The sequence below is a fragment of the Streptomyces sp. NPDC046716 genome (assembly GCF_040645755.1).
In the GTDB taxonomy this organism is placed as follows: Bacteria; Actinomycetota; Actinomycetes; order Streptomycetales; family Streptomycetaceae; genus Streptomyces.
On the sequence record NZ_JBEYYU010000004.1, the window covers coordinates 57,272 to 172,614 of the forward strand.

Consider the following 115,343-nt stretch of genomic DNA (forward strand, 5'->3'; position numbering starts at 1 on the left):
ACGCCGAACCCGCGCTGCACCGCCGCGCCGACGTCGAGCTGTTCCTGCCCTTCGAGGCCGCCGACTACGTCGACTTCTACGCCTCCGAGCACCACGCCGCCAACATCGGACGGATGCTGCGCCCCGGCCAGGAACCGCTCACCCCGCAGTGGAAGCACCTCCCGATCGGCTACCACGGACGCGCCGGCACCCTCGTCGTCTCCGGCACCGACATCGCCCGCCCGCACGGCCAGACCCGGCCGCCCGGCACGGACGCGCCCGTCGTCGGACCCAGCCGCAAGCTGGACATCGAGGCCGAGGTCGGCTTCGTCGTCGGCACCGGCACCCCGCTCGGCACCTCCGTGTCCGTCGACGACTTCGCCGACCACGTCTTCGGCGTCTGCCTCGTCAACGACTGGAGCGCCCGCGACCTCCAGGCCTGGGAGTACGTGCCGCTCGGCCCCTTCCTCGCCAAGTCCTTCGCGACCTCCGTCTCCCCGTGGATCGTCCCGCTCGACGCACTGGACGCCGCCCGCGTCGCACCGCCCACCCGCACCGCACCCCTCCAGGACTACCTGCGCGACGGCGCGGACTGGGGCCTCGACCTCGCCCTCGAGGTCCGGCTCAACGGACACCTCGTCGCCCGCCCGCCGTTCACCGCCATGTACTGGACCCCGGCGCAGATGCTCGCCCACCTCACCGTCAACGGCGCCTCGCTGCGGCCCGGCGACTTCTACGCCTCCGGCACCGTCAGCGGTCCCGACCCCGGCCAGCGCGGCTCCCTGATGGAGCTGAGCTGGAACGGACAGGAACCCCTCACCCTCCCCGACGGCACCACCCGCACCTTCCTGGAGGACGGCGACGAGGTGACCATCACCGCCACCGCGCCGGGACCCGGCACCACCCGCATCGGGTTCGGCGAGGTCACCGGACGGATCACGGCGGGCGGTGGGCCGCGATGAACAAGGTGACCGACGCCGCGACCGCCGTCGCCGACATCCCCGACGGCGCGACCCTCGCCGTCGGCGGCTTCGGCCTCTGCGGCATCCCGACGGCACTGATCCGCGCCCTGCACCAGGGCCCGGCCACCGGCCTGGCCGTCGTCTCCAACAACTGCGGCACCGACGGCCACGGCCTCGGCGTGCTGCTCGCCGACCACCGGATCGGTCGGGTCACCGCCTCCTACGTCGGCGAGAACAAGGAGTTCGCCCGCCAGTACCTCGCGGGCGAACTGGAGGTCGAGCTGATCCCGCAGGGCACCCTCGCCGAACGGCTGCGCGCGGGCGGCTGCGGCATCCCCGCCTTCTACACCCCGGCCGGCGTCGGCACCCAGATCGCCGACGGCGGACTGCCCTGGCGCCACGCCCCCGACGGGAGCGTCGCCGTCGCCTCACCGCCCAAGGAGCGGCGCGACTTCGGCGGCCGCTCCTACCTCCTGGAGCCCGCCATCACCACCGACTTCGCCCTCGTCCGGGCCGCCCGGGGAGACACCCACGGCAACCTCGTCTTCCACCGCTCGGCCCGCAACTTCAACCCGCTCGCCGCGATGGCGGGCGCCGTCACCGTGGCCGAGGTCGAGGAACTGGTCGCACCCGGCACCCTCGACCCCGACGAGATCCACCTGCCCGGCGTCTTCGTCCAGCGGGTCGTGCCGCTCACCCCCGCCGAGGCCGCCGACAAGTCCATCGAGAAGGCGACGGTGCGCTGCTGATGCCCTGGAACCGAGACGCGATGGCCGCGCGGGCCGCCGCCGAACTGACCGACGGCAGTTACGTCAACCTCGGCATCGGCCTGCCGACCCTCGTCCCCAACCACCTACCTCCCGGCGTCGACGTCGTCCTGCACTCCGAGAACGGCATCCTCGGCGTCGGCCCCTACCCCTACGACCACGAGGTCGACCCCGACCTGATCAACGCGGGCAAGGAGACCGTCACCCTCGCGCCGGGCGCCGCCTTCTTCGACTCGGCGCTCTCCTTCGGGATGATCCGCGGCGGCCACATCGACACCGCGATCCTCGGCGCCCTCCAGGTCTCCGCCCGCGGCGACCTCGCCAACTGGTCCGTCCCCGGCAAGATGATCAAGGGCATGGGCGGTGCCATGGACCTGGTGCACGGAGCCCGCCGCGTCGTCGTCCTGATGGAACACACGGCCCGCGACGGCAGCCCCAAGATCGTCCAGGAGTGCACGCTGCCCCTCACCGGGCAGGCCTGCGTGCACCGGGTCATCACCGACCTCGGCGTCTTCGACCTCACCGGCGACGCGATCACCGTGACGGAGCTGGCGCCCGGGGTCGGGCTCGACCAGGTGCGGGCGGCCACCGGGACCGAACTGGTCGCGGGGGTGGCGGTGGCGGCCGGACGGTGACGGCCGTCGCGGGGAACCCCCGGTCCGGCCCGCCGAACCCCGAGCGGGCACGCTGCTGCACAATCGGCTGATGGCCGTCTCCGTACCCGACCTCGTGGCCCAGCCCGCCCTCCGGCTCACCGCGCTGACCAGCCACTGCGCCGACACCGAGCGGCGGATCCGCTGGGTCTCCACCACGGAGCTGCCGGACCCGCTGCCCTTCCTGCGCGGTGGTGAGCTGGTGATGACCACCGGACTGCTCGACCGGGACGAGGACGAGTGGACCGGGCTGCTCGAGCGGCTCGCCGAGCTGCCCGTCGCCGCGCTGTGCGTCGGGACGGGACTCGTCCACGAGTCGGTCCCCGCCGTCGTCGTCGAGACCGCCGAGCGGGTCGGGCTCGCGCTGCTGCGGTCACCGGTCGAGGTGCCGTTCGCGCAGATCAGCCACTGGGTGGCCGAGCAGACGTTTGCCGAGCAGTACGACGCCGTGCGCGCCGCCGCCGCGGTGCAGGACGAGCTGATGCGGGAGCTGCTCTCCGGACACGGGCTGCGCGGGCTGCTCCGCCAGCTGTACCGGCAGCTGGGCGCGGGCCCGGTCGCCGTGGTGGAGCCGGGCGGGAGGGTCCTCGCCCGCCACCCCGCCTCCTCCGCCTGGCCGGACGGCGACGCGGCGGGCGAGAGCCACGGCGCCTCCGTGCCGATCGAGGTCGACGGCGTACCGGTCGCCCGCCTCTGCACCCGCCGGGCCACCCCGCGCGGCGACGTGCTGTCGTTCGCGACGAGCATCCTCGGCCTGGAGGTGGCCCGGCACCAGGCCGTGCTGACCGGCCGCCGGGAACTGCTCGGCCAGCTCCTCGAGGACGTCCTGCACCGCACGATCCCGGACGCCGACGCCCGCCGCCGGCTCGCCGCCCACCACCTGCCCGTCGACGGCCCGCACACGGTCGTGGTCGCCCGTGTCGACGGGGACCCCGCCCAGCTGCGCAGCCTGCCCTGGACCCTCGGCCCGCTCCTCGAACGCGAGGGCGACCGGCTGCCCACCGCCCTCATCGACGACACGGTGACCGTCGTCGTACCGGACGGCGTCGACGCCGAGGCCGCCGCCCGCACCGTCGCCGGCCATCTGACCCTGCTCGACCCGCAGGTCCGCGTCGGCCTCGGCGCACCCCGGCGCGGGGTGACCGGGCTGCGACTCGGCTACTTCGAGGCCCGCCAGGCCGCACGGACCGGACCCGGCGTGCACCGGGCCGCACCGCTCAGCCTCGCCGGCCTGCTGCTGGGCAACCTGGACCTGCCACTGCGCGAACTCGGCACCGGGGTACTCGCCCCGCTGCTGCGCCACGACGAGGCCCAGCACGCCGACCTCCTCACCACCCTGCGGACCTACCTCGCCCACGACTGCGCCTCCGCCGCCACCGCCGCGGCGCTCACGCTGCACCGCAACAGCCTGCGCTACCGGCTCCAGCTGATCGAACAGCTCACCGGCCGCGACCTCGACCGGCTGACCGACCGGCTCGAACTGTGGCTGGCCCTGACCGCCCTCGACGCGGATCCGGCGGCGGGCTGACCCGGGCTCAGCGCAGCAGCTTGCGCGACACCACGATCCGCTGGATCTGGTTCGTGCCCTCGTAGATCTGCGTGATCTTCGCGTCGCGCATCATCCGCTCGGCCGGGAAGTCCTTCGTGTAGCCGTAGCCGCCGAGCAACTGCACCGCGTCGGTCGTGACCGACATGGCGGTGTCGGAGGCCAGACACTTGGCGGCCGCGCCGAAGTACGTCAGGTCGTCGGCGTTCACGCTGCTGCGCGCGGCGGCCGCGTAGACCATCTGCCGGGCCGACTCCACCTTCATCGCCATGTCGGCGAGCATGAACCGCACCCCCTGGAAGTCCGCGATCGCCTGCCCGAACTGGCGGCGCTCGCGCACATAGCCGGTCGCCAGATCGAGGGCGCCCTGCGCGATGCCCAGCGCCTGCGCGCCCACCGAGACCCGGGTGTGGTCCAGCGTGCCCAGCGCGAGGCGCAGCCCCTTGCCGCGCTCGCCGAGCAGCCGGTCGCCGGGGATCCGGCAGCCGTCGAAGTAGACCTCGCGGGTGACCGAGCCCTTCAGCCCCATCTTCCGCTCCGGCTCGCCGTACGAGATCCCGGCGTCGTCCGCGTGCACGACGAACGCCGAGATGCCGCGCGAGCCCGCCTCCGGGTCGGTGACCGCGAACACGATCAGATACTTGGCGACGCCCGCCGAGGTGATCCACGTCTTCACCCCGTCCAGCACCCAGCCGTCCCCGTCGGCGGCGGCCCGGCAGCGCATCGCGCCGACGTCGCTGCCCGCCTCCCGCTCACTGATCGCGTAGGCCATCAACGCCCCGCCCGAGGCGACCTCGGGCAGATAGCGGCCGCGCTGCTCCGGCGTACCGGCCAGCAACAGCGGTGTGACACCGAGCTTGTTGGACGTCTGGATCGTCGACGAGGACGCGCAGGCCCGCGCCACCTCCTCCACCGCGATGGCCGCTGCGATCGCGTCCATCCCGTCGCCCCCGAACTCCTCCGGCACACCCGGCGCGTGCAGGCCCGCGGCGACCATCCGCCGGTAGTTGTCGTGCGGGAACTCGGCCCGCTCATCGGTCTCCGCCGCCCGGGGAGCCAGCTCCTTCTCGGCGAAGGCGCGGGCCGCGGCGCGGAACTCGTCGTACATCGGGGGCAGCAGAAACGGCGTCATGCCGTGCTCCTTCGGGGTGCGTCCATCAAGGCCGGTCCATTGCCGCGCACCGCCCCGCCCCGCGCCAAGGTGCGCGCGCACGAGGATCGGCCCGTGCTTCGTGCACGCGCACATCGACGCCCCGGACCGCGTCCGCATACGTTCCGGTTGCCGCGGGCCGTCCACCCCCGCGGCCTCACGAACGGAAAGGCGCGACACGATGACTGTCTTCCAGGGCCTGCGGGTGCTCGACCTCAGCCGGGTGCTGGCCGGCCCGTACTGCACCTCCCTGCTGGCCGACCTCGGCGCCGACGTCGTCAAGGTCGAACCGCCCACCGGGGACGACGCCCGGCACCTCGGCCCCTTCCGGGACGGCGAGAGCGTGTACTTCGCCCAGCTCAACCGGGGCAAGCGCAGCATCGTGCTCGACCTGAAGAACCCCGACGGCCACGCGCTGCTGCTGCGCCTGGCCGAGCGCGCCGACGTCCTCGTCGAGAACTACCGCCCCGGCGTCGCCGAACGCCTCGGCATCGACCACGCCGCGCTCTCCACGGTCAACCCGCGCCTGGTCTACGCGAGCATCTCCGGGTTCGGACAGAGCGGGCCGATGCGCAATCACCCCGCCTACGACCTGATCGTGCAGGCCATGTCGGGCCTGATGGCCGGCACCGGCACCCCCGACGGGCCGCCGACCAGGGTGGGCGAGTCCGTCGGCGACCTGATCGCCGGGCTCTTCGCCTCCTGGGCCGTCGGCGCCGCCCTGTTCGACCGGGAGCGCACCGGCCGCGGCCGGCACGTCGACGTCGCCATGCTCGACTCGCTCGTCTCGTTGCAGGTGACGGCGATGAGCCTGCTCACGGCGACCGGCGACCTGCCCGGACGGGTCGGCAACCGGCATCCGGTCTCCACCCCCTTCGACACCTACCGCACCGCCGACGGAATCCTCGCCGTCGCCGTCGCATCCGACGGTGTCTTCGCCCGGTTCGCGCGGCTCGTGGGCCGCCCCGACCTGCCCGCGGACCCGCGCTTCCACGACGACACCGTCCGGACCCGCAACAGGGACGAGGTGCGCCGGATCACCGAGGAGTGGTCCGGCGGGCTGAGCACCGAGGAAGCGCTGAAGCTGGCCCGGGCGGAGGGCGTGCCGGCCGCCCCGATCCAGGACCTCGCCCAGGCCCTCGACAGCGAGCAGATCCGACAGCGCGGTCTGGTCGGAGAGTTCGACCACCCCGTCCTCGGCCGCACCCCCTATCTCCGCCAGCCCGCCCACTTCGGCCCGCACGGGCGGGAGACGGCCCCGGCCCCGACGGCACCGAGCCCCGCCCTCGGCGCGCACACCGACCAGGTCACGGCCGAATGGCTCGGCGCGAACGGTGCCTGAACGCCGTTGACTGCGGCAGAAAAGCCGTGGAACGGTGAAACCGCGTTCTCCCTCCTGCCTGTCCCAGGCCCGCGCGAACACGGGCCGTCAAGAGAACTGGAAGCGGATCACCGTGACGCTCGGAAACCCTCACTCTCCCCAGACCGACGACCGCAGCCTCACCCCGGCACGCATCGAGATGTTCGAGAAGGAGTTCGCCGCCCGGCCGGCGAACCGGCTGATGCAGAACGCCGTGACCCAGACGCCGGTGGACGACATCGCCCTGGACCGGCGGATCGTGACCGCCGCCGACCACTCGGTCTCCCACCACCTGGACGACTGGAAGGTCACCAACCAGAAGAAGAGCGGCCGCTGCTGGATGTTCGCCGGCCTCAACCTGCTGCGGGTCGGCGCCGCGCGTGAACTCGGCGTGAAGGACTTCGAGTTCTCCCAGAACTACGTGCTCTGGTGGGACAAGTTCGAGCGGGCGAACTACTTCCTGGAGTCCGTCATCGACACCTCCGGCGCCGACGTCGACGACCGGACGGTGGCGCATCTGCTCGGCGACCCCATCAGCGACGGCGGACAGTGGAACATGTTCGTGGCGCTGGTCGCCAAGCACGGACTCGTACCGAAGACGGCCATGCCGGAGACCGAGAGCTCGTCCGCCACCGGGCCGATGAACCGGGCGCTGAAGAGCCTGCTGCGGCGCGGCGCCCGGGACCTGCGCCGGCTGGCCGCCGACGGGACCGAGGCGCAGCGCGAGCACAAGGCCGACGTGCTCGCCGCCGTGCACCGCGTGCTCAGCATCCACCTCGGCACGCCCCCGCGGCGGTTCCTGTGGCAGTGGCGGGACAAGGACCAGGAGTTCCACCGCGAGGGCTGGCTGACCCCGGCCGAGTTCGCCGCCGCGTACGTCCGGATACCCCTCGACGAGTACGTGTGCCTCGTCCACGACCCGCGGGAGTCGAGCCCGGCCGGCAGGACCTTCACCGTCGAGCACCTGGGGAACGTCGTCGAGGCCCCGCCCGTGGTCTATCTGAACGTGGAGATGGACCTCCTCAAGCGGCTCACCATGGACGCCGTCGTCGGCGGCGAGCCGGTCTGGTTCGGTTGCGACGTCGGCCGGATGATGCGCGCCGACCTCGGTCTCTGGGACGCGAACCTGTACGACTACGAGGCCGTCTACGACGCGCCGTTCGCGATGGACAAGGCGGAGCGGCTGCTCCACCACGAGACGCAGATGACGCACGCCATGCTGTTCACCGGCGTGGACGTGGTGGACGACGAACCGCGCCGCTGGCGGGTCGAGAACAGCTGGGGCGGCGAGAAGGCCGACAAGGGCTTCTGGACGATGAACGACTCCTGGTTCGGCGAGCACGTCTTCGAGGTCGCGGTGCGCCGCTCCGCGCTGCCGCCGGAGCTCGCCGAGGCCCTCGCCGAGCCGCCGATCGTCCTCCCGGCCTGGGACCCGATGGGCGCGCTCGCGCGCTGACGCCGGATCAGAAGGGATCAGAAGGGATCAGAAGGGATAGGCCGCCGGTGCCGACCGGGCCGTGATCCAGCGGGTCTCCGTGAACGCCTCGATGTTGGCGGCGCCGCCGAACCGCGCCCCGGTCCCGGACGCGGCGACGCCGCCGAACGGCGCCACCGCCTCGTCGTTGACCGTCTGGTCGTTGATGTGGACCAGCCCCGTCGGGATCCGCTCGGCGAGGTCGAGGCCGCGCATCACGTCCCGGGTGAGAATGCCCAGGGAAAGGCCGTACGAGGATGCCGTGGCCAGCGCCACGGCCTCGTCCTCGTCCGCGTAGACCCGCACCGGGGCCACCGGCCCGAAGACCTCCTCCGCGTACGCGGGCGAGGCGTCGGTGACGCCGGTGAGGACGGTCGGCCGGTAGAACAGCTCCTCGTAGGTGCCGCCGGCCGCGAGGCGCGCGCCGCCGTCGACGCTGGCCGTGACCAGCGCGTGGATCTTGTCGCGCTGTCCGGCGTCGATGACGGGACCGAGCGCGACCTGCTCCTTGTGCGGGTCGCCGACCGGCAGGTGGGCGGCCTTCTCCGCCAGCCGCTCGACGTACTCGTCGGCGACGTCGGAGTGCACGAGGTGCCGCCCCGTGGTCATGCAGACCTGGCCCTGGTGGAAGAAGGAGCCCCAGGCGGCCGTCGACGCGGCGCGCTCCAGATCGGCGTCGGGCAGCACGATCAGCGCGGAGTTGCCGCCGAGTTCGAGGTGGGCCCGCTTGAGGTGGCGGGCGGCCGCCGCGCCCACCGCGCGGCCAGCGGCGGTCGAGCCGGTGAACGAGACGACCCGCACCTGTGGCGCCTCCACGAGCGCGGCACCGGTGTCGGCGCCGCCCGGCAGCAGATGCAGCACGTCCTCGGGCAGCCCGGCCTCCTCGAAGACCCGCACGATCGCCACACCGCCGGACACCGCCGTCCGCAGATCGGGCTTGAGGAGCACGGCGTTGCCCAGGGCGAGGGCGGGCGCGACCGACCGGATGCCGAGGACCAGCGGCACGTTGAACGGCGCGATCACCCCGACCACCCCGGCGGGCACCCGGCGCGCGAAGCTCAGCCGCGGCTCGGCCGAGGGCAGCACCTCGCCGAGCGGCCGGGACGCGAGCGCCGCCGCCTCGTAGCACTCCTGGGCCGCGGTCGTCGTCTCGAAGGCGGCCTTGCCGGGGATCGAACCGGCCTCCCGGACCAGCCAGCCCTGTATCTCCTCGGCGTACCGGGTGAACAGGTCACCGGCCCGGCGCAGCACGGCGGCGCGCTCGGTGTACGGGGTGCGGGCCCAGGCGAGCTGGGCGCGTGCCGCGCGCTCGGCCGCGACCGCGACGTCCTCGGCGGTGGTGACGCCGATCCTGTCCAGCACCTCGCCGGTGGCGGGCTCGACGACGTCGGCCGTGCCGCCCGTCGGAGTGGACCAGCCGCCGACGGCGGCCTTGCCGGACCAGAGTGCGGGGGCGAGCAGAGTCATGAGTGCCTCCAAAGGGGCCGATGACGGATGCGGGGCCGCGTGGGGAGCGACAGGGCGGGGCCGCCGCCCTGCTCGCGAACGTAACTCATCGACCGGTGGGGCCGGGGGTGCGGGCGCGATGAGCGTTACAGCGCGTTGGACGCCGGGCTGCGCGCGGGCAGCCGGTCGTGCAGGACCGCGAGGACGGTGCAGCTGACGGGCAGGACCAGAGCCGCGGCGCACAGGATGCCGACGATGACGGGGGCGAGGAGGCCCGCGTAGTAGCCGGCGAAGAAGTTGCCCGTGGCCCCTTCGACCAGCCCCCGCACGGCGGGCCGCAGCGGCAGGGCGACCTGCACCACCAGGCGCAGCACGGCGGCGACGACGACGGCGAGCGGCACCGCGAGGGCGAGCACCCGCACGCTTCCGGCGAGCGTCGTCGTCTGCCGCCACGACCGGCGCAGCGCCGCCCGCGCGCCGAGCCCGTCGGCCACGGCCGCCGGGGCGAGGGCCAGCGCGAGCCGCAGGACGGCGGCCACCACCAGGGCCGCCAATGGGAGGTTCGACACGAAGGCGTACGCCCACGAGTCGCGCTCCAGGGGCAGCGGGGTGTCGAGCTGGGAGCCGGTGAGCCGGTGCGCCACTTCGTAGGCGACCAGGGGCAGCGTCCACACGATGAACCCGCGCAGCAGATACACGGTCAGCATCGGCCGCAGCCGGGGCCGCTCCGGGCGGCGCTCGTCCGTCCCCGCCGCGACGGCGCGCGAGCACACCCACTGCAGGGTCGCGCTGCCGGTCCCGAGCAGGAGCAGGAACAGCGGGAGCGTCCAGAGGGCGACGAGCACCAGGTCGCTGTGGTCGTGCAGATACGGATCCTCGTTGTAGTGGTAGTACAGGACCCTGTTGCGCATGGTGGTGAACAGCTGCCAGGAGAGCGCGAAGACCGCGGCCGTCAGCAGCAGCCAGACAAGGCCGGACAGGCCGACGACCCGTACCGTCGCGCCCGCCAGCTGCGCCCGGTGCCGCCGCAGGACGCCGAACGCCGTTGGGACGATGCCGCGGCGCGGGCCGTCGCCCGTCGGGGGCACGGGGCGGTCGTCCTGGGCGGTGCGCGACATCAAGCGGTCTTCTCCTGCGTCCTGAGGGGCTGTTGTCACTGGTGAGGACGCTGGGGCGAGCGGCCGCGGTTCTGCGCCGCGGCCTTTGTCCGGACTCCTCCGGTTCGCCGGCGGGCGGGTCAGAAGGGCTCGTCGTCGGCGAGTTCCACGACCGTGCGCCTCCCGGTCGACTGGGCCGTCACGCCCGCCTCGCAGGCGGCGGCCGCCGCGTAGCCGTCCCAGGAGGACGGGCCGACGACGCGGCCCGCCAGCGTCGCGTCCACCCAGGCCTGCACCTCGCGGTCGTAGGCGGCCCGGAAACGGGTGAGGTAGTCCTGGTCGATGGCGCCGCCCCAGCGGCCCGCCGTCTGGACGACCATGGCGTGACCGTCGCCGATCCGTGCCGTGCCGTGCTCGCAGACCACCTCGCACTGGACCTGGTCGCCGAAGCCCGCGTTGCGGTACAGCTCCACGTCGGCGACCACCCCGCCCGTCGTCTCCAGGATCACCAGTTGCGGGTCGGGGACGCCGTTCATCGACGAGGGCAGGGGAGCGGGCTTGACGACCTGGACCGCGGCGATCTCGTGCCCGGTGAGCCAGCGGGTGATGTCCATCTCGTGCACCGCCGAGTCGGTGATCATCATCTTCTCGGTGAAGTGGCCGGGCGTGGCGGTGTTGCGGTGCCGCTGATGCAGCATCAGCGGGCGGCCGAGCCCACCGGCGTCGAGCGCCGCCTTCAACTGTCCGTACTCCGCGTCGAACCGGCGCATGAAGCCGACCTGGATCAGGCGGTGCCCGAGGCGCCGCTCCGCCTCGACGATCCGGTGCGCACTCGCCGCGTCCGGCGTCAGCGGCTTCTCGCACAGCACCGGAAGGCCGAGGGCGAGCGCCCGCACGAGCGCCTCCTCGTGCGCGGGTCCGGAGGAGGCGATGAGCACCGCGTCCACACCGGGCGCCGCCAGCGCGGCGGCCGCGTCGGCGTGCGCGGTGCAGCCGTCGAGGTCGGCGGCCACCTTCCGCGCGCGCTCCACCTCGATGTCGGCGACGGCCGCGACGCGCGCGCCGCTGATCGCCGTGTCGATCCGGCGGACGTGATCGGCACCCATCTTCCCGGTCCCGACGACGGCTACTCCCAGGGGCACGTGGTGTCTCCTTCGGTCACGGCCCCGGACGGTTTCGCCGGCGCCCTCGTGTCCCGCTGTTCCTACCCGAAGGACGGGGAGCGGGGCGAGGGCGCGTCCGCACCCGGTTCAGCGCGTCGCGTCCCGGGACCGCAGCAGTGGCTTGACCACCTTGCCGCCCGCGTTCCTGGGCAGTTCGCCGAGGACGACCAGGTCCTTGGGCCGCTTGAAGGAGGCGAGCCGTCCGTCGAGGAAGTCCGTCAGGGCGGCCAGCGACAGTTCGGCCCCGGGGGCCACGGTGACGTAGGCGACCGGCACCTGGCCCCAGCGTGCGTCGGGCCGGCCGATGACCGCGACCTCGCGCACGGAGGGATGCGCGGCGACGGCGTTCTCCAGCTCGGCGCAGTAGATGTTCTCGCCGCCGCTGATGATCATGTCCTTCTTGCGGTCGACCACCCGGACGAAGCCCTCGTCGTCCTGGGTGACGAGGTCCCCCGAGTGGAACCAGCCGCCGTCGAACGCCTCGGCCGTCTCCTGCGGCCTGTTCCAGTAGCCCCGGGACACGGAGGGCCCCCGGTAGACGATCTCGCCGATCTCCCCGGCCGGTACGTCGTTCATGTCGGGGTCGACGATGCGGTACTGGATGCTCGGGATCGGCCGGCCGACCGAGCCCAGCTTGCGCAGCGAGTCCTCGCCGCGCAGCACACACGTGATGGGGGAGGTCTCGGTCTGGCCGAACACGGCGACGTTGAGCGCGCCGGGGAACTTCTCCGCCATCGCGCGCAGCGTCGCGTCGCTCGCCGGGGCGGCACCCCAGCTGATGATCCGCAGCTTCAGGTCCCGCTTGTCGATGTCGGGCTGGGCGCAGAGCAGGTCCCACTGCTGCGGAACGTTGAACACGACCGTGGCGCCCTCGCGTTCATAGGCGTCCAGCACCTCCTGCGGGTCGAAGGCCCCCAGCGGATGGATCACGACCGTGCTGCCCACCACGAAGTTCGCCACCATCGAGCCCAGACCGGCGATGTGGAAGAAGGGGGCGGTCAGGAAGCCGACGTCGGAGTCGTCGAAGATCTCCATCGCGCGGATGCAGGTGAGCGCCTGCACCTGCATGTTGCGGTGGGAGAGCAGCACGCCCTTCGGGCGGCCCGTGGTGCCCGAGGTGTACATGATCAGCGCGGTCGAGTCCTCGCTGATGTCGGGCAGTTCCATCGGCTCGTGGGCCGCGAGGAGGTCCTCGTACGCGAGCCGGCCCCGGGCGAGGGCGTCGTCCGGCGCGTCACCGATGACGACGACCGTGCCGATCGACGCGGCGTTCGGCGCTGCCTCGAGCAGCGGCAGCAGCCGCGCGTCGACGACGGCCGCCGCGGGCGTGCAGTCGTCGAGGATGTCGTCCAGTTCCGGCGGCGCGAGCCGGAAGCTGAGCGGAACGGCCATGGCGCCGAGGCTGTTCGCCGCGAACACGCTCTCCACGAACCACGGATGGTTCAGCGTGAGCAGCACCACGCGGTCGCCCTCGGTGATCCCCCGGTCGGCGAGCGCGGCGGCGAGCCGCAGCGAGCGCCCGGAGAGCTGGGCCCAGGTCGTGGTCCGGCCGAGATGGCGCAGCGCGGGCTTGTCGGGGCGCATCATCGCGTGGGTGGCCGCCTGGGACATCCAATGGTGCCGGAAGGACCAGGCGGGAGCCGTGGCGGTCGTCATGGGGCGACTCCTCGGGGGTCGTGGCGATCGGTGGCCGCTGCCGCATTGTGCCCGTCAACACCGCTCGCGGAGAAGGCTCGTGAAGCATTTTGTTAATGGAGAATCACATCGCTCCGGGTGCGGCCCCGGGTGTGGTTGACTGAGCTTCATGCCCTCGTACCCGCAGTCGCCCGGCCGGTCATGACCGTCGCGTCGACCTCGGCCACCCGGCCCCGCAACCGCAGGCAGCTCATCGTCGAGGCGGCCGGCCGGCTCTTCAGCGAGCGCGGTTTCCACGCGGCGTCCATGGAGGAGATCGCCACCCGCGTCGGCATCACCGCCGCCGCCCTGTACCGGCACTTCCCGAACAAGTACGCGCTGTTCGCCGAGTGCGCGCACGCCATGGCGGACCGGCTCGTCGCCGCGCTCGACGCACTGCCCCCGCAGGCGGACCCGGCGGAGGTGTTCACCGCCCTGGTCCGGGTCACCGTCGCCCATCGCGCCTCGGGCGGGGTGTACCGCTGGGAGGCCAGGTACCTCAACCGCGAGGACCGCAGGCGCCTGCGCGCCAAGTTCGGGTACGTCGTCGGACGGGTCTCCGAGGCGGTGCGGCGCGAACGCCCGCTGCCGGACGAGCAGTTGCGGGTGGTGGCGGCGCTCGGCGCCATCGGCTCCCTCACCATGCACCACACCTCCATCGCTCAGCGCCGGGTCGAGGAACTGCTGGTGGACTGCGCCCTGCGCGTGGTCGGGACCGACCCCGCGGGAGGCGCCGGGAGCGGCGCCTCCGTCGAACTACCCGCCCTGCCGGTGCCGCGCTCACGGCGCGGGGAGATCCTCGCGGCGGCCGTCCCGCTGTTCGCCCGCGACGGGTTCGCCGCCGTCACGAACGGCCAGATCGCCCGCGCGGTCGGCCTCGCCCCGTCCGCGCTCTACCGCCACTACCCGGGCAAGGTCGACATCCTCGCCGCCGCGTGCCTCCAGGCGGCCGGACTCCTCGCGCAGGCCGTGGACCGGAGCCTGCACGAGGTGGCCGGGCCGCGCGAGGCCATCGGCGCGCTCGCGGCGACGTACGTGGCCTACAGCTTCGAGCACACCGCGCTCACCAGCGTCGCCGAAGCGGAGTTCGCCGGTCTCCCGGCCGACCTCCAGCGTCCCCTGGTGCAGGCCCAGCGCGAGCACATCGCCGTGTGGGAGCAGCAGTTGAGGCTGGCCCGCCCGGAGCTCGACCCGCGCCAGGCCCGGGTGCTGGTGCACGCCGGGTTCGGCGTGGTGGTCGAGGCCGGACGCAGCCTGCGCTGGCGCGACGGCCCCGACCGCCGCGCCGCCGTGACGGCCCTCGTCGTCGGAGCGCTGGGACTCTGAGGCCGGGCCGGGAGCGTGCCCGGCCCGGCGGGTTCAGGACGGCCGGTTGCCCGTCGGGATCACGATGGGCGTGGTCGTGCCCGAGGTCCCGTTGTTCAGGAACGCCATGGCCAGCGCGCGCACGAACTGGTCGAACACGTAGAACGCGGCGGGCGCCACGGGCGAAAGACCCTCGCGGAACAGGATGAAGGCCGGCCACACGGTGCGGATCAGCGCGGCCGAGGCGTAGTCGCGCTTCAGCCCCAGCCAGTCACCGATCTCGTCGCTGAGGACGTAGCGCACGAACTCGTTGAGGAAACCGCGGGTGACGCCCAGGTCGACCTGGGCGGTCAACCCGAGCAGGTCCTCGGCCAGTTCGATGCCCTCGGTCGTCGGGGACAGGATCGGGGTCAGCACCTGACCCGACTGCGCCTCCGCGTCGGCCCACGTCTTCGGGATGTACTGGTCCTGCACGCCGAGCAGGTGCAGCGCGACCTGCCAGCTGTGCAGGAAGGCCTCCTGGTCCGCCGCGGAGAACGGCACCTTCCAGTCGAGCAGCTTCCGGCGCACGTACGTGCCGAGGCTGTGGAAGGTGACCAGGATGTCCGCGTTGCTGATCGGGATCTTCTGGTCCGCGACCGCGCTCCAGTGCGGTGACTGCGGCAGCAGATGCCGCACCCCGGCGTGCACCAGACGTGTCTTGTTCGCCGTGACGATGAACTGCCCCGTCGGCTCGTACCCCTTGAGCTGCGCCAGGTCGTAGCCGAACGTGAAGGTCTTGGCCGCGCGGTCCTTCATGTTCGCGCCGCCCGCCGACCAGTAGACGCTCTTGGCCTCACGCGGGATCACCGTGCTCATGATGCCGCTGCCCAGGCCGTACAGCACGAAGAGGTACGTGTCCTTGCGGCGGTTGAAGTCGGCGGCGCGGGCCAGCTTCGCGGGATCCGCCCAGGACGGCAGCTTGTTGACCCGCTGGAGGTAGGCGGTGAGGTCGGCGGGCAGGCCGCCGGGCAGCGGGTCGTTGTTGTTCACCCATGACGCCATCGCGCTGTTGACCGCCGGGACCCCGCCGTCGTCGATGAGGGAGGCCAACAGCCGGTCCACCTCGTCGTCCCACACGTACTCGGGATCGGTGCCCGTACCGCTGCCGGCGACCGAACCCGCAGGGGACCACGCCCAGGCGCCGGTGGTGCCCGTCGCGCTCACGAGGCCCAGAGCGGCCCCGAGCGACAGGACTCTTCTGCGGCTGAGATTGCTCATTCACTTGCTCGCTTTCCTGGTAGGGCGTACGGCTCATCTCGCCGTGAAATGCTCGGAGTTGGCGCTGACGGCCAGTCTCAGGAGCTTGTTCCAGGATGTGATTTTTGATTAACATAGCGAGGCGCGCCGACGTCGACAAGGGCAGCGGCGCGAGCGATGTCAGGGGGCCGTCGCCGGCTCGGACCACGACCGAGGAGCGCGCATGACCACGGAGCAGGACGAGATCCCGGTGCCCGACGGCCTGCCGCCCGACCGCCCGGTCCCGGGGACCGCCCGGCCGGCGTGGGTGACGGACGAGCTGATCGCGCGCTGGTGCGGTTGGGTGAGCAGGGACGCGGCGGGCGGCGGGGGCGCGGAGCCGGTGACCGCCCTCGCGCCGTTCGACCTGACGCCGATCGCGGCCGTCCCCGCGTGCGGCCCGCAGGACGTCGAGGCGGCGGTGGTCGAGGCCCGGGCCGCCCGACCGGGCTGGGCGCAGTCGGCACCGGGCCGCCGCGGCGACGTCGTCCTCGCCTTCCACGACCTGCTGGTGAGCCGCCAGGAGCAGGTGCTCGACCTGATCCAGTGGGAGACCGGCAAGGCGCGCTACCACGCCTGGATGGAGGTGGCGCAGGTCGCGGCGATCGCCCGGCACTACGCGCGGCGCGCCCGGCACTACCTGGCCCCGCGCCGGGTGCGCGGCATGGTGCCCGGCCTGACGAAGGTCAGGGAGGTCCGCGTGCCGAAGGGCGTCGTCGGCATCGTCTCCCCGTGGAACTACCCGCTCTACCTCGGCGTCGGCGATGTGCTGCCCGCCCTCCTCGCCGGGAACGCCGTGGTCTCCAAGGCCGACGAGCAGACCGCGCTGACCCTGCTGTGGACCCGCGACCTGATGGCGGAGGCCGGACTGCCCGCCGGGCTGTGGCAGATCGTCGCCGGGCCCGGGGCCGCGGTGGGCACCGCGCTCACCGACGCCGTGGACTTCGTCTGCTTCACCGGCTCGACCGCCACCGGCCGCACGGTCGCCGAGCGGGCCGCGCGCCGACTGGTCGGGGCCTCGCTCGAACTCGGCGGCAAGAACCCGCTGATCGTCCGCGCGGACGCCGACCTCCCCGCCGCCGCGGCCGGCACGGTGGCGGCGGCCTTCGCCAACACCGGGCAGATGTGCATCCACATCGAGCGCGTCTACGTGCACGAGAGCGTCCACGACGCCTTCCGCGCCGAACTCCTGCGAGCGACAGAGGAGTTGCGACTCGGCGCGGACTACGACTACACGGCGGACCTCGGATCACTGGCATCGGCGGCCCGGCTCGAAGCCGTCGCCGCCCAGGTCGACGAGGCCGTGGCGAAGGGCGCGACGGTACTCACGGGCGGCCGGGCCCGCCCCGACATCGGCCCGCTCTTCTACGAACCGACCGTCCTCGAAGGCGTCACCCACGACATGTCCGTGTGCGGGCAGGAGACCTTCGGCCCGGTGGTCTCCCTCTACGCCGTCGGCTCGGACGACGAGGCCGTGGGCCTCGCCAACCAGGGCAGCTACGGACTCTCGGCGTCGATCTGGTCCAAGGACACCCGCGAAGCCGCCCGGCTGGCGGCGCGGATCCGCGCCGGGTCGGTCAACATCAACGACGGCGCCGCCGCCGCGGCCGGCAGCATCGAGGCCGGCATGGGCGGCATGGGCGACAGCGGACTCGGCCGCCGCCACGGAGCCGAGGGCATCCGCAAGTACACCGAGACCCAGACGATCGCCACCCAGCGGCTCCTGCCGCTCGGACCACCGAAACCGGGGGAGGACGCCGTGCGCACCTTCGTCCGCCGCACCAACGCACAACTGGCCCTGCTGCGCCGGCTCGGTGTGCGATGAGCGGCGACACGCGCGGCGTACGCGCACGCTGGCAGGCCCTGCGCGCGGCGGCCGGACCGCACGACCCGGCCGAACTCGACGCCCTCTGGGCCGACCTGGAGACCGTCGACGCGTCGTCGATTCTCGGCTCCTGGCACGGTTTCGCCTTCCTGACCGGCCATCCCATCGAGAAGGTGCTCGCCGCGAGCCGATGGCACGGCAAGCGGTTCGACGCGCCCGACGACGCCGCACCCCTGATCTGCCGCGCCGAGGACGGTGGCCTCTACTCCGACACCAAGGCGGGCCGCGGCGGAGCCAGCCTGTGGAACGTCGAGTTCCGCGGTGAGGTGACCGCCACCATGGTCTACGACGGCATGCCCGTGCTCGACCACTTCAAGCGCGTGGACGACACCACCCTGATGGGCATCATGAACGGCAAACCCGACGTCGTGCTCGCGCAGGGCCGCCACTTCTACTTCGGCCTGGAGCGCGAGTGAGAACCTCGGTGCTGCTGTCGCGCGGCCCGGGACCGGGCGAGATCGTCGAGGCCGAACTCGACGACCCGCGCCCGGGCGAGGTCGTCGTCAGGATCGAGGCGGTCGGCGTCTGCCCCACCGACCTGGTCACCCGCAAGGCGCTCGGCGACCGGCCCGCGGTGCTCGGCCACGAGGGATGCGGCATCGTCGAGCGGCTGGGCGCGGACGTCGACACGCTCGGCGTGGGGGACCGCGTGGTCATCTCCTTCGCGTCCTGCGGCCGGTGCGGACAGTGCCGCGCCGGCCGGCCCGCCTACTGCGACCACACGGCCGCGCTCAACGGCTCGGGGCGCCGGGCCGACGGATCGCCGACGATCCGCGTCGACGGCACACCGGTGTTCGGCTCCTACTTCGGACAGTCCTCGTTCGCGGCGGCCGCGCTCGCCGACGCCCGCTCGTGCGTTCCGGTCGGCGACATCGCCCCGGAGACCGCCGCCCCGCTCGGGTGCGGCTTCCTGACCGGGGCGGGCGCGGTGCTCAACGTCCTGCGGCCGCGCCCCGGCGACCGGCTCCTCGTGGTCGGCGCCGGCGCGGTCGGCACGGCCGCCGTACTGACCGCGCTGTCCGACCGCGTCGAGGTCGTCGTGGCGGAGCCCGTCGCCGCGCGCCGTGCCCGCGCCGTCCGCCACGGGGCGACGGCCGCCGCATCCCTGGACGAGCCGATCGGGACGGTGACCCACGCGCTCGACACCACGGGCCGCCCCGAGGCGATCGCCGGCGCCCTCGCCCTGCTGCGGCCGCGCGGCACGCTGGCCCTGGTCGGCCTCGGGCCCGCCACGGCCGGGATCGACGTGCGGGCCCTGACGCTGCGCGGGCTGCGACTGCGCGGCTGCGTCGAGGGCGACGCCCGGCCGGCACTGCTCGTGCCCGAACTGATCCGGCGCCACGCACAGGGCCGTCTGCCTCTGGACGACCTCGTGACCACCTACCCCCTGGACGCCTTCGACCAGGCGGTGACCGACCAGCGGGCCGGGCACACGCTGAAGCCCGTGCTCCTCCCGCCCGTACGACCCCACTCCGGATCGGAGACCTGATGGCCAGCCCTGTGATCGGAGAGCGGTCGCTCTACGAGGAGGACCACGAACTGCTGCGGGAGACGGTCCGCGCGTTCGTCGACAAACATGCCGCTCCGCACGCCGAGCGGTGGCGGGAGGCGGGCAGGGTCGACCGGGACCTCTTCGAGGAGGCCGCCCGCGCCGGACTCCTCGGCTTCAACATCCCCGAGGAGTACGGCGGCGGCGGGATCACCGACTTCCGCTTCAACGCGGTGATCGGCGAGGAGTTCTCCCGCCACCCCGCCTCGGACGGCCTCGCCGCGGTGGGGCTCTCCAACGACATCGTCGTGCCCTACTTCACCGACCTCACCGACGACGCGCAGAAGGCCCGCTGGCTGCCGGGCATCGCGGCCGGCCGGCTCGTCGTCGCGGTCGCGATGACGGAACCCGGCACCGGCAGCGACCTGGCGGGCATCGCCACCACCGCCGTCCGCGACGGCGACGACTACGTCGTCAACGGCAGCAAGGTCTTCATCTCCAACGGCCAGAACGCCGACCTGGTGGTGACGGCCGTCCGCACCGGACCCGACCGCCACGGCGGCCTCAGCCTGCTCGTCGTCGAGGCGGACAGGCCCGGCTTCTCCCGCGGCCGGAACCTGAGGAAGGTCGGCCTGCACGCCCAGGACACCAGTGAGCTGTTCTTCCAGGACGTCCGCGTCCCGGCCGGGAATCTGCTCGGCGCCGAGGGCTCCGGCTTCAAGAACCTGATGCGCAACCTCCCCCAGGAGCGGATCTCGATCGCGGCCAACGCCATGGCGTCCATCGAGGGCGTCCTGGAGCGGACCGTCGCGTATGTGCGGGAGCGCAAGGCGTTCGGCCGGAGCGTCGGATCCTTCCAGAACACCCGCTTCCAGCTGGCCGACATGGTCACCACCGCCCGGGTGGGCCGCACCTACATCGACGACCTGCTCGCCCGGCACTCCCGCGGCGCCCTGAGCGCCGTCGACGCCGCCGCCGCGAAGTTCTGGGCAACGGAGCACTACGTCGACATCGTCGGACGCTGCCTCCAACTGCACGGCGCCTACGGCTACATGCTCGAGTACCCCATCGCGCACGACTACCTCGACTCGCGCATCACCACCATCTACGGCGGCACCACGGAGATCATGAAGGAGATCGTCGCCCGCGACCTCGACCTGTAGACCGGACGCCCCCGCTTCAGGCCGGCCGGCAGACCGAACGCTGCCGGCCGAGCCCGGCGATCTCCATCTCCATCACGTCGCCGTCGCCCAGGTAGGGGAAGCGGCCCGACAGGGCCACGCCCTGCGGTGTGCCGGTGTTGACGACGTCGCCCGGCTCCAGGACCAGGTACTGCGAGAGGTGATGCACGATCTCGCCGACGGAGAAGATCATGTCGGCGGTCACCGAGTCCTGCCGCGGTTCCCCGTTGACCCACGACCGCAGCCGAAGCCCCTGCGGGTCGCCGGCCTCGTCCGCCGTCACCAGGACCGGACCGAGCGGGTTGAACGTGGCGCAGCTCTTGCCCTTGGACCACTGGCCGCCCGACACCTCCAGCTGGAAGGCCCGCTCGGAGACGTCGTTGCTGACCGCGTACCCGGCGACGTGCGCGAGCGCCTCGTCGGGCGAGTCGAGATAGGCGGCGCGGCGGCCGATGACGACCGCCAGCTCGACCTCCCAGTCGGTCTTCTCCCCGCCGCGCGGGATCAGCACGTCGTCGTACGGACCGACGACCGTGTTCGGCGACTTGTAGAACAGGATCGGCCGCTCGGGCGGCTCCGCGCCCGACTCGGCGGCGTGCGCCGCGTAGTTCTGGCCGATGCACAGCACCGCCGACGGCCGGGCCACGGGCGCGCCCACGCGCTGCCCGGTGACGTCGATCTCGGGCAGCTCGGCCGCCGGCGGCACGAGCCCGGGGCGCTCCGCGAGCGCCGTGAGGAAGGTGCCGTCGATGTCGTCCGTCACCGAGGACAGATCGTGGTGGCGGCCGTCGGGGGCGGCGAGGACGGGCCGTTCGCGGCCCGGCTCACCGACGCGCATGAGACGCATGAGGGGTGGATTCTCCAACTCTTCTTGTGACGTACGGGTGTTACCGGTGATTCAGTGCAGCCGCGCCAGCGCCTCCACGCCGACCGCGGTGAGCGCGGGCAGCCCGTCGAGCAGCCGCACCACCTCGGTCACGGCGCTCGCGCCGAGCCGCTGCCGGCACTCCACGGTGCCCGCGGCGGTGTGCGGGGTGAGCAGGACGTTCGGCAGGGCGCGGAAGGGATGCCCGACCGGCAGCGGCTCCGCGTCGAAGACGTCGACGGCGGCGTCGATCCGGCCGGTGCGCAGTTCGGCGGCGAGCGCGGACTCGTCGACGAGCCAGGAGCGGGCCGTGTTCACCAGACCGGCCCCGTCGGGCAGCAGCGCGAGCCGCTCCGCGTCGAGAAGATGGCGGGTCTCCTCGGTCGCCGGGGCGTGCACGGCGACCACCCTGCTGCTCCTCAGCAGCTCGTCGAGCGGCAGCAGTCGTACGCCGAGCCGGTCCGCCTCCGACGGCGACAGGTACGGGTCGCTGACCGAGACCCGCGCCCCCAGCGCCCGGGCGAGCGGGATGTAGGCCCGGCCCGTGCGGGACGCGCCGATCACCCCGATCGCGCTGCCGTGGATCTCGTGCCGGGGCGGCGCCTGTCCGGCGTCCTCCCACGGTGCGCCGGTGCGCAGCGCGTGGTCGAAGCGGTGCGTGCGGTGCAGCAGGGCGAGCGTGAAGGCGAGGGCGACCTCGGCGACGGGCCGCGCCATCTCGTCCCCGGCCTGTGTGACCCGCACCCCGCGCCGGAACACCTCCTCCGTGACGTACGGGGCGACGGCCGAACCGGTGTGCGCCACCAGCTCCAACTCAGGTGCGCAGTTCAGGAGTTCCGCACCGATCCGGGGGGTGCCCCAGGAGCTGATCAGTGCGCGGGCGCCCGGCAGGGCCGCGGTCAGCGCCGCCCGGTCCTGGTGCCGGTCGAGGACGGTCAGCTCGGCCGCGCCGTCGAGGCGCCGCCAGGTCTCCGCGGTGAAGAACTCCTCCCGCCGCCCCGGCGGCACGCTCACCACGACCTTCGGCCGCTCAGCGGAGCCAGTCATCCAGGTGCTCCTTCACGAAGTCGTCGTCCGTCAGCCACGGGTACGCGGCCGCCACCCGGGTCAGCTCGTCGGCCTGCCCCGGCGACATCGTCTCGGCCGGATCAAGGCACCAGATGCCCGCCAACAGGCCCTGACGGCGCAGGACTTCATGGACACCGGCGATGCAGCCGCGGAACGCGCCGCGCACGTCGAAGACGGCCTGGTTGGCGTCGGTCAGTTCGGGGCGCCGGGTCAGACAGCGCAGCAGCGCCTCGTGGTCACCGGCCCGCGCCGCGCGCACGTCCTCCAGGAGCGTCGCCGCCGACCGGGTCCACACGGCCCACTGCCCGAGCAGCCCGCCCGCGAACCAGCGCCGCCCGCCCGCCGTCTCGTACGGCGTCAGCAGGTCGCCGATGATGTCGTCGTCGTTGCCGGTGTACAGCGCCACCTCGGCCGCGCGGTCGGCGGCGCCCACCGCCCGGATGACGTCGGCGGTCCGGTACCGGTCGAAGGGCGCGATCTTCACGGCCGCCGTGGACGGCAGGTCCGCGAACGCGGACCAGAACGACGGCGACAGGTACCGCCCGCCGACGGCCTCCTGGAGGTAGAAGCCGATGACCGGCAGCACCTCGCCGACCGCCCGTGCCCGGTCGAGGAGGCCCTTCTCGTCGGCGCCCGGCACGGCGGGGCTCAGCAGCACCGCGTCGTAGCCGAGCGACGCCGCGAGTTCGGCCTCGGCGACGGCCTGCGCCGTGTACCCGCAGGCCCCGGCCACCTTCACGAAGGGACGGCCCGCCTCGGCCCGTGCCGTCTCGGCGGCCAGTTCGAGGACCGGCTTCAGCAGACCCACCGAGGGTTCGCGGATCTCGAACTGGGTGGTGTGGACGGCCACCGCGACACCGCCGGCGCCGGACGCCAGGTAGTACCGGGTCAGCGCCCGCTGGCGGCGTTCGTCGAGCCTGCGGTCGGCGTCGAGGGCGAGGGGATGGGCGGGGATGACGGTGCCCTGGGAGAGCACTTCGAGGGCGGTCATGGTGCGGTTCAGAACCTTCCGTCGCGGACCTGGAACTTGGTGGGCTTGCCGGACAGCGGCAGACCCCGGCGCAGCCAGTCGGCCTGCCAGCTCACGAGCGTGCGCAGCGGCACGTCCGGATAGCCGAACAGGGCGTGGCAGCGGCTGGCGTCGGACAGCAGCGCGGTCGGCGCCTCCGTGCCCGCGAAGGACGGCTCCTTCCCGAACTCGGCGCCGAACCAGTGCGCGAGCCTGCGCACCGATGCCGTCTCCGGGCCGGTGAGGTTCACCGTGAAGCCGTCGCCGTCCGTCGCGTGGCGCAGCGACCGCAGCGCGACCTCGTTGGCGTACCCCTGCCAGACCACGTTGGCATGCCCGGTCGTCACGTCGACCGGTTCGCCCGCGCGGACCCGGGAGGCGATGTCGGCGAGGACTCCGTAGCGCAGGTCCACCGCGTAGTTGAGGCGGATCAGGGCGACGGGCGTGCCCCGGGTGAGGGCGGCGTGGCCGAAGATCCGCTCGCGGCCCAGGCACGACATGGCGTACTCGCCGACCGGGGCGACCGGGTCGTCCTCGGTGCAGCCGCCCGAGCCGACCGGCACCAGCGGGTACACGTTGCCGGTGGAGAACGCGGCTATCCGGGCCGTCGGCCAGCGGCGCGCGACGCGGTCCGGCATGGCCGCGTTCACCGCCCAGGCGTGCGAGGGCGCCCCGGCGGAGCCGAACTTGGCGCCCACCATGAACACGATGTTGCCCGCGTCCGGCAGGGCGGCGAGGTCGGCCTCCGGGTCCATCAGGTCGAAGGCGACCGTGCGCACCCCGTCGGCGGCCTCCAGGGCGCGCGCCGCCTCCGGGTCCGACCAGCGCGACACCGCGTGCACGGCGACATCGGTTCGGCCCGCCGCGTCCAGGGCGCGGCGCGCGAGCCGGCACAGGCTCGGGCCCATCTTGCCGCCCGCGCCGAGCACCAGCAGATCGCCGTCGAGCCCGGCGAGGTCCGCGACGAGCGCGGGGGAGGGGGTGGCCAGGCGCTCTTCGAGCGCCGCCTCATCTGTGAACATCGTGGAACTCAACCCTTGATCCCGGACGCCGTGACGCCCTCGGTGAAGTAGCGCTGGCCCACCAGATACGCGGCGAAGATGGGCACGAACGCGATGACGGAACCCGACAGGACCACGTTCAGCGGCACGTTCTGCTGCTGGAGCGAGGCGATGCCCACGGTGAGCGTGCGCATGTCGGTGGACTGGCCGATGACGAGCGGCCACAGGAAGTCGTTCCAGTGCCACAGGAAGACGAACACGCCGAGCGTGGCGAGGATCGGCTTCAGGAGCGGCAGCACGATCCGGCGGAACACCTGCCACTCGCTGCACCCGTCGAGCCGCGCCGCCTCGAACAGCTCGTCGGGCAGCCCCTGGATGAACTGCCGCATCAGGAACACCGCCTGGGCGTTCGCGAGGGTCGGCACGATGAGGCCCCAGTACGTGTCGACGCCGCCCAGCTTCGCGATCATCGCGAAGGTCGGGATCATCGTGACGTGGTAGGGGACCATCACCATCGACAGGAACGACCAGAACATCGCCTCGCGACCCGGGAAGCGCTTCTTGGCGAACGCGTACCCCGCGAGCGAGGCGAGCAGCAGCACGCCGACCACGGAGACGACCGAGTAGACCAGTGTGTTGAGCAGCCAGCGCGGCACGTCCTGCGAGCCGAGCACCGAGTCGTACGCCTCGCCGGTCAGCGGCCACGGCAGCAGACTGCCGGGGAACTCGACCGCGGCGGACGGCTTCAGCGACAGGACGACCATCGCGTAGAACGGGAAGATCGTGGCGAGCGCGGCGATCGTGAGCAGCACGCCGCGCACGATCCGGCCGCCGAGGGTGCCGCGCAGCCCGGCCGGCACGAAGTCCCGCTCGGCCTCCCTGCGCAGCCGCCGCGACGGGCGAACGGGCGCCTCCGGCACGGGAGTCGGGGTCTTCTCGACGGGGGGTGCGGTCATGGTCACTGGTCCTTCCCGATCACGAGCCGCTGGACGACGGCGACCACGAGGGTCAGCACGAACAGGGCGACCCCGATCGCGGAGGCGTAGCCCAGGTCGAAGTACTTGAAGCCCGCGTCGTACAGCTGGAACACGAGCGTGTAGCTGGCGTTGGCGGGGCCGCCGCCGGTCATCGTGTAGACGGCGTCGAACACCTGGAACGACGCGGTCGTCTCGATGACGGCGAGGAAGAACAGCGCGGGCCTCAGCTGCGGCAGCACGATGTGCCGGAAGCGCTGCCAGGGCCCCGCGCCGTCGGTCAGCGCGGCCTCCTCAAGCTCCCGGGGGATGTCCTGCATCCGGGCCAGCAGGATCAGCATCCCGTAGCCGAAGCGGGACCAGATCCCGACGACGGCCAGCGCGGGCACGACCAGCGTGTCCGACGTCAGCCACGACTCGTCGGACATGCCGAACCAGCTGACGAACGTCGCCCACGGGCCGCCCGTCGAGAAGATCCACACGAAGACGGTGGCGGCCAGCACCAGCGAGGTGACGACCGGCAGGAAGAAGACCGAACGGAACACCTTCGAGCCGCGGAACGCCCGCCGCGTCAGCAGGGCGAGCGCCACCGACGCGACCAGCGTGCCCGGCACGGCGAGCACCGTGTACAGGACGGTGACCCTGAGGGACTTCCAGAACAGCGGATCGGCCCACAGGCGCGTGAAGTTGTCGGCGCCGATGAACTTTCCGCCGCCGGTCAGGGTGTAGTCGGTGAAGCTCATCAGCACACCGGCGACACCCGGACCGAACCGGAAGGCGAGGAAGAGGAGGAAACAGGGAAGGACGAACAGCAGGCCGATCCGGGCTTCGCGGCGTGCCTGGGGGCCGCGGCGGCTGGTTCGGCGGGTGTGGTCCGCGACTGCTGTCACGGTTGGACTCCTTGCGGTACGGGGGATGGGGGTGCGGCTGCCGGGAGGCGCCGCCCGGGGCGGGCGGCGGGGGCTTCGCCCCCTGCACCCCCAGTCCTCAATCGCCGGACGGGCTTGATTCGCTCAGCCTCGGGCGGCCATCGCGTCGGCCGCCTTCGCGGCGGTGTCCAGGGCGTCCTTCGGGGACTTCTTGCCGAGCAGTGCCGCCTGGATCTCGGGCGCGAGCACACCCATGACCTCACGGGCCTTGTCCTGGAGCGGGCCGGCCGTCATGGTCGGCAGGGTGTCGCCGACGGCCTTCTGGAGCGCGTCACCCGGGTACAGGTCGCCGGCCGACTCGCGCGCCGGGAAGTATCCGGCGCCCTTCTCCAGACCGGCCGCGTTCTTCGGCTCGGCGACGAAGCCGATCCAGTCACCGGCCAGCTTCGTGTTGGCGCCCTTCAGCATGGACAGCGCGCCGACCGTCCCGTACCCGACCGACTTGGCGTCCTTCAGGGGCGGCTGGACGACGATGTTCTCCTTGCCCCAGAACGGCTCGACGTCCGCGGGGGTGTTCTGCCAGGTGCAGGCGACCTTGCCCTTGGCGACCGGCGTCTGCTCCAGCTTCGGCGTCGTCGTCACCAGGTCCTTGTCGGTGTACCCGCCGTCGACCAGCTTCTTCAGATAGGTCAGCGCCTTCACGCCCGCGGCGCTGTTGAACGTCGTCGTCTTCCCGTCCTCGGCGAACACGTCGCCGCCCGCCTGCCAGAGCAGCGGGTAGAACGTCATGTTGAGCGTCTGCTGCGTGTCACCGCTGTAGCTGGTGGCGTAGTAGCCCTTCTTCTTCAACTTCGGCGCGAGCGACTCCAGTTCTGCCCATGACGTCGGGTAGGACGTCTCGCCGATCGCCTTGAAGACCCGCTTGTCGCAGATCAGCGGGTTGGCGCTGGTGAGCACGGGAGTGCCGAGCGCCTTGCCGTCGACGGTGACCGACTCCAGCGCGAAGTCGGTGTAGTCCTTCTTCGCGTCGGCCGGCATGTAGTCGTCGGCGGGCACGATGTTCTTCGCGTACTTGGGCAGCTGGTCCGGGATCAGGTACACGACGTCGGGCCCCTTGCCGGAGGCGATGGCCGTGGCCAGCTGGGTGTCGCGGTTGGCCCACGGGAAGGTCTCCACCTTGACGGTGACACCCTCGTGCTTCTTCTCGAACGCGGAGACCAGACCGTCCCAGTACGCCTTGTTCTTCGCCTCGTCGAAGATCACGGGGTAGGTCCACATGGTGACGGTCTTGCTGTCGGAGCCGCTGCCCGAGCCGCCGCACCCGGCGAGGGCACTCACGGCGAGGACGGTGGCGAGGGCCGGCGCGGCCGCCGCGCGCAGTCTGGAACTCCGGTGCGTGGTACGGGACATGAGGGTCGCCTCCAGGGACGTGGAAAGGTTGGGGGAAGTCAGTGGACGGGGACGGTCTGCACCGTCCCGGTGTGCCGGGCCCGCTCCGCCGCGAACGCGGCGAGATGGCTGCCGAGGGACGCCGTCGTCCCCGAGCGCACCGCGCCGGGGTCGCCGGTCGCGACGGCCCGCACGAACGCCTCGACCAGGGCGGTGTCGCCGCCGCCGTGCCCGTCGGCCGCGTTCGACCCGCTGGCGCCGAGCTCGTGCACGACCGTCTCGCCGGTGCGGAAGTCCTGCACGGTGACCCGCTCGCCGTCGCCGCGCAGCCAGCCGTGCGAGCCGAAGATCCGGGTCTGCCGGTGCGTCTGCTCGGTGAACGCCACCATCTGGAACGTGGCGGTCACCCCGCCCGACAGCTGCATCGCGAGGACCTGGTGGTCGACCACGTCGTTGTCGGAGCGGTAGGCGCACACCCCGTACGGGCCCTCGCGCAGCGCGGTGAGCAGCCCCGCCTCGTCGGTCGCCTCGGTGACATGGGTGACCGGCCACACCGCACCCTGTTCGCGCAGTGTCGGCATGTACAACTTGAGTGCGCTGTACGGGCATTGCTCCTCGACCGCGCAGTCGAGGCAGCGCTCGGCGGAGCCCTCCGGGGCGTTCTCCGGCCGGAAGTGCCGCAGCCCGCCGAAGCTGGCGATCTGCTCGATCCGCGCGCCGCCCATCACGTACGAGATCCAGTCCAGGTCGTGGCAGGACTTGGCGAGCAGCATCGGCGAGGAGTCCTTCTCGCTGCTCCACGGCCCGCGGACGTAGCTGTGCGCGTAGTGCCACCAGCCGACCGGCTCCAGATGGTCGATCGACACGAGCTGCCCGAGGACGCCCGAGCCGACGACCTCCTTCACCAGGTCCGTGTACGGCGTGTACCGCATGACGTGGCACACGGCGAACAGCACCCCGGCCTCCCGCACCCCCTCGACCAGGGCACGGGTGTCCTCCTCGGTCGGCGCGAGCGGCTTCTCGGCGAGGATCGCGTACCCGGCGCGGGCCAGCGCCAGGACCGGCTCGACGTGGTCGCGGTCCTGGGTGGCGACGATCACCGCGTCCGCGATCCGCTCCTCGGCGAGGGGTCGCCAGTCCTCGTACTGGACGGGTGCGCCGGACGCGGCCCGCGCGGCGGGGCGCGGGTCGGCGACGGCGACCAGTTCGGCCCGCTCTGGGTGCTGCTTGATCCACTCGGCGTAGGTGAGACCGCGGTTGCCCGCGCCGACGAGGGCGACGCGGACCGGACGGCCGGTGATCGGGGTGTGCGTGGACACAGGGGTTCCCTGGAGGTGTCGGTGGGCCGGGGTGTCAGTAGCGGACGGTGCCCGCGGTGTGGGCGACGCGCGCGCCCTCGTCGGGCAGGGCGGCGCGCTCGACGCCGTCCTCGACGCAGCCGGTGTGCAGCAGATGGCTGCCCGAGCCGGCGAACGCGGCGGCGCGCAGGTCGAGCCGCCCGCCGGTGAAGGTGCAGCCGGTGGCGCGGTAGCGGTTGACGCCCTCCGTGACGAGGAGGTGCGCGGTCTTCGCGTCGGCGGCGTCGGAGGCGACGCCTTCCAGCTCCCAGGTGACCGTGCGGTCCGCGCCGCCGGCCCGGGTGAGCAGGGCGCCGTCCTTGGTGCCGCCGCCGATTCGCAGCCCGTCGGCCCGCAGCCGCTGGTCCTTGGAGGCGGTCAACTTCACCCCGGAGTCGGTGAGTTCACCGCCGTGGAAGGTCAGCTCGCGGTGCGCGTACGAGACCGCGGCCGCGTCCGCCGCGCCGGTGAGCGTGCAGCCGTCGAGGGTGAGCGGGCCGGTGCCGTTGAAGACGGCGCCGCCGACTCCGGTGAGGGTGACGCCGCGCAGGGTCAGCGGATCGGCGACGTCCGCCTTGGTGATCTCGGCGCCGGACGCGAACGAGAAGCTCGAATCGGCGATCACATTGGGCCGCTTCGACCGCGACGAGGCCTGCGACACGATGAGCGGTCCGCTCGCGGTGCAGCCCCGCATCTGGATGCCGTCGGCGTTCACCCACAGCATTCCGGAGCCGTCGAGGGACGGCTTGCCGATGACGGTGACGTCCTCAAGCGTGAGGTCGGTGACCTTGACGCGGGCCACGAACCACGAGCAGGCGTGCCGCCGCACCGTGATCCGCTTGGCCGCGCCGCCCCAGGCGGCACCGGAGTTCGCGAACGTCATCAGGCCCGAGTTGCCCGTGTACACGAGGTCGTGCTCGAACTGGCCGTGGGTGACGAACGGGCCCTGGTCGTCACCGTCGCCGTGACAGTTCGTCACATAGCAGTAGGCGGAGGCCGTGAAGTCGTTCAGATGCCGGGCGTTGGAGGTGTGACAGTCCTCGACGTGCCCGTACAGACAGTAGATCTGCTGGGTCAGATAACCGGCGCCGCCGTACGTGACGGACTTCGGGTTGGCGAGCGAGCACTGTTCGGTGCGGAAGAAGGTGCACCAGCGGCGCATCACCACGGGCCAGAAGGTGCCCGTCGCCTCGATGCCGGAGACGTCGCAGCGGACCGCGTACTCGTACGACACCGGGTGCGAGCCGCTGAGTTCGTCGTCACCCGCGCCCTCGAAGACGAGATTGCGCACATGCGCGCCGTCGACCGGGTCGACCCGGGTCCAGGTGAGCGTCCGGCCCGCCGCGAGGTCCCAGCCGATCTGGTAGTTGACGCGGATGTGCGTGCCGTCGACGACATCGGTGACCTGGACGAGCCGCTGGATCTCCTTCTCGTACTTCCCCGACAGGGCGTCCACCTCGACGGCCCACCACTGGCCGACCTCGAAGCCACCCGAGTCGCCGACCTCGAACAGGTCGGAGAGGTCCGGCATCGCCGTGCCCAGTTGATGGGTGTGGGTGGTGTCGGTGGGGGTGCCGCGGAAGGCGAGGACGGCGCCGAAGGGGTTGTCGTGGGTGTTGGCCTCGATGCCGGTGGTGAGCATGCGGTGGCCGTGGAAGTCGAGTTCGATGCGGGAGCGGTGCCACAGGTGGCGTTTGGTGAAGAGGAGGTCGGTGTGGGCCTCGATACGGTGGACGGCCGGGTCGTCGACCATGGCGTCCAGGGCGGCGTCGGCGGGAGTCTTGGCGTTGAAGTGTCCGAAGGTGCGGAAGTCGACGACTCCGGTGTGCAGTTGACGCCACCGGCCCCGGGCGGCCTTCTTCGCGGGGGCGATGACGGTGCCGCCGTTGTGGTCGTCCGTCGAGTCGGCGTCCCAGCGGACGGCCATGCCGCCGCCGTCACCGGGCTCGCGGTAACCGGCGACGATGACCACCGCCCCGTCCCGGACTCCCTTCACCGTACGCAGGGCGGCGACGGTGTCGACATGGGTGACGTCGCCGTGGGACGAGGCGGCGCTCGCCGTGCCGGTGGCTGCGACGGTGCCGACGACGGCGAGGCCGGCGAGCCCGGAGGCGCGCAACAGGGCGCGGCGATCGGTTCTCGTGGTCGTGCTGGGGTGCTGCGGAACGCTCATGACGGTCTTCGCCTTCCGAGAAGTACCGAAGGGAGGGGAGCGAGCGTTCCTGCGGGGGTGCTGCCGTCGCGGCGGATGGCTGGAAAGGGACCGTTCCTGGTGTGGCTCAGGGTGTTCTCCGGTGACGTGGGCAGGCACCGGAAAGCGGATCGGTCGAGGTGAATCGCCGGTGACTGGAAAACGACCGGCTGATTGGCAGGGACCGTACGTGGAAGGTTCCGGCCAGTCAAGCCCCGTAAGGGGCGCGGGGAACTGCGCGACCAGCCACACACGACCCGCAGCCGCACACCAAGAGAACCTTGAACGGCGTCTAGGCGGATCCCTCGACAACCCAGCCCAGCGCCGAACTGACCCGCCGCGCAGCGTCCCGGACCTGACCCCCCAACTCCTGGTACTTCCAAGCAGGCAGCCCCAACTTCAGCCCGGTGATGCTGATCGCCCCGACGCACACCCCGTGATCGTCCCGCACGGGCGCCCCGATGCAGATGATCCCCTCGGCGTCCTCCTCGTCGTCGAGCGCGTACCCGACCCGGTCGATGTCCTTGAGGTGGGCGAGGAACGTGGCGGGGTCGGTGATCGTACGGGGAGTGCGCCGGGGCAGCCCGAAACGCTCCACGACCCGCGCCGCCTCGGCGTCCGGCAGCGCCGAGAGGAGCGCCTTGCCGAGCCCGGTGCAGTGCGGCAGCTCGCGCTGACCCATGCGCAGGTCGAGCCGGACCCGCTGGTCCAGCTCGACCTGGTCCACGACCACCGCGTGACCGTCCTCGGGAACCGCGAGCCGCGAGGCCATCCCGGTCTCGCCGGTCAGATCGCGCAGCACCGGGTGGGCGACACCGCGCAGGGACACCTGGGACCGGGCCCGGTCGCCGAGCCGGGCCAGCCCCATGCCGAGGCGGTAGCGCCGGCTCATGCCCTCGCCGTCGTCGGAGACGAGACCGTAACCGCGCAAGGTCTGCAAGGTGCCGAACGCGGCGCTCTTGGAGATCCCGCAGGTCTGCGCGACCTCGGTGACGCTCAGGCCGTTCCCGGGCGCGGGCGCGGCGAGGACTTCGAGGATGTCGGCGGCTCTGGCGACGCTCTTGACCCAGTACTTCGGCTCGGCCGGTGGGGAGTCTGGGCCCTCACTGTTCGTCATGGCCGAACAGTCTAGTCACATCCTGTTCGGGATGACGCCCAAAGGGGGTTGACCTGCCCGGGAACCGGTCGTAGTCTCCAGGCGTGTTCTGCACCACAGAACGCTGTTCTGAAAAAGCAGCGCATCTGTGAGAACACTTCCTGCGGAGACTGCCGGGCGGATGGCGCCAGGGTGCTCGGGCCGGGCAGGGCCCCTGACACCGACGACTCTCGACGCAAGGAGCAGGACCCATGAGTTCAGGCCCGGACGCCCCCTCCGGAGCCCGGATCGCCGAGCGCGCCCGCACGGTCGTGCCCGGCGGTGTGAACAGCGGCCAGCGCAGCATCCCCGGCCTCACCGATCTCGTCGTCACCGGCACGTCAGGCGCCCGCTTCCGGACCGCCGACGGCCGCGAGTTCACCGACTTCCACTCCGCGTTCGGCCCGCCGCTGCTCGGCCACAACGACCCCGACGTGGCCCGTGCGGCCACCGAGGCGGGCGCCCGCCTCGGACACATGGGCGTCGGCGTCACCGAGGGCGAGGTCGAACTCGCCGAGCAGCTCGTCGAGCTGATCCCGTCCGTCGAGAAGGTGCTGCTCACCTCGACCGGCAGCGAGGCCACGTTCCACGCGCTGCGCGTCTCGCGCGCCGCCACCTGCCGCCGTCTCGTCGTCAAGTTCCAGGGCTGCTACCACGGCTGGCACGACGCCGTCAGTCTCAACGTCATCTCGGCGCCGGAGAAGGTCGGCTCCCACGACCCGATCTCCACGGGCATCCTGCCCGAGGTCCTCGACGCCACCCTCGTCCTGCCGTTCAACGACAGCGAGGCCGTGCGCCGCGCCTTCGCCGAGCACGGCCACGACATCGCCGCCGTCATCGTCGAGCCCGTCCCGCACAACGTCGGCGCCCTCCTGCCGTACCAGGAGTTCCTCACCACCCTGCGCGAGGAGACCACGAAGGCCGGCAGCGTCCTGATCTTCGACGAGGTCATCACGGGCTTCCGACACGACCTCGGCGGCTGGCAGTCCATCTGCGGTGTCACCCCCGACCTCACCACCCTCGGCAAGGCCATCGCCAACGGCGCCCCGGTCGGCGCGATCGGCGGGCGGGCCGACCTGATGGACCTCTTCTCCACCCGGCCCGGCGCCCCCGCCTTCTTCGCCGGCACCTACAACGGCCACCCGTCCGTGGTCGCCGCCGCCCTCGCCACCCTGCGCAAACTGCGCGAGGAGCCGGTCCACGCCCACGTGTACCGCCTCGGCAACCGGATCCGCACCGAACTCGCCGCGCTGTACGAGCGGCTGGGCGTCCCCGCCGTCGTCACCGGGTACGGCTCCGTCTTCGTCTCGTACTTCATGCCGGGCCCCGACACCCCGCGCACCTACGACGACCTGCTCGCCAACGACGCGTCGCTGTTCGTCGGCTACCGCCGCAAGCTCCTCGACCACGGCCTGTTCGAGCTGCCCCTCAACCTCAAGCGCAGCCACATCAGTTACGCCCACACCGACGCCGATGTCGAGCGGCTGATCGAGGGCACCGAGGCCGCAGTCAAGGCCGTCCTCGCCGAGGGCGGCGCGCGCGACCTGGAGAACGCTTCGACGATGGGTGGGGCGGTCCGCTGATGCTCACTGTGAACACGACCCGGCCCGCGGGCCCCGCAGGACGCATCACCCGCGTCGAGACCCTCATGCTCGGCACCGCCTGGCGCGACTTCGGCTACGTCCGCGTGCACACCGACGAGGGCCTGTCCGGCATCGGCGAGATCACCCACCCCTACCGGGGCCAGGAGGTCTGCGCCCTCACCGAGTCCCTCGCTCGCCGCCACCTCATCGGCGCCGACCCCTTCGACATCGAGGAGGTCTGGCTCCGCCTCTACCAGGGCGACTTCCTGCGCGGCGGCGACATGGGCGGCATCGCCCTGTCCGGCCTCGACCAGGCCATGTACGACCTGATGGGCAAGGCCCTCGGCGTGCCCGCCTACCGGCTCACCGGCGGCGCCTGCCGCGACCGCGTCCGCGTCTACGCCAACGGCTGGTACAACGGCGAACGCGACCCCGAGGTCTTCGCCGCGAAGGCCCGCGCCATCCTCGAAAAGGGCTTCACCGCCCTGAAGTTCGACCCGTTCGGTCCCGGCCTGCACGAGCTGGAGCGCGCCGAACTGCGCCGCTCCGTCGACCTCGTCGCCGCCGTCCGCGAGGCCGTCGGACCCGACATCGACCTCTTCATCGAGGGCCACGCCCGGTTCGCCATGCCGACCGCGTCCCGGCTGCTGCGCGAGCTGGAGCCGTACGACATCGGCTGGTTCGAGGAGCCGCTGCCCTGGACCCACATCGAGCGGTACGCCGAGCTGCGGCAGCGGGCGCCGTTCCCGATCTCCGGCGGCGAGCACTTCCACAACCGCTACGAGTACAAGCAGCTCTTCGCGACCGAGGCCGTCGACATCATCCAGCCCGACCTGTCGATGGCCGGCGGCTTCACCGAGGTCCGCAAGCTGGCCGCGATCGCCGACACGCACGGCATGCTCGTCGCCCCGCACAACTCCAACTCACCCCTGTGCACCACGGTTTCGGTGCACGCCGCGCTCGGCATCCCCAACTTCAAGATCCTGGAGACCTTCGACGGCCTCCTGGAGGACTACGTCTTCCAGGCCCTCGAGGGCACCCTGCCGCTCGCCGCCGACGGACACATCGACCTGCCGACCGCACCCGGCCTCGGCGTCGAACTCGTCGACGAGGTCTTCGAGGAGCACCCGCCGACCCACCGCTTCTGGAACATGTTCGCCGAGGGCTGGGAGAAGAGGAACCGGACATGATCGTCGACGTCCACTCCCATCTGTTCCGGCACAGCCACGACTTCACCGACCCGTTCGCCTCCGACTCCGCCCGCGCCCACGAGGGCGAGGTCGACCTCACCGTCAAGTGGGAGGAGTACGCGGCCAGTTCGCCCGCCGACACCCGCACGATCGTCGTCGGCGGCAAGGCCCGCCGCAGCGGCCTGTGGGTCGACGACAAGGCCGTCGCCGCCTACGTCGCAGAGCGCCCCGACCGCCTCATCGGCTATCTCGCCCTCGACCCCACCCAGCCCGGCTGGCAGGACGAACTCCGCTACGGACACCAGGAGCTGGGCCTGCGCGGCATCAAACTCATGCCGATGTACGCGGGCTTCGACCCGGCCGCCGAGGAGTACGACGAGCTGTACGCGTACGCCGAACGGCACGGCCTGCCGCTCCTCGTGCACACCGGCACCACCTTCGTGTCGGCGGCGCCGCTGGAGTACGCGATGCCCCGCCACCTCGACGCGGTCGCCATCCGCCACCCCGAACTCCGCATGGTCCTGGCGCACTTGGGTCATCCCTTCGAGGGCGAGTGCATCGCCGTCATCCGCAAGCACCCGCACGTGTACGCGGACGTCAGCGCCCTGCACTACCGGCCGTTCCAGCTCTGGCACAGCCTCCGGCTCGCCCAGGACTACGGCGTCCTGCACAAGCTGCTGTTCGGCAGCGACTACCCGTTCACCACGGTCGACGACTCGGTGAAGGGGCTGCGGGAGATCGCCGCGATCCCCGGCATCCCCGGCCTTCCGCCGCTCGACGCGGACGCGGTGGAGGCCATCATCGAGCGCCCCTCGCTCGACCTCCTGGGGCTGTCGTGAGCGCCGGGGCGCGCGGTGTCGACCGCTTCGACCTGACGGGCCGCACCGCGCTGGTGACCGGTGCGGCCCGGGGCCTCGGCCGCGCCTTCGCCGTCGGCCTCGCCGAGGCCGGCGCGGACCTCGTCCTCGTCGACCTGCCGGACGCCGACGGCATCGCCACCACGGCCGCCGCCGTCGAGCAACTGGGCCGCCGCGCCTGGTGCTACGGCCAGGACCTGGCCCGCACCGAGGAACTGGCCGGCTTCACCGACACCGTCCGCGCCGACTGCGGCCCGCTGCACATCCTCGTCAACAACGCGGGCACGGCGGCCCTGGAACATGTCGGCGAGATCACCCCGGCGAGCTGGGCGGCCGTGATGCGGGTGAACGTGGACGCCGTCTTCTTCCTCACCCAGCGCGTCACCGAGCACATGGTCGCGGACGGCGTCCGGGGCCGCGTCATCACCATCACCTCGAAGAACGCCCTGGTCGCGGAGGCGGGCCTGGCCCACTACAACGCGTCCAAGGCGGCGGCGCAGCTGCTCACCGAGACGTACGCGGTGGAGCTGGCCCCGCACGGCATCACCGCGAACACCCTCGCGCCCGGCATGGTCGAGACGCCGATCGACGGGGAGTTCCCCTTCGACCGCGAGGCGTTCGAGGCCGCCTACCGCGAGCGCATCCCGCTCGGCCACTACGCCCAGCCCGACGACTGCGTCGGGGCGCTGCTGCTGCTCGCCTCCGACGCGGGCGCGTACGTGACCGGCGCCCGGATCGTCGTCGACGGCGGGGTCCTCGCCGACCAGATGCCCCGGATGCGGTTCATGCCGCCCTACCGCAACTCCCTTACGTCCCAAGCCAGTCCCACGACATCTGAGGAGTGACGTCCCGATGGACGAGTCACGCAGACGGGCCCTGCTGCTGTCCGGACTGACCGGAGTGGGCGTCCTGGCCGCCGGCTCCGGCACGGCGCACGCGGCGTCCCGCGAGGATGTCGGTCACGTCGACAGCGTCGCCGCGTTGCGTACGGTGAAGGGAGTCCGGGACGGGGCGGTGGTCATCGTCGCCGGTTACCGCGAGCCCGGTGACGGCGGCGGCATGGCCGTCCACTGGGACGCCGACTCGACGGCCGACCACAACGGCGGCACCGTCATCGCCCCCGCGAAGAAGGCCACCCGGGGCCGGTGGCGTCAACTGCACACCGGAGTCGTCGACTTCCGCACCTTCGGTCACTTCGACGCCAAGACCCCTGCCGATGCCGCGCTGGACGCCATGGTCGACGACCCGGCCGTCCACCGTATCGAGGCCCACACCGACCTCCTCTTCACCAAACGCCACCTGTGGCACCGCTCCCGCATCGAGCTCGACTTCCACGGCCACCGCATGCTCACCACCGGCATCGAGGCCAACACCCACGACAACCCCTTCGGCGCCGTCCTCGCCTTCCGCGGCACCCCCACCGACACCACCCACACCTACGCACTGCCCGCCGAGGTCATCGAGCTGACCGACACCTTTCCCGTGCCGGACTCGGCCGCCTTCGCGGTCGGCCAGTGGTGGGCGGTACAGGTCGCCCCGGTGGCGGGCGGCGGGCGCGACGAGCGGGAACTGCAGAAGCTCGTCGAGATCACCGAGATCGTCGACGCCACCCACATCCGCGTCGGATACCTCAACGGCTGGCCGCTCGCCGAGGGCCGCACCCTCACCTGGACCCGGATCGAACCCGTCCGCGCCACCCATGTGCGCAACCTCGTCTTCGAGGGCGCGGGCGACGACGAGTACACCGGATCGCACCCCGTCTCCTACGAGTACGCGGTGGACTGCGACGTCTCCGGCATCCACGCCACCGGCTCCTTCTGGCCGGTGATCATGCGGCGCTGGTGCACCCGGTTCCGTACCGAACAGTGCTCCCTGAAGAACCCGCCGACCGTCGAATACGGCGGCGCCGGCTATCTCACCCAGCAGATCTACTGCCTCTACGGCCGGGTCGCCGACTGCACCACCAGCAACGTACGGCACCTCAACGACCTGACGGCATCGGCCTATTGCACCGTCGTCAATTGCCACGGAGACGGCGACGACGCGGGCGGCAACCCCTTCACCACCCACGGCCAGTACGAGCACGACCTCCTCTTCGACGGCAACTCCGGACTGATGGACATCGCCAACTCCGGCGCCCAGTGGGGGATCTCGGCCAAGCGCATCACCGTACGACGGCACACCTGCTCCTGGTTCACCGCCAACACGAAGATCACCGACCTGACCCTGGAGGACGTCACCGTCATCGCCCGCCCCACCTTCGACCAGGCGGGCACCCTCACCGTCAACGCCGACGGCGCGCAACTGCGCGGCTGCACCGCGAAGACCTTCGCCGTCGCCCAGCGCTCGGCCCGCTCCACGCGGCCCACCGTCATCAGCGACTGCGTCTTCGCCCCGCCCGCGGGCACCGTCCTCGTCCAGACCCCCGTGACCGCATCCGTGCACTTCGTGCGCTGCGTGATCCAGAAGGCCGACGGACTCGTCCTGCGCGGCGCGGGCCCCGTCACCTTCACCGACTGCACCGTCGAGGGCGCCCCCGACGCCGCGCCGCTCTCGGTGGGATCGGCCCAAGTCGTCGTCGACGGCGGGACGTTCACCGACACGGGGATCGAGCTGAGCGCCGTGCGCGACCAGCATCTCCAGCTCACCGGCGGCGCCCGCCTCACCGGCACCAACAAGGCGAAGGCGCTCCTCGGCCGCGCCACCGGCGGCTCCGGCACCGCCACCTGGCAGCTCACCGGCGCCGCCTCCAGCACGGACGACGCGGCCACCGCCCACGTCCGGATCACCGACGGCACCAACCACTACGCCGCCACCGGCTGCCGCTTCACCGGCGGCCGCCTCCACCTGGAACCCGCCGCCTGCGCCGACGTCCTGCACACCGCGTGCGTCGAGCGGGGCACCACCCGCAGCGCCCTGCCGAAGGACGGCGACCACGTGCGCACCGAAGGAAACCTCCTCCTGTGATCCGCACCGCCACGGCGGCCGACGAACCCGCCCTGTACGCGCTGTGGTCCCGCTGCTTCGGCGACGCCCCGCACCTGCCCGCGCTGTACGCCCTCGACGACGGCCGCCACCACCGCACGTTCGTCGCCGCCGGGGACGACGGGACCCTCGACGCCGTCGTCGTGTACGTCCCCCGCACGGTGCGCGACGCCCACGGCGCCCCGCACCGGATCGGCGGCATCGGCAGTGTCGCCACCCGGCCGGAGGCGCGGGGCAGGGGACTGGTCCGCGCCCTGCTCGCCGAGGCGACGGCGACCATGACCAGGGAGGGCTGCGGCTGGTCCCTGCTGTTCACCGGCACCCCCGGTGTCTACGAGGGTTCGGGCTGGCGAACGTTCGCACGCCCGTACGCCGAGGGGCCGCTCGCCGCCGCCCGGGAAGCCCCCGGCGACGTACGCGAGGCACGTCCCGGCGACCGCGCCCGGCTGGCCCGTCTCCAGAGCGAGCACAACGCCCACCGCCCGCTCGGCTCGGTGCGCTCGGCCGAGGACTGGCGGGTGCGGGTGCCCGCCTGGTACGGCCGCGACACCCTGCACCTGGTGACCGAGGACGGCGCGGGCGGACCGCGTGGCTGGCTCGTCGCCCGGATCGCCGACGGGACGGCGGAGGTACTGGAAGCGGCCGTCGCCGACGACGACTGCCTGGGCACCCTGTACGCGGGACTGGCCGTCCGCGCCCGCGCCGCCGGAGCCGTCCGGGCCCGCACCCGGCTCCCGTCCTCGCCCGGCGCCGAGCGCGCCCTGCCCCGGCTGCTGCGGGCCGACGCCGTGACGCGGGGCACCGACACGACGGGCATGTACCGCCCGCTGCTCACTCCGGCCCGCACGGTGGAACGCACCCTGGCCGCGCCCGGCGCCGCCTACTGGTACGGCGACTCCTTCTGAGAGCGGGCCCGCGGCCCGCGAGCACCGGTCGTCGACGGCCTCGCCGGACGCGCCGGGACAGGCGTCAGGCGGGGTCGCCGATCGACGTCTGCAGTCGCTCGCTCGCCATCCGCATGTGCTCGGCCATCGCCCGGTCCGCGGCCTCGGGGTCGCGCGACCGGATGGCTTCCAGCACGGCGTCGTGCTCGCAGAGGGTGCCGGTGACGGTGCCCTCGATGTCGTTGACCCGCTCCATCCAGACCTGGAGCAGCGCCCGGATGCTGTGCAGGATGTCGCTCAGCACCGTGTTGCGCGCGATGTTCGCGCACTCCAGGTGGAAGGCGATGTCGGCGTCGACGAACGCCCTGACGTCCCCGCCCGCCTCGCGCATGTGCCGCAGGTGCTCCTCCAGGCGCGCCACGTCCTCGTCGGTGGCCCGCTCGGCGGCGAGCCGCGCCGAGACCCCCTCCATGTAGGTGCGCACCTCGACCAGGTCCTGGGTGCGCCGCTGCCCCAGCATCAGGCCCCAGTTGATCGCGCGCGGCAGGAACTCCGAGGTGCCCTCGCGCACGTACGACCCCGAACCCGGCCGGATCTCGACGATGCCGAGCACGTCGAGCGCCGACAGCGCCCCGCGCACGCTGGAACGCGCCACGCCGAGCGCCTCGGCGAGCTGGCGTTCGGCCGGCAGCCGGGTGCCCGGCCTGATGTTGCCCGCCGAGAGGTGGTCGAGCAGCCGCTTGGCGACCTCGCTCACCGAGGACTCCCGCACCACGGGGCGCAGGAGCCGGGCGAGGTCCGGCTGGGGTTCTGAGGCGGGGGAGGAGGGCTGGCTGGTCACGGTCACCAGTAGACCAGACACCCCGCCGGGACCGGCTCCCGCCCGCATACTGCGACCGGCGCACCCCCTTTGTCAAGGGTTCAACCACGACGGACAAGTGCGACGCTCACCACATTGGTAAATTGGTGACCAATTTGAGAATCGGGCATAGCGTGACGAGCGGATCGGCCCACCGGGTGGGGTCAGCCCCTGCTGACGTGTCCCGGGCGCCGAGAGTGCCGCCAGTCCGGACAGAGTTGTCCGGAGAGTCGAGGAGCCGCCATGCCTGCCAGCACCGCGCCACCCGTGCCGGAGTCGCGATCAGCCGTCGAGACGTCGGCCATCAGGAAGATCTCGATCCGTCTCGTGCCCTTCGTGGCCCTGATGTTCTTCGTGAACTACCTGGACCGGACGGCCGTGTCGTTCGCGGAACCCAACGGAATGGGCGACGACCTGGCGCTCACCGCCGCCCAGTTCGGCTTCGCCTCCGGGGTCTTCTTCATCGGCTACATCGTGCTCGAGATCCCGAGCAACATGGCCCTGCACCGCTTCGGCGCCCGCCGCTGGCTCGCCCGGATCATGGTGACCTGGGGCATCGTCTCGCTCCTGTTCACCTGGGTGAACAGCAGCGGCGAGCTCTACACGCTGCGCTTCCTGCTCGGTGTCGCGGAGGCCGGGTTCTTCCCCGGCGCCATCCTCTTCCTCAGTCAGTGGGTGCCCAGCCGCCACCGCACCAAGATCCTCGGCCTCTTCTACCTCGCCCAGCCGCTGACCACGGTCTTCGGCGCCCCGCTCGCGGGCTGGCTGATCGGCCACCACGGCCTCTTCGGCCTCGAGGGCTGGCGCGTGATGTTCCTCTTCGTGTCCATCCCGGCGATCCTGCTCGGCGTCATCGCCTGGTTCTACCTGATCGACCGGCCCGCCGACGCGAAGTGGCTCAGCACCGAGGAGAAGGACTGGCTCACCGCCGAGCTCGCCGCCGAGAACTCCGGCAAGACCGGCCACGACGCCGCCCACGCCAAGGGCGACCTGAAGGCCGCCTTCACCAACAGCCGGGTGTGGACCCTCGCCCTCGTCTACTTCGGCTTCGTCTACGGCCTGTACGCGCTCGCGTTCTTCCTGCCGACGATCATCAACGGCTTCCAGGAGCAGTACGACACCACGTTCAGTGTGATGGACAAGGCGTGGATCACCGCGATCCCGTACCTGCCCGCAGCCGTCGTCCTCTACTTCTGGTCCCGCCACGCCACCCGCCACGGCACCCGCACCTGGCACGTCGCCGCCCCGGCGATCGTCGGCGGCCTCTCGATCCCGCTCGCCCTGTACATGGGCTCGCCGACCGCGACCGTCGCCGTCATCACCGTCACCGCCTGCTCGATCTTCGCCGCCCTTCCGGTGTTCTGGGCCGTGCCCTCCCGCTTCCTGACCGGGGCCGCCGCCGCAGCGGGCATCGCCCTGATCAACACGGCGGGCAACGTCGCCGGCTTCGCCGCCAGCTACATCACCGGCTGGCTCAAGGACTGGACCGGCGCCTACTACGTGCCCCTCTACCTGGTGGGCGCCCTGATGCTGCTCTCCGCCGCGCTGATGATCCGGCTCGCCTCCCGCACGCGCACCACCACCGAGAAGGACCTCCTGCGATGACCCGCCTCTACAACGACCCCGCAGCCTTCGCCGACGAGGCCCTCGAAGGTTTCGCCGCCGCCCACCGCCGCTGGGTGCGCCCCGTCCGGGGCGGCGTGGTGCGCGCCACCGCGAAGACGCCGGGCCAGGTCGCCGTCGTCATCGGCGGCGGCTCCGGCCACTACCCGGCCTTCTCCGGCCTGGTCGGCCAGGGGCTCGCCCACGGCGCCGCCGTCGGCAACGTCTTCGCCTCGCCGTCCGCCCAGCAGATCGCCACGGTCGCCCGGGCCGCCCAGGCCGACGGCGGCGTCCTGCTCCTCTTCGGCAACTACGCGGGCGACGTCCTGCACTTCGGACAGGCCGCCCGGAGCCTGACCGCCGACGGCATACCCACCCGCACCTTCGCCGTCACCGACGACATATCCAGCGCCGCCCCCGCCGAGTCCCACAAGCGCCGTGGCATCGCGGGCGACCTGCCCGTCTTCAAGGCCGCGGCCGCCGCCGCCGAACAGGGCCGCCCGCTCGCGGAAGTGGCGGAGGCCGCCGAGCGCGCCAACGCCCGTACCCGCTCCTTCGGCATCGCCTTCTCCGGCTGCACCCTGCCGGGCGCCGACCACCCGCTGTTCACCGTCCCCGAGGGCCGCACGGCCGTCGGCCTCGGCATCCACGGCGAGCCCGGCATCGGCGAGGAGGCCGTGCCCACCGCCGACGAGGCAGCCGACCTCCTCGTCTCCGCCCTCCTGAAGGAGCTGCCCGCGGACGTCACCGACCCGCGCGGACAGCGCGCCGCCGTCATCCTCAACGGCCTCGGCTCGGTCAAGTACGAGGAGCTCTTCGTCGTCTACCGCCGCGTGGCGCAGCTGCTCACCGGGGCCGGGGTCACGATCGTCGACCCCGAGGTCGGCGAACTCGTCACCAGCTTCGACATGGCGGGCGTCTCCCTCACCCTGACCTGGCTCGACGGCGACCTCGAAGCCCTGTGGACCGCGCCCGCCGACACCCCCGCCTTCCGCAAGGGCGCGGTCCCCGAGACCGCCCTCGCCGACGAGGAGCCGGACGACACGGCGCGGGACGAGCGGCCCTACGAGGCGACCGAGGCCTCCCGCGCCACCGCGGCCACCGCGCTCGACGCGCTGCGCCGCATCAAGGACACCGTCGACACCCACGCCGACGAACTCGGTCGCATCGACGCCGTCGCCGGCGACGGCGACCACGGCATCGGCATGCAGCGCGGCTCCACCGCCGCCCACGCCGCCGCCGAGCACGCGTGGGCCGCGGGCGCGGGCGCCGGTTCCCTGCTGACCGCCGCCGGGGACGCCTGGGCCGACAAGGCGGGCGGCACCTCCGGCGCGCTGTGGGGCATCGTCCTGCGCGCCCTCGCCGACACGCTCGGCGACACCGAACGGCCGACCCCGGCGACCGTCGCCCACGGAGTCCTCGCGGCGTCGGACGGCGTCCGCGAGACCGGCGGCGCCGAGGTCGGCGACAAGACCATGGTCGACGTCCTCGTCCCGTTCGCCGAGACCCTCGGCCAACAGATCGCGGCCGACGTGGAGTTGACCGCCGCCTGGGACACCGCGGCCACCGCCGCCGAGCGGGCCGCCCGCGACACCGCGCAGCTGCTGCCCCGCATGGGCCGCGCCCGCCCGCACGCCGAGAAGTCCCTCGGCACGCCCGACGCGGGCGCCCACTCCCTCGCCCTGATCGTCCGCGCCGTGCACGGCGCGCTCGCCCCCCGCCCGTAACTCCCCCTAAGGAACCGAGAGATGAGCGACAAGCTGCGGATCGTCGTCGGCTGCGACGACGCCGGACTCCAGTACAAGGAAGCCCTCAAGCGGGACTTCGAGGCCAGCGGCCTCGTCGCCTCCGTCACCGACGTGGGCGTGGACGCCGACGGGCACACCGCCTACCCCGAGATCGCCATCGCGGCCGCCGAACTCGTGGCCCGCGGCGAGGCCGACCGGGCGCTGCTCGTGTGCGGCACCGGCCTCGGCGTCGCCATCGCCGCCAACAAGGTCAAGGGCATCCGCGCCGTCACCGCCCACGACTCCTTCTCCGTGGAGCGCGCGGTCCTCTCCAACAACGCCCAGGTGCTGACCTTCGGGCAGCGCGTCGTCGGCCTGGAACTGGCCCGCCGCCTCGCCGCCGAATGGCTCACCTACCGCTTCGACGAGACCTCGCCGTCCGCCGCGAAGGTCCAGCTGATGGTGGACTACGAGAGCGAGTCCGAGGCCGCGTGATGACACCCCCCGTCCTGCTCGGGGTGAGCCTGAAGATGTACTTCGGCCACCACGACACCCTCAACTGGGCGCGCAAGACCGTCGAACTCGCCGACGAGCACCCTGCCGTCACCAGCGGCGCCGCCCGCCTCTTCGTGCTCCCCGCCTTCCCGGCGATCGTGCCCGTGGCCGGCATCCTGGCGCGCAGCGCCGTCGCCGTCGGCGCCCAGGACATCGCCACCGAGGACGCCGGCGCGTACACCGGCGAGGTCTCCGGCTCCTACCTGTGGGAGATCGGCTGCCGCTACGCCGAGGTCGGCCACGCCGAGCGCCGCCGCCTGTACGGCGAGGGCGACACCGTGGTCGCCGCCAAGACCGCGGCCGCGCTGCGCAACCGGCTCACCCCCGTGCTGTGCGTCGGCGAACTCGACCCCGTCGACCCCGCCGAGGCCGCCCGCCGCACCGTCGCCGAGGCCGCCCGCCTCCTGTACGGCCTGCACGGCGGCGTCGTCCTCGCCTACGAGCCCCAGTGGGCCATCGGCGCCCCGGAACCCGCCTCGCCCGACCACATCACGACCGTCTGCGGCGCGCTGCGCGACTGGCTCGACTCCCGCCCGCAGCACGCCGGTTCGACCGTGATCTACGGCGGCAGCGCGGGCCCCGGCCTGCTCACCCGGCTCGGCGACTCCACCGGCGGACTCTTCCTGGGCCGCTTCGCCCACGACCCGGCGGCCGTCGGGCAGATCCTCGACGAGATCGAGGCCATGAAGTCCCCCGCGGCGGTGGCGTGATGGCCTACGGCATCAGCACCTACGCGTACTTCTGGCGGATCTCCGAGCGCGCGCCCAAGCCGCTGTCGCTCCTGGACATGCTCGTCGACACCAAGGAACTGGGCGGCCAGGTCTTCCAGATCTGCGACTACCCGGCCATCGAGAGCTACGACGCCGCGCGCCTCGCCGACGTCAGGGACGCCGCCCGCGACCTCGGCCTCACCCTGGAACTCGGCACCCGCGGCATCGCCCCCGAGCACCTGCTCACGTACCTCGACATGGCGGGCGAGCTGGGCGTGACCCTGGTCCGCTCCATGACGCACACGCCGGCCCTGCGGCCGACCGTCGACGAGGCCGTGGCCCTGCTCGGTGCGGCCGTGCCGAAGTACGCGGCGGCCGGGGTCACCCTCGGCCTGGAGACGTACGAGCAGATCGCCACCGACGACCTGACGGCGATCGTCCGCGGCGTCGACGACCCCCACCTCGGCATCGTCCTCGACCCCGGCAACAGCGTCGCCCGCCTGGAACGCCCGGCGGACGTCGTCGCGGCCACCGCCGCGCACACCGTGAACATCCACGTCAAGGACTTCGCCTTCAGCCGCCGCGACGGCTGGGTCGGCTTCACCTACGCCGGCTGCCCGCTGGGCACCGGCCTCCTGGACCACGCCGCCATGGTCGCGGCGGTCCGGCCGCACGAGCGCGGCATCAACCAGATCGTGGAGCACTGGCTCCCGTGGCAGGACGAGGGCTTCGAAGCCACCGCCCGGCTCGAACACCAGTGGACGCACACCAGCATCACCACCCTCCTGAGGAGCGCATGACCATGGCCACCGAGAACAAGACCGTCGCCGTCATCGGGGCCGCCGGCAAGATGGGCCAGCGGGTCTCCAACAACCTGGTGGAGAGCGACTTCCGGGTCCTCTTCAGCGAGGCCTCCGAGAAGGGGCAGGAACTGATCCGCTCCCTCGGCCGCGAACTGACCGACTCCGACGCCGCGGCCAAGGAGGCCGACGTCGTGATCCTCGCGGTCCCCGACATCGTCCTCGGCACCGTCTCCGAGCAGCTGGTGCCGCTGATGAAGCCGGGCGCCGTCGTCCTCACCCTCGACCCGGCCGCCGCCTACGCGGGCCTGCTCTTCGCCCGCGACGACGTGCACTACGCCTGCGCCCACCCCTGCCACCCGTCCGTCTTCCTGGAGCGCACCACCAAGGAGGAGTGGCAGGACACCTTCGGCGGCATCGCCGCCCCGCAGGAGGTCGTCGCCGCGTACGAGGGCGGCGACGCCGACAAGCAGGCGCTGGCCGACTCCGTCATCCGCGTCATGTACGCGCCCGTGGTCGACGTCCACTGGGTGACCGTCAAGCAGCTCGCCGTCCTGGAGCCGACGCTCGTCGAGACCATCGCCTGCATGGTCGGCGCGCTGCTCACCGAGGCCCTGCACGAGACCGTGCACACCGTCGGCGTCCCCGAGAAGGCGGCCCGCGCGATGCTCCTCGGCCACACCCAGGTCGCCCTCGCCAACACCCTCAAGGGCTCCAACCCGTTCTCCGACGCCTGCCTCATCGCCATGGACTACGGCCGCGAGTCGATCGTCCGCGACGACTGGAAGAAGGTCTTCGACGACGCCGAGCTCGACAAGGTCATCACGCGCATGCTGAAGATCAAGGAGATCAAGCGCTAGAGCGGGCCCCGGACGGTCACCAGGTGCGGTACGGCAGGAACTTGCCGTCGAGCGTGACCACGACCCGGTCGCCCTTCGGGTCGGGCTTCCGCTGAATGTCCATGGAGAAGTCGATCGCCGACATGATGCCGGAGCCGAACTTCTCCTCGATGACCGCCTTCATCGTGGTGCCGTAGACCTGGACGATCTCGTAGAGGCGGTAGATCAGGGGGTCGGTCGGCACGGCCTGGCCCAGGCTGCCGCGTACGGCGTCCCGGGTGAGCGCGGCCACGGTCTCCTCGTCGAGGCCGAGCACCTTGCCGGTGGCCTCCGCCTGGGCGCCGTTCATGGTGTTCTGGCCGAGCAGCGCGGACGCCACCCACACCTCGTGGGCGCCGGCCGCCGCGGCGATCTCCGCGAAGGAGAGCCCCGCGGCCTCCTTCGCGGCCAGGATCCGGCGGGTGGCCTCACTGCGGTCGATCACGCGAGTCAACTCCTGTGCGGGGAGGGGCCGCCGCGCCGGAGGCGTCGGCGGTATACCACTCCCGGCAGGGTGCTCCGCTCGCGTTTCGCGCGGGTGCGCGACGGGTTACGGCGCGGTGTCCGTACGCGGCGGCCGCCCCGACTCCGGCGCGCTCAGCTCGTCGTAGAGGAGCGCGCAGTCGCCCGTCTGGCCGGTGCGATAGGCGGCCCGGGCGACCAGATGGGCGGCCACGGCGCTGGTCAGGAGCTGGAAGAAGGCGACGAGGGCGAGCGTGCCGAGGTCGACTCCGGAGCGCAGCCGCAGCGCGAGACCGGCCAGGAGCAGCAGCATGCCGAAGGTCTGCGGGTTGGTCGCGGTGGCGCTGCGCGTGAGGACGTCGGGCAGCCGGAGCATGCCGATGACGCCGAACAGGCAGACCGCGGCGCCGAGGAAGAGCAGGACGGATCCGGCCAGGTCGGCCGCTTGCTGCCAGGCGTTCACGGACGCTCCTTGGTCCCGGCCCGGTCGCGCGAGGCGATGAACCGGGCGATGCCGACCGAGCTGGTGAAGCCGAGGAAGGCGAGCACCAGCATGATCGACAGGTAGTAGCGGGTCCGGGTCATCGCCGCGTCCACCCCGATCCCGGCGATGATCAGCACGGCGGCCACGTCGACGGCGACGGCCCGGTCCAGCATCGAGGGGCCGCGCCAGATGCGGATCAGCAGCAGCACACCCGCCAGGATGATCAGCGTCAGGGCGCCGTTGAGCAGGATGTCGTCGGCCAGCCTCACGAGCCGCTCTCCTTTCCGGTGGTGACGGACGGGTCGGGGTCCGCCGCGATCCGCGCGATCTCCTCACGGGTGCCGAAGGCCCGCACGACCAGGGCCTCCAGACGCCAGACGTCCCGGCGCGCGCGGGGCGCCGTCGCGGGGTCGTCGGCGTCGCTCACATGCAGGTACAGGGTGGCCGTCGCGGCGTTGACCTCGACCAGGGCGCCGCCCGGCACGCTGGAGACGGCGACGGCCGTCGCCGCGATCATCAGGTCCGTACGGCAGCGCAGCGGCACCCGCAGCACCGCGGCCGGACGCTGCCTCCCCGACAGGGCGTGCCGGGTCACGACGACGCTGGAGGTCACCATGTCGATCAGCAGATATCCGGCGAGCCGCAGGATGCCGCGCGGGCGCAGCCGCAGATCGAGATCGACGGCCGGCAGCGGGAACGCCAGGCACAGGATGACCGCGACGACGACGCCGCTGATCAGGTTGCCCCAGGTCAGCCCGGACCACAGCAGCATCCAGATGACGGTCAGCCAGGCGATGAGCGGCCAGTCGAGACGGCGCCGACGCGCCGCCAGGGCAGGGGAGTTCACGGTCCGAGCACCGCCTTGACGTAGGGGGTACGGGCGAGGAGTTCGGCGGCCGAGCGGTCGGCCAGGCCGGTGAGCGGGGTGGCCAGGACGGTGTAGGCGAGACCGAGGGCGACGGCCGCGGCGGTCGCCGCCGTCATCACCCGCGGAATCCGGGCGGTGGCGCGCACGACGGTCGTCGTCACCGGCCCCGAGCCCTCCTCGGGCGCGGAATCGGGATCGTCGCTCTCCTCCAGGACATCGCCCTCCGCCGGGAGTTCGGTCACCGCGGGCGCCCGCCAGAACGCCAGGTTCCAGACCTTCACCATCACGTACAGCGTGAGCAGGCTCGTCACCGCCGCACCGGCGAGCAGGACGTACGCCCAGGCGCCGCCGTCCGCCGCGCCCGCCCGCATCAGCCCCAGCTTGCCGATGAAGCCGGACAGCGGCGGGATCCCGGCGAGGTTCATCGCGGGCACGAACCAGAGGGCGGCCAGCAGCGGGGCCGTTCTCGCGGTGCCGCCGAGCCGGGTCAGCTCCGTGGTCCCGTACCGCTTCTCCAGCAGACCGGCCGCGAGGAACAGCGTCGTCTGCACGGTGATGTGGTGGGCCGTGTACACGATCGCGCCGCCGATGCCGCCCCGGCTGCCGAGCGCGAGCCCGAACAGCATGAAGCCGATGTGGCTGACCAGGGTGAAGGACAGCAGCCGCTTCAGGTCGGTCTGGGCGACCGCGCCGACGATGCCGATGACCATCGACGCGAACGCCACCGCCATCAGGACGGCCGACAGCCGGTTCCCGGGGAACAGCAGCGTCTCGGCGCGGATCATCGAATACACGCCGACCTTGGTGAGCAGGCCCGCGAAGACCGCCGTCACCGGCGCGGGCGCCGTCGGATAGGAGTCGGGCAGCCAGGCCGCGACGGGGAACGCGGCGGCCTTCACCCCGAACACGGTGAGCAGCAGCACCTCGGCCATGGTCCGCACGCCGAGCGGCAGTTCGGGCATCCGCACGGCGAGCTGCGCGAAGTTCACGGTGCCCGCCGCCGCGTACGTCACGGCCACCCCGGCGAGGAAGACCAGGGAAGAGACGAGCGAGACCACGACATAGGTCGAACCGGCGCGGATGCGCGGCTCGGTGGCGCCCACCGTCAGCAGCACGAAGCTGGCCATCAGCATGATCTCGAAGCCGACGTAGAGATTGACCAGGTCCCCCGCGAGGAAGGTGAGCGACACCCCGGAGACCAGCACCAGGTACGCCGGGTGGAAGACGGCCAGCGGCGCGTTCTCCTCGCGGTCGGCCATGTCCTGGCCCATGGCGTACACGAGGACGATCAGGGTGACGGCGCCGGACACGGTCAGCATCAGCGCGGCCAGCCGGTCCGCGACCAGGGTCACGCCCAGCGGCGGCCCGAAGTCGCCGAGGTGGACCACGAGCGGGCCGACGCGGTCGGACTCCACGAGCAGGACCAGGTCGACGGCGACGACCCCGGCGAGCACCCCGACGGTGATCACGCGGTGCAGCCAGCGCAGCCGGGGCCCGATGAACAGGCTCAGGCCGCACACCGTGAGCGGCATGACGACGGGCAGCGGAACGAGAGCGTTCACCGGGACTCCTCCGGGTCGGTGCCGAGCACGTCGTCCCACAGGTCGCCGGAGGAGTCCCGGGCCCGCGCCTGGAAGGCACGGTCCTCGCGGATCCGGTGGCGCTGCTCGCGGCGCTCCTCGCGCCAGGCCCGCTTGCCCTCCCCGCGGTGCTGCTCCCGCAGTTCGTGGCGCTCCTCGGCGATCTGGGCGCGCAGCACCACGCGCCGGTCGGCGATGTCGTCCGGCACGAAGTCCGAACCGGTCAACTGGCTGCTGCGGTACGCCATCGCGAGCACGAACGCCGTGGTGGCGAGCGTGATCACGACGGCGGTCAGCACGATGGCCTGGGGCAGCGGGTCGGTCACCCGGGAGTGCGCGACCCCCGGGTACAGCAGCGGGGGCAGGCCCGCCCGCCCGGCCGAGGCGAGGACGAAGAGGTTGATGCCGTTGCCGCACACGATGATGCCGATCAGCACCCGCGTCAGACTGCGGGTCAGGATCAGCATCCCGCCGGCGGCGACCAGCACGATGCCGCAGACCAGCAGGGTCGCACTGACACTCACCGGCGCTCCTCACCGGCGAGCGCGAGGCCCGCCCTGTACTCGGTCTGCTGGTCGATCTTGGCGCCGAGGGCGCGGACGACGTCGAGCACCACGCCGAGCACCAGCAGATACACGCCCAGGTCGAACAGGACCGCGGTGCCCGCGTGCCAGTCGCCGATCAGCGGGAGGTGTCCGTGCCAGGTGAAGGCGTGCAGCACGGTCCCGTCGGTGAGCCCCACCAGGGCGACCCCCGTGGACAGGGCGAGCCCGAGCCCGGTGAAGAAGCCCGGGTGCACCGGGGCGGCCGCCGCCAGTTCGTGCCGCCCGCCCGCGAGATAACGGATGGTCAGGGCGACACCGGCGACCAGTCCGCCGACGAAGCCGCCGCCCGGCAGGTTCTCCGCGCACAGCAGCAGGTACACGGACAGCATCAGGATCGGATGGAACACGAGCCGGGCCACCACCTCGAAGACCACCGACCGGTGCTCGGGCGCGAGCGTGTCCCCGGCCACCAGCCAGCTGCGCTCCGGCGCTCCCTGCCGGTACTTGGCGGGCACCCGGAGCCGGGACGTGGCCAGCGACCACGCCGTCACCCCGCCCGGCAGCCGCGCCGGGGGCGTGGCCGACCGGCCCTGCCTGCGGTGCACGTAGAGCAGGCTGGTCACGCCGAGCACCGCCACCGCGAGGACGGCGGACTCGCCCATCGTGTCCCAGGCCCGGTAGTCGACGAGGATCGTCGCGACGACGTCCTTGAGGCCGTGGTGCGCGGTCTCCTCGGTCATCGCGGCCCCGGCCGGTTCGGCGGTGCGGGCGCCCGCCGCCAGCCACACCGCGCAGGCCACCGCGACTCCGCTGCCCAGGGTGAGCCACACGCCCGTGAGGCGGCGGCGGATCCTCTGGCTGTCGCCGAAGAAGACCGGAAGGCGGCGCAGGACGAGCACGAGCACCACCGTCGACACGGTCTCCACGCCGAACTGCGTGAGCGCGAGGTCGGGGGCGCCCTGCACGATGTACAGCGCCGCCGTGCCGTACCCGGTGAGGCCGGCGAGCACGGCGGCCTTCATCCGGCGCTGCACCAGGAGACACATCAGCGCGCAGGCGCAGGTCAGCGCGCCGACTCCGGCCTGCCAGGGGGAGTCCCACACGCGGGGCGCCGGAGTGCCGGACCAGGGCCGGTCGGTGGCGAGGACCGCGACGAGCCCGGCGAGCACGACCGCGAGGACCGTGGCCACGTACGCGGGCAGCGAGCCCTTCTGCACGGAGCCCGTCACCTGGAGGGAGCTGCGTTCCAGGCCCAGCACGATCCGGCCGAACACCTCGTCGGCCTTGGGCCAGGCGAGCCGTCGGCCGAGCCGCACCACCGGCTCGCGCGCCACGAACAGCGCGGCACCGCCCGCCCAGGCGAGCGCCGACAGACCGAGCGCGAGCCCGAAGCCGTGCCACAGCGCGAGGTGATAGGGGTGCTCCGGCACCGGGTAGGCGTGCGCGTACTCCTCGAAGAGCCCGGCCAGGAGGCCGATCCCGGGGCCGAACACGAGGCTGCCGAGGGCGAGCAGCGCGGGCGGGGCGAGCAGCCCCGCGCCGACCCGGTGCGCCGGGGTGTCGGGGACGCCCGGCTTGCGGGCGAAGGCGCCCCACAGGAAGCGCAGGGTGTACGCGGTGGTGAGCGCGGAGCCGACGACGATCAGGGCGAGCGACCACCGCTCTCCGGGACCGCCGTGCGCCAGCGCGTCGAACGCGGCCTCCTTCGCGGCGAAGCCGAGCAGCGGCGGCAGCGCGGCCATCGACGCGCCGGCCACCACGGCGACCGCGCACACCCACGGCAGCGACCGCCCCACGCCGGAAAGGCGCCGCAGATCGCGGGTGCCCGTCGCATGGTCGACGATGCCGGTCACGAGGAACAGCGGGGCCTTGAACAGCGCGTGCCCCAGGATCATCGCGACGGCCGCCAGCGCGGTGTCGTACGACCCGGCGCCCGCGAGCACGACGAGGAAGCCCAATTGGCTGACCGTGCCGTAGGCGAGCACGATCTTGATGTCGTTGAGCCGCAGCGCCCGCCAGCCCGCGAGCAGCATCGTGGCGGTGCCGAGCGTCAGCAGCACCGGCCGCCATCCCGTGACGTCCGAGAGGGCCGGCGCGAACCGCGCGATCAGGTACACGCCCGCCTTGACCATCGCCGCCGCGTGCAGATAGGCGCTGACCGGGGTCGGCGCGGCCATCGCGTTGGGCAGCCACAGACTCAGCGGCCACACCGCCGACTTGGCCAGCGCCCCGCACAGGATCAGCAGCACGGCCGCGGTGAGCGCGGCGCTCGGCGCGGGCGGGTCGTCGACGATCCGCGAGATGCGGTACGTCCCCGCGAGCTGCCCGAGCATCAGGAACCCGACGAACATCGCGAGTCCGCCCGCCGCGGTGACGGTCAGCGCCTGGAGCGCCGAGCGGCGGCTGCCGCGCTTCTCGCTGTCGTACCCGATGAGCAGGAACGACAGGACGGTCGTCAACTCCCAGAACAGATAGAGGATCATCAGATCGTCGGCCAGGACCAGCCCGAGCATCGCGCCCGCGAACGCCAGCAGGTTGCCGCCGAACTGTCCCAACTGGCGGGTGCCGGGCCGGAAGTAACCGGCGCAGTACACCAGCACCAGCGCCCCGATCCCGGCGGCGAGCAGCACCATCACCAGGGACAGCGCGTCGAGCCGGAACGCGGCCTCGACGTCGTACGCCCCGATCCAGGACCAGGTCTCGGTGCTCGGCCGCCCCGACGTCACCTCGCCCCACCGGGACAGCGCCCAGCACAGCGCCGCCAGGGGCGGCAGGGCGAGCAGCAGGAAGGCGCGCGGGCCCGCCCTGCGGACCAGCGGTGCGGCGCAGAGCGCGACGGCGAAGTGTGCGAGGACCAACAAGGTCATGAACCATGCATATATGGACTTATGGCGCATAGCGGGTGAGACGCGCCGGATGGCGTGCAGGGATCGTTGCGCCGTTCATCTGCCTTCGGCACGGCAACGGGGATAGCCTGGCCAGCTACAACTCCAGGGACGGGGGAGGGAGTTGGGTCACATGCATGCCCGGACAGGTTCGGCGCAGGACGTGGACGAGGGGCGGCGGCTGTCCGTACTCGATCTGGTGGGACTCGCGGCCGGCGGTGTCGTCGGCTCCGGCTGGCTGCTCGCCGCGGGGCAGGCCCACTGGGCGGCGGGCGAGGACGCCGTGTGGGCCTGGGTGATCGGCGGCGCCGTGATGCTGCTGATCGCCGCAGTGATGGTCGAACTGGGCATCGCCGCGCCCAAGACCGGCGGCCTGATCTTCCTCCCGCTCCAGGCCGCGGGACCGCTCGTGGCCACCGTCGTGGCAGCGGCCCTGTGGATCGTCTACGCCGTGAACCCGGCCAGCGAGGCCGCCGCCATGGTGCGCGGCCTCGCCCACTGGTTCCCGTCCCTGCTCCGCGGCGGCCACACCGGCGCGGAGATCGCCGGGCTGCCCCCCGACATGCACCGGGCGGGCGACCTGTCGCTCACCGGCGCCCTGTGCGCCGTCGTGCTGATGATCGTCGTGGTCGGGTTCAACCTGCTCCCCGCCCGGCGGCTGATACGGCTCAACCTCTTCATCACCGTGGTCAAGGTGCTCGTCCCGCTCCTCATCGTCGTCTGCCTCACCTTCGCCGCGACCGACACCGTCGGCTCCTGCACGCCGGGCGACGCCTGGTACCTGAGCGGCCAGTCCGGCGGCGCCGACCAGCTGCGCGGCCAGGCCGGACACTTCTCCGCCCTGTACGTGGTGCTCGGCGGCGGCATCATCTACGCGTACATCGGCTTCCAGGCGCCCCTGGACTTCGCCGGCAACATCAAGCGCCGCGGCATGGGGGAGGCGGCCCGGCTGCGCTGGGCCGTCTACGGCACCCTCGTCGGCGCCGTCGCCCTCTACACCGCGCTGCAGTACGTGTTCTCCCGGCACTGCGGCGCGCTCGCCGCGGACATGCTCCAGTCGCCGTACGCCCAGTTCGCCACCGCCGCGTCGATGACCTGGCTGGCCTGGCTGATCCGGCTCAACGCCGTGCTCTCCCCGATGGGCTCCGGCATCGTCTTCACCCACGCCCTGACCCGCGAGGTCGCCGCCCTCAGCCGCGCCCACCTCACCCACCGCGGACTCCAGACGGCGCGCCGCGCCTCCTTCAAGTTCCGCGGGGCGGAGATCGACGCGTACTGGATGATCCTCATCGTCAACCTCGTCATCGGCCTGACCACGCTCGCCCTCGTCCGCGGCAACTGGGAGCAGCTCGTCGCCCTCAACAGCATCCCGATCATGGTCGTCTACGCCATGCCGGGCGTGGTCCTCGTGGCGCTGCCCGGCACCGAAGCGGGCCGGCTGCGCAGGGCGGTGCGCTGGGCCCTGGCCTACACCGCGTTCGTGGCGATCGCCCTGGTCATCCACGAGGCGGGCTGGGCCGACGTCTGGCGGGGCATGGCGGGCGTCGCCACCGGGTCGGCGCTGCTGCTCGCGCTGCCCTGGCTCGCGGTGCGCGATCTGCCGTACATCGGGCGGGTGCTGCGCCACTACGACGCCCGGGAGCACCTGTCCCGGTTCACCCGGCGCGGCGATCCCGCGGTGCGGCCCCTGCTCCTGCTCGCCGGGTACATCGCCGTGCTGATCGGCTGCACGGCCCTGCGCGAACTGTTCGGCGAGTCCACGGCGCCGGTGACGCGCGCCGTCTCCGTCCTCGCGGCCGCCCTGGTCTTCCCGCTGCTGGTGCGGGCCGCCCGCCGCTACATGGGCCAGGTCAAGCCCACCCTGCCGCACCAGGGCGAAGCGCCCCGCCCGCGGGTCAGCGCAGAGACTTGACGATCCAGTCGGCCTGCGGGCCGAGGCCCTCCGCGCGCAGCGTGTCGACCGCCTCGTCCCGGTGCCGCACGTCCGACCAGCGGCCCACCGTGGCGCGCAGCAGCAGCTCCGCGTCGGGCAGCGGGATCGCCAGCACGCCCCGCACCACGCACAGCACGTCCGACGCCTGCACCAACTGCTCGTTCTCCAGGAACCGTTCGAGCAGGGTCCAGGCGACGTTCTCCAGCCCGGCGGCGTGCAGCAGCCGCGCCACCTCGGCGACGAGCAGCGCGTCCGCCGCCCGCGACGCCGACGGATCGGACAGTTCACGGCAGGCGGCGTCCACCGCCTCGGCGTGCCGGCTCTCCCGCAGGACGGTCAGACAGTCCACGAACCCCTGCCGGTCGCCGCCCGGTTCCATCACCGTGACGGCGAGCTGCCGGCCCACCTCGTGCGCGGCCCTGGTCCGCTCGCGGTGGCGCGTGATGCGGTTCAGCAGCTCGGTCAGCTCATGGCCGGAGCGCCCGCGCACCTGCACCGCCGCGATGTGGCACAGCAGCGCCACGCAGGTCTGGTCGCCGCCCTCCTCCTCGTTCAGCCAGTCGCACAGCTGCGCGAGGACATCGAGGGAGCGCGGCACGTCGTCCGGGCCCGCGGGCACCGTCACGATGTCGGCCAGCAGCTCACGCGTACCGGCCGTCAGCACCGGGTCCCGGTGCCACAGCGACACCAGCTTCGCCAGTCCCTGGACGCTCGGCTGCCCGGCGGCCTGCCGGCGCAGCAGCTCGCACTTGGCCGGTGACGCCTCCTCGCGGGTCAGCAGCGCGCAGAGCTTGACCACGTCACGCGGTTGCGCCGTGCGGCCGATGTGCGCGGCCAGCGCGTCGTGGCCCGCGCCACGGCGCGCGATCAGCCGGGCGATCAGCCGCCGCGCCTGATCCACCTGCCGGGCGTCGGGCGCGCTCAACTGCCCCTGCGCCCAGGTCTCCAGGATCTCCCCGTGCGGACTCAAGTGCAGGAACGCGCCCGCGAGGTCGGCGATCTCCTCACCCTGGTCCTCCGAGCCGCCTGGCGTGTGGGTGGCGACGACGTGCAGCGTCAGTTCGAGGAGACGATCGGCCTGGACCGGACACTTCTCGTCGAGCAGCGCGGTGTGCAGCAGCACCTTGTCGAGATTGGTGCGGCCCGAGTCGGGGCCGCCGAACACCGCCACCGTACGGTCCGCGAGCTGCGGGTAGTGGTCACGGACGACGCGCACGAAGACCGCCACGTCGAACGCGGTGCGCTGACAGGCGACGTCGTGCACGATGCTCGCGGTGATCGGCGCTGAGCGCCGCCCCGCCTCCATCTCCTGCTGGAGCATCGCCAGCTCGGCGGCCTCGCTCACCGGCCGGGCCAGCGCCGCCGTCGCCATGATCATGACCGCGTCGCGGGCGTCGAACCCGTCCGCCAGCTCCACCAGGTCCTGGACGCTGCGGCGCAGCGCGAAGGCGTGCAGCGCCCGCATCGCCATCGCCTCGCTGCGGGTGGACCGCATCTGGTCGAGGATCCGGGCGAACTGCGGTCCGTCGACCTGGGTCACCCACGCGTAGTCCTCGGTGAGCAGCTTCGCCACGTCCGGCTGGAACAGCAGATGGGTGCGGCGGACGCCGACGGCGCCGTTGCGCTCGCTCACGTGCCGCCCAAGAGGGCCGGCTCGATCTCACCCCAGTAGCGGACGAAGTCCACCGGATTCGACAACAGCGTGGCGGCGCTGCGCTCGACCCGGCCCGCCAGGTCGCGGCTCTGCTCGTCACCGGACTTCAGCCGGACCACGACCCGGCCCGCCAGGTCCGGCTTCAGCATCAGACTGCGCAGCTTGCGCTCGCCGTACAGCCGCAGTTCGCGCACCCAGTCGTCCTCGGTCTGCGGCTCGCGGCCGGGCGGGCGGCGGCCCTTGGCGTGGTTGGTGAACAGCGCCGCGGCCTCCGAGGCGTCGTTGAGCAGCATCCGGGGCGCGTCGTGCACCCCGCACGACTGCATGCCCTCGTCGATGCCCGCGCGCAGGGCGCCGAGCGTGAGGTCGTCGTCGTGCTCGGACATGCCCTGCCCCAGCACGTTCAACAGATGGCCGCTGAACGGGGTGCAGCCGTCGAGCGGGCTCGGCAGATTGGCGCAGGCGTCGGCCGACGCGTTGTGCACGTTCCCGCTGACCGCGCTGAAGACGCACGTGCCGTCGGAGCGGGTGCCCAGGATCCCCGGCAGCGGCGACTCCTGGCCGAGATGGGGCAGCATGTTCGAGTAGCAGCAGTCGGTGATGAGGACCTTGAGGCCGGCCCGGCTCTGCCGGATGGCCCGGTACACGTACCAGGACGACAGCCACGTCCACGGCTCGTTCTGGTGCGAGGAGCCGACGGCGAAGTGGACCTGGCCGCCGGGGACGTCCTTCCAGTACGCGCCGTGCCCGACGTACACGACGAGGAGCGTGTCCTCGGGCCCCTCGCCCGCCGACGCGGCGTCGTGCAGGGCGCGCATCACGCCGTCCGCGGAGTGCGCGGCGCCGTCGGAGAGGATCACCGAGCGGGCGGCGTCGCCCCAGCGCGGGTCCCGGGCGAGCGCGTCCCCGTAGGCGCGGGCGCTGGTCTCGATCGTGGGATAGCCGCTCATCCCCGAATTCGCCTCGTAGGTGCCGACGCCGATCACCAGGGCCCGGAAGGCCATCTCCCTCAGCTCCCCTCGGGAAGGGCGGGCGTGTCACCGTCGCTGTCGTCGTCGGCCCGCGGCGACTCGCCCTGCTGGTCGGCCCGGAGCACGATGACGGTGACGGGCGGCGGATCGAGCCTGCGCCCGCGCCACGCGTCGATGGCACGCTGCGCGGCGGCCTGCACCACGGCCCCGGTGGCGCTGGTGAGGACGGCGATCAGCAGGGCGCTGACTCCACCGTCGAGCGTGCCCCGCTCCTCGTCCGGCGCTTCCAGCCGCCACTGGAGCGCGGTCTCCCGGGCCAGCTCGGCGCGGAGTTCCTCGGGTTCGTCCAGGCCGACAGGGCCCTCGACCCTCACGGAGATCGTCGCTGTCATGCCGTCCGGTTCCTCCCCCGAGGCGGTCAGAGCATCTCTGTCAGTCTGCCAGGCGACCGGTCGGCAGGCGAGAGCGTGCCGATCACCGTTACACGCCCATGACACGCTCAACTTTCGCTCAGATGCGCCGACTTGGCTGTTCCGCGCGCCTCGGAGTTCGTCGGCGCCGACGAAGCCTCGGTGGCGGCGGCTCCGGATCCGGCGGCACGACCAACGGGCCTCGGCCGTGTTGCCACGGTGCCGGGCGCGGGCCGCTGTGTACGTTCGCGGCAACGACAGGAATGACGTGTGAGGGAAGGACCATCGCGGTGACCGACGGCAGCGCGGAGCAGGACACCGGTGCGCACGAGCGGGCGGCGGTGTGGGGCGAGCGGCTCAAGGAGCGCATCTACGCCTCGCTCACCCTGCTCGCCGTCCTGGCGGGCCTCGCCATGGGCGGCCATCCCAGCCACTCGGGCGCCGCGGTCGCCGTCGCCGTCACCGCGCTCGGCCTCTGGCTGGCGACGCTCGTCGCGGACCTCCAGGCACACCCCGTCGCCCACCGGGCCAGGCCGGGCGCCCGCGAGATCCGGCACGTCCTGTTCGTCAGCAGCCCTCTGCTGACCAGCGCCGTGGGACCGCTGCTCCTGATCGGCCTGTCCGCGGCGGGCGCGCTGGAACTCGACACCGCCCTGTGGGTCTCGGTCTACAGCGAGGTCGCGGCGCTCGCCCTGTGGGGCTTCGCCGGTGGCCGCAGCATCGGGGCGGGCGTCCTGCGCGCCACGGTCACCGGCGTCCTCAACGCCGTGATCGGCCTCGGTGTGGTCGGCGTCAAACTCCTCGCCGGCCACTGACGGGACCGTCGGGGCTCAGTCGCCGGTCGTGCCGTCGAGCATCTCCCGCAGGATGTCCAGATGCCCGTTGTGCCGGGCGGTCTCCTCGGTGAGGTGCAGCAGGATCCACCGCAGATCGACATGGAGCCCGTCCCGAACGGTCCCCTCGGACCGCGCGTCCAGCTCCGTCCGGGCCACCAGCTCCCGGTACCGGCCGCTCTGCGCGACGTACTCGTCGAGCACCTGCGCCAACGGGAACTCGACGGCGATCCGCATCTCCCGGTCGGGATCCTCGTCGGTCCAGGGCCCCTGGTCCTCCTCCCCGAGGAACACCACCTGGAACCAGTAGTACTCCACCCACCGCAGGTGGTTGATCAGCCCGCTCATCGTCATCAGCGGCGACCCCGGCAACAGCGCCTTGCGCGCATGCTCCTCGGAGACGCCGTCACATTTCACGCGGGCCGTGTCACGCGCGTAGTCGAGAAACGTGGTGAGCTGCGTCCGCTCGTCCCACGCCGGGGGAGTGTCGTCGATTCTGGTCATCGGGGGCAGGGTGCCTTGTCGCGGTGATCGGTGTCGAGGGAATTTGTGGCGGGTCTCCCTGCCGTGAGCCGCGTCCTTCGTCACGCCGCTGTCCGGTCGTGAGCGAACGCCGGGCCAAGTCGTCCGACCCTGCGTTTAGTTGACCGGCTGCGGGTATGCTCGGCGAGCGCGTGATCGCTGGTGGCGGGATACGGAACGGGGCGGGCGGCAGTGGACGACGCGGTGGAGCTGGCGGACATGATCGCCCAGTTGCGGAGCGAATTGGGCCGCGCCATGGCGGCGGGATCGGGTGAGGCCCTGCGGTTCCAGGCCGAGAAGCTGGAACTGGAACTCACGGTGGGTGTCGAACGCAGCAGGGAGCCCGGGGCCAAGGTGCGGTTCTGGGTGTTCGACGTCGGTGCGAGCGCCCGTCACGCGCAGACCGCGCAGCAGCGCATCACTCTGACTCTCCAGCCGGTCATGAGTGATGCCCCCGACACTCCCGCGTGGATCTCGGGCGGCGAACTCGCCGATGAGAGCTGATCCGTCGTCCGACGGCGCGGGCCTCGACCCGCACCGGATTGCGGAGATCATCGTCAGTACGAGTGACGGCGGTCGACGCGGATCCGGGTACCGGGTGTCCGACGGAGCGGTTCTCACGGCCGCGCACGTCGTGAACGGTGCCGTCGAGGTCCGCGTACGGTGCGACGCGGACCGGCCGGGGCAGTGGGCGGCACCGGCGGCCGTGGCCTGGCAGGACGACCGGACCGATCTCGCCGTGCTCTCCTTCGAGCCGCCCGCACAAGCTCCCTCGGACCTCCTGCCGACCCGATTCGGGCGCGTCCCCGACGACCGTCCCGAGGTGATCCGGGTGCACGCGGCGGGCTTCCCGCTGTGGAAGCGGCGCCGTGGGCCGGACGGGAGGACCTTCCGCGAGCTCCACCAGGCGGACGGCACGGTCGCCGCACTCTCCAACCTCCGCGGCGGCACCCTGGAGCTGACCGTCGCACCCGCCGGCGCCGACCCGGATCCGGGTCGGTCACCCTGGGAGGGCATGTCCGGCGCCGTGGTGTGGTCCGGCAGCCGTGTCGTCGGAGTCGTCGCCGAGCACCACCGGCCGGAGGGAGCGGGCCGGCTCACTGCCGTCCGTCTCGACCACGCCCTGCGCCGTCTCGACGACGGACAGCGGACCGGGCTCACCCGGCTGCTGGCGCTCCCCGACCCCGCACAGCTCGATCTCGTCACCGATTCCGCGTCGGAGGAGGCCCGGCATCCCTGGACGCGTGTGGTCGGCGTACCCGTCGCGCACGGCATCGAGCTGTTCAAGAACCGCACCCGTGAACGCGACGCCATCTCGGCGCAGTTGAGCGATCCGGCCGTACGGATGGTGACCCTCACGGGGCGCCGGGGCATCGGCAAGAGTGCACTCGCCGCCAAGGTCATGGACCTCCTCGACCGAGGGCAGTGGCCCGGACCCGCCCAAGGGCCGCTGCCGACCGGCTTCGTGAACCTGTCCACCCGCACCTCGGGCATTTCCCTGGAGCGGATCTACTTCGACTGCGCGCGCCTGCTGGGAACCGAGAGCCAGGCCCACTTGCGGCAGGTGTGGAACACGATCAGCACCGAACACGACCGCCTCGACGCCCTGTTCACCGCCATGGGGGACCGGCTCGTCATCATCCTCCTGGACAATCTCGAGGACCTCCTCGACGAGGACGGAACCATTGCCGACCCGGGTTTCGCCGTGTTCGTCGACTGCCTGTTCCGGGCGCCGCGCGCCACCCCGCGGCTGCTGGTCACCAGTCAGCTCCCGGTCCGGCTCCCTCCGGAACTGCGTCGCTTCGCCGCCCAGATCGAGCTGTCCAAAGGGCTGGAGGACGCCGAGGCCGTCGCCCTGCTGCGCGAACTCGACCACGACGGCACCTTGGGCATGGCGGACCTGTCCGACGACGAACTGCTCCGGGCCGCGGTCCACGTCCACGGCGTACCCCGTGCCCTCGAACTGCTGGTCGGGGCGCTCGCCGACGACACCGTTCTGCTGCCCAGCCTCCGTGACGTCCTGCGGGACTTCACCCAGCGTCAGGAAGTCGTCGAGGACCTCGCCCAGGACCGCTACGCACGTCTCGACGGACCGGCGCGTGCCGTCCTGCGGGTGCTCGCCGCACTGCGCACCCCGGTGACACAGCCGCAGATCGAGGACGTCCTGCACGGCATCGACCCCGGCATACGTGTGGCGCCCGTGCTGATCACCCTGGTCCGCACCCATCTGGTGTCGGCGGACCGGACCCGGCGGACCTTCTCCCTGCATCCCCTGGACGCGGACCTCGTCCACGCGCAATTACCCGACCACGGACCCTTCCGGAGGCAGGAGTTGGAGCGGCACATCGCATCCTGGTACGCACAGCAGGCCACGCCGCACGACACATGGCGCACGCCCGACGACCTCGAACCGCAGCGGCGCCAGTTCGACCACCTCGTACGGGCCGAGGACCACGACGGTGCCGCCCAGGTGCTCAACGGCATCAGCGAATGGCTCGTCTGGCACGGTTCCGTCCTCGCGGCCGTCTCCATGCACCTCGCCGTCGACGGGCACATCCGCGACGAACGGACCCGTCTCGAGCACACCGTCGCCTACGGGCACGCCCGGCTGAGCGCGGGCCCGATGGAACAGGCCGTCGACCTGTTCGCGCAAGCGGTGGAACTCGCCGAACGTCTCGACGACCCGTCGGCGCACCAGAGCGCACTCTTCGGACTCGGTGACGCCCACCGGCAACTCGGGGACCTCGACGCCGCCGTCGGTCCGTTCACGCGTGCCGCCGCTCTCGCGCGGGAGATCGGCGACCGCGACGGCGAGGTGCACACCCTGCTCTCGCTCAGCCTCAACCACAGCTACCGCGGCGATGGCGACAGCGCACTCGGCGGTGCCGAGCGGCTGGCCGAACTCGCCCGTTCCGACGGCGATCTGCTGACCGTCGCCCGTGCCGGCAATGCCCGTACCATCGCCCTGCTGACGCTCGAGCGCTGGCGCGAAGCCGCCGACGCGGGCGCGGAGACTGTCCGCGCCTATCGGGCCGCGGACAGTCTGGAGGCGATCGCCTATGCGCAGAACGCCCAGGGACTCGCTCTCATCGCCCTCGGTGAACCGGATCACGCCGTTGCGATCCTGGAGGACGCCCGCCGCGCGGCGTCCCAGATGCAGAACCCTCGCGCCGAGGGTGTCTGCCTCCTCGACCTCGCCTGGGCGTACTGGTGCGACGGCCACCACGAGCAGTGCGCGGCCACCGCCGATCGCGCCCGGACCATGCTCCAGATCGCCGGCGCCGGCCAGTCGGCCGCCGCCGATGCCCTGGCGGACGCCGCGAGAGCACTGCCGCAGGACCCGTCCGCAGCCGCCGACGCTCTGGACCGGGCCGCGGCCGCACTCGACGGAAATCCCGAGGTCATTGCTCCTGACTGGCTCGCCGATCAGGCCAGAGCAGTGCGGCCGGGGACCTGACGGCCCCCGTACCTCGTGCTCACCCCCGTCCCCGCACAGCCCTCCCCACCTCCGCCCGCAGGCTCACGAGCTCCGGCAGGCCGCGGGTCGCTGTCTGGTCGCGTTCGATGACGGCGACCTTCTTGCCCTCGAGGTCGGCCACGCTCTTGATCGCCCTTGGACAGGGCGGGCAGCGCCTGGATGCTCTGCTGTACGGCCTGGATGCGCACGTCCAGGCCCTCCTTCGTGAACAGGCCCCGGTCCCGCGCGATGTACAGCGCCGCGGAGTCCGTCAACGGCAGTGCGGCGACGGTGAGTTGGCGGGCGTCGCCGGATCCCTTGGCGTCGCCGTCCGCGCACCCGGCGACCAGGAGCGCGAGAGCGGTCGTGACCGCGACCGTCCAGCCCGTTCTCGTCCGTGCCCGTTGTGACGTCACACCTTCCTGGTTAGCAGGTACATGACGATGATCGCCACAGGGTGTGCGGGGTTTGGCGCGTTCCCGCGACGGGTCACCCAGGGATGTCGTCCAGCACCGTGTGCATCGACGACGCGCGCGCCAGGTCGGCCAGCGCCTGCTCCATCACCGACAGCGGGGCGCGGGGCGGCAGCAGCAGCCCGATGCTCGCGCTGCGCCGGGGCCGCAGCAGAGGCACGGCCCGCATGCCGGCGGGGATGCCGAAGACGTGCAGCCAGGTGTGCGGGACGACGGTCGACCAGTGCCCCGTGCGGACGTGTGCGATGAGCGAGGCGATGGAGTCGGTCTCCACCCGCGGCGCGACCGCGACCCGCAGCTCGGTGAAGACGGCGTCCAGCACCTGACGTCCCACCATGCGGGGGTGCAGCAGACACAGCGGCAGCGCCGCCGCCTCGGCCCAGCCCACGCCCTGCGCGTCGACGTCGGCCGACTCCTGGGTCAGCAGGACGTACCGCTCCCCGTACAACGGCACGAACGGCAGACCGGGCTCCCGGGTCGGATAGGTCACCGCGCCGTGCAATTCGAACGCGCGCAGCCGCCGGACGATCTCGTCGCCCTGAAGATCCGCGTGCACCCGTACGGTGGTGTGCGGATTCGCCGCGCAGAACGGCTGCGTCAGCAAGGCGACGGCCGCGACCGCCGTCGGCACGGCACCGATCCGCAACTCACCTTCCAGACCGGAGCGCAGCGCGGCCAGACCGGCCGTCATGGCGTCCCGGTCGGCGAGCATCCGCCGCGCCCACACCACGACCTCCTCGCCCTCCGCCGTCAGCCCCTCGAACCGGTGGCCGCGCCGCACCAGCGGCACACCCAGTTCGCTCTCCAGCTTGCGGATGCCCTCGGACAGGGTCGGCTGGGAGACGAAGCAGTTCTGGGCCGCCCGGGCGAAGTGCCCGGTGCCGGCCAGCGCCACCAGGTACTCGAGCTGTCTCAGGAGCACGGGCCGGGGCCACCGCCTGTCCGGTTCGGAGCGTTGGGATCAGACGTGATCGTAACCGCCTATCGACGATCGGATCTTCCGCTTTGACCGTGCGGGCGACCCGGGCGAATGCTGCTGTGCGCGGGCCGCCGGAACTCCGCGGACCACGAACGAGACGTCGAGGTGATGGGCATGCGTGACACGGGCGAGCCCGCGGAGGAACTCTCCGTGCACAGGCCGAAGACCTGGGCCACGGGAGCACCGGCCGTGGCCCACGCGCTGAAGTACGCGCTCGGCCAGACCTCCCCGCGCCGCACGGCCCTCACCCTCCTGAACATCAACCAGGCCGGCGGCATCGACTGCCCCGGCTGCGCCTGGCCCGAGGAGGCACCGGGCAAGCGGCACCGCAACGAGTACTGCGAGAACGGCGCCAAGCACATCAGCGACGAGGCCACCACGCGCCGCGTCACCCGCGAGTTCTTCGCCGAGCATCCCGTCAGCGAACTCGCGGCGCGGTCCGACTACTGGCTCAACCAGCAGGGCCGGCTGACCGAGCCCATGGTCAAGCGGCCGGACAGCGACCACTACGAGCCCATCGGCTGGGACGAGGCCCTGACCCTGCTGGCCGACGAGCTGACCGGCCTCGACGACCCCCACGAGGCGCTCTTCTACACCTCGGGCCGCCTCGCCAACGAACCCGCCTTCCTGCTCCAGCTGTTCGCCCGCGCCTTCGGCACCAACAACCTCCCCGACTGCTCGAACATGTGCCACGAGTCCAGCGGCTCCGCGCTGGGCGAGACCCTCGGCATCGGCAAGGGCAGCGTCTCCCTGGAGGACCTGTACGGCAGCGACCTGGTGTTCGTCGTGGGCCAGAACCCGGGCACGAACCACCCCCGCATGCTGTCGGCGCTGGAGGAGACCAAGCGGCGCGGCGGCAGCATCGTCGCGGTCAACCCGCTGCCCGAGGCGGGACTCCTGCGCTTCAAGCACCCGCAGAAGGCGCGCGGCGTCATCGGCCGGGGCACCCAGATCGCCGACCAGTTCCTGCAGATCCGCCCGGGCGGCGACCTCGCCCTGTTCCAGGCGCTGAACCTGCTGCTCCTCCAGGCCGAGGACAAGGCCCCCGGCACCGTCCTCGACCAGGACTTCATCGCCCGCCACACCACCGGCTTCGGCCTCTTCAACGACAACGTCCGCGCCCTCGACTGGGACGACGTGCTCGCCGCCACCGGACTGCGCCGCGAGGAGATCGAGGAGGTCCACGAGCGGGTGCTGAAGTCCCGCAGCGTCATCGTGTGCTGGGCCATGGGCCTCACCCAGCACAAGCACGGCGTCCCCACCATCAGGGAAGTCGTCAACTTCCTGCTGCTGCGCGGCAACGTCGGACGGCCCGGCGCCGGGGTCTGCCCGGTGCGCGGGCACAGCAACGTCCAGGGCGACCGGACGATGGGCATCTGGGAGAAGATGCCGCAGACGTTCCTCGACGCCCTGGAGAAGGAGTTCGGATTCGCGCCGCCGACCCGCCACGGCCTGGACTCCGTCGACGCGATCCGGGCGATGCGCGACGGCCGGGCCCGGTTCTTCCTCGGCGTCGCGGGCAACTTCGTCCGGGCCACCCCCGACAGCGACGTGACCGAACGCGCGCTGCGCAACTGCCGGATCACGGCCCACATCTCGACCAAGCTCAACCGCTCGCACACGGTCTGCGGCGACACCGCGCTGATCCTGCCGACGCTGGGCCGCAGCGACCGGGACGTCCAGGCCACCGGTGAGCAGTTCATGACGGTGGAGGACTCCATGAGCGACGTCCACACCACCCGCGGCCGGCTGGCGCCCGCCTCGCCCGCGCTGCTCAGCGAGGTGGCGATCATCAGCCGGCTGGCCCGCGCGGTCCTCGGCGACCGGCACGGCATCGCCTGGCGGAAGTTCGAGGACGACTACGACCTCGTCCGCGAGCACATCGCGCGGGTCGTCCCGGGCTTCGACGACTTCAACCGCCGGGTGCGCGAGCCCGGCGGCTTCACCCTCCCCAACCCGGTCAACGAGCTGCGGTTCCCGACCGCCTCCGGCAGCGCGGTCTTCACCGCCAACGCCTTCACCGGACTCACGGCGCCGCCCGGCCACCTCATCCTCCAGACGCTGCGCTCGCACGACCAGTGGAACACGATCCCGTACGCGATGGACGACCGCTACCGGGGCATCAAGGGCGCCCGCCGCGTCGTCCTGGTCCACGCCGACGACCTGGCCGAACTGGGCTTCGCGGAGGGCGACCTCGTCGATCTGGTGGGGGTGTGGGAGGACGGCGTCGAGCGCCGGGCCCCCGGCTTCCGGACCGTCGCCTACCCGACGCCCCGGGGCTCGGCCGCCGCGTACTACCCCGAGACCAATGTGCTGGTGCCGCTCGACAGCGTCGCCGAGCGCAGCAACACCCCGACCTCGAAGGCCGTGGTCATACGGCTCGAGCGGCCCTGAGCGCGGCGTCGGACCCACGCGTCAGCCGCGTACCGCCAGCGCCCGCTCCTCGGCGTCCGCGTCGAAGCCCACCGGCTCCCACCGCTTCACGAGCAGCGCCACGAGCCCGAGGACGGGCGCGCCGAGGATCACCCAGTACACGTGCGTGCCGAGCCTGGTGCTGAGGATCGGGAAGAAGAACAGCGTCAGCGTCGAACCGAGCCGCAGCACCGCCTGGTTGAAGCCGATGCTGACGCCGCGCATCGACGTCGGGAAGCCCAGCGAGGCGTAGCTCATGATGTGCGCGCCGGGGCCGAAGCCCTGCGCGAACATGAAGGCGCCCAGCATCAGGATGCCCGCCGTGACGACGGCCGTGCCGGACGGCCGCCCGATCAGGGCGAGCACGGTGATGGCGACGAGCTGGATCGCGAAGCCGAGCGTCATCATCGGCCAGGCGCCGCGCGTCGACGCCCAGCGGATGCCGAGCAGACCGCCGGTCAGGGCGAAGACCAGGTTCAGGGTGAACGAGGACGCGATCGTGGTCAGCGGGCCCTGGGTCATCAGCGTGGCGATGATGATCGGCAGCCCGAAGGCGACCGCGTTGTAGCCGAAGGTCTCCGCGAGACCGACGGCCACCGACTGCACGGTGCGGGCGCGGTACGGGCCGGTGAACAGGCGGGCGTACGAGGCGAGCCCGGGCCGCGGCGGGCGGGGCGCCCGCGCCGGGACGTCGTCGGCGACGCGCGCGTCCACCCCGTACGACTCCCGCAGGATCCGGGCCGCCGACTCCAGGTCGCCCTGCTCGGCGGCCCAGGTCGGCGACTCGTTCATGTAGCGGCGGCGCAGCAGCATCACGATCAGCGCGGGCACCGCGCCGAAGCCGACGGTGAACCGCCACAGCCAGCCCAGGTGGGCGTCCGGCAGCACGAAGTACAGGAACATGATCACCAGGTAGCAGCCGCTGGTCGCGGTGTACCAGGCGGGCGACCAGGCCGCCGTGCGCGAGCCCTTGCTGCCCTTGCCGCGCAGCCGGGAGAACTCGGCGAGGAAGGCGATGGCGACCGGGATGTCCATGCCGACGCCGATGCCCATCACGAACCGCGCCACGATCAGCGTCCACACGTCCTGCGCGACCGCGCACACCAGCGCGGTGACGACGAAGAAGACCATGTTGGCCATGAAGACGCGGTAGCGGCCTATTCGGTCGACCAGCCAGCCGCCGAGCAGCGCGCCGAGCAGCGAACCGACACTGATCGAGGCGGTGACCGTACCGGCCATCGCGGAGCTGAGCCCGAACTGGCGGGTGATGTCGGGCAGTCCGTACGCGAGCGAACTCAGGTCGTACGCGTCGAGGAAGATGCCGCCGAGCGCGATCACCACGATCATCTTGGCGTGCCGGCCGCTGGCCGTGCCGGAGTTGACGAGGTCGGAGACATCGGCGGCGGAGCGGATCGCCACCGTGGCGGGGTCTGCGGGGGCCGCGACGGACGGGGCGTGTGGGGGAGGGGTGGAACTCACGAGCGCCTTCCGGGATGGTGCGGGACGGTTCGCGGAATCGTATGCACCAAACGGAATGTCGTCGTCCGCCTGTCCGTATGGCGGTCACGCGTGCGATCAGAGCGGGGCCAGATCCGCGTAGAGCTGGTGGTGGTCGGAGTGCTCGCTCGGCCGCACCCGGTGGGCGCGGGACTCGATGCCGCGCAGGAAGACGTAGTCGAACCGGCTCTGCCAGTCGGTCGTCGGCTCGCAGACCTCGTCCGCCGAGGGGCCGCACCGGGGATCGGCGTCCGTCGCCAGCGGCCACATCGGACGGAGCTCGGGGGAGCCCGGCACGGCGTTGAAGTCGCCGAGCACGATCGCCCGGTCGTGGCGCTCTACCTCCTTGGCGAGCACCGGCACCTGCCGCGCGCGGACCGCTTCCTGACGCCGCTCGGCGAGATGGGTGTTGAAGACGCGCACCGGCCGGCCGGCCACCTCGGTGGTGACCGCCATGAAACCGCGGTCCTCGGAACCGCCGTCGGGATACTCCACGGTCACGGCGTCCGTCGCCGGCGCCGCGGACAGGATCGCCTGGCCGTAGCCGCCGGCGTGCCAGGGCAGTCCGCCGCAGCGGCTCCAGTTCCGCAGCACCGAACCGTACGTGACGTGGTAGACGAGCCCGTACACGTGCTCGAGGTCGGTCCTGATCTGCTCGACATCGCGGACGCACGCCTCTTGCAGGCCGACGACCTGCGGCGCGTACGTGGCGATGTCGGCGGCGCGGCCGAGGTTCTGGCCCGCGCCGCGACAGGGATTGCAGATGTTCCAGGTCATGACCCGGTTCGGCACGATCTCCGTGGCCGCGCCGGCGGGCAGCGGTTCGGCGACGGGCTGGTCGTCGCGCGGCGCGCCGGGACCGATCAGCAACAGACAGACCAGGGCCAGACCGCCCGCGACCCATCGTGTGTTCCTGCCGAGCACCGGCGCCTCCTCGGACGTGGACGCTCATGCCATCACAGAAGGCGACGTGCGGTCGACCCGGGCCCGCGGTGGACGGGGTGGCTAACGCACCCCGTAGTACAGCGCATTGTGCGCGGTGTCCGGAAGGTACAGCACGTCGTTCCCGTCCGAGTCGCGCCGCACCGCCAGCCGGTCCGCGCTCACGCCCGGTGCCACGGACTCGGCGGTCCAGGAGGCGTCCGCCGCCTGCGTCGCCGCGAAGGCCCGGTCGGTGCCGGACGACTTCACGTAGTAGATCCGCTTGCCGTCCGTCTCGTCCCACGTGATGCCGAGGGCCGCGCTGGTCTGGCCGCCCGCGTACACCGTCTTGCGGAGCCAGCCGGTGCCGCTCGGGTAGGCGTAGTACACGACGAAGTTGCCGCCGCTGTCGGCCGACCGGTAGCGGTACGCGACCTTCGGGGTGTCACCGTCGAGGGTCAGCTTCGCGCTCTGCACCGTCGCGCCGGTGTACCCGGCGTTGTCGATGCTCCACTCCTCGCCCGTGGTCAGCCCCTGGATCACGTCGGAGGTGTCGGGCGTGGTCGGCAGGGTGACCGCGGCGCCGTCGTGGTCCGCGAAGCCGCCGGTCGCCGGGTCGTAGCGCAGGTAGGAGAGCTGGTGGCGCCAGGCCGAGGCCGGTGCCTTGGCCCACTCGTACAGCAGGTGCACGCGCCCGGAGGCGTCGACGGTGAGGTCGTCGGGGTAGACCGACCGGTTCAGCGCGGAGCCGAAGGTGGCCACCACGCTCCAGGTGCTCGCGGCGTTGTTCCACCGGTAGAGCTTGCCGTCGCGCTGCGCGTTGCCGCAGCCGACGCGGGCGGCCAGATAGAGGTCGCCGTTGGGCGCGGTGGTCAGCACCGGGTAGGTGATGCCCTGGCCCTGGTCGGGCAGCTCGCCCGCGTGGTCGGTCACGTCCGTGCCGGGCGCCGTGGTGCGGAAGTAGCGCCAGGAGTCGCAGTGCATCGACGTGAAGACGTGCAGCCGTCCGCTGCCGTCGCGCGCCACGGACGGCTGGTTGTGGCCGTTGTCGTCGGCGAACTCGGCCTGCTGCCCGTCGCCGTTCAGCAGCGGCAGCCGGCTCCACACCCCGTCCGGGTCACGGCGGGCGATCGCGGGCCGGTGCGTGGCGGCGGTCGTACCGGGCTCGTTGAACGCGAAGTACGTGTACTGGCCGCGGCCCTTGTACGTGGCGGCCGGGGTCCACCAGGCGGCCTGGTTCGACGAGTCCATCGCGTACGGGACCTTCTCGACGGTCGCCGCCGCTGCCGCCGCACTCGCCGTGCTGTCGGCGCTCGCGGCCGATACGGGCATCAGCAGGGCGGCGACGGCTGCCGTCGCCGCGGCGTACGTGCGGACCGTGGGTCGTCTCATGGTGAACTCCTTCGCGGGTGCGGTGAGGTGCCGAACAGGAGTGGCCCGAGGGCCTGGTCATAGGGGGGAGGAGACGGGCGGGTGCGGACGGCGAAGGGCCCGGTGACGGCCGTGCGACGTTCACCGGGCCCTGGCGTGTGCCGGGTCAGCGCTGGACGAGGTCAGCGCTTGATGAGGTCGGTGACCTCCTCGGCGGCCGCCTTCATCGCGTCCTTCGGCTTCGACTTGCCGACGAGGACGGCCTGGACCTGCTTGGCCACGGCCTCCTCGATCTGGGCGTTCTGCGCGAACTGCCAGAACGGGCTGCCCGTCGCCGTCCTGGTGATCTTCTCGGTCCACTCGGTGGTGAACGTGTCCTTGGCGACCTTCGGGTCGGCCAGACCGGCGGTCGTCGACGGCGGCAGGGCGCGCTCGACGAAGTACTGGGCGATCGTCTCCGGGTCGGTGGTGGCGTGCAGTGCGAAGTCCGTCGCCGCGTCCTGGCCCTTGCCCTTCACGATCGCGATCACGCCGCCCCACAGCAGCGCCTGCGGGGTGTCGCCGGCCTTCAGCACCGGGCGCTGCATCGGCTGCATCGCGTCGGCGAGCGTCTTGTCCTTCGACTGCGCGGAGGTGACGCCCTTGCCGATGATCGCGTCGTCGTAGAAGGCCGCCTTGCCCTGGCTGAACAGGGCGCGCGCGTCGAAGCGGTCCACGTCGGCGGCGATCAGCTTCTGGTCGTGCAGCTTCTTGTACCAGGTGACCGCGTCGATCGAGGCGTCGTCACCGATGGTCACCTTGTCGCCGTCGAGGAGCTTGCAGCCGAAGGTCTGCATCCACGGGAAGATGTCCTTGAGCTGCGCCACCTTGGTCGCCGCCGCGTAGGGCACGACCCCGCCGCCCAGGCCCTTCAGCTCACGCAGCGCGTCCTCGAACTCCTCGACGGTGGTGGGCTGCTTGTCGATGCCCGCCTTCTTCAGGAGCTTGGAGTTGGCTATCACGCCGATCGAGCCGGTGTTCCACGGCAGGCCGTACTGCTTGCCGTCGTACTTGCCGCTGTTCAGCGCCACATCGGTGTAGCCGCCCTTGCCCGCCACGGAACCCAGGTCCGCGAGCTTGCCCATCTGCGCCACCGCGGCGAGCCAGGCGATGTCCAGGTGCACCGCACCCGTGGTCTCCCCGCCGCCGAGCTTCAGGGTGAGCTGGCTCAGGTACTCGTTGTACGGGTACGAGACCGCGCGGATCTTGGACTTCTGCTCCGTCTCCCACGCCTTGATGATCTTCTCGATCGAGGGCTTGGCGGCCTCCTCGTTGAGCGACCAGGAGGTGAAGTCGAAGTTCTTCGACTTCGTGTCGCCGCCGTTGGAGGAGGTGCTGGCGCCGGACGGCGCGCAGGCGCCGAGCACGCCCGCGCCCGCCACACCGAGCGCTCCGATACCGAACATGCGCAGGGCGCCGCGCCGGCTGATGCCATTGGTGGTCATGGTGTCTCCATGGGGGAGTGGAACGGAAGGGAAGTGTGGGGGCGCGTGCGGGCGGGGCCCGCGCGGGTTCAGCTGAGGCTTCGGGGGCTGCGGATCTCTCCGGGTGGCTACTTGACCGAGCCCGCGGTCATGCCGCCGACCAGATACCGCTGAAGGAACATGAAGGCGACGACCACCGGGACGGACACGACCAGGGAGGCGGCCATCAGCTCGGGCCACGCCGTCTGGAACTCGCCGATGTAGGTGGAGACCAGGCCGGGCGGCAGTGTCTGCTTCTCCTTGTCGGCGAGGGTCACCGCGAAGATGAAGTCGTTCCAGCCGCGGACGAAGGCGAAGAGCCCCGCGGCGATCATGCCGGGCGCGGCCAGCGGCGCCACGATGGAGTGCAGCGTGCGCCAGCGGGAGGCGCCGTCGATCGAGGCCGCTTCGAGGAGCGCGTCCGGAATGGTGTCGAAGATGCCCTTCAGCATCCACACGCACAGCGGCATCGTGAACGTCGTGAACGACAGCACCAGCGCGGTGTACGTGTTGAGCAGGCCGAAGCTGGAGAACACGGCGTACAGCGTCACCAGCAGCAGCGCCTGCGGGAACATCTGCGACGCCAGCACCATGTGCATCAGCGAGCGCCGGCCGCGGTAGCGGAACTTCGAGAACGAGTAGCCCATGTACGTGGCGACGATCACGCTCAGGACGGCGGTGATGGTGGCGACGATCATGGAGTTGACCAGGTACTTGATCAACTGGTCGTTCTCGGCGAGGGCCGTGAAGTTGTCCAGCGTGAGATCGGTGGGGATCAGCTTCGGCGGGAACTGGAACGTCGACTCGGGCGTGCTCAGCGCGGTGGCGAGCAGCCAGTACACCGGCAGCAGGCCGAAGCAGCCGATGACGACGACCGCGGTCCAGGCGGCGATCCGCGAGCGCAGCACGTCCTTGCGGATCCGGCGGCGCGAGGTGTGCCCGGTGGTGGCGGAGGGCGTGTGCGCCGCGCCGGTGCCGGACGGCTCGTCGGTGCCGGTCGGCCGGGTGGTGGAGGTCATGGGGGCCGTGGTGGTCATCGGGCGTCGCCCTTCCGCTCGGTGATCCTGAGGTAGACGACGACGAGAACGAGCAGGAGCAGCATCCACAGCCCGCCCAGCGCGGTCGCGCGGCCGATGTCGAAGCCCTTGAAGGCGGTCTGGTAGACGGCGGTCGCGAAGGTCTCGGTGGATCCGGCGGGACCGCCGCCGGTCAGCACGTAGATGGTGTCGAAGTGCTGGAAGTTCCAGATGAACTCCAGGAGCAGCACGATCGAGGCCACTCCGCGCACCTGCGGCCAGGTGACGTTGAAGAAGCGCCGGATCGAGCCCGCGCCGTCCATCGAGGCCGCCTCGTGCAGCTCCTTGGGCACGGTCTGCAGACCGGCGAGGAGCATCACCATCATCCAGGGGAAGCTGGCCCAGGTCTTGGTGATGATCACGGCGAGCATGGCGGTGCCGGGCTGGCCCAGCCAGGAGACCGAGTCCTCGATGAGGCCGGCCTTCATGAGGATGCCGTTGAGGACGCCGTAGTTGGCGTTGAAGATCCACATCCAGAGGAAGGAGACCACGACGCCCGGGATCACCCAGGGGAAGAGGAAGAGGCCGCGCATGAAGCCGCTGCCCTTGAGGCCCGTGTTGAGGGCGAGGGCGAGGGCGAAGCCGATCACGAAGGGGACGATCGTCGCGCCGACGGTGAAGATCAGCGTCTGCTTGAGGATGGTGAGGAAGTCACCGTCCAGCCAGTACGTGAAGTTCTCCAGGCCGACGAACTCACGGCCCGGCAGCCGCAGGTCCTGCTTGAAGAAACCGGTGAACAGGGCCGATATCAGCGGATAGATGATGATCGCCGCGAAGAGGGCGAGTCCCGGTGCGGTCAGCAGGAGGGCGAACGCGCCGTTGGAGAGCTTTCCGCCGGTCCGCTCGCGGGGTGGAGTGACCTTCCGGGGAGGTGCGGCGGTACTCATGGGTGTGTCCTCTCGAACGGGGCGGGAGCGCCGGGGCCCTGTGTGAACGCCATCCATGCTCCATTGAACGCAAGTTGCAGCATGCGGGATCGTTCTCCATATCGTGCGACGGCGTCAACCCTTTTGGTCGGTGAATCGCCGGTTCTGCGCAGGACCGGCGAACTCGCCCCACCTGCCATGAACTTACAAAAGCGGCTCGTGCCAGCCGTGTCCGCGGCTGCGTCGGAAACTTACAACGGATCCCACTGGCTGAACAGTGGTTGCACAATATGCATGTGATGTACGTTCGAGGCCGCCCCGTTCCGGCGGGGAGTATCCGCGCGTCACATCGCGTCGCACCGTCACACCAGGGAGGCCGCTCCGTGCGGGAAGAAGAGGTCCATTACGACATCGCCGTCATCGGCGGCGGCTTGGCGGGGACCTGCGCGGCGATCGCCGCGGCCCGGCTCGGCCGACGCGTCGCGCTGGTCAACAACCGTCCGGTGCTCGGCGGCAACGCCAGCAGCGAGGTCCGCGTCTGGGTCTGCGGCGCCACCGCACACGGCGTGCACCGGTGGGCGCGCGAGACCGGCATCATGGGCGAGCTGTACACCGAGAACCAGTTCCGCAACCCCGAGGGCAACCCGTACTACTGGGACCAGGTGGTGCTCGACGCCGTCCTCGCCGAACCCAACATCGACCTCTACCTCAACACCGACGTGCGCGAGGTCGACGCGAGCGGCCCGGACGACGCCCGCGAGGTGCACTCCTGCACCGGCTGGATGATGGGCTCCGAGCGGCGCATCACCTTCAACGCCCAGCAGTTCCTCGACTGCACCGGCGACGGCCTCCTCGGCCACCTCGCCGGCGCCCGCTACCGCATCGGCCGCGAGGCCCGCGCGGAGTTCGACGAGCCGTGGGCCCCCGAGGAGGGCGACGAGGCGCTGCTCGGCTCGACGATCCTGTTCCACACCAAGGACGCGGGCCACCCCGTGAAGTTCGTGCCGCCCGCCTACGCCCGGGACCTCACCACCACACCCATCCTGCGCAACCGGATCCTGCGCACCGGGGACAACGGCTGCGACTACTGGTGGATCGAATGGGGCGGCGAGCTCGACACCGTCCACGACAACGAGCGGATCCGCGACGAACTCCAGGCCGTCATCATGGGCATCTGGGACCACATCAAGAACTCGGGCGAGTTCCCCGACGCCGCGAACCTCACCATGGAGTGGGTCGGCTCCCTGCCCGGCAAGCGCGAGTACCGCCGCTTCCTCGGCGACTACGTCCTCACCCAGCAGGACATCCTCGAACAGCGGCAGTTCACCGACCGGATCGCCTTCGGCGGCTGGTCCGTCGACCTCCACCCCGTCCAGGGCATGTACGCCGACGAGCCCGGCGCCCGCCAGCGCTACGCGGACGGCGTCTTCCACATCCCGCTGCGCTCCCTGTACTCGGTGAACGTCACCAACCTGCTGTTCGCCGGGCGCAACATCTCCGCCACCCACATCGCCTTCGGCGCCACCCGGGTCATGGCCACCTGCGCCACGATCGGCGAGGCGGCCGGCACCGCCGCCGCGCTCTGCGTCGGCGAGGGCCTGAGCCCGCGCGAGCTGGCCACCAAGCGCCCCGAGCTGGTGCGCCGTGCGCTGCTGCGCCAGGACGCCTCCGTCATCGGCCTCGCCGACGACGACCCCGACAACCTGGCCCGCACCGCCCGCGTCAGCGCCGCCGGCCACCTCGCCCACCTGGCCGCCGAACCGACCGAGGAGGCGCCCGGCGAGCCCCACCCGCTCACCCGCGACCTGGCGCTGCTGCTGCCGGCCGACCCGGCCCTGGACACCGTCGACCTGCTCGTCCACGGCGCCGCCGACGGCGCGGAGCGCGAGCTGACCGTGGAACTGTGGGGCACCGGCCGCCCCGAGAACGCCGTCCCCGTCGAGCATCTGCGGACCACCACCGTGACCGTACCGGCCGACGGCCCGCACTGGGTCACGGCCCGCTTCGACCATCACCCGCAGAGCCCCGAGAACGTCGTCGTCATCGTGCGGGCCGAGCCGGACGCGGCGCTCGTCCTCGTGCCCGAGCGCACCGACGGGGTGCTCGCGCTGCGCAGCCGCGTCGAGGGCGACGCGGCCGTCGACCACGACATCCCGGAGGAGGACGGCCAGTTGGTCCTGGAGTGGCAGGCCCGCGGGCTGCGCCGGCGGACCTTCGCGTTCCGGGCGCACCCGGAGACGGCCGCGTTCCGCCCCGAGCGGACCGTCGGAGGGTTCCAGCGCGCCTACGGCGGCCCGCAGATGTGGGTCTCCGAGCCGTCGGCCGACGAGGAGTGGCTGCGTCTCGAATGGGACCGCGAGCAGCGGCTCACCGAGGCGCGGGTGGTGTTCGACGACGACGTCGACGAGTACCTCAACAACCTCCACCGGCACCGCACCCCGTTCGAGGTGATGCCGGAACTGGTCCGCGACTACCGCCTCCAGAGCCGCGACGCCGACGGCACCTGGCACACCCTCCTCACGGTCACCGGCAACCGCCGCCGCCACCGCGTGCACCCGCTCGCCGCCGCCGACGGCGGTCCCGTGCGCACCGACGCGCTGCGGATCGTCGTCGACGCGACGCACGGGGCGCGGCGCGCCCACGTGATCGCCTTCAAGGCGTTCGGCGAGTAGGCCGCGGCCGCACCACGGGAAGGGGCCCGGCCCCGGTCGAACGACCGGGGCCGGGCCCCTTCCCGCGAGGTCCGCCGCTCAGAGCGCGCCGAGCGCCTGGCTGATGGCGTCGGCGGCCTCGATGACCTCACGGGTGAGGGTCTGCCGCTGCCCGTCCGCCTCCGTGCCGTGGTCACCGAGGACCGAGGTGGGGCCCCACAGCGAGATGGCGGCGACGACGTCGCCCGAGGCGTCGCGGACCGGCGCGGCCAGCGAGGCCCGGCCCAGCGCGCGCTCCTCGGCCTCGGTCGCGTAGCCGGAGCGGCGCACGGAGTCGATCTCGGTGTCCAGGAGATCGTGGCTGGTCGTCGTGTAGTCGGTGTGCGCGGCGAGCGGCTCGGGCAGCAGCCTGCGCCGCTCCTTGGGCGTGAGCCCGGTGAGCAGGCACTTGCCGATGCTGGTGGCGTGCAGCGGCGCGGTGTGCCCGGCCTGGGTGTACGACTTGGGGGCGCGGGTGCCCTCGAAGTTGCACAGGAACATCAGCTCGGAACCGCGCCGGACGGCCACATTGGCCCCGAGACCGGTGCGGGCGGCGAGGTCCTGGAGGACCATGCGGGCCGCCCGGTGCACGGGATGGCGGTTCGCCGCCGTGGTCGCGAGCGGGAGGGTGCCCAGGCTGATCCGGTACAGATTGCTGACCGGGTCGCGCTCGACCATGTCCAGGCGCTCGAGGGTGGACAGCAGCCGGGACGTGGTGGAGGAGCCGAGGCCGGTGAGTTCGGCGACATCGGACACACGCAGCTCGGCGCGGCCCGAGTCCAGTGCGCGCAGCACCGAGACCGCTCGTTCGACGCTCTGGTTCGTCCCGGCGTCGGTCGCCCGAGTAGCCATGACCCTCCTCGTTCTGCAAATGGCTTGCACTATCTGCATCAGCATATCGCGTAAGCCCGGTCTGTCAGCGGTTCTGCCAGCTCAAACCCTGCCTGCTGACGACGGTGTGCGGCACCCGGTCACAGGCCGCTCACCTTCGCGCTCGCCGACACCTCGTACACCAGCGTCACCGTGCGCCGGCCGCCCGGCGGGAGGGTGACGTCCCAGCGGGCGATGCCCTCGGCGTCGAGGGTGTCCGGGGCGGGAGAGCAGGACTCCTTGCGGAGCCGGACCTCGACGTCCGACACCTCGGACACCGGGATCCGCTCGCGCACCGCGATCACCCGGTCGCCCGTCTCGCCCGGCGCGGAGAACCGGGACAGGTGGAGTCGTACCGTGCGGGTGACGACGGTGCGCTGGGTCAGGCCCGCGGTACTCCGGGACTCCTCGGCCTCCCGGGTCACCCGATAGGTGTCGGCGCTGCCGAACGCGAGCTCCTGGGCGGCACCGGGCGCCGTGAAGTCCAGGGAGGCGCGGCCGGTGAAACCGCTGTCGCGGATCAGCTCCACGGGGCCGGCGAGCAGCGCGTGGCCCGCCGTGTTGGTGAACCGTACGACCTCGGTGACCAGCGGGGAGAGCTCCGGAGCGCAGACGTGCTCACTGCGCGCGGGTGACACGGCGGTGGTCAGCGGCACGCGGTGGGCGCGCCCGTCGCCGGGCACCGAGGCGGGAGCGGGGGCGCGCAGCACACGCACCTCCCCGCCGTCGTCCACGCCCGGCAGGCCGGGCACCTGCGCGGGGCCGACGCCGGTGATCTCCTCCTCGCGCAACTCGATCTCCACGGCCCGGCGTTCGGCGGTGGACCGGTCGCGCAGGGTGAGCAGGTCCTCGACCAGCCGCGGCGGGCCGGCGGCGAGCGACGAGCGGGCGGTCGACAGCGTCAGGCGGACGTCGGTCCAGTCCTCGCCGGTGCGCTGCCACACCATCGCGTCGGTGTGCAGCGTCAGCTCCCCGCCGGCCGACGTCGCCCGGTAGGCGGGGCGCCACAGCGCGCACGGCGTGAGATGGGTGAGCCGCAGTGCGGCCGGGCCCGCCGTAGGGGAGCGCACCGTCAGTTCGACGTGGGCCGCGAGCTCGGGCGGCTCCTCCTCCGCGAGGTCCAGCGCGCTCTGGACGTACGACAGCTCCGCCCTGACCACGCCCAACTGAGCCGCTGTGGAGCCGAGATCGTCCTCGTGCGTCGCCCGCTCGGCGTCGAGCCGGTCCAACTCGGCCGCCCAGCGCTCCGGTTCGGCCTCGCCGAACCCCGCGCCCTCGCCGATCTCCCGCAGCAGATCGGCGGCGAGTCCGCTCAGCAGGTCGAGGCGGGCCATGAGCCGGTCGCGGCGCTGCTCCAGGGTCCGCTGCTCCTCGCCCAGGGCGTGCTGCCGCAGCCGCAGCGGTGAGTCGTCGGCGGTGGGCGGCTCCGGGCTGCGGGGCGTCCAGGCCCGCACCAGACGGACGTCGAGGACGGTGGCGCCGTCGGGGCCCGCGGTGAGTTCGGCGTGCAGGCTGCGGTCGACGGCCAGGGCGCTGACCGGCCCGAGCCGCAACCGCCGCACACCGGCGTCCAGGGAGAGTTCGGCGGACCGCTCGATGTGCGCGCGGTCCTCCAGACAGGTCACCGCGGTGACCGGCAGGGGGACCGCCTCCGCCGCGGAGGGCGGGACGGAATCGGAAGAAGAGGGTGCGGTGGATGCGTTCATGGCGGGTCAGCTCCTCCGGTTGCCGCCGGTGAGGGCCTTGGCGGCCGGGATCCGGATCTCGTACCCGCCGTCGAGCACGGCGGTGCCGCCCGCGGGCACGTCCACCCGCCACAGCCGGGTGCCGGGGACATGCCGCTCGGCCGCGTCGCGGCCGTCCTCGGGGGCCGCCCAGTCGGCCCGTTCCTCCACCCGCACGTCCGCCTGCGAGGTGACGGGCACGCGCTCGCGGACCTCCACGGCGACCGGGCGGGACAGCCGGTTGGCCAGCTCCACATGGATCCGGTGGTCGAGGACGGTGGTGGTCGACCGCAGCCCGGCCGTGGACTCCCGCAGTTCGGTGCGCCGGCTCACCCGGACCGCCTCGGCGGGCCCGAGCCCGATCCGGCCGGTGCCGCCCGGGGCGACGGTGGGCAGCGCGGTCGTCGGCAGAGGTTCACCGTCGGCCGTGACGTCCACCGGCCCGGCGAGCAGCGCCCGGTCGGTGGCGTTGGTGAGCACCAGCGTCGCGTACACCGTCTCCTCGACGGACGGCACGCACAGGTACTCGGTGCGCAGACCGACCGGGAGTTCCGCGACGGTGACGGTGTGCCAGGTGCCGTCCGAGGGGATGTCGGCGGGGCCCTCGGCGTCGTAGCGATGGTCGAAGGAACCGGCCGACTCGCGCGGCCGCACCGCGCACGCGGGGAGCGGCAGCGAGCCCACCGATTCCGCGCGGCGCCGGTGCTCGGCGGCCACCGGGTCCGCCGGGGTCCCCGGCGCGAGGAGCCCCCGGCCACCGCCCGGCGCGTCGGGACCGGCCAGAACGAGGTCGGCGTAGTCGAGTTCGGCGGCGCTCGGCCGCGGCGGACCGGGCGGCGGAGGCGGCGGTGGCGGAGCGGGAGCGGCACCGGCGAGAGCGGGCATCGGACCGCCGGGAGCCGCGGGGACCGGACCGCCGTAAGCAGCGGGAGCCGGAGGCGGCGGGGGCGGCGGGGGAGCGGCGGCCGGGGCCTGCGGGGCGCCGGGCGTCTTCGGTCGCCCGGCCGCGCGGGAACGGGCCGGGCCCGCCGCCCGGGGCGCGGAACCCGCGTACACCGGCGCCTGCGCCGCCTCGGCGGATCCGGCGAGTGCGAGCCCCCGCGGCTGCGCGGCGGGACTCGGCCCCGCCGCGTCGTACCCGGCGAACAGCCCCGCGAGCCCGGTCGGCGGCTCCCGCCAGCCGGACGGCGCCGGGGCCGGCTGACGGCGGCCGATCCGCACCGACCGCAGCACCGGCACCCCGGTCGGCCGGTGCAGATCGGCGGTGGACAGACCGAGCCGGACGCCGGTCCAGTCCTCGCCCGTGCGCTGCGCGACCGAGGCCCGCAGCACGAGCCGCCCGCCGCTCTCGCCCTGACGCTGCGTCAACCGGTAGGAGGGCACCCAGATCGCCCCCGGAACCCGGTACTCGATCTCGATCTCGATCTCCGAGGGGGCGGCCCCGGCGTCCTCTCCGGCATCGGCACCGGTCCCGGTGACCCGCAGGCTGAGGTCCGCGGAGACCGTGGTGCGCACGGGAGTCGACGGGGCGTCGGTCGAGGAGCGCGCCAACCGGTCCCGGGCGAGAGCGAGTTCATGCTCGACGCGGCGCAACCGCTCTTCGAGGGAGGTGAGTTCGGTGTGCAGTGAGGTGAGGCGTGCGTCGACGAACTCGGCGAGGCGCAGCCACGCGTCGACGGGCGTGCGCCGGTGCGGGTCCTCGCGGCGGCGCGGCGGCGGTACCGGGCGCAGCCCGGTGACTTCTTCGATCCGGCGCAACTGCCGGTCCCTGCGGGCCTCGGCGCCGTGCAACTCCTCGGTCAGCCGCTCCGTCTCGCGGACCAGGTCCTCGGGCGCACCGGCCGCGCGGGGCTCGGCCTCGACGGCGACGCGGGCACCGGTGACCCGGACGTCGCGCCCGGCCACGACCTGCGCGCGCAGCGACAGCGGGTCGAGGACCCGTGGCAGACCCCGCACCCGCACCCGGCCGTCGGCCGGCACGACGCCCCGCGCGAGCCGTCGGCACACCGCGCCGCGCGCGTGCACCACGACCGACGTGAGCTCCGATTCCCAAGGCGCGCAGGGCTGTGCCGCCGCGTCCGTCATCGCGTGTCCCCTCCCGTACGCCGCCGTGCACGGCGCCGACTTCGGTCGAAGAGTAGCCCGTGGTCAGCGGGCCGGACACGGGATTGCGGACGTGCGGGAGTTCACTCCGGGGGCAGCACCGCGGCCAGCGCCGTCATCACGGGCGCCCGCCGGATGTCGATGTGCGTGAAGGTGAGCGCCTCCGCCAGACGCGGCCGGCCCGCCCCGATCGCGTCGCAGATCTGACGGTGCTCCGCGCAGTGCTGCTCGGCGCCGCGCTCGGTCGCGGTGATGCGGAACAGCCAGTGCATCAGGCCGCGCGAGGGCTGGAAGGAGGACTGCAGCAGACGGTTGCCCGTCATCGTGATCAGCTCGGCGTGGAAGGCCGTGTTCGCGGCCGCGATGGCCGCCGCGTCGCCCCGCCCGGTCGCCGCCTCGGCCGCGGCCATCACCGCGCGCAGTCCGGCGTGGTCACCGCCGCGCTCGACGATCTCGGCCGCCCGGCGGGCCGCGAACACCTCGAGGCTCAGCCGGAGATCGAAGAGTTCGTCGACGTCGCGCAGGGTGAGCCGGCGCACCCGCGCGCCCCGGCGCGGCTCCAGGACGACGAGCCCGTCGCCCGCCAGCCGCATCAGGGCCTCGCGCACCGGGACGCGCGAGACTCCCAGGGCCTCGGCGAGTTCGCGTTCGCGCAGCCGGCTGCCCTGCAGGTAGGTGCCCGCGTGGATGCCCGCCCGGATCAGTTCCTCGGTGCGCTCCACGTGCGAGGCGCCGGGCGGTTCGGACACCTCGGCGAGCGTCACGCGCCCGCCTTCGGCCCGGCCTCGCGGAACGCGGGGAAGGTCGGCGGGAAGAGCGCCGCGGTGTCCCGGCGTTCGGTGTCGCGCTCGCTGTAGGCGGCGCGCATCCGCTCGAACAGGGCCTGCGCGTCGTGCCGGAGCGTGTCCAGGTCGAGGCCGGGCAGGCCGCCGTCGACGAGCACAGGGCGGCCCGCGACCACGGAGTCCGTCGCCTGGCGCGCGGTGCCGTTGAGCAGGAAGGTGCGGACCGGGTCGTCGAGCACGCCGTCGCGGATGTCGTCCAGGGAGAACGCGACGAGGTCCGCCTGCGCGCCGGGCGCGATCCGGCCCAGGTCGTCGCGGCCGAGCGCGCGGGCGCCGCCGAGCGTGGCCGCCTCCACGTAGTGCTCGGCGGGCGCGGCGTCCGAGCGGCCGTCGGCGATCTTCGCCAGGTGCACGCCGGTGTCCATCCCGCGGACGAGGTCGGGCGGGAACGAGTCGGTGCCGAGGCACAGGTTCACGCCCGCCTCGCGGTAGGCGCGGAAGGAGTGCAGCATCTCGCCGTAGCGCAGCGAGGTCTGCGGGCAGTGGACGACCGAGATGCCGCTGTCCGCGAGCCGGGCCAGGTCGCCGCGGTCCGCGCCGTGGACGGCCGGGTGCCGGTCGAGGAGGACCGTGTGCGGGATGAGCAGGTTCGGCCCCAACAGGCCGTGCTTGTCGAGGAGTTCGATCGGCGTCAGGTTGTGGCGGCGCCGGATGATCTCGCGCTCGGCCAGGCCCTGGAGCGCGTGCAGCCGGACCAGGACGGCGCGCTCGCGGCCGATGCGGGCCGTCTCGGCGAGCAGTTCCTCGGTGAGGGTCTCGATGCGGCAGGGCAGCAGGACGCCGGTGAGCAGCGGGTCGCCGAGCGCGTCGAGGTGGTCGAGGAAGCGGACGGCGTCGCGCAGCCCCGCACGGCCCTCCGCCTCGTCGAAGGCGACCTCCCGGGTGCCGTCCGGCAGGACGACGTTGACGCCCGAGCGGTAGGCGGGGCCGAGATAGCCGCGCAGACCGATCCGGCGGGAGACGTCCGCCGTCGCGACGAGTTCGTCGTACGGCTCGGCCCAGCGGCTGTGCACCTCGGAGGCGATCGGCATGAACGTGGTGATGCCGTGCAGCGCGAGCTGGGCGAGGGCGTAGGTGCGGATGGTCGTCCGCTCGTCCGGCGTGAACACGTCGTGGCGCCGCTGGGCGAAGTAGTCCAGGGACCACTGCAGGCCCTTGGCCCGGTCGGGTCCGGCCCAGGAGTCGAGGACGAGATGGTCGACGTCGGTGAGCGCGTCGAGGTCGATGAGTCCGGGCATCACCAGGGACTCGCCCAGGTCGCGCTCCACGTCGACGGCGCCGTCGTAGCGCGGGCCGACGTAGACCACGCGGTCGTCCTCCCACACCACTTCGCCGTCCCGCAGCAGCGCGTGGCCGCCGTCCTGGTGGGCGAGGATGTGCCGGGCGCGCCAGCGGGTGCGCATAGTGCCTCCTGTGATTCACGGTCCGTGCGGTCCTGATCGTACGAGTTGGTATACCGACCAGGGAAGAGCAAGTCGCCCGCTGATCTTCATCGAGGCGACGGCTTGGTGAAATGCCCCACTAAGCACCCTGGTTCCGGCTCTCGGTATACCAAAATCCGGTCACCCCTTTCGCGCCATCGCTTTCTTGGTATACCGTCCCGCCAACCTTCCCCCGAACGCCGAATGGATCACGCGACGTGACGGATTCCCCCGTGCTGCCCGCCCGGCCGCCTTCCGGCGCCGAGGCCGGCGGCGAGCCCAACTCCAGCGCCGCCCGGCCGGCCACGGCCCCGCCGGCGGTGGCCGCCCGCTCCCTGCTCGGCACCGCATGGCTGCGCATCCGGCGCAGCAGGATCGCCCTCGCCGCGCTCGCCGTGGTGGTCCTCATGATTCTGTTCGCGGCGCTGGCCCCGCTGCTCAGCGCAGTCGAGGGCCAGGACCCGTACACCACCCGCACCAGCCCGGACGTCCTCGACGACTACGGCACGCCGGGGCTCCCGCTGCCCTACTACCGCTATCCGTCCGCCGACCACTGGCTCGGCGTCGAACCGGGCCTGGGCCGCGACATCTTCGCCCGCATGGCGCACGGCGCCCAGGTCTCCCTGGTCATCGCGCTGCTCGCGACCGTCGTCTCCGTCGTCCTCGGCACGCTCCTCGGTGCCGCCGCCGGCTACTTCGGCGGCAAGGTCGACATGGTGATCAGCCGGGTCATGGACCTCTTCCTGGCCTTCCCGCACCTGCTGCTCGTGCTCTCGCTGACCCCGATCCTGCAGTCCCGGCTCGGCGACACGGCGCTGGGGGAGGGCAGCCTGCTGCCGATCGCCTCGCTCGTGATCATCCTCGGCTTCTTCGGCTGGGCCTATCTCGCCCGCGTCGTACGCGGCCAGGTGCTGTCCATCAGGGAGCAGGAGTTCGTCGAGGCGGCCCGCGCCTACGGCGCCTCGCACCGCACGATCATCGTCAAGCAGATCGTGCCCAACGTGATGGGCGTCGTCCTCGTCTACGCCACGATGATGATCCCCACGAACATCACCGCCGAGGCCGCGCTGTCCTTCCTCGGCGTCGGCGTCAAGGACCCCACCCCCTCCTGGGGACAGATGCTCAACGCCGCCCAGGCCGGCAACTGGTACCTGACGGACCCCTGGTTCCTCGCCGTCCCCGCCGGAGCCCTCGTCCTCACGGTGCTGGCCTTCAACCTGCTCGGCGACGCCGTCCGCGACGCCCTCGACCCCAAGTCCTCCCGTGGCTGACCCCGTCCGTCCACGCCACGAACCCCAGGAGCAGCAGTGAATCGACGCACCGTGGGAGCCCTCGCCCTGACGGTGAGCGCCGGGCTGACCCTCACCGCCTGCGGCGGCCCGAAGCCCGCGCCCGGCTCGGGCTCCAACGCCCCCGCCGACGCCTTCGAGGCCGTCGAGGTCGGCGACGGCGACACCACCAGGGGCGGCAACGTCAACGTCCTGATGTCCACCGACTTCCAGACCCTCGACCCGGGCAACAGCAACTACGTCCAGACGGCCAACGTCGGCCAGCTCTACTACCGCACCCTCACCATGGCCAAGGAGGAGGCGGGCAAGCCCCCGAAGATCGTCCCCGACCTCGCCACCGACCTCGGCAAGGTCTCCAAGGACGGCCTCACCTGGACGTACACCCTCAAGAAGGGGCTGAAGTTCGAGGACGGCTCGCCGATCACCGCCAGGGACGTCAAGTACGGCGTCGAGCGGACCTACGCCCGCGACGTGTACACCCAGGCGCCGCAGGAGCTGAACTCCGCCCTGTCCGACGACGGTTACAAGGGCCCGTACGCCAAGGGCTCCGCCGGTGACTTCAAGGGCATCGAGACGCCCGACGCCCGTACGGTCGTCTTCAAGCTGAAGCAGCCGTTCGCCGAGTTCCCCGCGCTCGTCTCCCGCTCCAACACCGCGCCCGTGCCCAAGGCCAAGGACACCAAGCTCGACTACACCAACCACCCGGTGTCCACGGGCCCGTACAAGATCGCGCAGTACGACCGCGGGCGCTCCATGAAGCTCGTCCGCAACAAGAACTGGGACCCGGCCACCGACCCGAACCGCAGCGCGCTGCCGGACACCTTCACCTTCAGCCTCTCCACCGCCCAGTCGACCATCAGCCAGCAGCTGCTCGCCGACTCCGACCCCACGGCCCTCACCCTCGACAGCTCGGGCGGGCTCCAGGCGTCCGACGCGGCGAAGCTCGACGAGCCCGGCGTCGCCCGGCGCACCGCGTCCGGCCTGATCGGCTGCACCGACGTCCTCGACTTCAACACCGAGTCGGTCAAGGACCCGGTCGTCCGGGAGGCCATCGCGCTCGCCATCGACCGCAAGGCCATCCAGCTCCAGTACGGCGGCGCCCGCTTCGGCAAGCTCACGCAGTCGTACATCAACCCCGACCAGCGCGGTTACGTCACCCAGCACACCGGACTCGACCCGGCGGGCCAGCCCCGGCTCGCGGCGGCCAAGAAGCTGCTGAAGGACCGGGACTACCCGAAGAAGCTCGTCTACGGATACGCCGACGCCACGCCCCGCTACAAGAACATGGGCACCTCGCTCCAGCAGAACCTCAAGCAGCTCGGCATCGACCTCGAACTGCGCCCCATCCCCGCCGCGAACTACTACACGACGCTCGCCGGCTCCAACATGCCCGACATCGCCCGCAGCGGCTGGTGCGGCGGCGCCGACAGCGGCTCGGTGCGCACCACCATCGACCCCAACCTGGGCCCGAGCGTCGACGGCAAGAGCTTCGGCTTCTCCAACATCCCGCGCTTCCACGACCCGGAGATCGCCCGCGCCATGTACGAGCTGCGCGGGGAGAACGGCACCAGCGAGGAACTCGGCCGCAAGTGGGCGAAGCTCTTCGACCGCGGCATGCAGGACTACCCGCTCGTGCCGCTGATCAGGAACGTCACCCGCAGCGTCGTGGGATCCGACATCCGCAACGCGCAAGTCGGTTACTTCTTCGGCTCCATCGACCTCTCGACCGTCTCGGTCGTGTCCAAGAAGGGGTGACCATGGCCGCCTTTCTGCTCCGGCGCTTCGGCGCCACCGTCCTCCTGCTGATCGTCATCAGCTTCGTCACCTTCACCCTCTTCCAGTTCGGGCCCGCCGACCCGGCCGCCGCGGCCTGCGGACAGGAGTGCACGCCGCAGCGCGTGGCCGAGGCGCGCGTCGCCCTCGGCATGGACAAGCCGTTCCTCACCCAGTACCTGACCTACATGTCCGGCCTCTTCCACGGGCGGACGGTCGGCGCGGCCGGAGCGCAGTCGCTCTGCGAATGGCCCTGCTTCGGGAAGTCGTTCCAGACCAACGAGGACGTCACCGCCGTGCTGGAACGCGCCCTGCCGTACACGGTGTCCGTCGCCGTCGGCGCGATCGTGCTGTGGACGCTCGTCGGCGTCACCCTCGGCACGCTCGCCGCGCTGCGCAAGAACAAGCTCGTCGACAAGCTGATCGTGGGCGGCGCCTCCATCGGGGTCTCGCTGCCGATCCCCGTCACCGGACTGCTCCTGCTGCTCGTCTTCGTCTCGACGTTCGACCTGCTGCCGTTCACCACCAACGCCATCACGTCCCCGTTCGGACCGGCGGGGTTCGGCGGCTGGTTCCAGAACTACCTGCTGCCCTGGGTCGCACTCGCCGTGCTGTTCAGCGCCCAGTACATCCGCGTCACCCGCAGCTCCATGCTGGAGACGTTCGGCGAGGACTTCATGCGCACCGCCCGCGCCAAGGGCCTGTCCAGGACCGTGATGGTCGTCCGGCACGGAGCGCGCGCCGGGCTCACCCCCGTCGTCACCATGCTCGGCCTCGACATCGGCCTGCTGCTCGGCGGCGCCGTCCTCACCGAGCAGATCTTCTCCGTCCCCGGCGTCGGCTTCACCGCCGTCCGCGCCGCGCAGGCCGGCGATCTGCCCGTGACCATGGCGATCACCCTGCTCGCCGCCTTCTTCATCATCGTCGCCAATGTCGTCGTCGACGCCGTCTACGCCGTCATCGACCCGCGAGTGAGGGCCGCCTGATGACCACCGTCACCGATCAACCCCTGTTGCGCATCCGGGACCTGCACGTCACCTTCCCGACCGACGACGGGCTCGTGCACGCCGTCAACGGCATGGACCTCACCCTGAACCGGGGCGAGACCCTCGGCATCGTCGGCGAGTCCGGCTCCGGCAAGACCGTCACCAGCCAGGCGCTGATGGGCCTGCTCAAGGAGACCCGCGCCGAGGTCACCGGCGAGATCCTGCTCGACGGCACCGACCTCAACTCCCTGACCGAGGACCGGATGCGGACCTGGCGCGGCAAGAAGATCGCCATGATCTTCCAGGACCCGCTCTCCGCGATGCACCCCTTCCACACCGTCGGCGCCCAGATCGCCGAGGCGTACCGGGTGCACAATCGGGTGTCGCGGAAGGCCGCCCTCGACGTCGCCGTCGACATGCTCGGCCGGGTCGGCATCCCCGACCCCAGGCGGCGCGCCCGCGCCTTCCCGCACGAGTTCTCCGGCGGCATGCGCCAGCGCGCCATGATCGCCATGGCGCTGGTCTGCGAACCCGAACTGCTCATCGCCGACGAGCCGACGACCGCCCTCGACGTCACCGTCCAGGCGCAGATCCTCGAACTGCTCGGCGAGCTCCAGCAGGAGACCGGCACCGCCGTCGTCCTCGTCACCCACGACCTCGGCGTCGTCGCCGAGGTCTGCCACCATGTCGCCGTCATGTACGGCGGACAGTGTGTGGAGCGGGGCAGCGTGCGCGAACTCTTCCGGGACCCGCGCCACCCCTACACCCAGGGCCTGCTCGCCTCCATGCCCACTCTCGGCGACGACGGCGAACGGCTGCGCCCCATCCCGGGCTTCCCGCCGTCGCTGCTCGCCCTGCCGGACGGCTGCCTCTTCGCCGAGCGCTGCCCGCAGGCCCACCGTGTACCCGACGGACGGTGCCACGGCGAGCGCCCCGCGTTCCGCACGGCCGACACCGCCGATCATCCCTCCCGGTGCCACCTGGAGACCCTCACCGACGCCGCGGAGGCCGTGCGATGACCACCACCGAGCAGCCGCCGCTCCTGGAGGCGCGCGGACTGACCAAGCACTTCCGCGGGCGCGGCGGCCTGCTGGGCCGGGGCGGCGCCCCGGTCAAGGCCGTCGACGGCGTGAGCTTCTCCGTGGGCGCCGGGCAGACCCTCGGCATCGTCGGCGAGTCGGGCTGCGGCAAGTCCACCACCGGCCGGCTCCTGATGCGTCTGCTCGAACCGACCTCCGGCACCGTCCTGCTGGACGGCCGCGACGTCGGCTCGCTGAACCGGGCAGAGGCGCAGGAGTACCGCCGCCAGGTGCAGATGGTCTTCCAGAACCCGTCCTCGTCCCTCAATCCCCGGCAGACCGTGGGCGCCGCGATCGCCGCGCCGCTGTACGCCCAGGGCATCGACCCGGCCGGCGGCGTCAAGACGCGCGTCCGGGAACTGATGGACCGCGTGGGCCTGCGCCCCGACCACTACAACCGGTTCCCGCACGAGTTCTCCGGCGGCCAGAAGCAGCGCGTCGGCATCGCCCGCGCGCTCGCCCTCGAACCCCGCCTGATCATCTGCGACGAGCCGGTCTCCGCCCTCGACGTCTCCGTCCAGGCCCAGGTCGTCAACCTCCTCCAGGACATCCAGTCCGACACCGGCGTCTCGTACCTCTTCATCGCCCACGACCTGTCCGTCGTACGGCACTTCGCCGACCGCGTCGCGGTCATGTACCTCGGAAAGATCATGGAGAGCGGGGCCACCCGGGAGGTCTTCGACCAGCCCCGCCACCCCTACACCCGCGCCCTGCTCTCCGCCGTCCCCCAGCCCGACCCGGACGCCGACCGGGCGCGCAGGATCCGCCTCACCGGAGACCTGCCCACCCCGGCGAACCCCCCGTCCGGCTGCGTGTTCCGTACGCGGTGCCCGCTGCGCCCCACCCTCGGCGAGGCCGAGCAGGCGCGCTGCGCGGGGGAGACCCCACCGGTGCCGGACGGCGAGGGACCCGCGTGTCACTTCGCCGACCGGGCCGTCCCGACCCACTGACCCGTCAGCACACACCGTGAACACCTCACCGAAGTAAGGAAGTCGCACCACATGCTCATCCGTGACGTCCGCCCCTGGGGCGGCGAGCGCAGCGACGTGACCGTCGACGGCACCCGCATCACCGCGATCCGCCCGCACGACCCGGCGGCCACGCCCGCCGGAGAGGTCGTCGAGGGCCGCGGCCGACTGCTCCTGCCGTCCTTCAGCGACGTCCACGTCCACCTGGACTCCACCCGCATCGGCCTGCCGTTCCGCCCGCACACCGGCGGGCCCGGCGTGTGGACGATGATGATGAACGACCGCGAGAACTGGCGCGACGCGGAGATCGCCCTGCCCGAGCGCGTCGCCGGCACCCTGGAGCGCATGATCGCGCGCGGTACGACGCGGGTGCGCACGTACGCGCAGGTCGACGTCGACTGCAAGCTGGAGAAGTTCGAGGCGGTCGTCGCCGCCAAGGAGAAGTACGGGCATCTCGCCGACGTCCAGATCATGACGTTCCCGCAGGCCGGCATCCTGCTCGAGCCGGGCACCGCCGACTACCTGGAGGCCTCGCTCAAGGCGGGCGCCGACGTGATGGGCGGCATCGACCCCTGCACCCTGGACCGCGACCCCAAGGGCCACCTCGACGTCGTCTTCGGGCTCGCCGAGAAGTACGGCGTCGAGGTCGACATCCACCTCCACGAGCCCGGCGAGCTCGGCGTGTTCTCCACCGACCTGATCCTGGAGCGGGTCCGGGCGCTCGGTATGCAGGGCAAGGTCACGATGTCGCACGCCTACGAGCTGGGCTCCGTCAACGAAGCGACCAGCCGCCGCCTCATCGAGGAGTTCGCCGAGCTGGACATCGCCATGGCGACCGTGGCCCCCGCCGCCCGCAACCAGCTCTCCCTCGCCGCGCTCACCGAGGCGGGCGTCCGCGTCGGCCTCGGCGAGGACGGACAGCGCGACTACTGGAGCCCCTACGGCAACTGCGACCTGCTCGACCGCACCTGGCAGCTCGCCTTCACCAACAACTTCCGCCGCGACGAGCACATCGAGATGTGCCTGGCGGTGGCGAGCATGGGCGGCGCCTCGATCATGAGCCACGACGTGCCCCGGCTCGCCGGGGTCGGCGACCGGCCGGGCCTCGCCGTGGGCGACCGCGCCGACCTGCTGCTCGTCGACGGCGAGACGCCCAGCAGCGCCGTCATGGACCGCGGCACCGACCGCACGGTCCTGCACGACGGACGGGTCGTGGCCGACGGCCTCGAACTGGTCGACGCCGGCTGATCCCGGCCGGCCCCGCGGGCACGCCGCCACGACAGGCGGCGCGCCCGCGGGCGCCCGGGGCGACCGGACGCTTGTGCGCCCCCGCCGCTGCCTTCAGGATGCAGGCATGTCCGATCCCACGGCAGCAGCCGCAGCAGAGTCGCCGTCCGTACTCGCCGCTCTGGTGGCCGCGTTGCGGGGCGGCACGATCCAAGTCGTCGATCTCACCGCGCCGTTGACGTCCACGACGCCGGTGCTCCAGCTGCCTCCGGAGTTCGGGCAGACCGCGGTCTTCGAGCTGGAGGAGATCAGCCGGTACGACGACCGGGGGCCCGCCTGGTACTGGAACAACTTCCGGTCCGGCGAGCACACCGGCACCCACTTCGACGCCCCCAACCACTGGGTCACCGGCCGGGACCTGGCCGACATCGCCTCCGTCCCGGCCGGGCGGCTCGTCGCGCCCGCGGCGGTGCTCGACGTCACCGAGGAGGCCGCGAAGGACGCCGACTTCCTCGTGGAGCGCGCGCACATCGACGCCTGGCAGGACCGGCACGGCGCGCTGCCCGACGGCGGCTGGCTGTTCGTGCGGACCGGATGGAGCAGCAGGTCGGGCGCGCAGGACACCTTCCTCAACGCCGACGAGAGCGGACCGCACACCCCGGGACTCTCCGCGGAGTGCGCCCGCTGGGTCGCCGAGCAGACCCCGGTGATCGGGCTCGGCGTGGAGACGGTGGGCACCGACGCGGGCCGGGCGCACGGCTTCGACCCCGCGTTCCCCTGTCACTCGTACCTCATGGGCAGCGGCAAGTACGGGCTGACACAACTCCAGAACCTGGCCCAACTGCCGCCCACCGGCGCCGTGGTGATCGCGGGACCGCTGCCCATCGTGTCCGGCTCCGGCGCGCCCGCCCGGGTCCTCGCCCTCGTCGAGCGCACGGGGCAGCCGTCATGAACGTCGCCGAGGTGGTCGGCCGCACCCTGGTCGCCGCCGGGGTCGGGCAGGTCTTCGGCGTCGTCGGCTCCGGCAACTTCCACGTCACCAACGCCATGGCGGCGGCCGGCGCCCGCTTCGTCGCCACCCGCCACGAGGGCGGCGCCGCCACCATGGCCGACGCCTACGCCCGGGTCAGCGGATCCGTGGCGGCGCTCAGCGTCCACCAGGGCTGCGGGCTCACCAACGCCCTCACCGGCATCGGCGAGGCCGCCAAGAGCCGCACGCCCCTGGTCGTCGTCGCGGCGCAGGCGTCCCGGCCGCGCTCGAACTTCTTCGTCGACCAGCCCGCGCTCGCCGAGGCGCTCGGCGCGCAGAGCGCCCGCGTCACCTCGGCCGCCGACGCCGTCGCGCAGACCCTCGCCGCCGTGCGCCTCGCCGTGCACGAGCGGCGCACCGTCGTCCTGAACCTGCCGCTCGACATCCAGGCCCAGGAGGTCCCCGACGCGGAAGCGGCCCTGGCCGCCGTCGCCCCGCCGACGCCACGCCCCGCCGTCGCACCCGCCGCCGACGGCCTCGCCGCCCTCGCCGACGTCCTCGCCCGCGCCGAACGCCCGGTGTTCATCGCCGGACGCGGTGCGCGCGGCCCCGGCTGCCGGGAGGCACTGGAACGGCTCGCCGAACGGTGCGGCGCGCTGCTCGCCACCTCGGCGGTGGCCCGCGGGCTCTTCGTCGGCAGCCCGTGGTCGCTCGACGTCTCCGGCGGCTTCGCCTCGCCGCTGGCCGCCGAACTCATCGAGGGCGCCGACGCGATCGTCGCCTGGGGCTGCTCCCTGACCATGTGGACCACCCGGCACGGCCGCCTCATCGGCCCCGACGCCACCCTCGTCCAGGTCGACGACGACCCGGACGCGCTCGGCGGACAGCGCCCCGTCCACCTCGGCGTCACCGGCGACGTCCGCCTGACGGCCGAGGGCGTCGGGACCGCGCTCGGCGACGCCACCGGCACGGGCTACCGCACCCCGGCCGTCCGCGACGCGCTCGCCACCCGGCTGCGCTGGCGCGACATCCCGTACGAGGACGAGTCCACCCGGGACCGCATCGACCCGCGCACCCTCAGCATCGCCCTCGACGACATCCTCCCCGCCGAGCGCGTGATCGGGATCGACTCAGGCAACTTCATGGGCCACCCGACCATGTACCTGTCCGTCCCCGACGCCCAGGGCCTGTGTTTCACCCAGGCGTTCCAGTCCATCGGGCTCGGCCTCGCCACCACCGTCGGCGCGGCCCTGGCCCGCCCCGACCGGCTCCCGGTGGCCGCGCTCGGTGACGGCGGCGCCCTGATGAGCGCCGTCGAACTCGACACCGTGCGCCGGCTCGGCCTGCCCATGGTGGTCGTCGTCTACAACGACGACGCGTACGGAGCGGAGGTGCACCACTTCGGCCCGCACGGATTCCCGCTCTCCACGGTCGAGTTCCCGCCCACCGACATCGCCGCCGTGGCGCGCGGCTACGGCTTCGAGGCGGTGACCGTCCGCGCCCCCGCCGATCTGAAGGCCGTACGCGACTGGGTCACCGGACCACGGGCCGCGCCGCTCCTCATCGACGCCAAGGTCGTGCGGGAGCACGGCTCGTGGTGGCTCGAAGAGGCGTTTCGCGGACACTGAGGCAGCGGGAGCAGAGGGGCACGATGACGTTCCAAGGGCATGTCGAACGTTGCGTGGACGAGACCGTCGCCGCGTTCCCGGCCTTTGACTCCTGGAGGGCGTGCGTTCCGTCGGACGCGACGACGGCGGGGCGGACCTGTGCCGCCGGGACGCGCTGGCCCGGGGGCTCTGGTACGCGGACGACGAGGACCCCGGCGAGCGGGACGAGGAGCTGGCCGACTGGTTCGCCGGCGTCTGCGTCGACGCGGCCCGACGGCTGCACCGGAGCGGACGGATCGTCGGGGCGCTGGGCCGGGCGGTGCCGGTGGTCCTCTACGACATGTTCGACCCGGACGCCATGTTCGCGCTGACCGCGCGCGCCAACCCGGCCGCCCTCGTCGCGGAGTTCACGGCGGCGGACGTCAGCTGACGGTCTGCCCGTGGAGCGCCGCCAGCAGCCAGTCGTGGGCGCTGCCCGGCGTCGGCTCCGGGGCCCCGCCCGGCGGTGTGATCAGCTCCGCCACGAGGGCCCAGTAGCCGTCGAGCCGCGGATCGGCCGAGAGCTGACCGGCGAGCCCGCGCCGGAAGTCCGCGGTGTCGCGGCAGCCGGCCACGCCTGCGTACGTCGCCACGAAGCAGTCCAGCGCCTCGCCCCCGGCGGGATCGGCGCCCGCGCGCAGCTGCGGGGCCGCCAGGGCGTAGGCCTCGGCGAGTCCCGCGTACAGCAGCGCGGACTCCCGCGCGCCCGCCGCGCGGTGGGCGGCCGGCTGCGTGGGCGTGTCGCCGCCGCAGGGCCGGGAGACCAGGGCGCACAGCCGGGCGAACGCGAGCACCTGCGCCGGGGCCGGTGCGTCGGGCGGCTGCGGCACGGCGGCCTCCAGGAAGGCTGCCCGGGACACGGCCGGCATCCGCGGCGGCAGCCACCCGCGCCAGAACCCGGCCAGCGGGGCCGTACTGGGCGGCGTACCCAGCGAGCCGACGAGCCGCAACCGGTCCGCGCGCTCCTCCGGCGGACAGGAGTGCACCAGGTGCAGCGCTGCCTCCTGCCAGCGCAGCGCGCTGAGCCGCGAGCCGAGCGTGCGGAGCTGCCCCGCGACGGCGTCCTCCAACACGCCCTGCGCACCCGCCCGTTCGTCGACGACGCGGCGGATCTCAGGGACGGGCAGGCCGAGCCCCCGAAGGGAACGGATCAGCCGCAGCCGGTCCAGGGCGTCCGGTGCGTAGCGGCGGTGCCCGCCCGCGCTGCGCCGACGCTCCGGCAGCAGACCGCTGTCGGAGTAGAAGCGGACCGTCTTCACCGTGGTGCCCGCCTGCTCGGCGAGCTCACCGATGCTCCACAGCCCGTCGGAACCCGGATCCGGCATCACTTGAACCTCCCTCTGGGGGAGTTCCTAACGTACCCGCGAGCGCGGCCCGGCGACGGACCGGACCACGGCCGCGAGAGATCCGAGGAGCGCATGCGATGACGGAATTCGTGCTGGTGCCAGGGCTGTTCACCGGATCGCACGTGTGGCGGGAGACGGCCGCCCGGCTGGAGGGCGAGGGCGTACGGGCGCACCCCGTGGACCTGCCGGGGCTGCGGTCAGGGGACGGGGCGGACCTGGAGGCGGACATCGCCCGGGTCGTCGCGACCATCGACGCGATCGACGCGGCGGCCGACGGCGGCGTCCCGGAGATCGTGCTCGTCGGCCACGACTACGGCGTGCATCCCGCGGTGGGCGCCGCCGACCGGCGACCGGGGCGCGTCGCCAGGATCGTCTACGTGGACACGGCCCCGGTGGGCGACGGCGTACCGGCGCTGGCCACCGTGCCCGACCAGGAACTGCGCGAGCGGCTGGCCGCCGCCGGGGACGCCGACGGGGTGCTCCCGCCGCCCGCACGGGACGCGTGGCGGCGCTGGGGGAGCACCGCGGGCGTGTCCGACGCGGCGCTCGACCGGCTCACCGCGCTCGCCGCGCCGCAGCCGCTCGGCACCCTGCTGCGGCCGCTGCGCCTGTCCGGAGCGGAGCTGCCGCCGACCACCGGTGTGCTGTGCGCGGAGAGCGGCGCGACCCTTGCGACCCTCCGCATGCTGCTGAGCTTCGGCGATCCGATGCTGAAGGCGCTGGCCCGGCCCGAGGTCACCTTCTTCGAACTGCCCACCGGACACTGGCCGATGCTGTCCTGCGCCGGCCGACTCGCCGAGGTGCTGCTCGCCGCGGCCGCGGGGGGCGGGCAGAGCCTCGTGGACACCGCCGACGGGAGCGCGGCCGAGGACCCGGCGACGGCGGGCTACCTCAAGCCCTTCCTCCTGGACGTCACCGAGCGGCCCCGGGAGCGACGCGGCACCCTCGACCTGTACGTCCCCGAGGACGCCGCGCGGACGCCACGGCCCGCGATCGTGTTCGTGCACGGCGGGCCGGTGCCCGAGGGCGCGGAACCGACACCGCGCGACTGGCCGACCCTGATCGGGTACGCCCGCTACGCCGCCGACCAGGGCGTGGTCGGCGTGACGCTCGACCACCGGCTGCACGCGGTGACCGCCTATCCGACGGCCGCCGCCGACATCGAGGCGGCGGTGGCCGAGGTGCGGGCCGATCCCCGGGTGGACGCGGACCGCATCGCCCTGTGGTTCCTCTCCGGCAGCGGGCCGCTGACCGCGCCGTGGCTCGGCGCGCGACCGGCGTGGCTGCGGTGTCTGGCCGCCAGTTACCCGATCATGGCTCCGCTGCCCGGCTGGGGCGTGAACGACGCCCGGTTCAGGCCCGCCGAGGTGGTGGCGCGGGGCGGCACACCGCCGTTCGTCCTCGTCCGGGTGGGCCGGGAGGCGTCCGCGGTCGCCGCGACGGTCGCGGAGTTCCTCGCGGCGGCCGAGGCGGGCGGCGCGCCGGTCGAGGTCGTCGACGTCCCCGACGCGCCGCACGCCTTCGAGGGACTCGACCACACCGACAGCGCGCGGGACGCGGTGCGGGAGGCGATGCGGCGCGTCCTCCGGCGGCTCACCGCGCGGCGTTAGAGTGCGGCCATGAACCAGAAGGAGCTGCGGGCGGCCGTCGACGCGGCGTTCGCCGACACCGGGGCGGACACCCCCGCGTGGGCCGACCCGCACCCCGACCGGGGCCCGCTCGACGAGGAGTACTCGCGCTGCCTCGACCCGGGCAAGTACCGCATTCTCGCCGCCCGCGCCGACGCGTGGATCCGGGTGCTGTGCGGGCGGGGCCTGGCCACGGCGGAGCCGGTCGGCGACCCGGCGGGCCTGTGGCTGCGTACCCCGGACGCGCCCTTGAGCGGTCCCGTCCTGCTGCGGCCGGCCCGCGCGGACGCCGTCCCGCTGGTCCTCGGCTTCGGCGCGATCGACGACGTGCCGCGCACCGTGGTCGTGGTCGGGGCGGGCGAGCCCGCGGTCCCGGTGGAGCAAGTGCCGGACTGCGGCTGCGACGCGTGCGACGACGGCTCCGAAGGGCTGCTGGAACTGCTGGACGACGCGGTCGTCGCCGTGGTCAGCGGCACGCTCACGCACATCGACGCCGGAGCGGGCCGGGTGATCGTCGGCACCGGGGAGACCTGGTCGGCGAGCAACTGGCCGCCGTCCGGCGCGACGCCCGAGGAGGCCCTGGGCGCGGCCAGGGCCGGGCGCTCGCCCCACCGGGTGGTGAGCGGACCGGCGTGGGGCTGAGGCGCGTCAGGAGCCGCCCGGCTCCCCGGGCGGGCCGTCCCCGGGCAGGAGGAGGGCGTCCGTCCCGGTGAGCCGCAGCACGCGCAGCACCGGCCGCGTGACGGACACGAGCCGCAGGCTGCCACCGGCGCGCACGGCGTTCCGGTGGTGCCGGACGAGGAGGTTCACCCCCGTCGAGTCGGTGAACGGCACCTCGGCCAGATCTAGTTCGCAGCAGCGCCCGTGGAACGGCGTCAGCGCCCGGTCCAGGCGCGGACCGGTGCGCAGGTCGAGTTCGCCGCGGACGCGGAACAGGACCGTGTCGCCCGTGTCGACGACATTGATGACGAGTGACGGCGGAGTGGTCGCGTTCACCTCGGCGCCCCCTGGTGTCGGTGGGAGCGGTGAGGGAACTGCCCCCGGCATGTTCTTTTCGGCACGTCCCATAGAAGCACCGGTGGGCCCGACTGCCGCCCCGCCGGGCACAGTTCGGGCCTACTCCCTACCAACGACCCGCACGGGCGCTCGGTCACGCCCCTTCTGTTCGACGGCCTCGGGCCCGGTCAGTCCTCCGCGCCGTAGGCCTCCGCGATCTCCTGCGGGGACGCCCAGCGGCTGTACGTCGGCCCCTGCGGCCACCCGTCGGGGGAGTCCTGCCAGACCTCCTGGCGCCCGTACGGCAGGACGTCCACCAGGGGGAACAGGTGGCTCAACTGCTCGGTGCCGCGGCCGTCGGTGTGCCAGGTCCGGTACACCGTGTCGCCGTCGCGCAGGAACACGTTCACCCCGAAGCCGCCGTTCGGCGGGGCGCCCACGTCGGTGCCGAAGGAGCTGTGGGCCGTCGAGTACCAGTCCATCCTGTTCCCGACCCTGCTCCGGTAGGCGAGGGCTTCGTCGATGGGGCCCTGCGTGACGATCACGAAGCGGGCGTCGAACTTCTCCAGGCCCAGGAGCCGGGTGAACTGGGAGGTGAAACCGGTGCAGCCGCCGCACTGCCACTCGGCGCCCTCGTGCCACATGTGGCTGTACACGATGAGCTGCGGATGCCCGTCGAAGATCTCGGCGAGCCGGACCGGACCGTCCGCTCCCTCCAGGACGTAGTCCGGCATCTCGACCATCGGCAGCCGGCGGCGCTGCGCGGCGATCGCGTCGAGCTCACGCGTGGCCGCCTTCTCCCGCACCCGCAGCGCCGCCAGCTCCTTCTCCCAGGTGGCGGCGTCGACGACGGGCGGCAGGGCGTGCTCGGTACTGGACATGGTGCCTCCTGACGCTCACGGAACTGTCTGGGAGTAACGACTCCAGGACACCCCGGAACTCATCGGGCCGCGCGGCGGCCGTGCGCTACGGGGCGTCTTCGGCCGGGACCCCGAGGGCGTACGTCTGGATCGCGGTGGCGGCGGCGCCCCGCGCCCAGTCCGTGAAGTCCGTGCGCCGGACGACGACGTCGAGCGGGCTCGCGTACGGGCTGCGGTCCCGGCGCAGCGCCGCGTCGAACGACGGACGGCCGACGTCGGCGAGGCGGATGCCGTCGCCGCTCAGGACGACGCGCTCGGTCAGCGTCAGGTTGCCGACGGCCGCGGTCAGCCGGCCGAGCGCCGCCGCCGCGTCCCCGACCGCGCGGGCGGCGACCGGGTCGCCCGCCGCGGCGAGATCGAGACAGGTGTCGTAGTCGACGTCGCGCCCCAGGCCCAGCGAGACCCGGTGGCGGATCGCGGGAATGGTCAGCATGGCCTCCGCGCAGCCCTGGTGGCCCTCCGGGCAGAGCGGACCCAGCGGGTCCAGCGGGTGGTGGCCGAGCACGCCGACCGAGGCGTCCGGGCCGGTCCGCAGCCGGCCGTGCGCGACCAGGCCGTAGCCGATCCCCTCGCCGACGGTCAGCAGGGCGAAGTCGTCGTACCCCTTGCCCGCGCCGAACCACTGCTCGGCGCGGGCCAGTGACAGCAGGTCGTTGTCGACGACGACCGGGCAGTCCAGGGCCGCCCCGCACGCCGGGCCCAGCGCGACGTCCCGCCAGCCGAGATAGCGGGCGTCGGTCACCGTCGAGTGATCGGTGACCCGGCCGCCCAGACTGATGCCCGCCGCGGTCCACCGGCCGCCGTGGCCCGCCCCCAGCGTCCGTGCCAGCTCCGCCACCGCGGCGACGACGGCCTCCGGGTCGCGGTCCGGCAGCGGGCGCCGCCCGTGCGCGAGGATCTCCGCGCGCATCGAGGTGACCACGCCGTAGGCCGTGTCCGCGGTGAGCTTCACCCCGAGGAAGTGGTGCGCGGCCGGCCTGACGTCGAGCGGCCGCGTCGGCCGTCCCGTCTCCTCGTCGTGCTCGACCGGCGTCTCCACCAGCAGTCCGGACGCGAGCAGGGGTTTCGTCAGCCGGGTCAGGCTGCCCGCGGAGAGCCGCAGCCGGCGGGCGAGTTCGCTGCGCGGCAACGGACCGTCGAGCAGCACCGCGAGCGCCACGTCGCGCGCGGAACCGGTGAGGGGGGACCACGTCATGGACTGTTGTCCTCCGTCCGGAACGACGCCAACTGGCCTGCGACCAAGCGACCTTAGCCTTCCGCCACGAAACTCACCAGAGGAGGGAGGAGGGGATCCGTTCGAAGAATCCCTCTCGGAGGTGGGGTGTTGACCGTTCGAGAGTATCGGGGCAAAACTCAAGGGATCCCCGACCCACCCTGCACCCCTACGGCTCCCGGGAGTTCTCCGTGCCCCTGTCCGTGTCCGATCCGGTCCAGCTGCGCGCCGCAGGCGTCGGCCTCGTCCTCGCCACGCCGCAGGGCGCGCCGGACGCCCTGCCGTCCGTCGTCCACTGGGGCGCGGACCTGGGCGCCCTCGACGCGGCCGCGCTCACCCACCTGTGCCGGGCGGCCGAAGCGGCCCCGGTGCCGAACGACAACGACCAGGTGGTCGCACCGTCCCTCGCGCGCGAGCACGCCGCGGGCTGGCGCGGGCGGCCCGGCCTGACCGGGCACCGCGACGGCACCGCCTGGTCGCCCTGGTTCCGGCGCACGGCACTCGACGTCGACGACCGGGGCGCCCCGGGCCGGGGCGGCCGGGTCGTGGCCACCGGCGAGGACGCCGACGCCGGTCTCGTCCTGCGGCTCGAACTGGAGCTGACCGCCCAGGGGTTGCTGCGCCAGCGCGCCGAACTCACCTCCACCGCGGCCGACGGCCTCTTCGTGCTCGACGCCCTCACCCCGACCGTGCCCGTGCCGCCCGTGGCGACCGAGCTGTTCGACCTGGCCGGACGATGGGGACGCGAACGGGCGCCGCAGCGGCTTCCGTTCACCGTCGGCGCGCACAGCAGGGAGAACCGCCGCGGCCGCACCGGCCCGGACGCCCCGCTGATCCTGGCCGCGGGCACCCCCGGCTTCGGCTTCCGGCACGGCGAGGTGTGGGCGCTGCACGTCGCCTGGAGCGGCAACCACCGCAATTACGCCGAGCGCCTCTCCACCGGTGCGGCAGTGCTCGGCGGCGGGGAGCTGCTGCTGCCCGGCGAGGTGCGGCTCGCGCCCGGCGAGAGCTACACCACGCCCTGGGTGTACGCGGCGTACGGCGCCGAAGGCCTCGACGCCGTCGCCGCCCGCTTCCACACCCACCTGCGCGCCGAGCGGCCCGGACCGCCGCCCCGGCCGGTCGTCCTGAACACCTGGGAGGCCGTCTACTTCGACCAGGACCTGGACCGGCTGACCGCACTCGCCCGGGCCGGCGCCGAGGCGGGCGTCGAGCGGTTCGTCCTGGACGACGGCTGGTTCCGGCACCGCAGGAACGACCGCGCCGGGCTGGGCGACTGGTACGTCGACGAAGGCGTCTGGCCGCAGGGGCTCGGCCCGCTGATCTCCACCGTCCGGGACCTCGGCATGGAGTTCGGCCTGTGGGTGGAGCCTGAGATGGTCAACCCCGACTCCGACCTGGCCCGCGCCCACCCCGACTGGCTGCTCGCCACCGGCGGCCGGCAGCCCCTCGCCTCACGCCGGCAGCAGGTCCTCGATCTCGCCGTCCCCGACGCGTACACGTACGTCCTCGACCGCCTCGACGCGCTTCTCACCGAGTACGACATCGCGTACCTGAAGTGGGACCACAACCGCGACCTCCTCGACGCCGGGCACGGACCGCACGGCACCCCCTCGGTGCACGCCCAGACCCATGCCGTCTACCGCCTCCTCGACGCGCTGCGCGCCCGCCACCCGCACGTCGAGATCGAGTCCTGCTCGTCGGGCGGCCTCCGCGTCGACCTCGGCATCCTCGAACGCACCGACCGGGTGTGGGCCAGCGACTGCATCGACCCCCTGGAGCGGCAGCAGATCCAGCGCTGGACGGCGCAGTTGGTGCCGCCGGAACTCGTCGGCGCCCACGTGGGCGCGCCCCGCTCGCACACCACGGGCCGCACGCACGACCTCTCCTTCCGCGCGGGCACGGCCCTGTTTGCCTCCTTCGGCATCGAGTGGGATCTCACCGGTGCCACCCCCGAGGAGCGCGCGGAACTCGCCCGCTGGGTCGCCCTGTACAAGGAGCTGCGGCCGCTGCTGCACGGCGGCACCACCGTGCGCGCCGACGCCCACGACCCCGCGCTCGCCGTCCACGGGGTCGTCGCCCCCGACCGGCGGGACGCCCTGTTCGCCCTGGTGCAGCTGGACGCGCCGCTGACCTCCGTGCCCGACGTGGTCCGGCTCCCCGGTCTGGCCGAGGAGCTGACGTACCGGGTGAGCGTGCAGCCGCCCGGCGACACCCCCGCCCTGCGCCAGGGGGCACCCACCCCGTGGACCACCGAGCCCCTCGTCCTCGGCGGCGCGGCCCTGACCCGGGTCGGCGTCCGCGCCCCCGCGCTCCATCCCGAACAACTCCTCCTCATCCGGGCACAGGCCGTCTGATCTGCCTGCATCGCGCAACCATCTGCCCTCCTCGCGCGTCCCTCAGTGACGGCGATCTGGTCTGAACCATGGGGGGTCCGAGCGGTGCGAGGGCGCGAGGCTGTGTCGGTGCGGTGGCGGCGAAGACGGGCGACGCTCCTGAGCCTGCTGCTCGGGGTGGCGGTGGCCCTGTCCGTCGGGAGCGCCGCCGGCTACACGTACTGGCGAAACAGCGAGGCCCGTACCGCCGCCCGCTGCGCCCAGGCGGGGCGTGAGGCGGTACGGGCGGCGGGCCCGTCCGGCGCGGTGCGGGTGGCGGGCCCCGGCACCTTCGGCACGGCGCACGCCGACGGCTCACCGGTGGGGACCGGGACCCGGCTGCGGCGCTATCAGGTGCAGGTCGAGGACGGTTCCGGCGTCTCGGCCGACGCGGCGGCGCGGGAGATCTCCGGCGTGCTGGGCGACCCCCGGGGCTGGGGCAGCGACGGCGTCGACGCGTTCCAGCTGGTGAGCGCGGGGCCCCGCGACTTCGTCATAAAGATCGCCACACCGCGGACCGTCGACTGCCTCTGCGGCTCGGCGGGCCTGTACACGCACGGCGAGGTCAACTGCAGCGTCGGCCGGACCGTCGTGGTCAATCTGCGCCGCTGGCTGCTCGGTTCCCCCGAGTTCGACGGCCCCATCGAGGAGTACCGGGCGCTCATCGTCAACCACGAGGTCGGCCACCGCATCGGCCACGGCCACGAGACCTGCCCGGGGCCCGGCAGTCCCGCACCCGTGATGATGCAGCAGATCAAGGGCCTGAAGGGGTGCGTCGCGAACGCCTGGCCCTATGACTCCCACGGCCGCTACCTCGGCGGGCCGCGCGTGCCGTAGCGGGGTGGCCGGAGAATCCGCCGTCCGGCAGGCATAGATGGCCGGAGGTCCGCGCGTCCATAGGGGAGTCAAGAAACGGGAGGGCCCATGGACCCGCAAGACCACGAGAGATTCCGGGAGTTCGTCGACTCCCGCTGGGGCGCTCTGCTCCGGGTGGCGAACCTGCTCACGGGCGGCGACCGGCACGAGGCCGAGGACCTCGTGCAGACCGCGCTGATGAAGGCGCTGGACCGCTGGCGGCACGTCGAGGACCCCGAGCGCTACGTGCGCAAGGTGATGTACCGCCACCAGGTCAGCCGGTGGCGGCTGCGCCGGCCGCACCGCGAGCCGACGTTCGCCGCGCCGCCGGAGAGTCTCGGCGTCGCCGACGGCACCTCCGACGCCGATCTGCGGATCGCCGTGGGCCAGGCCCTCGCCCGGCTCACCCCGCGCCAGCGGACCGTCCTCGTCCTGCGCTACTTCGAGGACCTGTCCGAGACCGAGGTCGCGAGCACCCTGGGCTGCTCGGTCGGCACCGTCCGCAGCACCACCCACCGGTCCCTGGCCCGACTGCGCGGTCTCGCGCCGGAGTTGGCCGCTCCCGCACAGCAGACGCTCGCCGCGGCGCACCGCAGCACCCCGAAGGGAGCCCACTCATGAGCACCGACCGGCTGGACCAGGCGATCCGGGACGTTCTGCGCGGCACGACCCCCGACGACCCGGCCGCCCCCGTGGGCATCGTCGACCGCATCGTGCGCCGCAGACGGCGCAGGAACATCACCCGGGTGACCGGGGCCGCGCTCGGCATCGCGGGCGTCACGGTCTCGGCCGTGCTCGTCACCGGGGGCGGCACCCACCAGGGGACCCAGCCGCCCGCGTCCGGCACGAGCACCGCGAGCAAGCTGCTGTGGCGGACCACCCTTCCCGGCGGCAGTGCCGACTGGCGGGCCTGTACCACCGCCTCGGGCACCGTGTACTGCCAGGGCGCCCGGTACGACGCCCTCGCCGTGAACGCCCGTACCGGGAAGGTCGTCTGGAAGGAGCGGGGCAAGTCCAACGACGGATCTTCGGCGGCCGCCCTGCCCGGCGTGCGCGACGGCATCCTCTTCGGCTACGCCGATCACGCGCCCGGCACGCCGAGCCCGGGAACCGACGTCGTCGCCCGCGATCTCACGAGCCACAAGGTGTTGTGGCAGCACAAGGTGGCCGACGACAGCCGCGACGACGACTCCGCCCTCCTCTTCGACGGGGGTGTCCTCGCCAACACCCCCACCTTCAAGAAGGTCGCGGCCCTGGACGACAAGACGGGCCGCACGCTGTGGACGTACGCGTGGAAGAAGGCCGACTGCGGCCGGATGGCGATCGACGGGGTCCCTTACCTGACGTGTTCTCCGGACAGTGAGAAGGCGCCGCAGACCAGCACCGTCGTCCGGCTCGACCCGGCGACGGGCGAGGCGCGGACCGTCGCGACCGTCAAGGGTCCCACGATGTACGTGGGCACGGACGACCGGACCGTCCTGCTGGCCGGGGTGCCCGAGGGCGGCGACTCCTTCGGTGACTCCGGGCCGGTCACCCTGACCCGCGTCGACACGCGGTCGGGCGCGGTCACCCGCCACCGGGCCGACGGGTTTCCCGGGGGCGTGGTCGCCGACGGCATCGTCCTGGGCAGCACGCAGCGCGAAGGCGTCGCGCGCACGGCCGCCGACGGCCGCCGCCTGTGGGCGCGCGACCTCGGCCTGACCCTGCGCGAGGACCCCCGCGTGTCCGATGTACGGGAACTGGCCTCCGACCCCGCGGTGGACCTCGAGGCCCGGGTCGCCTACTACCTCGACCCGTCCGGAAACCTCGTGGGCCTCGACCTGGACAGCGGATCGGTGCGCTGGCGCGGCCGCGTGCAGTTGCCGAAGACGGAGGCGAAGGGCGGGATCCGGCCCGAGCTGATCACGTACGGCCACAGCCTCGTCGGGCAGGTCGGCGACCAGCTGTTCAGGATCGAACCCCGGCCGGCCTCCTGATCGCCACCGGAGTCGGGGATGGGTGGATGGCCTTGGCACGGAAGAGGCTTTAGCTTAATCTGAACGAAAGTCCTCGCCGCAAAAGGGGCCTTGGTGTCGTCATTTCGAACATGACGTGCGTTTGTCCGCCGCTGAGGCCCTGAGCGCCCGGTCATCTCCCACCCTGACTCACGATCGGAAAGACCAGCCATGTCCACACCCCAGTTGTCGCTCCAGCTGTACTCGGTGCGCGACGCCCTCAAGGCCGACGAGGACGGCACGCTCGCCCGTCTCGCGGCGACCGGACTGCGCAACGTCGAGGTGTTCGACTTCGTGGACCGGCCGCAGGAGCTCGCCGACGCGCTGGCCGGGCACGGCCTGCGCGCCCGCACCGGGCACGCCGGCCTCGCCGCCCCCGACCAGGGGCGGGACGCGTTGGAGCGGACCTTCGCGGCGGCCCGGATCCTCGGCCTGGAGACCGTGTACGAGCCGATGGTGGCCGCCTCCCGGTGGGCCGACGCCGAGGGGATCGACCGGACCGCCACGCTGCTCAACGAGGCCGCGACGATCGCCGCCGACCACGGACTGCGCGTCGGGTACCACAACCACTCGCAGGAGTTCACCCCGACCGTCGACGGGCTCAGCGCCTACGAGTATTTCGTGTCCCGCCTCGCCGACCCGGTCGAGCTGGAACTGGACGTGTACTGGGCCTCGGCCGGCGGCCACGACGCCGTCGCGCTCCTCGGCCGCCTCGGCGACCGGGTCACGGCCCTGCACATCAAGGACGGCGCCGTCATCGACGACCCGTTCACCACGGGCGACCCGTTCGACATCGCGCAGACCCGGCAGGTGTCCGCGGGACAGGGCGAGATCCCCGTCGACGCCGCCCTGGCCGCCGCCCCGAACGCCGCTTACGCGATCGTGGAGTTCGACACGTACGCCGGAGACATCTTCGAGGGCATCGCCGGATCCGTCGCCCACCTCCGCGAGAAGGGGATCGTCTGATGACGGCCGCGACTCCCCGCTCGGGCCCGGTCGGCGTCGGCGTCATCGGCGCGGGCAACATCAGCGAGCAGTACCTCACCACGCTCACCCGGATCCCCGACGTCGACGTGGTCATCGTCGGTGACCTGATGGCCGACCGCGCCGAGGAGCAGGCCCGCAAGCACGGCGTCCCGGCCTGGGGCACGGCGGACGACGTCCTCGCGCACGACGGCGTCGAGATCGTCGTCAACCTGACCATCCCCGCCGTGCACGCCGAGGTCAGCTCCGCGATCGTCGCCGCGGGCAAGCACGTGTGGTCGGAGAAGCCGATCGCCGTCGACCTCGCCTCCGCGCGCGCCCTGCTCGACCAGGCCGCCGAGGCCGGACTGCGGGTCGGCGTAGCCCCGGACACCGCGCTCGGCCCCGGCGTCCAGACCGCGCGCCGCGCCATCGAGCGCGGCGACATCGGCTCCGCGCTGTCGGCGTACACGATGTTCCAGACCCCGGGACCCGACGCCTGGCACCCGAGCCCCGAGTTCCTCTTCGCCACCGGTGCCGGGCCGCTGTTCGACATGGGCCCCTACTACTTCACGACCCTGATCACCCTGTTCGGGTCCGTCACGCGGGTCTCCGCGGTGGGCTCCACCGGCCGCAAGGTCCGCACGATCCGCACCGGCCCCCGCACCGGCACCGAGTTCCCGGTCGAGGTGCCGACCCATGTGGCCGCCCTCGCCACCTTCGAGGGCGGAGCCGTCGCCCAGAGCGTCTTCAGCTTCGACTCGGCCCTCGTCCGCGACGGCGTCGTGGAGATCAACGGCACCGACGGCGTCCTCGTCGTGCCCGACCCCAACCGCTTCACCGGGGACGTGCGGATCACCCGCGGTGCCGACGACGACGGCGCCCCGCTCTGGGAGCCGGTCGAGCCCGTCGGCCTCGGCGAGGGCCGTGGCCTCGGCGTCCTCGACATGGCCCGGTCCATCCGGTCGGGGACGCCGCACATCGCGACCGGCGACCTCGGCTATCACGTGCTCGAGGTCCTGGTCGCCATCGACCGGGCCGCCGCCACCGGCGAGACCCAGCACATCCAGAGCCGCGCCGGTGACGTCCTGCCGGTGCCCCTGGACCGGGACCCCTTCGCGGCCACGCTCTGACCCGCCGCCCGCCCGGCGTCAGCCGAGCAGAGCGCCGAGGGCGCGCCGCAGCACCGTGCGGTGCGCTCCCGACGCGTACGAACGGCCGTCGTGGCCGAGGGCGTCGTACACCGTGAGGCCGCCGCCGGGGCGGGTGTGCACCCACAGCAACGGGTGCCGCCCGCCCTCGTGTTCGTGTGCGAGCAGCACCCGCACGCCCGGGCCGTGGCGCAGGTGGGTGTAGCGCTCGTCGTCCAGCGCGAAGTCGTCGAGGCCCGCGGTGACGGGATGGTCCGCGTCGGTGACCAGGACGTGCGCGCGGCCGTACGGCGGGTGCATCGACGTGCCGCGCACCCAGGTGCCGCCCAGACCCGCCTCCCACACCTCGTCGTCCGGGAAGCAGGTCGCCGAGGAGTGCACGGCGAGGACGGGAACGACGCTCCCCAGGAGCCGGGCGAGCCCGGCCGCGGCGCCGGCGCCGTCGGGCACCGGGCGCCCGTCCCGGGGCAGACCGATGTTGACGACGACGAGGTCCGGCAGGGCTCCCTCGGCGAAGGAGGCCAGCGCGGCGTCGATGTCCCCGGCCGGCTCCAGGACGACGCCCGCCTCCCGCGCCACGTCCGTCAGGCCCGTGTTGGTCTCGGCGAAGGGATGCCACGGGTCGGTGTAGCGGCCGACACCGCCGAGCAGCAGGCCGTGGTGGGGAGCGGCGGGGACCGGGGAGATCGGGGACATCGAGGATGGGGCCATGTTGCGTTCCGTTCCTCTTCTTTTTTGGGGGCGCGGGGCCGTCACACGGTAGTGGTGCCCGGGATCCGTCCGTCCCAGGGACAGCACGTCGCGAGATCGACGCGCTGCTCGCTTCCGTCGGGCCAGGAGACGGTGACGACGGTGCCGGCGACGGCCACGAGCGGAGCCTCGGGCAGCGGAGTCGCACGGGCCAGTGTGTGCAGGCCGACCAGGACGGTGTCCCCGGGATCGGCCGTCGCGGTGAGCGCGGGGACGGCCGAGTGCGGGCCCATCGCGTTCGCGTCCCGGTACGTGAACACCTCCGCGGCGTCGTACCCGTACAGCCCGACGACGCGCGCGACAAGCCCCTGACGGCTGGTCACCGTGGCGGCTCCGGCATGGTGTACGGCCGTCAGGGGCACGTCGTCGGCGACGGCCCAGCCGCCCTCCCGCACGGTGTACCCGCCGGGGGAGCGCACGAGATGGGCGCGGACCTCGTGGGCGTCGTGCGCCACCGTCACGGAGGTGATCGCGCAGCCCGGCAGCGCCCGGCCGTCGCGCTGCGGCAGGTGCACGGAGGCGGCGACGGTGCCGTCGACCCGCATCGCCCGCAGGGGACCGCGTCGGCTCGCCCGGCCGTCGGCGTCCACGAGCGCGGGGTGCGAGTCGACGCCGTCCTCCCACGCGGCGGCGGTGCCCGGGGCGGTGTGGGAGGAGTAGGCCAGCTTGGCGTAGTGCGGATCGTCGGGGTCGGGCCGGGTCGGCTCGACGGGGAGCTCGCAGTGGTCGCTGCCGTGGTTGGCGAGCCGGACGATGCCGTCGCGCTGAGTGGTCACCAGCCAGCCCAGCGCCGGCCAGGCGTGCGTGCCGAACTCCCGCTCGGTGGGCTGGGGTTGCTCGGTGTCCGTCCACACGGGCGCGTCCGCTCCCAGGGCCAGGCCCAGGAAGCCGATCCCGGCGAGGTACGCGGAGCCGAACCCGCTGTACGTCTGGGAGACCGGCTCGTAGGGCCGGTACCAGCCGAGGTCGAGCGGCCGGTCGACGCCGACGCCGTGGGACACGAACCGGGCCAGGACCCCGGAGACGAGCCGCCGGGTCGCGCCCGGCGACAGCGGGTTCACCCCGGACATCTCCGCGCACCACAGCGCGGCGAGCGCCGCCGTGCGATAGCTGAGCGAACGTCCCACGTGCAGCATCGATCCGTCGGGGGCGACGGTGCGCGCGTACGACGTGACGAACGCGCCGAGGCGTTCGAGATGACGGGAGCCCTCGGGGGTCGCCGTGCGGTCCGTCATCCGGTACCAGGCCCACAGATACGGGTGGATGGCCCACGCGTTGTAGTAGTCGACGGCGTGCTCGGGGCCGTCGGTGTACCAGCCCTGCTCCAGGTACCAGGACTCGACGCGGGCCACGTTGCGGGTCCCGATGCAGCCGCTGGTGTCCTCGCCCACCGACCGCAGGAACGCCTCGGCCATGGCGGGGAACAGCTGCCAGTTGTTGTGCCACACCTCGAGCCGGGCGTGATGGCGCAGCCAGTCGGCGATCCGGCGCCGCTCGGGCCCGGTGAGCCGGTCCCACAGCCGCTCGCGGCTGATGTGCAGGCCGAACGCGATGTTGGCGGCCTCCACGATGGAGTTGGTGACACCGCTGACGGGCGCCCGGCAGGTCACGCCGCGCGGCCAGGCCTCGGGCCCGTCGGGGTCGGTGCCCGCCAGCAGGGCGCGGGCGTACCGCTCGGCGAGCGGCTCGGCGGTCTCCGGGGCGGCGCCCGCGATCAGCGGGGCGGCCAGCAGGAAGGACCGCCCGATCGTCTCCATGCTCTCGCGCCGCACCCCGTCTCCGGTGACCCGGCCGGGCAGCCGGGGCAGGGCGCCGCCCGGGCTGTCGTGGCGGCGGACGTGGTCGAGCCAGCGCAGCCCGGTCGCCTCCCAGTGGGCGCGGGTCCAGCCGGTGACCGGCGAGCGGTCCGGGTCGTCGGGCGGCAGCTCGAACGGGGGCGGTACGTCGGTCATGTGCTCTCTTCCTGGTGCGCGCGGTGCGGTGCGTCGTGCGGGGTGACGGACCCGGTGACCGGGTCGATGCTCCAGCGGTCGTGCCAGTCGAGGCGGGCCCGGCCGCCGCCGATGCGCAGCGGCAGCCAGACGGGCGGCGAGTCGGCCAGCCGGTCGGGCAGCCAGCGGTCACCGGCGTAGACGTGACTGGTCCGCTCGGTGCCGCGGACGGTCACGACCGCGCTGATCTGCGAGTCGTACGTCGCCGATCCCTCGGGGGCGAAGAGCCGCCACGGCGACCACGGGCCCGCCAGGGAAGGCGCGGTCGCGTACCGGTTGTCGTTGGTCGCCCAGCCGGTGAGGTCGGAGCCGAAGAGGTAGTACAGGCCGTCGGCGCGGACCAGCGCGGGGGACTCGTAGCCGTGCCGGCCGTGCGCGGCGAGCGTGGTGCAGACGAGGGAGTCGACGCCGAGCCAGTCGTCGGTGAGCCGGTAGATGTGCAGCCCGTGGTCGCGGTCCTCCGACAGCAGATATCCGGCGTCGCCCTCGGCGTACACGCCGATGTCCCGGCTCAGCCGGCCCAGCGGCCGGGTGCTGCCGTGGTACGTGTACGGGCCCGCCGGACGGTCGCCGCTCGCGAAGCCGACGCGGGCGTCCGCGTAGTCCGCCGAGTCGATGTGCAGGTACATGAGGTAGCGGCCGCTCGCCGGATGGCGCAGCACCTTGGGGCGTTCGACGACCCGGCCGGGGGCGAGGTCGCCCGTCCCGGCGGACAGCGCGTCGCCCTCGTGGCGCCAGGCGGCCAGGTCGGCTGAGGAGTAGCAGGCGATCGCGGAGAAGGTCCCGCCCGCGCGCTTGTCCTCGCCCCACGCCCAGAAGCGGCCGCCGGTGTGCAGGAAGCCCGCGCCGTGCAGTTGGACGGGACGGCCGTCCTGGTCGTGGAAGAGCCGTCCGGGCTCGATCACCGTCATGCGGGGCCCTCCCCGGTCGCGCGCCGGACGCGCAGCGTGTGCCTGCCTCGGCCGGCCGGTTCGCGCTGGACGAGGAGCGTGCGGTGGACGGCGTCGCCCCACGCGCCGCACAGCCGGGCGTCGTCGAGCGCGATCGTCTCCGTACGGATCTCGAACTCCGCCGTGTCGCAGTGCAAGTGGGCCTTGCCCACCCGCAATCCGTCCGCCTCCACGACCGGCTCGTCGGCGGTCATGAGGACGAGGGTCATCGTGCGGGGCGTGTCGAAGGCCCAGTCGTCGTGGACGAGGACCGTCGACCGCGCGCGGTCCAGTTCGACGACGCGCTCGCAGCGCGTCAGGCCCGCCGCCGGGGGATGGGCGGCGGCGAGGTCCATGCGCAGCCGGGCGGTGGCGCCGGTGTCCTCGAAGACCGTGTCCGTTGCCCGGAACTCCTTGCCGTGCGGCTGCTCCACACCGTCGGGCAGCGGCACGTTGTGCCAGGCGCTGCGCATCGTCCAGATCGTGTAGCGCGTGTGGGGCTGGAAGGTGTCGCGGCGGTACACGCCGACGCCGACGTCGATGAGGACCGGGTCGCCGTCCAGGGAGACGATGACGCCACCCGCGTCGTTGTGGTTGTGGCTGACGTCGTTGTGGCCGCCCTTCGCCGCGACGAACAGGCCCTCGGTGACGCCTGCCTGCTCGCGTGCGACGGCGACCTCGGTGCCGGGCAGATAGCGCGACGCGGGCATGCCGGGCGCCGCGTCGCCGCGCGCCGTCCAGCCCGGATCGCGCAGTTCGGCGAGCGTACGGCGGAACAGCGGGCCCAACTGGCCGTCGAACCGCAGCGGATGCAGCGATCCCATCCAGCGGGCGTGCGCCGCGGCCGTGGCGTCGCCCACCCGCTCGGCGAAGCGGCCCAGCAGATGCCAGTTGGCGTTCTCCGGCAGTACCGGCGTGCCGTCGGAGTAGTTGACCTGGCTGCGCGGGCCGATCTGCATGTCGACGGGGAAGCGCACCATGGCCGCGACCGGCGGCACCGCGAACGCGTCCAGCGCGCCGTCGGTGATCTCGCCGAGCAGGTCCAGGGCCTCGAACAGCGTCGCACCGGCCCACCACCAGTAGGTGGCACCCTCGTCGCAGCTCCCGTCGGCGTCGTACCCGGCACGGAAGCGGTCCAGGATCGCCAGGGCACGGTCCACGGTCGCCTCCAGCCGCGCCCGGTCCGGTTCGACGACGGCGGCGCAGACCAGCACGTTGGAGACGATCCAGGGCGCCCAGTTGTTCGGCGGCCCGTCCAGGCCGTGCCAGAAGTAGGTCTCCCGCTCCCACGGGTCGAGGACGCGCCGCCGGATCTCGTGATGGACGCGGCGCCTGATCCCGGGGAACAGCGCGTCGAGACGGTCGCCCGCGAAGGCGTCGACGGCGGCGAGCAGGGCGCCCGTGGCGGCGTCGGCGAGGTCCAGGATGTCGCGGCCCGGCTCGGGCAGGAAGGGCCGCTCGCCCGATTCGGGCAGGGCGTAGTGGGAGGGCAGACACCAGGCGGACAGCTCGCACAGCCGCCACACGGCGTCGCCCAGCTCGACGGCGTCCTCGTCCCTGTCGTCGGCGGCGAGGAGCAGCGCGCTGGTGGCGGTGTGTCCCAGGAGGGCGTGTTCGCTGTTCTGGTGCGGCATCCGGTCGCCGTCCCGGCTGTAGGCCGCCCAGTCGCTGAGCCGGGGGGTGTGGCGGGCGGCGAGCTCCCGCCAGGTGGCGGCGGCCGCGGCGAGTGCCGTCCGGTCGCGGCCGGAGAGGTGGGACCAGGCGTCCCGGTCGGCGACGGGCGGCGCGGGCGTCCAGGAGCGGACGCGCAGCGCGGCCCGCGCCTTCGGGGTGAACAGCTCGGCGAACGAGAGCGCCGGGGCGGCGCCGTGCGGGCCGTTCACGACGCCGCGTTCCGCTTGTCGAGCTGACGGGCGTACTCGTCGCGCATGGCGTTGCCCGTCGACGACTTCCACGAGGAGATCGCGGACTTGACGGCCCCCAGGTCGGCCCGGCCGAGGATGTAGCCGGTGATGGTGTCGGTGAGGCCGGTGGTCGCGGAGTTGGACCGGGACGCCGTCTCCGAGTACAGGCCCTGGACGGGGTTCTGCACCAGCATGTCCTGCGTGGCGACCTGCCAGGCGTGCGAGCGGCGCAGCTGCTCGTCGATGCGGATGGTGCTGGTGAGCACCTGGGGGCCCTCGGCGATGCGGAACAGGGTGCTGGGCTCGACCATGGTGCGGCCCGCCTTGGTGAGTTCGACGTCGGCGCCCTCGCGGCGGAAGTGGACGCCCTCCTGGCCGTTGCGGAGCTTGAAGTACTCCTGGGAGCCGTAGGGGGCGGCCAGATAGTCGAGGACGGCGAGCTGCTCCTCGATCGTCTTCTTGTCCGCCTTCTTCATGGCGGTGAATCCGAAGCTGGACGGCCCCTGGTAGTTGCCGCCCTTCCCGCCGTCGGCGCCGAACGGCACGACCGCGCCGGTCACGACGCCCTTGGGCAGGGTGATGTCGAGGAGGGAGGAGATGCCGTCCATGTGCATGAGGACGCTGCCGTTGGCCACGTAGGTCTTGGCCCGCGAGTTCTCCAGGCTGGGGGTGTCGGGGTGGTAATAACCGGCGCCGCGGAGCTTCTTGATGTAGCTGATCGCGCGCAGCCACTCGTCGGTCTCGTACTTGTTGACCAGCTTGCCGCCCTGGAGCCTCCAGTTGTTGGGGACGCCGAACATCGCGGCGAAGAAGTCGAAGCCCCACTCGACGCTGCCGCCTCCGCCCTGCCCGCAGAGCGCGTAGCGGTTCGCTCTCTCGCTGGTGACCTGCTTGCACAGTTCGGTGAAGTCGGCCTCGTTCTTCGGCGCCGGTTCCTGTCCGGTCAGCTTCTCGATGAGGTCGGGGCGGCAGACGAGGATGCTGCCGAACGGCGGACGCGGCTCGGGCACCCCGTAGATGCGGCCGTTGACGCGGGCGCTGTCCCACGACGCCTCGGAGAGGTTCGCGAGGTTCGGGTACTTCTTCACCTTGTCGCCGGACAGGTACTCGGAGAGGTCCTGGAACTTCGCCTGGAGCAGCTGCGGTCCGCCCTGCGGCGGCGCGAAGGTGAGGAACTGCACCAGGTCGGGCAGGTCACCGCCCGCCGTCATGGTCGCGAACTTCGAGGCGTACGAGTCGCCGGGCACGAGCTGCATGTCGAACGAGGTGCCGACCTGCCCGGAGATGTACTTCAGGTAGGAGTTGTCCGCCGGCGGCGGGGAGTAGTAGGTGACGACGAACGCCGACAGTCGGCCGCCGGTGCCGGGCTTGCCCGCCACCGACCGGAACAGCTCGCTCTCGGCCGGCGCCCGGTAGTACACCGGCTGCACGGAGGCGTTGCCCTTCAGGTCGGGCTTCGGCCCCTTGGTGATGGGGAGGTACGAGGGCAGCGGCGCGATGTCGCCGGACGCGGTGGTGCCGACGCCCGAGCCGGAGCACGCGGCGAGCAGCGGTCCGGTGCCGAGCGCGGCGATCCCGAGCGCCGTGCCCTTGAAGAGGTTGCGCCGGCTCAGGGCCGGGGAGGTGGGACGGTTCATCGTGCGGCTCCCTTGGTGAGGTCGGAGGGGACGTACGGCGGGTGAGCGGCTCAGCCCTTGACGGCGCCCGTGAGCACGCCCTTGGTGAGGTGCCGCTGGACGAACGGGTAGGCGAGCAGGATTGGTACGACGGCGATCATCACCACGGCCATCTGGATCGACTGGGCGGGCGGGGCGGCACTGTCCCCGCCGGTGTCGACGAGCGTGGAACCCTGCAACACATAGGTGCGCAGCACGAGTTGCAGCGGCCACTTGGTGCTGTCGCTCAGGTAGATCAGGGCGTTGAAGAAGGCGTTCCAGTAGCTGACCGCGTAGAAGAGTCCGACGACGGCGATGACCGCGCGGGACAGCGGAATGCTGATCGTCCACAGGACGCGCCACTCGCCGGCGCCGTCGATCTTCGCGCTGTCGATGAGTTCCTGGGGGATGCCCATCATGAATCCGCGGACGACGATCATGTTGAAGACGCTGAACGCGGTGGGCAGGATCAACGCCCAGTAGTTGTCGAGCAGTCCGAGTTCC

At 72.6% G+C, this 115,343-nt stretch carries 97 protein-coding genes (2 of these 97 running past the window's edge); 46 read left to right on the plus strand and 51 right to left on the minus strand.

Annotated features, from left to right (window positions below; translation table 11 throughout):
• The 4 genes from fahA to ABZ930_RS04310 form a co-directional block, all read left to right on the plus strand.
• Positions 1-941: the 3' portion of a fumarylacetoacetase gene (gene fahA, locus ABZ930_RS04295; protein WP_361541172.1), read on the plus strand. The gene continues 265 nt to the left of window position 1, outside the view; 941 of the gene's 1,206 nt are visible here — the last part of the coding sequence; the start codon falls outside the window, past its left edge; the stop codon is at positions 939-941.
• Positions 938-1,690 (plus strand): CoA transferase subunit A, encoded by a 753-nt coding sequence (locus tag ABZ930_RS04300; RefSeq protein WP_361541175.1) that lies wholly within the window; start codon positions 938-940, stop codon positions 1,688-1,690. Before fahA ends, ABZ930_RS04300 begins: the two co-directional genes overlap by 4 nt.
• Positions 1,690-2,343 (plus strand): 3-oxoacid CoA-transferase subunit B, encoded by a 654-nt coding sequence (locus ABZ930_RS04305; protein WP_361541178.1) that lies wholly within the window; start codon positions 1,690-1,692, stop codon positions 2,341-2,343. The genes ABZ930_RS04300 and ABZ930_RS04305 overlap by 1 nt, the downstream gene beginning before the upstream one ends.
• Positions 2,344-2,413: 70 nt before the next feature.
• A complete protein-coding gene (locus tag ABZ930_RS04310) occupies positions 2,414-3,889 on the plus strand; it encodes a PucR family transcriptional regulator ligand-binding domain-containing protein (RefSeq protein WP_361541181.1) in 1,476 nt (491 codons plus the stop codon).
• Between the two features lie 7 nt (positions 3,890-3,896).
• Here the strand turns inward: ABZ930_RS04310 and ABZ930_RS04315 are convergent, their stop codons facing one another.
• Positions 3,897-5,039 carry an acyl-CoA dehydrogenase family protein gene (locus ABZ930_RS04315; RefSeq protein WP_361541184.1) on the minus strand — a complete coding sequence of 381 codons (1,143 nt, stop codon included), beginning with the start codon at positions 5,037-5,039 and terminating at the stop codon, positions 3,897-3,899.
• Between the two features lie 199 nt (positions 5,040-5,238).
• On the opposite strand from ABZ930_RS04315, the gene ABZ930_RS04320 reads away from it, so the two are divergent.
• Positions 5,239-6,399 (plus strand): CoA transferase, encoded by a 1,161-nt coding sequence (locus ABZ930_RS04320; RefSeq protein ID WP_361541187.1) that lies wholly within the window; start codon positions 5,239-5,241, stop codon positions 6,397-6,399.
• Between the two features lie 112 nt (positions 6,400-6,511).
• Positions 6,512-7,873 carry a C1 family peptidase gene (locus ABZ930_RS04325; protein ID WP_361541190.1) on the plus strand — a complete coding sequence of 454 codons (1,362 nt, stop codon included), beginning with the start codon at positions 6,512-6,514 and terminating at the stop codon, positions 7,871-7,873.
• A gap of 27 nt (positions 7,874-7,900) precedes the next feature.
• Here the strand turns inward: ABZ930_RS04325 and ABZ930_RS04330 are convergent, their stop codons facing one another.
• The 4 genes from ABZ930_RS04330 to ABZ930_RS04345 form a co-directional block, all read right to left on the minus strand.
• Positions 7,901-9,358: a benzaldehyde dehydrogenase gene (locus ABZ930_RS04330; protein WP_361541193.1), complete on the minus strand. Its 1,458-nt coding sequence runs from the start codon at positions 9,356-9,358 to the stop codon at positions 7,901-7,903.
• A 125-nt stretch (positions 9,359-9,483) separates the two neighbouring features.
• The gene (locus ABZ930_RS04335; RefSeq protein ID WP_361541196.1) at positions 9,484-10,455 is read right to left on the minus strand and encodes a hypothetical protein; all 972 of its coding nucleotides are present in this window, start codon (positions 10,453-10,455) and stop codon (positions 9,484-9,486) included.
• Positions 10,456-10,574: 119 nt separating this feature from the next.
• Entirely contained in the window at positions 10,575-11,576 is a 1,002-nt protein-coding gene (locus tag ABZ930_RS04340) for a Gfo/Idh/MocA family oxidoreductase (protein WP_361541199.1), read from the minus strand.
• Between the two features lie 108 nt (positions 11,577-11,684).
• Complete coding sequence (locus ABZ930_RS04345) at positions 11,685-13,253, minus strand: long-chain-fatty-acid--CoA ligase (protein WP_361541202.1); 1,569 nt, start codon at positions 13,251-13,253, stop codon at positions 11,685-11,687.
• Positions 13,254-13,433: 180 nt separating this feature from the next.
• Between ABZ930_RS04345 and ABZ930_RS04350 the strand changes: the two genes are divergently transcribed.
• A complete protein-coding gene (locus ABZ930_RS04350; protein ID WP_361541685.1) occupies positions 13,434-14,597 on the plus strand; it encodes a TetR/AcrR family transcriptional regulator in 1,164 nt (387 codons plus the stop codon).
• Positions 14,598-14,630: 33 nt separating this feature from the next.
• Here the strand turns inward: ABZ930_RS04350 and ABZ930_RS04355 are convergent, their stop codons facing one another.
• Positions 14,631-15,836 carry an oxygenase MpaB family protein gene (locus ABZ930_RS04355; protein ID WP_361541205.1) on the minus strand — a complete coding sequence of 402 codons (1,206 nt, stop codon included), beginning with the start codon at positions 15,834-15,836 and terminating at the stop codon, positions 14,631-14,633.
• A gap of 202 nt (positions 15,837-16,038) precedes the next feature.
• Between ABZ930_RS04355 and ABZ930_RS04360 the strand changes: the two genes are divergently transcribed.
• Genes ABZ930_RS04360 through ABZ930_RS04375 form a run of 4 tightly spaced genes read left to right on the plus strand, consistent with a single transcriptional unit; the run spans position 16,039 to position 20,391 of the window.
• A complete protein-coding gene (locus tag ABZ930_RS04360; RefSeq protein WP_361541208.1) occupies positions 16,039-17,679 on the plus strand; it encodes a succinic semialdehyde dehydrogenase in 1,641 nt (546 codons plus the stop codon).
• Positions 17,676-18,155 (plus strand): DUF4334 domain-containing protein, encoded by a 480-nt coding sequence (locus tag ABZ930_RS04365; RefSeq protein WP_361541211.1) that lies wholly within the window; start codon positions 17,676-17,678, stop codon positions 18,153-18,155. Before ABZ930_RS04360 ends, ABZ930_RS04365 begins: the two co-directional genes overlap by 4 nt.
• Complete coding sequence (locus ABZ930_RS04370; RefSeq protein ID WP_361541214.1) at positions 18,152-19,228, plus strand: alcohol dehydrogenase catalytic domain-containing protein; 1,077 nt, start codon at positions 18,152-18,154, stop codon at positions 19,226-19,228. The genes ABZ930_RS04365 and ABZ930_RS04370 overlap by 4 nt, the downstream gene beginning before the upstream one ends.
• Complete coding sequence (locus ABZ930_RS04375; protein ID WP_361541217.1) at positions 19,228-20,391, plus strand: acyl-CoA dehydrogenase family protein; 1,164 nt, start codon at positions 19,228-19,230, stop codon at positions 20,389-20,391. The genes ABZ930_RS04370 and ABZ930_RS04375 overlap by 1 nt, the downstream gene beginning before the upstream one ends.
• 16 nt (positions 20,392-20,407) lie before the next feature.
• Here ABZ930_RS04375 and ABZ930_RS04380 read toward each other — a convergent pair whose 3' ends face one another.
• From ABZ930_RS04380 to ABZ930_RS04425, 10 genes are all read right to left on the minus strand, one after another.
• Positions 20,408-21,256, minus strand: coding sequence for a fumarylacetoacetate hydrolase family protein (locus ABZ930_RS04380; RefSeq protein WP_361541220.1), 849 nt, complete (start codon positions 21,254-21,256; stop codon positions 20,408-20,410).
• A gap of 51 nt (positions 21,257-21,307) precedes the next feature.
• Entirely contained in the window at positions 21,308-22,321 is a 1,014-nt protein-coding gene (locus ABZ930_RS04385) for a hydroxyacid dehydrogenase (protein WP_361541223.1), read from the minus strand.
• Positions 22,305-23,333 (minus strand): dihydrodipicolinate synthase family protein, encoded by a 1,029-nt coding sequence (locus ABZ930_RS04390; protein ID WP_361541226.1) that lies wholly within the window; start codon positions 23,331-23,333, stop codon positions 22,305-22,307. Before ABZ930_RS04390 ends, ABZ930_RS04385 begins: the two co-directional genes overlap by 17 nt.
• An 8-nt stretch (positions 23,334-23,341) precedes the next feature.
• Positions 23,342-24,373 (minus strand): epimerase, encoded by a 1,032-nt coding sequence (locus ABZ930_RS04395; RefSeq protein WP_361541229.1) that lies wholly within the window; start codon positions 24,371-24,373, stop codon positions 23,342-23,344.
• 8 nt (positions 24,374-24,381) lie between these two features.
• The gene (locus tag ABZ930_RS04400; protein ID WP_361541232.1) at positions 24,382-25,308 is read right to left on the minus strand and encodes a carbohydrate ABC transporter permease; all 927 of its coding nucleotides are present in this window, start codon (positions 25,306-25,308) and stop codon (positions 24,382-24,384) included.
• Positions 25,309-25,310: 2 nt separating this feature from the next.
• On the minus strand, positions 25,311-26,216 hold the full coding sequence (locus tag ABZ930_RS04405; RefSeq protein ID WP_361541235.1) for a sugar ABC transporter permease: 906 nt from the start codon (positions 26,214-26,216) through the stop codon (positions 25,311-25,313).
• A gap of 123 nt (positions 26,217-26,339) precedes the next feature.
• A complete protein-coding gene (locus tag ABZ930_RS04410; protein WP_361541238.1) occupies positions 26,340-27,605 on the minus strand; it encodes an extracellular solute-binding protein in 1,266 nt (421 codons plus the stop codon).
• Positions 27,606-27,643: 38 nt separating this feature from the next.
• Entirely contained in the window at positions 27,644-28,903 is a 1,260-nt protein-coding gene (locus ABZ930_RS04415; protein WP_361541241.1) for a Gfo/Idh/MocA family oxidoreductase, read from the minus strand.
• A 34-nt stretch (positions 28,904-28,937) separates the two neighbouring features.
• Positions 28,938-31,094 carry a peptidase C14 gene (locus ABZ930_RS04420; protein WP_361541244.1) on the minus strand — a complete coding sequence of 719 codons (2,157 nt, stop codon included), beginning with the start codon at positions 31,092-31,094 and terminating at the stop codon, positions 28,938-28,940.
• 310 nt (positions 31,095-31,404) lie between these two features.
• On the minus strand, positions 31,405-32,229 hold the full coding sequence (locus ABZ930_RS04425; protein WP_361541247.1) for an IclR family transcriptional regulator: 825 nt from the start codon (positions 32,227-32,229) through the stop codon (positions 31,405-31,407).
• Between the two features lie 230 nt (positions 32,230-32,459).
• On the opposite strand from ABZ930_RS04425, the gene ABZ930_RS04430 reads away from it, so the two are divergent.
• Genes ABZ930_RS04430 through ABZ930_RS04455 form a run of 6 tightly spaced genes read left to right on the plus strand, consistent with a single transcriptional unit; the run spans position 32,460 to position 39,767 of the window.
• Positions 32,460-33,830 (plus strand): aspartate aminotransferase family protein, encoded by a 1,371-nt coding sequence (locus tag ABZ930_RS04430; RefSeq protein ID WP_361541249.1) that lies wholly within the window; start codon positions 32,460-32,462, stop codon positions 33,828-33,830.
• Entirely contained in the window at positions 33,830-35,020 is a 1,191-nt protein-coding gene (locus ABZ930_RS04435) for a mandelate racemase/muconate lactonizing enzyme family protein (protein WP_361541252.1), read from the plus strand. Before ABZ930_RS04430 ends, ABZ930_RS04435 begins: the two co-directional genes overlap by 1 nt.
• Complete coding sequence (locus ABZ930_RS04440) at positions 35,017-35,859, plus strand: amidohydrolase family protein (RefSeq protein ID WP_353940907.1); 843 nt, start codon at positions 35,017-35,019, stop codon at positions 35,857-35,859. Before ABZ930_RS04435 ends, ABZ930_RS04440 begins: the two co-directional genes overlap by 4 nt.
• Positions 35,856-36,722, plus strand: coding sequence for an SDR family oxidoreductase (locus ABZ930_RS04445; RefSeq protein WP_361541256.1), 867 nt, complete (start codon positions 35,856-35,858; stop codon positions 36,720-36,722). Before ABZ930_RS04440 ends, ABZ930_RS04445 begins: the two co-directional genes overlap by 4 nt.
• 7 nt (positions 36,723-36,729) lie before the next feature.
• On the plus strand, positions 36,730-38,844 hold the full coding sequence (locus ABZ930_RS04450; protein ID WP_361541259.1) for a peptidase C14: 2,115 nt from the start codon (positions 36,730-36,732) through the stop codon (positions 38,842-38,844).
• Positions 38,841-39,767: a GNAT family N-acetyltransferase gene (locus ABZ930_RS04455; protein WP_361541262.1), complete on the plus strand. Its 927-nt coding sequence runs from the start codon at positions 38,841-38,843 to the stop codon at positions 39,765-39,767. The genes ABZ930_RS04450 and ABZ930_RS04455 overlap by 4 nt, the downstream gene beginning before the upstream one ends.
• A 64-nt stretch (positions 39,768-39,831) precedes the next feature.
• On the opposite strand, the gene ABZ930_RS04460 is transcribed toward ABZ930_RS04455, so the two are convergent.
• A complete protein-coding gene (locus tag ABZ930_RS04460) occupies positions 39,832-40,587 on the minus strand; it encodes a FadR/GntR family transcriptional regulator (RefSeq protein WP_361541265.1) in 756 nt (251 codons plus the stop codon).
• A gap of 261 nt (positions 40,588-40,848) precedes the next feature.
• Here ABZ930_RS04460 and ABZ930_RS04465 point away from each other — a divergent pair, with 261 nt between their 5' ends.
• Genes ABZ930_RS04465 through ABZ930_RS04490 form a run of 6 tightly spaced genes read left to right on the plus strand, consistent with a single transcriptional unit; the run spans position 40,849 to position 46,859 of the window.
• A complete protein-coding gene (locus tag ABZ930_RS04465) occupies positions 40,849-42,210 on the plus strand; it encodes an MFS transporter (RefSeq protein ID WP_361541268.1) in 1,362 nt (453 codons plus the stop codon).
• Positions 42,207-43,934, plus strand: coding sequence for a dihydroxyacetone kinase family protein (locus ABZ930_RS04470; protein ID WP_361541271.1), 1,728 nt, complete (start codon positions 42,207-42,209; stop codon positions 43,932-43,934). The genes ABZ930_RS04465 and ABZ930_RS04470 overlap by 4 nt, the downstream gene beginning before the upstream one ends.
• Positions 43,935-43,955: 21 nt before the next feature.
• Entirely contained in the window at positions 43,956-44,429 is a 474-nt protein-coding gene (locus tag ABZ930_RS04475) for a ribose-5-phosphate isomerase (RefSeq protein WP_361541274.1), read from the plus strand.
• A complete protein-coding gene (locus ABZ930_RS04480; protein ID WP_361541277.1) occupies positions 44,429-45,199 on the plus strand; it encodes a triose-phosphate isomerase family protein in 771 nt (256 codons plus the stop codon). Before ABZ930_RS04475 ends, ABZ930_RS04480 begins: the two co-directional genes overlap by 1 nt.
• Positions 45,199-45,999 carry a TIM barrel protein gene (locus ABZ930_RS04485; RefSeq protein ID WP_361541280.1) on the plus strand — a complete coding sequence of 267 codons (801 nt, stop codon included), beginning with the start codon at positions 45,199-45,201 and terminating at the stop codon, positions 45,997-45,999. Before ABZ930_RS04480 ends, ABZ930_RS04485 begins: the two co-directional genes overlap by 1 nt.
• Positions 46,000-46,001: 2 nt before the next feature.
• Complete coding sequence (locus ABZ930_RS04490) at positions 46,002-46,859, plus strand: phosphogluconate dehydrogenase C-terminal domain-containing protein (protein ID WP_361541283.1); 858 nt, start codon at positions 46,002-46,004, stop codon at positions 46,857-46,859.
• A 16-nt stretch (positions 46,860-46,875) separates the two neighbouring features.
• Here ABZ930_RS04490 and cynS read toward each other — a convergent pair whose 3' ends face one another.
• From cynS to ABZ930_RS04525, 7 genes are all read right to left on the minus strand, one after another.
• Positions 46,876-47,322: a cyanase gene (cynS, locus tag ABZ930_RS04495; protein WP_361541286.1), complete on the minus strand. Its 447-nt coding sequence runs from the start codon at positions 47,320-47,322 to the stop codon at positions 46,876-46,878.
• Positions 47,323-47,427: 105 nt separating this feature from the next.
• On the minus strand, positions 47,428-47,802 hold the full coding sequence (gene mnhG, locus ABZ930_RS04500) for a monovalent cation/H(+) antiporter subunit G (RefSeq protein ID WP_361541289.1): 375 nt from the start codon (positions 47,800-47,802) through the stop codon (positions 47,428-47,430).
• On the minus strand, positions 47,799-48,092 hold the full coding sequence (locus ABZ930_RS04505) for a monovalent cation/H+ antiporter complex subunit F (RefSeq protein WP_361541292.1): 294 nt from the start codon (positions 48,090-48,092) through the stop codon (positions 47,799-47,801). The genes mnhG and ABZ930_RS04505 overlap by 4 nt, the downstream gene beginning before the upstream one ends.
• On the minus strand, positions 48,089-48,670 hold the full coding sequence (locus ABZ930_RS04510) for a Na+/H+ antiporter subunit E (protein ID WP_361541295.1): 582 nt from the start codon (positions 48,668-48,670) through the stop codon (positions 48,089-48,091). The genes ABZ930_RS04505 and ABZ930_RS04510 overlap by 4 nt, the downstream gene beginning before the upstream one ends.
• The gene (locus tag ABZ930_RS04515) at positions 48,667-50,253 is read right to left on the minus strand and encodes a Na+/H+ antiporter subunit D (protein WP_361541298.1); all 1,587 of its coding nucleotides are present in this window, start codon (positions 50,251-50,253) and stop codon (positions 48,667-48,669) included. The genes ABZ930_RS04510 and ABZ930_RS04515 overlap by 4 nt, the downstream gene beginning before the upstream one ends.
• Positions 50,250-50,795 carry a Na(+)/H(+) antiporter subunit C gene (locus tag ABZ930_RS04520; RefSeq protein WP_361541301.1) on the minus strand — a complete coding sequence of 182 codons (546 nt, stop codon included), beginning with the start codon at positions 50,793-50,795 and terminating at the stop codon, positions 50,250-50,252. Before ABZ930_RS04520 ends, ABZ930_RS04515 begins: the two co-directional genes overlap by 4 nt.
• A complete protein-coding gene (locus ABZ930_RS04525; RefSeq protein ID WP_361541304.1) occupies positions 50,792-53,683 on the minus strand; it encodes a Na+/H+ antiporter subunit A in 2,892 nt (963 codons plus the stop codon). The genes ABZ930_RS04520 and ABZ930_RS04525 overlap by 4 nt, the downstream gene beginning before the upstream one ends.
• A gap of 151 nt (positions 53,684-53,834) precedes the next feature.
• Here ABZ930_RS04525 and ABZ930_RS04530 point away from each other — a divergent pair, with 151 nt between their 5' ends.
• Positions 53,835-55,613 carry an APC family permease gene (locus ABZ930_RS04530; protein ID WP_361541307.1) on the plus strand — a complete coding sequence of 593 codons (1,779 nt, stop codon included), beginning with the start codon at positions 53,835-53,837 and terminating at the stop codon, positions 55,611-55,613.
• Here ABZ930_RS04530 and ABZ930_RS04535 read toward each other — a convergent pair.
• The 3 genes from ABZ930_RS04535 to ABZ930_RS04545 are packed head-to-tail and all read right to left on the minus strand — an operon-like array spanning position 55,597 to position 58,651.
• Positions 55,597-57,267, minus strand: coding sequence for a hypothetical protein (locus ABZ930_RS04535; RefSeq protein ID WP_361541310.1), 1,671 nt, complete (start codon positions 57,265-57,267; stop codon positions 55,597-55,599). The genes ABZ930_RS04530 and ABZ930_RS04535 overlap by 17 nt on opposite strands.
• Entirely contained in the window at positions 57,264-58,292 is a 1,029-nt protein-coding gene (locus tag ABZ930_RS04540; RefSeq protein WP_361541313.1) for a hypothetical protein, read from the minus strand. Before ABZ930_RS04540 ends, ABZ930_RS04535 begins: the two co-directional genes overlap by 4 nt.
• 5 nt (positions 58,293-58,297) lie before the next feature.
• Positions 58,298-58,651 carry a hypothetical protein gene (locus ABZ930_RS04545; RefSeq protein WP_361541316.1) on the minus strand — a complete coding sequence of 118 codons (354 nt, stop codon included), beginning with the start codon at positions 58,649-58,651 and terminating at the stop codon, positions 58,298-58,300.
• A 308-nt stretch (positions 58,652-58,959) separates the two neighbouring features.
• Between ABZ930_RS04545 and ABZ930_RS04550 the strand changes: the two genes are divergently transcribed.
• On the plus strand, positions 58,960-59,484 hold the full coding sequence (locus ABZ930_RS04550; RefSeq protein WP_361541319.1) for a hypothetical protein: 525 nt from the start codon (positions 58,960-58,962) through the stop codon (positions 59,482-59,484).
• Between the two features lie 15 nt (positions 59,485-59,499).
• Here ABZ930_RS04550 and ABZ930_RS04555 read toward each other — a convergent pair whose 3' ends face one another.
• Positions 59,500-60,006: a DinB family protein gene (locus tag ABZ930_RS04555; protein ID WP_361541322.1), complete on the minus strand. Its 507-nt coding sequence runs from the start codon at positions 60,004-60,006 to the stop codon at positions 59,500-59,502.
• Between the two features lie 210 nt (positions 60,007-60,216).
• Between ABZ930_RS04555 and ABZ930_RS04560 the strand changes: the two genes are divergently transcribed.
• Positions 60,217-60,528: a trypco2 family protein gene (locus ABZ930_RS04560; protein ID WP_361541325.1), complete on the plus strand. Its 312-nt coding sequence runs from the start codon at positions 60,217-60,219 to the stop codon at positions 60,526-60,528.
• Positions 60,518-63,481 carry a trypsin-like peptidase domain-containing protein gene (locus ABZ930_RS04565; protein WP_361541328.1) on the plus strand — a complete coding sequence of 988 codons (2,964 nt, stop codon included), beginning with the start codon at positions 60,518-60,520 and terminating at the stop codon, positions 63,479-63,481. The genes ABZ930_RS04560 and ABZ930_RS04565 overlap by 11 nt, the downstream gene beginning before the upstream one ends.
• Here the strand turns inward: ABZ930_RS04565 and ABZ930_RS04570 are convergent.
• Positions 63,451-63,897, minus strand: coding sequence for an ABC transporter substrate-binding protein (locus tag ABZ930_RS04570; RefSeq protein ID WP_361541331.1), 447 nt, complete (start codon positions 63,895-63,897; stop codon positions 63,451-63,453). The two genes, ABZ930_RS04565 and ABZ930_RS04570, sit on opposite strands and share 31 nt — an antisense overlap.
• 73 nt (positions 63,898-63,970) lie before the next feature.
• Positions 63,971-64,876, minus strand: coding sequence for a LysR family transcriptional regulator (locus ABZ930_RS04575; RefSeq protein ID WP_361541334.1), 906 nt, complete (start codon positions 64,874-64,876; stop codon positions 63,971-63,973).
• 171 nt (positions 64,877-65,047) lie between these two features.
• Here ABZ930_RS04575 and ABZ930_RS04580 point away from each other — a divergent pair, with 171 nt between their 5' ends.
• Positions 65,048-67,327, plus strand: coding sequence for an FdhF/YdeP family oxidoreductase (locus tag ABZ930_RS04580; protein WP_361541337.1), 2,280 nt, complete (start codon positions 65,048-65,050; stop codon positions 67,325-67,327).
• Positions 67,328-67,348: 21 nt separating this feature from the next.
• Here ABZ930_RS04580 and ABZ930_RS04585 read toward each other — a convergent pair whose 3' ends face one another.
• The 6 genes from ABZ930_RS04585 to ABZ930_RS04610 all read right to left on the minus strand — a co-directional run bounded on the left by ABZ930_RS04585 (position 67,349) and on the right by ABZ930_RS04610 (position 74,599).
• Entirely contained in the window at positions 67,349-68,824 is a 1,476-nt protein-coding gene (locus ABZ930_RS04585; RefSeq protein WP_361541340.1) for an MFS transporter, read from the minus strand.
• Between the two features lie 96 nt (positions 68,825-68,920).
• Entirely contained in the window at positions 68,921-69,766 is an 846-nt protein-coding gene (locus tag ABZ930_RS04590) for an endonuclease/exonuclease/phosphatase family protein (protein ID WP_361541343.1), read from the minus strand.
• A gap of 81 nt (positions 69,767-69,847) precedes the next feature.
• On the minus strand, positions 69,848-71,155 hold the full coding sequence (locus ABZ930_RS04595) for a BNR-4 repeat-containing protein (protein ID WP_361541346.1): 1,308 nt from the start codon (positions 71,153-71,155) through the stop codon (positions 69,848-69,850).
• Positions 71,156-71,316: 161 nt separating this feature from the next.
• Positions 71,317-72,618: an extracellular solute-binding protein gene (locus tag ABZ930_RS04600; RefSeq protein ID WP_361541349.1), complete on the minus strand. Its 1,302-nt coding sequence runs from the start codon at positions 72,616-72,618 to the stop codon at positions 71,317-71,319.
• 107 nt (positions 72,619-72,725) lie between these two features.
• Positions 72,726-73,673 carry a carbohydrate ABC transporter permease gene (locus ABZ930_RS04605; protein WP_361541352.1) on the minus strand — a complete coding sequence of 316 codons (948 nt, stop codon included), beginning with the start codon at positions 73,671-73,673 and terminating at the stop codon, positions 72,726-72,728.
• Entirely contained in the window at positions 73,670-74,599 is a 930-nt protein-coding gene (locus ABZ930_RS04610) for a sugar ABC transporter permease (RefSeq protein WP_361541355.1), read from the minus strand. Before ABZ930_RS04610 ends, ABZ930_RS04605 begins: the two co-directional genes overlap by 4 nt.
• A 362-nt stretch (positions 74,600-74,961) precedes the next feature.
• On the opposite strand from ABZ930_RS04610, the gene ABZ930_RS04615 reads away from it, so the two are divergent.
• A complete protein-coding gene (locus tag ABZ930_RS04615; RefSeq protein ID WP_361541358.1) occupies positions 74,962-77,250 on the plus strand; it encodes an FAD-dependent oxidoreductase in 2,289 nt (762 codons plus the stop codon).
• 78 nt (positions 77,251-77,328) lie between these two features.
• Here ABZ930_RS04615 and ABZ930_RS04620 read toward each other — a convergent pair whose 3' ends face one another.
• From ABZ930_RS04620 to ABZ930_RS04640, 5 genes are all read right to left on the minus strand, one after another.
• Positions 77,329-78,120, minus strand: coding sequence for an IclR family transcriptional regulator (locus ABZ930_RS04620; protein ID WP_361541361.1), 792 nt, complete (start codon positions 78,118-78,120; stop codon positions 77,329-77,331).
• A gap of 119 nt (positions 78,121-78,239) precedes the next feature.
• Complete coding sequence (locus ABZ930_RS04625) at positions 78,240-79,844, minus strand: mucoidy inhibitor MuiA family protein (protein WP_361541365.1); 1,605 nt, start codon at positions 79,842-79,844, stop codon at positions 78,240-78,242.
• A gap of 6 nt (positions 79,845-79,850) precedes the next feature.
• Positions 79,851-81,947 (minus strand): DUF4139 domain-containing protein, encoded by a 2,097-nt coding sequence (locus ABZ930_RS04630; protein ID WP_361541368.1) that lies wholly within the window; start codon positions 81,945-81,947, stop codon positions 79,851-79,853.
• Between the two features lie 101 nt (positions 81,948-82,048).
• A complete protein-coding gene (locus ABZ930_RS04635; protein WP_361541371.1) occupies positions 82,049-82,729 on the minus strand; it encodes a GntR family transcriptional regulator in 681 nt (226 codons plus the stop codon).
• Complete coding sequence (locus ABZ930_RS04640; RefSeq protein ID WP_361541374.1) at positions 82,726-84,213, minus strand: chlorohydrolase family protein; 1,488 nt, start codon at positions 84,211-84,213, stop codon at positions 82,726-82,728. Before ABZ930_RS04640 ends, ABZ930_RS04635 begins: the two co-directional genes overlap by 4 nt.
• A 236-nt stretch (positions 84,214-84,449) precedes the next feature.
• Here ABZ930_RS04640 and ABZ930_RS04645 point away from each other — a divergent pair, with 236 nt between their 5' ends.
• From ABZ930_RS04645 to ABZ930_RS04685, 9 genes are all read left to right on the plus strand, one after another.
• Positions 84,450-85,502 carry an ABC transporter permease gene (locus ABZ930_RS04645; RefSeq protein WP_361541377.1) on the plus strand — a complete coding sequence of 351 codons (1,053 nt, stop codon included), beginning with the start codon at positions 84,450-84,452 and terminating at the stop codon, positions 85,500-85,502.
• A 36-nt stretch (positions 85,503-85,538) separates the two neighbouring features.
• Entirely contained in the window at positions 85,539-87,275 is a 1,737-nt protein-coding gene (locus ABZ930_RS04650) for an ABC transporter substrate-binding protein (RefSeq protein WP_361541380.1), read from the plus strand.
• Between the two features lie 2 nt (positions 87,276-87,277).
• The gene (locus tag ABZ930_RS04655; RefSeq protein ID WP_361541383.1) at positions 87,278-88,279 is read left to right on the plus strand and encodes an ABC transporter permease; all 1,002 of its coding nucleotides are present in this window, start codon (positions 87,278-87,280) and stop codon (positions 88,277-88,279) included.
• Positions 88,279-89,298: an ABC transporter ATP-binding protein gene (locus tag ABZ930_RS04660; RefSeq protein WP_361541386.1), complete on the plus strand. Its 1,020-nt coding sequence runs from the start codon at positions 88,279-88,281 to the stop codon at positions 89,296-89,298. Before ABZ930_RS04655 ends, ABZ930_RS04660 begins: the two co-directional genes overlap by 1 nt.
• The gene (locus ABZ930_RS04665; RefSeq protein ID WP_361541389.1) at positions 89,295-90,308 is read left to right on the plus strand and encodes an oligopeptide/dipeptide ABC transporter ATP-binding protein; all 1,014 of its coding nucleotides are present in this window, start codon (positions 89,295-89,297) and stop codon (positions 90,306-90,308) included. The genes ABZ930_RS04660 and ABZ930_RS04665 overlap by 4 nt, the downstream gene beginning before the upstream one ends.
• A gap of 51 nt (positions 90,309-90,359) precedes the next feature.
• Complete coding sequence (locus ABZ930_RS04670; protein WP_361541392.1) at positions 90,360-91,574, plus strand: amidohydrolase; 1,215 nt, start codon at positions 90,360-90,362, stop codon at positions 91,572-91,574.
• 106 nt (positions 91,575-91,680) lie between these two features.
• Positions 91,681-92,505 (plus strand): cyclase family protein, encoded by an 825-nt coding sequence (locus ABZ930_RS04675; RefSeq protein ID WP_361541394.1) that lies wholly within the window; start codon positions 91,681-91,683, stop codon positions 92,503-92,505.
• Positions 92,502-94,151 carry a thiamine pyrophosphate-binding protein gene (locus tag ABZ930_RS04680; RefSeq protein WP_361541397.1) on the plus strand — a complete coding sequence of 550 codons (1,650 nt, stop codon included), beginning with the start codon at positions 92,502-92,504 and terminating at the stop codon, positions 94,149-94,151. Before ABZ930_RS04675 ends, ABZ930_RS04680 begins: the two co-directional genes overlap by 4 nt.
• 100 nt (positions 94,152-94,251) lie before the next feature.
• The gene (locus ABZ930_RS04685) at positions 94,252-94,560 is read left to right on the plus strand and encodes a hypothetical protein (RefSeq protein ID WP_361541400.1); all 309 of its coding nucleotides are present in this window, start codon (positions 94,252-94,254) and stop codon (positions 94,558-94,560) included.
• On the opposite strand, the gene ABZ930_RS04690 is transcribed toward ABZ930_RS04685, so the two are convergent.
• The gene (locus tag ABZ930_RS04690) at positions 94,553-95,494 is read right to left on the minus strand and encodes a MerR family transcriptional regulator (protein WP_361541403.1); all 942 of its coding nucleotides are present in this window, start codon (positions 95,492-95,494) and stop codon (positions 94,553-94,555) included. The two genes, ABZ930_RS04685 and ABZ930_RS04690, sit on opposite strands and share 8 nt — an antisense overlap.
• 98 nt (positions 95,495-95,592) lie before the next feature.
• On the opposite strand from ABZ930_RS04690, the gene ABZ930_RS04695 reads away from it, so the two are divergent.
• Positions 95,593-97,125: an alpha/beta hydrolase gene (locus ABZ930_RS04695; protein ID WP_361541406.1), complete on the plus strand. Its 1,533-nt coding sequence runs from the start codon at positions 95,593-95,595 to the stop codon at positions 97,123-97,125.
• A gap of 9 nt (positions 97,126-97,134) precedes the next feature.
• Positions 97,135-97,785, plus strand: a complete 651-nt coding sequence (locus ABZ930_RS04700; protein ID WP_361541409.1) for a DUF6226 family protein — start codon at positions 97,135-97,137, stop codon at positions 97,783-97,785.
• A gap of 6 nt (positions 97,786-97,791) precedes the next feature.
• On the opposite strand, the gene ABZ930_RS04705 is transcribed toward ABZ930_RS04700, so the two are convergent.
• The 3 genes from ABZ930_RS04705 to ABZ930_RS04715 form a co-directional block, all read right to left on the minus strand.
• The gene (locus ABZ930_RS04705) at positions 97,792-98,139 is read right to left on the minus strand and encodes an STAS domain-containing protein (protein ID WP_361541412.1); all 348 of its coding nucleotides are present in this window, start codon (positions 98,137-98,139) and stop codon (positions 97,792-97,794) included.
• A 188-nt stretch (positions 98,140-98,327) separates the two neighbouring features.
• Positions 98,328-99,020, minus strand: a complete 693-nt coding sequence (locus tag ABZ930_RS04710; RefSeq protein ID WP_361541415.1) for a DUF899 family protein — start codon at positions 99,018-99,020, stop codon at positions 98,328-98,330.
• A gap of 85 nt (positions 99,021-99,105) precedes the next feature.
• Positions 99,106-100,254, minus strand: a complete 1,149-nt coding sequence (locus ABZ930_RS04715; RefSeq protein WP_361541418.1) for an ROK family transcriptional regulator — start codon at positions 100,252-100,254, stop codon at positions 99,106-99,108.
• A 209-nt stretch (positions 100,255-100,463) separates the two neighbouring features.
• Between ABZ930_RS04715 and ABZ930_RS04720 the strand changes: the two genes are divergently transcribed.
• From ABZ930_RS04720 to ABZ930_RS04745, 6 genes are all read left to right on the plus strand, one after another.
• Positions 100,464-102,629 (plus strand): alpha-galactosidase, encoded by a 2,166-nt coding sequence (locus ABZ930_RS04720; RefSeq protein ID WP_361541421.1) that lies wholly within the window; start codon positions 100,464-100,466, stop codon positions 102,627-102,629.
• 108 nt (positions 102,630-102,737) lie between these two features.
• A complete protein-coding gene (locus ABZ930_RS04725) occupies positions 102,738-103,484 on the plus strand; it encodes a DUF3152 domain-containing protein (RefSeq protein WP_361541424.1) in 747 nt (248 codons plus the stop codon).
• 87 nt (positions 103,485-103,571) lie between these two features.
• Entirely contained in the window at positions 103,572-104,123 is a 552-nt protein-coding gene (locus ABZ930_RS04730; RefSeq protein ID WP_361541427.1) for a SigE family RNA polymerase sigma factor, read from the plus strand.
• Entirely contained in the window at positions 104,120-105,478 is a 1,359-nt protein-coding gene (locus ABZ930_RS04735) for a PQQ-binding-like beta-propeller repeat protein (RefSeq protein ID WP_361541430.1), read from the plus strand. Before ABZ930_RS04730 ends, ABZ930_RS04735 begins: the two co-directional genes overlap by 4 nt.
• Before the next feature lie 189 nt (positions 105,479-105,667).
• Positions 105,668-106,462: a TIM barrel protein gene (locus ABZ930_RS04740; RefSeq protein ID WP_361541433.1), complete on the plus strand. Its 795-nt coding sequence runs from the start codon at positions 105,668-105,670 to the stop codon at positions 106,460-106,462.
• Positions 106,462-107,592, plus strand: coding sequence for a Gfo/Idh/MocA family oxidoreductase (locus ABZ930_RS04745; RefSeq protein WP_361541436.1), 1,131 nt, complete (start codon positions 106,462-106,464; stop codon positions 107,590-107,592). The genes ABZ930_RS04740 and ABZ930_RS04745 overlap by 1 nt, the downstream gene beginning before the upstream one ends.
• A gap of 18 nt (positions 107,593-107,610) precedes the next feature.
• On the opposite strand, the gene ABZ930_RS04750 is transcribed toward ABZ930_RS04745, so the two are convergent.
• The 6 genes in view from ABZ930_RS04750 to ABZ930_RS04775 are tightly spaced (at most 50 nt apart) and all read right to left on the minus strand, a layout consistent with a single transcriptional unit that may run on beyond the window.
• Positions 107,611-108,321, minus strand: a complete 711-nt coding sequence (locus ABZ930_RS04750) for a ThuA domain-containing protein (RefSeq protein WP_361541439.1) — start codon at positions 108,319-108,321, stop codon at positions 107,611-107,613.
• Positions 108,322-108,362: 41 nt separating this feature from the next.
• Positions 108,363-110,312 carry a DUF2264 domain-containing protein gene (locus tag ABZ930_RS04755; RefSeq protein WP_361541442.1) on the minus strand — a complete coding sequence of 650 codons (1,950 nt, stop codon included), beginning with the start codon at positions 110,310-110,312 and terminating at the stop codon, positions 108,363-108,365.
• On the minus strand, positions 110,309-111,262 hold the full coding sequence (locus ABZ930_RS04760; protein WP_361541445.1) for a family 43 glycosylhydrolase: 954 nt from the start codon (positions 111,260-111,262) through the stop codon (positions 110,309-110,311). The genes ABZ930_RS04755 and ABZ930_RS04760 overlap by 4 nt, the downstream gene beginning before the upstream one ends.
• Positions 111,259-113,163 (minus strand): heparinase II/III family protein, encoded by a 1,905-nt coding sequence (locus ABZ930_RS04765; protein WP_361541448.1) that lies wholly within the window; start codon positions 113,161-113,163, stop codon positions 111,259-111,261. Before ABZ930_RS04765 ends, ABZ930_RS04760 begins: the two co-directional genes overlap by 4 nt.
• Positions 113,160-114,821 (minus strand): extracellular solute-binding protein, encoded by a 1,662-nt coding sequence (locus ABZ930_RS04770; RefSeq protein WP_361541451.1) that lies wholly within the window; start codon positions 114,819-114,821, stop codon positions 113,160-113,162. The genes ABZ930_RS04765 and ABZ930_RS04770 overlap by 4 nt, the downstream gene beginning before the upstream one ends.
• 50 nt (positions 114,822-114,871) lie before the next feature.
• Positions 114,872-115,343 carry the 3' portion of a carbohydrate ABC transporter permease gene (locus tag ABZ930_RS04775; protein WP_361541454.1) on the minus strand. The gene runs 416 nt beyond the window's last position, so the window shows 472 of its 888 coding nt (coding positions 417-888); its start codon lies beyond the right edge, outside the window; the stop codon is at positions 114,872-114,874.

What these genes read in the sequence shown, in the direction of transcription:
- ABZ930_RS04580 (WP_361541337.1), top strand. Translation starts at nt 65,048, where the DNA reads ATGCGTGACACGGGCGAGCCCGCGGAGGAACTCTCCGTGCACAGGCCG.
- ABZ930_RS04420 (WP_361541244.1), bottom strand. Translation starts at nt 31,094, where the DNA reads ATGAGCGTTCCGCAGCACCCCAGCACGACCACGAGAACCGATCGCCGC.
- ABZ930_RS04750 (WP_361541439.1), bottom strand. Translation starts at nt 108,321, where the DNA reads ATGGCCCCATCCTCGATGTCCCCGATCTCCCCGGTCCCCGCCGCTCCC.
- ABZ930_RS04625 (WP_361541365.1), bottom strand. Translation starts at nt 79,844, where the DNA reads ATGAACGCATCCACCGCACCCTCTTCTTCCGATTCCGTCCCGCCCTCC.
- ABZ930_RS04330 (WP_361541193.1), bottom strand. Translation starts at nt 9,358, where the DNA reads ATGACTCTGCTCGCCCCCGCACTCTGGTCCGGCAAGGCCGCCGTCGGC.
- ABZ930_RS04675 (WP_361541394.1), top strand. Translation starts at nt 91,681, where the DNA reads ATGTCCGATCCCACGGCAGCAGCCGCAGCAGAGTCGCCGTCCGTACTC.
- ABZ930_RS04545 (WP_361541316.1), bottom strand. Translation starts at nt 58,651, where the DNA reads ATGACAGCGACGATCTCCGTGAGGGTCGAGGGCCCTGTCGGCCTGGAC.
- ABZ930_RS04620 (WP_361541361.1), bottom strand. Translation starts at nt 78,120, where the DNA reads ATGGCTACTCGGGCGACCGACGCCGGGACGAACCAGAGCGTCGAACGA.
- ABZ930_RS04450 (WP_361541259.1), top strand. Translation starts at nt 36,730, where the DNA reads ATGGACGAGTCACGCAGACGGGCCCTGCTGCTGTCCGGACTGACCGGA.
- ABZ930_RS04525 (WP_361541304.1), bottom strand. Translation starts at nt 53,683, where the DNA reads ATGACCTTGTTGGTCCTCGCACACTTCGCCGTCGCGCTCTGCGCCGCA.
- ABZ930_RS04735 (WP_361541430.1), top strand. Translation starts at nt 104,120, where the DNA reads ATGAGCACCGACCGGCTGGACCAGGCGATCCGGGACGTTCTGCGCGGC.
- ABZ930_RS04680 (WP_361541397.1), top strand. Translation starts at nt 92,502, where the DNA reads ATGAACGTCGCCGAGGTGGTCGGCCGCACCCTGGTCGCCGCCGGGGTC.
- ABZ930_RS04745 (WP_361541436.1), top strand. Translation starts at nt 106,462, where the DNA reads ATGACGGCCGCGACTCCCCGCTCGGGCCCGGTCGGCGTCGGCGTCATC.
- ABZ930_RS04640 (WP_361541374.1), bottom strand. Translation starts at nt 84,213, where the DNA reads ATGCGCACCCGCTGGCGCGCCCGGCACATCCTCGCCCACCAGGACGGC.
- ABZ930_RS04715 (WP_361541418.1), bottom strand. Translation starts at nt 100,254, where the DNA reads ATGACGTGGTCCCCCCTCACCGGTTCCGCGCGCGACGTGGCGCTCGCG.
- ABZ930_RS04670 (WP_361541392.1), top strand. Translation starts at nt 90,360, where the DNA reads ATGCTCATCCGTGACGTCCGCCCCTGGGGCGGCGAGCGCAGCGACGTG.
- ABZ930_RS04300 (WP_361541175.1), top strand. Translation starts at nt 938, where the DNA reads ATGAACAAGGTGACCGACGCCGCGACCGCCGTCGCCGACATCCCCGAC.
- ABZ930_RS04435 (WP_361541252.1), top strand. Translation starts at nt 33,830, where the DNA reads ATGCTCACTGTGAACACGACCCGGCCCGCGGGCCCCGCAGGACGCATC.
- ABZ930_RS04320 (WP_361541187.1), top strand. Translation starts at nt 5,239, where the DNA reads ATGACTGTCTTCCAGGGCCTGCGGGTGCTCGACCTCAGCCGGGTGCTG.
- ABZ930_RS04770 (WP_361541451.1), bottom strand. Translation starts at nt 114,821, where the DNA reads ATGAACCGTCCCACCTCCCCGGCCCTGAGCCGGCGCAACCTCTTCAAG.
- ABZ930_RS04690 (WP_361541403.1), bottom strand. Translation starts at nt 95,494, where the DNA reads ATGCCGGATCCGGGTTCCGACGGGCTGTGGAGCATCGGTGAGCTCGCC.
- ABZ930_RS04530 (WP_361541307.1), top strand. Translation starts at nt 53,835, where the DNA reads ATGCATGCCCGGACAGGTTCGGCGCAGGACGTGGACGAGGGGCGGCGG.
- ABZ930_RS04695 (WP_361541406.1), top strand. Translation starts at nt 95,593, where the DNA reads ATGACGGAATTCGTGCTGGTGCCAGGGCTGTTCACCGGATCGCACGTG.
- ABZ930_RS04360 (WP_361541208.1), top strand. Translation starts at nt 16,039, where the DNA reads ATGACCACGGAGCAGGACGAGATCCCGGTGCCCGACGGCCTGCCGCCC.
- ABZ930_RS04490 (WP_361541283.1), top strand. Translation starts at nt 46,002, where the DNA reads ATGGCCACCGAGAACAAGACCGTCGCCGTCATCGGGGCCGCCGGCAAG.
- ABZ930_RS04605 (WP_361541352.1), bottom strand. Translation starts at nt 73,673, where the DNA reads ATGACCACCACGGCCCCCATGACCTCCACCACCCGGCCGACCGGCACC.
- ABZ930_RS04390 (WP_361541226.1), bottom strand. Translation starts at nt 23,333, where the DNA reads ATGACCGCCCTCGAAGTGCTCTCCCAGGGCACCGTCATCCCCGCCCAT.
- ABZ930_RS04365 (WP_361541211.1), top strand. Translation starts at nt 17,676, where the DNA reads ATGAGCGGCGACACGCGCGGCGTACGCGCACGCTGGCAGGCCCTGCGC.
- ABZ930_RS04740 (WP_361541433.1), top strand. Translation starts at nt 105,668, where the DNA reads ATGTCCACACCCCAGTTGTCGCTCCAGCTGTACTCGGTGCGCGACGCC.
- ABZ930_RS04485 (WP_361541280.1), top strand. Translation starts at nt 45,199, where the DNA reads ATGGCCTACGGCATCAGCACCTACGCGTACTTCTGGCGGATCTCCGAG.
- ABZ930_RS04710 (WP_361541415.1), bottom strand. Translation starts at nt 99,020, where the DNA reads ATGTCCAGTACCGAGCACGCCCTGCCGCCCGTCGTCGACGCCGCCACC.
- ABZ930_RS04355 (WP_361541205.1), bottom strand. Translation starts at nt 15,836, where the DNA reads ATGAGCAATCTCAGCCGCAGAAGAGTCCTGTCGCTCGGGGCCGCTCTG.
- ABZ930_RS04600 (WP_361541349.1), bottom strand. Translation starts at nt 72,618, where the DNA reads ATGACCACCAATGGCATCAGCCGGCGCGGCGCCCTGCGCATGTTCGGT.
- ABZ930_RS04665 (WP_361541389.1), top strand. Translation starts at nt 89,295, where the DNA reads ATGACCACCACCGAGCAGCCGCCGCTCCTGGAGGCGCGCGGACTGACC.
- ABZ930_RS04760 (WP_361541445.1), bottom strand. Translation starts at nt 111,262, where the DNA reads ATGACGGTGATCGAGCCCGGACGGCTCTTCCACGACCAGGACGGCCGT.
- ABZ930_RS04380 (WP_361541220.1), bottom strand. Translation starts at nt 21,256, where the DNA reads ATGCGTCTCATGCGCGTCGGTGAGCCGGGCCGCGAACGGCCCGTCCTC.
- ABZ930_RS04305 (WP_361541178.1), top strand. Translation starts at nt 1,690, where the DNA reads ATGCCCTGGAACCGAGACGCGATGGCCGCGCGGGCCGCCGCCGAACTG.
- ABZ930_RS04400 (WP_361541232.1), bottom strand. Translation starts at nt 25,308, where the DNA reads ATGACCGCACCCCCCGTCGAGAAGACCCCGACTCCCGTGCCGGAGGCG.
- ABZ930_RS04385 (WP_361541223.1), bottom strand. Translation starts at nt 22,321, where the DNA reads ATGACTGGCTCCGCTGAGCGGCCGAAGGTCGTGGTGAGCGTGCCGCCG.
- ABZ930_RS04660 (WP_361541386.1), top strand. Translation starts at nt 88,279, where the DNA reads ATGACCACCGTCACCGATCAACCCCTGTTGCGCATCCGGGACCTGCAC.
- ABZ930_RS04470 (WP_361541271.1), top strand. Translation starts at nt 42,207, where the DNA reads ATGACCCGCCTCTACAACGACCCCGCAGCCTTCGCCGACGAGGCCCTC.
- ABZ930_RS04730 (WP_361541427.1), top strand. Translation starts at nt 103,572, where the DNA reads ATGGACCCGCAAGACCACGAGAGATTCCGGGAGTTCGTCGACTCCCGC.
- ABZ930_RS04335 (WP_361541196.1), bottom strand. Translation starts at nt 10,455, where the DNA reads ATGTCGCGCACCGCCCAGGACGACCGCCCCGTGCCCCCGACGGGCGAC.
- ABZ930_RS04700 (WP_361541409.1), top strand. Translation starts at nt 97,135, where the DNA reads ATGAACCAGAAGGAGCTGCGGGCGGCCGTCGACGCGGCGTTCGCCGAC.
- ABZ930_RS04315 (WP_361541184.1), bottom strand. Translation starts at nt 5,039, where the DNA reads ATGACGCCGTTTCTGCTGCCCCCGATGTACGACGAGTTCCGCGCCGCG.
- ABZ930_RS04465 (WP_361541268.1), top strand. Translation starts at nt 40,849, where the DNA reads ATGCCTGCCAGCACCGCGCCACCCGTGCCGGAGTCGCGATCAGCCGTC.
- ABZ930_RS04655 (WP_361541383.1), top strand. Translation starts at nt 87,278, where the DNA reads ATGGCCGCCTTTCTGCTCCGGCGCTTCGGCGCCACCGTCCTCCTGCTG.
- ABZ930_RS04440 (WP_353940907.1), top strand. Translation starts at nt 35,017, where the DNA reads ATGATCGTCGACGTCCACTCCCATCTGTTCCGGCACAGCCACGACTTC.
- ABZ930_RS04610 (WP_361541355.1), bottom strand. Translation starts at nt 74,599, where the DNA reads ATGAGTACCGCCGCACCTCCCCGGAAGGTCACTCCACCCCGCGAGCGG.
- ABZ930_RS04630 (WP_361541368.1), bottom strand. Translation starts at nt 81,947, where the DNA reads ATGACGGACGCGGCGGCACAGCCCTGCGCGCCTTGGGAATCGGAGCTC.
- ABZ930_RS04480 (WP_361541277.1), top strand. Translation starts at nt 44,429, where the DNA reads ATGACACCCCCCGTCCTGCTCGGGGTGAGCCTGAAGATGTACTTCGGC.
- ABZ930_RS04595 (WP_361541346.1), bottom strand. Translation starts at nt 71,155, where the DNA reads ATGAGACGACCCACGGTCCGCACGTACGCCGCGGCGACGGCAGCCGTC.
- ABZ930_RS04430 (WP_361541249.1), top strand. Translation starts at nt 32,460, where the DNA reads ATGAGTTCAGGCCCGGACGCCCCCTCCGGAGCCCGGATCGCCGAGCGC.
- ABZ930_RS04555 (WP_361541322.1), bottom strand. Translation starts at nt 60,006, where the DNA reads ATGACCAGAATCGACGACACTCCCCCGGCGTGGGACGAGCGGACGCAG.
- ABZ930_RS04375 (WP_361541217.1), top strand. Translation starts at nt 19,228, where the DNA reads ATGGCCAGCCCTGTGATCGGAGAGCGGTCGCTCTACGAGGAGGACCAC.
- ABZ930_RS04540 (WP_361541313.1), bottom strand. Translation starts at nt 58,292, where the DNA reads ATGGCCTTCCGGGCCCTGGTGATCGGCGTCGGCACCTACGAGGCGAAT.
- ABZ930_RS04395 (WP_361541229.1), bottom strand. Translation starts at nt 24,373, where the DNA reads ATGTTCACAGATGAGGCGGCGCTCGAAGAGCGCCTGGCCACCCCCTCC.
- ABZ930_RS04310 (WP_361541181.1), top strand. Translation starts at nt 2,414, where the DNA reads ATGGCCGTCTCCGTACCCGACCTCGTGGCCCAGCCCGCCCTCCGGCTC.
- ABZ930_RS04475 (WP_361541274.1), top strand. Translation starts at nt 43,956, where the DNA reads ATGAGCGACAAGCTGCGGATCGTCGTCGGCTGCGACGACGCCGGACTC.
- ABZ930_RS04425 (WP_361541247.1), bottom strand. Translation starts at nt 32,229, where the DNA reads ATGACGAACAGTGAGGGCCCAGACTCCCCACCGGCCGAGCCGAAGTAC.
- ABZ930_RS04565 (WP_361541328.1), top strand. Translation starts at nt 60,518, where the DNA reads ATGAGAGCTGATCCGTCGTCCGACGGCGCGGGCCTCGACCCGCACCGG.
- ABZ930_RS04410 (WP_361541238.1), bottom strand. Translation starts at nt 27,605, where the DNA reads ATGTCCCGTACCACGCACCGGAGTTCCAGACTGCGCGCGGCGGCCGCG.
- ABZ930_RS04345 (WP_361541202.1), bottom strand. Translation starts at nt 13,253, where the DNA reads ATGACGACCGCCACGGCTCCCGCCTGGTCCTTCCGGCACCATTGGATG.
- ABZ930_RS04755 (WP_361541442.1), bottom strand. Translation starts at nt 110,312, where the DNA reads ATGACCGACGTACCGCCCCCGTTCGAGCTGCCGCCCGACGACCCGGAC.
- ABZ930_RS04350 (WP_361541685.1), top strand. Translation starts at nt 13,434, where the DNA reads ATGACCGTCGCGTCGACCTCGGCCACCCGGCCCCGCAACCGCAGGCAG.